This is a genomic window from Nostoc sp. UIC 10890, from assembly GCF_054786515.1.
Genome location: NZ_JBSGKF010000004.1, coordinates 57,672 through 173,014, shown reverse-complemented (window position 1 = coordinate 173,014; position 115,343 = coordinate 57,672). Strand labels below are relative to the sequence as shown.

The 115,343-nt window shown below is 43.1% G+C and carries 112 protein-coding genes, 11 pseudogenes and 2 CRISPR repeat arrays (2 of these 125 cut by a window edge); of the genes and pseudogenes, 42 read left to right on the top strand and 81 right to left on the bottom strand.

Going from position 1 to position 115,343, the window contains the following annotated elements; all coding sequences use genetic code 11:
* A protein-coding gene (locus tag ACWATR_RS33220; RefSeq protein ID WP_460342435.1) for an SWIM zinc finger family protein crosses the window boundary here: on the bottom strand, positions 1–474 show its 5' portion. It extends 1,293 nt beyond the left edge of the window; only the first 474 of its 1,767 coding nucleotides appear in the window; its start codon is at positions 472–474; its stop codon lies off the left edge, out of view.
* A 182-nt stretch (positions 475–656) separates the two neighbouring features.
* Between ACWATR_RS33220 and ACWATR_RS33215 the strand changes: the two genes are divergently transcribed.
* Positions 657–794: a hypothetical protein gene (locus ACWATR_RS33215; RefSeq protein ID WP_460342432.1), complete on the top strand. Its 138-nt coding sequence runs from the start codon at positions 657–659 to the stop codon at positions 792–794.
* Between the two features lie 6 nt (positions 795–800).
* Here ACWATR_RS33215 and ACWATR_RS33210 read toward each other — a convergent pair.
* A pseudogene (locus ACWATR_RS33210) lies at positions 801–1,891 on the bottom strand (IS630 family transposase).
* A 52-nt stretch (positions 1,892–1,943) separates the two neighbouring features.
* Between ACWATR_RS33210 and ACWATR_RS33205 the strand changes: the two are divergent.
* Positions 1,944–2,216: pseudogene (locus tag ACWATR_RS33205) on the top strand (GNAT family N-acetyltransferase); the annotation flags it as partial.
* A 68-nt stretch (positions 2,217–2,284) separates the two neighbouring features.
* Here the strand turns inward: ACWATR_RS33205 and ACWATR_RS33200 are convergent.
* The 15 genes from ACWATR_RS33200 to ACWATR_RS33130 form a co-directional block, all read right to left on the bottom strand.
* The gene (locus ACWATR_RS33200) at positions 2,285–2,521 is read right to left on the bottom strand and encodes a hypothetical protein (RefSeq protein WP_435025879.1); all 237 of its coding nucleotides are present in this window, start codon (positions 2,519–2,521) and stop codon (positions 2,285–2,287) included.
* A gap of 1 nt (position 2,522) precedes the next feature.
* Positions 2,523–2,738 carry a hypothetical protein gene (locus ACWATR_RS33195; protein ID WP_460342428.1) on the bottom strand — a complete coding sequence of 72 codons (216 nt, stop codon included), beginning with the start codon at positions 2,736–2,738 and terminating at the stop codon, positions 2,523–2,525.
* A gap of 32 nt (positions 2,739–2,770) precedes the next feature.
* Entirely contained in the window at positions 2,771–2,959 is a 189-nt protein-coding gene (locus ACWATR_RS33190; protein ID WP_460342425.1) for a hypothetical protein, read from the bottom strand.
* Between the two features lie 217 nt (positions 2,960–3,176).
* On the bottom strand, positions 3,177–3,587 hold the full coding sequence (locus ACWATR_RS33185) for a hypothetical protein (protein WP_460342422.1): 411 nt from the start codon (positions 3,585–3,587) through the stop codon (positions 3,177–3,179).
* A gap of 76 nt (positions 3,588–3,663) precedes the next feature.
* Positions 3,664–3,921, bottom strand: coding sequence for a BRO-N domain-containing protein (locus tag ACWATR_RS33180; protein ID WP_460342419.1), 258 nt, complete (start codon positions 3,919–3,921; stop codon positions 3,664–3,666).
* 4 nt (positions 3,922–3,925) lie between these two features.
* A complete protein-coding gene (locus tag ACWATR_RS33175; protein ID WP_460342416.1) occupies positions 3,926–4,117 on the bottom strand; it encodes a hypothetical protein in 192 nt (63 codons plus the stop codon).
* Between the two features lie 158 nt (positions 4,118–4,275).
* A complete protein-coding gene (locus tag ACWATR_RS33170; protein WP_460342413.1) occupies positions 4,276–4,941 on the bottom strand; it encodes a hypothetical protein in 666 nt (221 codons plus the stop codon).
* 13 nt (positions 4,942–4,954) lie between these two features.
* Positions 4,955–6,781: a hypothetical protein gene (locus ACWATR_RS33165; protein ID WP_460342410.1), complete on the bottom strand. Its 1,827-nt coding sequence runs from the start codon at positions 6,779–6,781 to the stop codon at positions 4,955–4,957.
* 11 nt (positions 6,782–6,792) lie between these two features.
* Positions 6,793–7,125, bottom strand: a complete 333-nt coding sequence (locus tag ACWATR_RS33160; protein ID WP_460342407.1) for a hypothetical protein — start codon at positions 7,123–7,125, stop codon at positions 6,793–6,795.
* 167 nt (positions 7,126–7,292) lie between these two features.
* On the bottom strand, positions 7,293–9,077 hold the full coding sequence (ltrA, locus tag ACWATR_RS33155) for a group II intron reverse transcriptase/maturase (RefSeq protein WP_460342404.1): 1,785 nt from the start codon (positions 9,075–9,077) through the stop codon (positions 7,293–7,295).
* Positions 9,078–9,648: 571 nt separating this feature from the next.
* The gene (locus ACWATR_RS33150) at positions 9,649–10,131 is read right to left on the bottom strand and encodes a hypothetical protein (protein ID WP_460342401.1); all 483 of its coding nucleotides are present in this window, start codon (positions 10,129–10,131) and stop codon (positions 9,649–9,651) included.
* A 41-nt stretch (positions 10,132–10,172) separates the two neighbouring features.
* A complete protein-coding gene (locus ACWATR_RS33145; RefSeq protein WP_460342398.1) occupies positions 10,173–10,583 on the bottom strand; it encodes a hypothetical protein in 411 nt (136 codons plus the stop codon).
* A gap of 163 nt (positions 10,584–10,746) precedes the next feature.
* The gene (locus tag ACWATR_RS33140; protein WP_460342395.1) at positions 10,747–11,457 is read right to left on the bottom strand and encodes a hypothetical protein; all 711 of its coding nucleotides are present in this window, start codon (positions 11,455–11,457) and stop codon (positions 10,747–10,749) included.
* Complete coding sequence (locus tag ACWATR_RS33135; protein WP_412982947.1) at positions 11,447–11,983, bottom strand: hypothetical protein; 537 nt, start codon at positions 11,981–11,983, stop codon at positions 11,447–11,449. The genes ACWATR_RS33140 and ACWATR_RS33135 overlap by 11 nt, the downstream gene beginning before the upstream one ends.
* 91 nt (positions 11,984–12,074) lie before the next feature.
* Entirely contained in the window at positions 12,075–12,293 is a 219-nt protein-coding gene (locus ACWATR_RS33130; RefSeq protein ID WP_460342392.1) for a hypothetical protein, read from the bottom strand.
* A gap of 40 nt (positions 12,294–12,333) precedes the next feature.
* On the opposite strand from ACWATR_RS33130, the gene ACWATR_RS33125 reads away from it, so the two are divergent.
* Entirely contained in the window at positions 12,334–12,540 is a 207-nt protein-coding gene (locus tag ACWATR_RS33125) for a hypothetical protein (RefSeq protein ID WP_460342389.1), read from the top strand.
* 231 nt (positions 12,541–12,771) lie between these two features.
* On the opposite strand, the gene ACWATR_RS33120 is transcribed toward ACWATR_RS33125, so the two are convergent.
* The 14 genes from ACWATR_RS33120 to ACWATR_RS33055 form a co-directional block, all read right to left on the bottom strand.
* Positions 12,772–13,011 carry a hypothetical protein gene (locus ACWATR_RS33120; protein WP_460342386.1) on the bottom strand — a complete coding sequence of 80 codons (240 nt, stop codon included), beginning with the start codon at positions 13,009–13,011 and terminating at the stop codon, positions 12,772–12,774.
* 14 nt (positions 13,012–13,025) lie between these two features.
* Positions 13,026–13,370 carry a hypothetical protein gene (locus tag ACWATR_RS33115; protein ID WP_460342383.1) on the bottom strand — a complete coding sequence of 115 codons (345 nt, stop codon included), beginning with the start codon at positions 13,368–13,370 and terminating at the stop codon, positions 13,026–13,028.
* The gene (locus ACWATR_RS33110; protein ID WP_292753872.1) at positions 13,367–13,564 is read right to left on the bottom strand and encodes a hypothetical protein; all 198 of its coding nucleotides are present in this window, start codon (positions 13,562–13,564) and stop codon (positions 13,367–13,369) included. Before ACWATR_RS33110 ends, ACWATR_RS33115 begins: the two co-directional genes overlap by 4 nt.
* Positions 13,565–13,677: 113 nt before the next feature.
* Positions 13,678–13,947 (bottom strand): hypothetical protein, encoded by a 270-nt coding sequence (locus tag ACWATR_RS33105; RefSeq protein ID WP_460342379.1) that lies wholly within the window; start codon positions 13,945–13,947, stop codon positions 13,678–13,680.
* Positions 13,948–14,018: 71 nt separating this feature from the next.
* Positions 14,019–14,576 carry a WGR domain-containing protein gene (locus ACWATR_RS33100; protein WP_460342377.1) on the bottom strand — a complete coding sequence of 186 codons (558 nt, stop codon included), beginning with the start codon at positions 14,574–14,576 and terminating at the stop codon, positions 14,019–14,021.
* 125 nt (positions 14,577–14,701) lie between these two features.
* Positions 14,702–16,324: an AAA family ATPase gene (locus ACWATR_RS33095; protein WP_460342375.1), complete on the bottom strand. Its 1,623-nt coding sequence runs from the start codon at positions 16,322–16,324 to the stop codon at positions 14,702–14,704.
* Positions 16,325–16,418: 94 nt separating this feature from the next.
* On the bottom strand, positions 16,419–16,622 hold the full coding sequence (locus ACWATR_RS33090) for a DUF2997 domain-containing protein (protein ID WP_460342373.1): 204 nt from the start codon (positions 16,620–16,622) through the stop codon (positions 16,419–16,421).
* 3 nt (positions 16,623–16,625) lie between these two features.
* Positions 16,626–17,075 carry a DUF1257 domain-containing protein gene (locus tag ACWATR_RS33085; RefSeq protein ID WP_460342371.1) on the bottom strand — a complete coding sequence of 150 codons (450 nt, stop codon included), beginning with the start codon at positions 17,073–17,075 and terminating at the stop codon, positions 16,626–16,628.
* Positions 17,076–17,210: 135 nt separating this feature from the next.
* Positions 17,211–18,284 (bottom strand): hypothetical protein, encoded by a 1,074-nt coding sequence (locus tag ACWATR_RS33080; RefSeq protein ID WP_460342368.1) that lies wholly within the window; start codon positions 18,282–18,284, stop codon positions 17,211–17,213.
* Positions 18,285–18,450: 166 nt separating this feature from the next.
* Positions 18,451–18,744 carry a hypothetical protein gene (locus ACWATR_RS33075; RefSeq protein WP_460342365.1) on the bottom strand — a complete coding sequence of 98 codons (294 nt, stop codon included), beginning with the start codon at positions 18,742–18,744 and terminating at the stop codon, positions 18,451–18,453.
* A gap of 139 nt (positions 18,745–18,883) precedes the next feature.
* Positions 18,884–19,438 (bottom strand): hypothetical protein, encoded by a 555-nt coding sequence (locus ACWATR_RS33070; protein ID WP_460342362.1) that lies wholly within the window; start codon positions 19,436–19,438, stop codon positions 18,884–18,886.
* A 140-nt stretch (positions 19,439–19,578) separates the two neighbouring features.
* A complete protein-coding gene (locus tag ACWATR_RS33065; protein WP_138506138.1) occupies positions 19,579–19,845 on the bottom strand; it encodes a hypothetical protein in 267 nt (88 codons plus the stop codon).
* Between the two features lie 141 nt (positions 19,846–19,986).
* Complete coding sequence (locus ACWATR_RS33060) at positions 19,987–20,634, bottom strand: hypothetical protein (RefSeq protein ID WP_460342358.1); 648 nt, start codon at positions 20,632–20,634, stop codon at positions 19,987–19,989.
* A 424-nt stretch (positions 20,635–21,058) separates the two neighbouring features.
* Positions 21,059–21,412 carry a helix-turn-helix transcriptional regulator gene (locus ACWATR_RS33055; RefSeq protein ID WP_194145136.1) on the bottom strand — a complete coding sequence of 118 codons (354 nt, stop codon included), beginning with the start codon at positions 21,410–21,412 and terminating at the stop codon, positions 21,059–21,061.
* Between the two features lie 112 nt (positions 21,413–21,524).
* On the opposite strand from ACWATR_RS33055, the gene ACWATR_RS33050 reads away from it, so the two are divergent.
* Complete coding sequence (locus ACWATR_RS33050; protein WP_460342355.1) at positions 21,525–21,800, top strand: hypothetical protein; 276 nt, start codon at positions 21,525–21,527, stop codon at positions 21,798–21,800.
* Positions 21,801–22,009: 209 nt separating this feature from the next.
* On the opposite strand, the gene ACWATR_RS33045 is transcribed toward ACWATR_RS33050, so the two are convergent.
* The 4 genes from ACWATR_RS33045 to ACWATR_RS33030 all read right to left on the bottom strand — a co-directional run bounded on the left by ACWATR_RS33045 (position 22,010) and on the right by ACWATR_RS33030 (position 24,849).
* Positions 22,010–23,311 carry a hypothetical protein gene (locus ACWATR_RS33045; RefSeq protein ID WP_460342352.1) on the bottom strand — a complete coding sequence of 434 codons (1,302 nt, stop codon included), beginning with the start codon at positions 23,309–23,311 and terminating at the stop codon, positions 22,010–22,012.
* 305 nt (positions 23,312–23,616) lie between these two features.
* Positions 23,617–24,042 (bottom strand): thermonuclease family protein, encoded by a 426-nt coding sequence (locus tag ACWATR_RS33040; protein ID WP_460342669.1) that lies wholly within the window; start codon positions 24,040–24,042, stop codon positions 23,617–23,619.
* A gap of 22 nt (positions 24,043–24,064) precedes the next feature.
* On the bottom strand, positions 24,065–24,397 hold the full coding sequence (locus ACWATR_RS33035) for a hypothetical protein (RefSeq protein ID WP_460342349.1): 333 nt from the start codon (positions 24,395–24,397) through the stop codon (positions 24,065–24,067).
* Positions 24,398–24,573: 176 nt separating this feature from the next.
* Positions 24,574–24,849 carry an HU family DNA-binding protein gene (locus tag ACWATR_RS33030; protein WP_460342346.1) on the bottom strand — a complete coding sequence of 92 codons (276 nt, stop codon included), beginning with the start codon at positions 24,847–24,849 and terminating at the stop codon, positions 24,574–24,576.
* Between the two features lie 587 nt (positions 24,850–25,436).
* Positions 25,437–25,756: direct repeats of the CRISPR family, unit length 36 nt; unit sequence ATGACCGAACCTTTGATGCCAGTAGGCGTTGATCAC.
* A 393-nt stretch (positions 25,757–26,149) separates the two neighbouring features.
* On the opposite strand from ACWATR_RS33030, the gene cas6 reads away from it, so the two are divergent.
* The 7 genes from cas6 (at position 26,150) to cas2 (ending at position 34,432) form a co-directional block, all read left to right on the top strand.
* Positions 26,150–26,815 (top strand): type I-MYXAN CRISPR-associated protein Cas6/Cmx6, encoded by a 666-nt coding sequence (gene cas6 / locus ACWATR_RS33025; protein WP_460342343.1) that lies wholly within the window; start codon positions 26,150–26,152, stop codon positions 26,813–26,815.
* A complete protein-coding gene (cas3, locus tag ACWATR_RS33020; protein WP_460342340.1) occupies positions 26,808–29,228 on the top strand; it encodes a CRISPR-associated helicase Cas3' in 2,421 nt (806 codons plus the stop codon). Before cas6 ends, cas3 begins: the two co-directional genes overlap by 8 nt.
* On the top strand, positions 29,225–30,760 hold the full coding sequence (gene cas8a1, locus ACWATR_RS33015; protein WP_460342337.1) for a type I-MYXAN CRISPR-associated Cas8a1/Cmx1: 1,536 nt from the start codon (positions 29,225–29,227) through the stop codon (positions 30,758–30,760). The genes cas3 and cas8a1 overlap by 4 nt, the downstream gene beginning before the upstream one ends.
* Positions 30,761–30,814: 54 nt before the next feature.
* On the top strand, positions 30,815–31,735 hold the full coding sequence (gene cas7i, locus ACWATR_RS33010; protein WP_460342332.1) for a type I-B CRISPR-associated protein Cas7/Cst2/DevR: 921 nt from the start codon (positions 30,815–30,817) through the stop codon (positions 31,733–31,735).
* Positions 31,732–32,382 (top strand): type I-MYXAN CRISPR-associated protein Cas5/Cmx5/DevS, encoded by a 651-nt coding sequence (gene cas5, locus ACWATR_RS33005; RefSeq protein WP_460342329.1) that lies wholly within the window; start codon positions 31,732–31,734, stop codon positions 32,380–32,382. Before cas7i ends, cas5 begins: the two co-directional genes overlap by 4 nt.
* 82 nt (positions 32,383–32,464) lie before the next feature.
* Positions 32,465–34,129 carry a type I-MYXAN CRISPR-associated endonuclease Cas1 gene (gene cas1 / locus ACWATR_RS33000; protein ID WP_460342326.1) on the top strand — a complete coding sequence of 555 codons (1,665 nt, stop codon included), beginning with the start codon at positions 32,465–32,467 and terminating at the stop codon, positions 34,127–34,129.
* 9 nt (positions 34,130–34,138) lie between these two features.
* Positions 34,139–34,432, top strand: coding sequence for a CRISPR-associated endonuclease Cas2 (gene cas2 / locus ACWATR_RS32995; RefSeq protein WP_460342323.1), 294 nt, complete (start codon positions 34,139–34,141; stop codon positions 34,430–34,432).
* Positions 34,433–34,702: 270 nt separating this feature from the next.
* Positions 34,703–35,461: a CRISPR direct-repeat array (repeat unit 36 nt; unit sequence CTGCCCAAACCTTTGATGCCGTAAGGCGTTGATCAC).
* Positions 35,462–35,646: 185 nt separating this feature from the next.
* Here the strand turns inward: cas2 and ACWATR_RS32990 are convergent.
* Positions 35,647–36,654 carry a hypothetical protein gene (locus tag ACWATR_RS32990; protein ID WP_460342666.1) on the bottom strand — a complete coding sequence of 336 codons (1,008 nt, stop codon included), beginning with the start codon at positions 36,652–36,654 and terminating at the stop codon, positions 35,647–35,649.
* A 116-nt stretch (positions 36,655–36,770) separates the two neighbouring features.
* Positions 36,771–37,040 carry a hypothetical protein gene (locus ACWATR_RS32985; RefSeq protein WP_069070655.1) on the bottom strand — a complete coding sequence of 90 codons (270 nt, stop codon included), beginning with the start codon at positions 37,038–37,040 and terminating at the stop codon, positions 36,771–36,773.
* A 224-nt stretch (positions 37,041–37,264) separates the two neighbouring features.
* On the opposite strand from ACWATR_RS32985, the gene ACWATR_RS32980 reads away from it, so the two are divergent.
* From ACWATR_RS32980 to ACWATR_RS32960, 5 genes are all read left to right on the top strand, one after another.
* On the top strand, positions 37,265–38,182 hold the full coding sequence (locus ACWATR_RS32980; protein ID WP_460342320.1) for a hypothetical protein: 918 nt from the start codon (positions 37,265–37,267) through the stop codon (positions 38,180–38,182).
* A 112-nt stretch (positions 38,183–38,294) separates the two neighbouring features.
* Complete coding sequence (locus ACWATR_RS32975) at positions 38,295–38,753, top strand: DUF1392 domain-containing protein (RefSeq protein ID WP_460342317.1); 459 nt, start codon at positions 38,295–38,297, stop codon at positions 38,751–38,753.
* A gap of 43 nt (positions 38,754–38,796) precedes the next feature.
* On the top strand, positions 38,797–39,687 hold the full coding sequence (locus tag ACWATR_RS32970) for a hypothetical protein (protein WP_460342314.1): 891 nt from the start codon (positions 38,797–38,799) through the stop codon (positions 39,685–39,687).
* 288 nt (positions 39,688–39,975) lie between these two features.
* Positions 39,976–40,431: a hypothetical protein gene (locus ACWATR_RS32965; RefSeq protein ID WP_460342311.1), complete on the top strand. Its 456-nt coding sequence runs from the start codon at positions 39,976–39,978 to the stop codon at positions 40,429–40,431.
* Between the two features lie 18 nt (positions 40,432–40,449).
* Positions 40,450–41,055, top strand: a complete 606-nt coding sequence (locus ACWATR_RS32960) for an MT-A70 family methyltransferase (protein ID WP_460342308.1) — start codon at positions 40,450–40,452, stop codon at positions 41,053–41,055.
* A 65-nt stretch (positions 41,056–41,120) separates the two neighbouring features.
* On the opposite strand, the gene ACWATR_RS32955 is transcribed toward ACWATR_RS32960, so the two are convergent.
* A complete protein-coding gene (locus tag ACWATR_RS32955; protein ID WP_460342305.1) occupies positions 41,121–42,080 on the bottom strand; it encodes an RpnC/YadD family protein in 960 nt (319 codons plus the stop codon).
* Between the two features lie 40 nt (positions 42,081–42,120).
* Here ACWATR_RS32955 and ACWATR_RS32950 point away from each other — a divergent pair, with 40 nt between their 5' ends.
* From ACWATR_RS32950 to dnaB, 3 genes are read left to right on the top strand one after another with little or no spacing between them, the layout of a single operon-like run.
* Positions 42,121–42,927 carry a DUF5131 family protein gene (locus ACWATR_RS32950; RefSeq protein WP_460342302.1) on the top strand — a complete coding sequence of 269 codons (807 nt, stop codon included), beginning with the start codon at positions 42,121–42,123 and terminating at the stop codon, positions 42,925–42,927.
* A gap of 43 nt (positions 42,928–42,970) precedes the next feature.
* Positions 42,971–44,452, top strand: a complete 1,482-nt coding sequence (locus tag ACWATR_RS32945) for a hypothetical protein (protein ID WP_460342299.1) — start codon at positions 42,971–42,973, stop codon at positions 44,450–44,452.
* A 9-nt stretch (positions 44,453–44,461) separates the two neighbouring features.
* On the top strand, positions 44,462–45,826 hold the full coding sequence (dnaB, locus tag ACWATR_RS32940; protein WP_460342296.1) for a replicative DNA helicase: 1,365 nt from the start codon (positions 44,462–44,464) through the stop codon (positions 45,824–45,826).
* 35 nt (positions 45,827–45,861) lie between these two features.
* Here the strand turns inward: dnaB and ACWATR_RS32935 are convergent, their stop codons facing one another.
* On the bottom strand, positions 45,862–46,194 hold the full coding sequence (locus tag ACWATR_RS32935; protein ID WP_460342293.1) for a hypothetical protein: 333 nt from the start codon (positions 46,192–46,194) through the stop codon (positions 45,862–45,864).
* A 124-nt stretch (positions 46,195–46,318) separates the two neighbouring features.
* On the opposite strand from ACWATR_RS32935, the gene ACWATR_RS32930 reads away from it, so the two are divergent.
* The 3 genes from ACWATR_RS32930 (at position 46,319) to ACWATR_RS32920 (ending at position 47,918) form a co-directional block, all read left to right on the top strand.
* A complete protein-coding gene (locus tag ACWATR_RS32930) occupies positions 46,319–46,699 on the top strand; it encodes a hypothetical protein (RefSeq protein WP_460342290.1) in 381 nt (126 codons plus the stop codon).
* A 6-nt stretch (positions 46,700–46,705) separates the two neighbouring features.
* Positions 46,706–47,101, top strand: a complete 396-nt coding sequence (locus tag ACWATR_RS32925) for an ASCH domain-containing protein (protein WP_460342287.1) — start codon at positions 46,706–46,708, stop codon at positions 47,099–47,101.
* Between the two features lie 118 nt (positions 47,102–47,219).
* Positions 47,220–47,918: a hypothetical protein gene (locus ACWATR_RS32920; protein WP_460342284.1), complete on the top strand. Its 699-nt coding sequence runs from the start codon at positions 47,220–47,222 to the stop codon at positions 47,916–47,918.
* A gap of 89 nt (positions 47,919–48,007) precedes the next feature.
* On the opposite strand, the gene ACWATR_RS32915 is transcribed toward ACWATR_RS32920, so the two are convergent.
* The 16 genes and pseudogenes from ACWATR_RS32915 to ACWATR_RS32840 form a co-directional block, all read right to left on the bottom strand.
* Positions 48,008–48,151 carry a hypothetical protein gene (locus ACWATR_RS32915; protein ID WP_460342281.1) on the bottom strand — a complete coding sequence of 48 codons (144 nt, stop codon included), beginning with the start codon at positions 48,149–48,151 and terminating at the stop codon, positions 48,008–48,010.
* Positions 48,152–48,440: 289 nt separating this feature from the next.
* Positions 48,441–49,929, bottom strand: a pseudogene (locus ACWATR_RS32910) (IS1380 family transposase).
* Between the two features lie 21 nt (positions 49,930–49,950).
* Positions 49,951–50,382 (bottom strand): DUF1392 family protein, encoded by a 432-nt coding sequence (locus tag ACWATR_RS32905; RefSeq protein WP_460342278.1) that lies wholly within the window; start codon positions 50,380–50,382, stop codon positions 49,951–49,953.
* A gap of 163 nt (positions 50,383–50,545) precedes the next feature.
* Positions 50,546–50,875: pseudogene (locus tag ACWATR_RS32900) on the bottom strand (SLOG cluster 4 domain-containing protein); the annotation flags it as partial.
* A gap of 63 nt (positions 50,876–50,938) precedes the next feature.
* The gene (locus ACWATR_RS32895) at positions 50,939–51,535 is read right to left on the bottom strand and encodes a nucleotidyltransferase family protein (protein WP_460342275.1); all 597 of its coding nucleotides are present in this window, start codon (positions 51,533–51,535) and stop codon (positions 50,939–50,941) included.
* The gene (locus tag ACWATR_RS32890) at positions 51,514–52,674 is read right to left on the bottom strand and encodes an XdhC family protein (protein ID WP_460342272.1); all 1,161 of its coding nucleotides are present in this window, start codon (positions 52,672–52,674) and stop codon (positions 51,514–51,516) included. The genes ACWATR_RS32895 and ACWATR_RS32890 overlap by 22 nt, the downstream gene beginning before the upstream one ends.
* Positions 52,675–52,731: 57 nt before the next feature.
* Positions 52,732–55,023: a xanthine dehydrogenase family protein molybdopterin-binding subunit gene (locus ACWATR_RS32885; protein ID WP_460342269.1), complete on the bottom strand. Its 2,292-nt coding sequence runs from the start codon at positions 55,021–55,023 to the stop codon at positions 52,732–52,734.
* Between the two features lie 18 nt (positions 55,024–55,041).
* The gene (locus ACWATR_RS32880) at positions 55,042–56,034 is read right to left on the bottom strand and encodes an FAD binding domain-containing protein (RefSeq protein ID WP_460342266.1); all 993 of its coding nucleotides are present in this window, start codon (positions 56,032–56,034) and stop codon (positions 55,042–55,044) included.
* A complete protein-coding gene (locus ACWATR_RS32875) occupies positions 56,021–56,863 on the bottom strand; it encodes a 2Fe-2S iron-sulfur cluster-binding protein (protein WP_460342263.1) in 843 nt (280 codons plus the stop codon). Before ACWATR_RS32875 ends, ACWATR_RS32880 begins: the two co-directional genes overlap by 14 nt.
* A gap of 30 nt (positions 56,864–56,893) precedes the next feature.
* The gene (locus ACWATR_RS32870) at positions 56,894–57,046 is read right to left on the bottom strand and encodes a hypothetical protein (protein WP_179075963.1); all 153 of its coding nucleotides are present in this window, start codon (positions 57,044–57,046) and stop codon (positions 56,894–56,896) included.
* Positions 57,047–57,056: 10 nt separating this feature from the next.
* Entirely contained in the window at positions 57,057–57,611 is a 555-nt protein-coding gene (locus tag ACWATR_RS32865; RefSeq protein ID WP_460342259.1) for a general stress protein, read from the bottom strand.
* A gap of 80 nt (positions 57,612–57,691) precedes the next feature.
* Positions 57,692–58,954: an RNA-guided endonuclease InsQ/TnpB family protein gene (locus tag ACWATR_RS32860; protein WP_460342256.1), complete on the bottom strand. Its 1,263-nt coding sequence runs from the start codon at positions 58,952–58,954 to the stop codon at positions 57,692–57,694.
* Between the two features lie 233 nt (positions 58,955–59,187).
* The gene (locus ACWATR_RS32855; protein WP_460342253.1) at positions 59,188–59,748 is read right to left on the bottom strand and encodes an HdeD family acid-resistance protein; all 561 of its coding nucleotides are present in this window, start codon (positions 59,746–59,748) and stop codon (positions 59,188–59,190) included.
* Between the two features lie 298 nt (positions 59,749–60,046).
* Positions 60,047–62,668 carry an ATP-dependent chaperone ClpB gene (clpB, locus tag ACWATR_RS32850; protein WP_460342250.1) on the bottom strand — a complete coding sequence of 874 codons (2,622 nt, stop codon included), beginning with the start codon at positions 62,666–62,668 and terminating at the stop codon, positions 60,047–60,049.
* 388 nt (positions 62,669–63,056) lie between these two features.
* Complete coding sequence (locus tag ACWATR_RS32845; RefSeq protein WP_011316769.1) at positions 63,057–63,374, bottom strand: chaperone modulator CbpM; 318 nt, start codon at positions 63,372–63,374, stop codon at positions 63,057–63,059.
* Complete coding sequence (locus tag ACWATR_RS32840) at positions 63,371–64,375, bottom strand: DnaJ C-terminal domain-containing protein (protein WP_460342246.1); 1,005 nt, start codon at positions 64,373–64,375, stop codon at positions 63,371–63,373. Before ACWATR_RS32840 ends, ACWATR_RS32845 begins: the two co-directional genes overlap by 4 nt.
* Positions 64,376–64,470: 95 nt before the next feature.
* Here ACWATR_RS32840 and ACWATR_RS32835 point away from each other — a divergent pair, with 95 nt between their 5' ends.
* Positions 64,471–64,701: a hypothetical protein gene (locus ACWATR_RS32835; protein ID WP_460342243.1), complete on the top strand. Its 231-nt coding sequence runs from the start codon at positions 64,471–64,473 to the stop codon at positions 64,699–64,701.
* Here the strand turns inward: ACWATR_RS32835 and ACWATR_RS32830 are convergent.
* The 6 genes from ACWATR_RS32830 to ACWATR_RS32805 form a co-directional block, all read right to left on the bottom strand.
* Positions 64,691–65,686: a YfdX family protein gene (locus ACWATR_RS32830; protein WP_460342240.1), complete on the bottom strand. Its 996-nt coding sequence runs from the start codon at positions 65,684–65,686 to the stop codon at positions 64,691–64,693. The genes ACWATR_RS32835 and ACWATR_RS32830 overlap by 11 nt on opposite strands.
* Positions 65,687–65,895: 209 nt before the next feature.
* Positions 65,896–66,753: a YfdX family protein gene (locus tag ACWATR_RS32825; RefSeq protein WP_460342237.1), complete on the bottom strand. Its 858-nt coding sequence runs from the start codon at positions 66,751–66,753 to the stop codon at positions 65,896–65,898.
* 185 nt (positions 66,754–66,938) lie between these two features.
* Positions 66,939–67,712, bottom strand: a complete 774-nt coding sequence (locus tag ACWATR_RS32820) for a ChaB family protein (RefSeq protein ID WP_460342234.1) — start codon at positions 67,710–67,712, stop codon at positions 66,939–66,941.
* A 185-nt stretch (positions 67,713–67,897) separates the two neighbouring features.
* Complete coding sequence (dnaK, locus tag ACWATR_RS32815) at positions 67,898–69,787, bottom strand: molecular chaperone DnaK (protein WP_460342231.1); 1,890 nt, start codon at positions 69,785–69,787, stop codon at positions 67,898–67,900.
* Between the two features lie 336 nt (positions 69,788–70,123).
* A complete protein-coding gene (locus ACWATR_RS32810; RefSeq protein ID WP_011316760.1) occupies positions 70,124–70,714 on the bottom strand; it encodes a DsbA family protein in 591 nt (196 codons plus the stop codon).
* 45 nt (positions 70,715–70,759) lie between these two features.
* Positions 70,760–71,230, bottom strand: a complete 471-nt coding sequence (locus ACWATR_RS32805) for an Hsp20/alpha crystallin family protein (protein WP_011316759.1) — start codon at positions 71,228–71,230, stop codon at positions 70,760–70,762.
* Between the two features lie 294 nt (positions 71,231–71,524).
* Here ACWATR_RS32805 and ACWATR_RS32800 point away from each other — a divergent pair, with 294 nt between their 5' ends.
* Complete coding sequence (locus ACWATR_RS32800) at positions 71,525–71,725, top strand: hypothetical protein (protein ID WP_460342226.1); 201 nt, start codon at positions 71,525–71,527, stop codon at positions 71,723–71,725.
* Positions 71,726–72,025: 300 nt separating this feature from the next.
* On the opposite strand, the pseudogene groL reads toward ACWATR_RS32800, so the two are convergent.
* Positions 72,026–73,348, bottom strand: a pseudogene (groL, locus tag ACWATR_RS32795) (chaperonin GroEL); the annotation flags it as partial.
* 60 nt (positions 73,349–73,408) lie between these two features.
* Positions 73,409–74,903 (bottom strand): annotated as a pseudogene (locus tag ACWATR_RS32790) (ISNCY family transposase).
* Between the two features lie 1,162 nt (positions 74,904–76,065).
* On the opposite strand from ACWATR_RS32790, the gene ACWATR_RS32785 reads away from it, so the two are divergent.
* Positions 76,066–76,515 carry a DUF1931 family protein gene (locus tag ACWATR_RS32785; RefSeq protein WP_011316756.1) on the top strand — a complete coding sequence of 150 codons (450 nt, stop codon included), beginning with the start codon at positions 76,066–76,068 and terminating at the stop codon, positions 76,513–76,515.
* A 502-nt stretch (positions 76,516–77,017) separates the two neighbouring features.
* Here ACWATR_RS32785 and ACWATR_RS32780 read toward each other — a convergent pair.
* A complete protein-coding gene (locus tag ACWATR_RS32780) occupies positions 77,018–78,205 on the bottom strand; it encodes an NADH:flavin oxidoreductase/NADH oxidase (RefSeq protein ID WP_041457396.1) in 1,188 nt (395 codons plus the stop codon).
* A 590-nt stretch (positions 78,206–78,795) separates the two neighbouring features.
* Between ACWATR_RS32780 and ACWATR_RS32775 the strand changes: the two genes are divergently transcribed.
* Positions 78,796–79,014, top strand: coding sequence for a metallothionein (locus ACWATR_RS32775; RefSeq protein WP_062296333.1), 219 nt, complete (start codon positions 78,796–78,798; stop codon positions 79,012–79,014).
* A gap of 194 nt (positions 79,015–79,208) precedes the next feature.
* On the opposite strand, the gene ACWATR_RS32770 is transcribed toward ACWATR_RS32775, so the two are convergent.
* The 4 genes from ACWATR_RS32770 to ACWATR_RS32755 all read right to left on the bottom strand — a co-directional run bounded on the left by ACWATR_RS32770 (position 79,209) and on the right by ACWATR_RS32755 (position 82,849).
* The gene (locus tag ACWATR_RS32770) at positions 79,209–79,469 is read right to left on the bottom strand and encodes a hypothetical protein (protein WP_460342221.1); all 261 of its coding nucleotides are present in this window, start codon (positions 79,467–79,469) and stop codon (positions 79,209–79,211) included.
* 385 nt (positions 79,470–79,854) lie between these two features.
* Positions 79,855–81,231 carry a glucose-6-phosphate dehydrogenase gene (zwf, locus tag ACWATR_RS32765; RefSeq protein ID WP_460342218.1) on the bottom strand — a complete coding sequence of 459 codons (1,377 nt, stop codon included), beginning with the start codon at positions 81,229–81,231 and terminating at the stop codon, positions 79,855–79,857.
* A gap of 98 nt (positions 81,232–81,329) precedes the next feature.
* Positions 81,330–82,331 carry a phosphogluconate dehydrogenase (NAD(+)-dependent, decarboxylating) gene (gene gnd, locus ACWATR_RS32760; protein WP_460342663.1) on the bottom strand — a complete coding sequence of 334 codons (1,002 nt, stop codon included), beginning with the start codon at positions 82,329–82,331 and terminating at the stop codon, positions 81,330–81,332.
* A gap of 26 nt (positions 82,332–82,357) precedes the next feature.
* Positions 82,358–82,849 (bottom strand): hypothetical protein, encoded by a 492-nt coding sequence (locus ACWATR_RS32755; RefSeq protein ID WP_460342215.1) that lies wholly within the window; start codon positions 82,847–82,849, stop codon positions 82,358–82,360.
* Between the two features lie 296 nt (positions 82,850–83,145).
* Here ACWATR_RS32755 and ACWATR_RS32750 point away from each other — a divergent pair, with 296 nt between their 5' ends.
* Together ACWATR_RS32750 and ACWATR_RS32745 are read left to right on the top strand one after the other, a co-directional pair.
* The gene (locus ACWATR_RS32750; protein WP_460342212.1) at positions 83,146–84,045 is read left to right on the top strand and encodes a hypothetical protein; all 900 of its coding nucleotides are present in this window, start codon (positions 83,146–83,148) and stop codon (positions 84,043–84,045) included.
* 672 nt (positions 84,046–84,717) lie between these two features.
* Complete coding sequence (locus tag ACWATR_RS32745; protein WP_460342209.1) at positions 84,718–86,880, top strand: hybrid sensor histidine kinase/response regulator; 2,163 nt, start codon at positions 84,718–84,720, stop codon at positions 86,878–86,880.
* Between the two features lie 92 nt (positions 86,881–86,972).
* Here ACWATR_RS32745 and ACWATR_RS32740 read toward each other — a convergent pair whose 3' ends face one another.
* A complete protein-coding gene (locus ACWATR_RS32740) occupies positions 86,973–87,125 on the bottom strand; it encodes a hypothetical protein (protein ID WP_153228379.1) in 153 nt (50 codons plus the stop codon).
* Positions 87,126–87,502: 377 nt separating this feature from the next.
* Between ACWATR_RS32740 and ACWATR_RS32735 the strand changes: the two are divergent.
* Positions 87,503–87,697, top strand: a pseudogene (locus ACWATR_RS32735) (IS4 family transposase); the annotation flags it as partial.
* Here the strand turns inward: ACWATR_RS32735 and ACWATR_RS32730 are convergent.
* The 8 genes and pseudogenes from ACWATR_RS32730 to ACWATR_RS32695 form a co-directional block, all read right to left on the bottom strand.
* Positions 87,690–87,818, bottom strand: coding sequence for a hypothetical protein (locus ACWATR_RS32730; protein WP_460342672.1), 129 nt, complete (start codon positions 87,816–87,818; stop codon positions 87,690–87,692). The pseudogene ACWATR_RS32735 and the gene ACWATR_RS32730 overlap by 8 nt on opposite strands.
* Before the next feature lie 29 nt (positions 87,819–87,847).
* Positions 87,848–87,997 (bottom strand): annotated as a pseudogene (locus ACWATR_RS32725) (glycosyltransferase family 4 protein); the annotation flags it as partial.
* Positions 87,998–88,619: 622 nt separating this feature from the next.
* The gene (locus ACWATR_RS32720; protein WP_460342205.1) at positions 88,620–89,003 is read right to left on the bottom strand and encodes a response regulator; all 384 of its coding nucleotides are present in this window, start codon (positions 89,001–89,003) and stop codon (positions 88,620–88,622) included.
* A gap of 552 nt (positions 89,004–89,555) precedes the next feature.
* Positions 89,556–91,733: a response regulator gene (locus tag ACWATR_RS32715; RefSeq protein WP_460342202.1), complete on the bottom strand. Its 2,178-nt coding sequence runs from the start codon at positions 91,731–91,733 to the stop codon at positions 89,556–89,558.
* A gap of 174 nt (positions 91,734–91,907) precedes the next feature.
* Positions 91,908–92,420, bottom strand: a complete 513-nt coding sequence (gene fldA / locus ACWATR_RS32710; protein ID WP_460342199.1) for a flavodoxin FldA — start codon at positions 92,418–92,420, stop codon at positions 91,908–91,910.
* Between the two features lie 529 nt (positions 92,421–92,949).
* Positions 92,950–94,119, bottom strand: a complete 1,170-nt coding sequence (locus ACWATR_RS32705) for a zinc-dependent alcohol dehydrogenase (RefSeq protein WP_460342660.1) — start codon at positions 94,117–94,119, stop codon at positions 92,950–92,952.
* A 214-nt stretch (positions 94,120–94,333) separates the two neighbouring features.
* Positions 94,334–94,550, bottom strand: a pseudogene (locus tag ACWATR_RS32700) (alcohol dehydrogenase catalytic domain-containing protein); the annotation flags it as partial.
* 42 nt (positions 94,551–94,592) lie between these two features.
* The gene (locus tag ACWATR_RS32695; protein ID WP_460342196.1) at positions 94,593–95,102 is read right to left on the bottom strand and encodes an SRPBCC family protein; all 510 of its coding nucleotides are present in this window, start codon (positions 95,100–95,102) and stop codon (positions 94,593–94,595) included.
* Positions 95,103–95,468: 366 nt separating this feature from the next.
* On the opposite strand from ACWATR_RS32695, the pseudogene ACWATR_RS32690 reads away from it, so the two are divergent.
* Positions 95,469–95,783, top strand: a pseudogene (locus tag ACWATR_RS32690) (NF041680 family putative transposase); the annotation flags it as partial.
* 395 nt (positions 95,784–96,178) lie between these two features.
* Here the strand turns inward: ACWATR_RS32690 and ACWATR_RS32685 are convergent.
* From ACWATR_RS32685 to ACWATR_RS32670, 4 genes are all read right to left on the bottom strand, one after another.
* Positions 96,179–97,003, bottom strand: coding sequence for an IS5 family transposase (locus ACWATR_RS32685; RefSeq protein WP_460342193.1), 825 nt, complete (start codon positions 97,001–97,003; stop codon positions 96,179–96,181).
* Positions 97,004–97,072: 69 nt separating this feature from the next.
* Positions 97,073–97,522, bottom strand: a complete 450-nt coding sequence (locus ACWATR_RS32680; RefSeq protein WP_460342190.1) for an SDR family oxidoreductase — start codon at positions 97,520–97,522, stop codon at positions 97,073–97,075.
* Between the two features lie 9 nt (positions 97,523–97,531).
* On the bottom strand, positions 97,532–98,305 hold the full coding sequence (gene rpaB / locus ACWATR_RS32675; RefSeq protein ID WP_460342187.1) for a response regulator transcription factor RpaB: 774 nt from the start codon (positions 98,303–98,305) through the stop codon (positions 97,532–97,534).
* A gap of 99 nt (positions 98,306–98,404) precedes the next feature.
* Positions 98,405–103,858 carry a trifunctional serine/threonine-protein kinase/ATP-binding protein/sensor histidine kinase gene (locus ACWATR_RS32670; protein WP_460342184.1) on the bottom strand — a complete coding sequence of 1,818 codons (5,454 nt, stop codon included), beginning with the start codon at positions 103,856–103,858 and terminating at the stop codon, positions 98,405–98,407.
* A 605-nt stretch (positions 103,859–104,463) separates the two neighbouring features.
* On the opposite strand from ACWATR_RS32670, the gene ACWATR_RS32665 reads away from it, so the two are divergent.
* The 12 genes and pseudogenes from ACWATR_RS32665 to ACWATR_RS32610 form a co-directional block, all read left to right on the top strand.
* Positions 104,464–104,760, top strand: coding sequence for a hypothetical protein (locus tag ACWATR_RS32665; protein WP_460342181.1), 297 nt, complete (start codon positions 104,464–104,466; stop codon positions 104,758–104,760).
* Positions 104,761–105,767: 1,007 nt separating this feature from the next.
* Positions 105,768–106,181, top strand: coding sequence for a XisH family protein (locus ACWATR_RS32660; RefSeq protein ID WP_460342178.1), 414 nt, complete (start codon positions 105,768–105,770; stop codon positions 106,179–106,181).
* Positions 106,169–106,504 (top strand): XisI protein, encoded by a 336-nt coding sequence (locus tag ACWATR_RS32655; RefSeq protein WP_012413009.1) that lies wholly within the window; start codon positions 106,169–106,171, stop codon positions 106,502–106,504. Before ACWATR_RS32660 ends, ACWATR_RS32655 begins: the two co-directional genes overlap by 13 nt.
* Positions 106,505–106,648: 144 nt before the next feature.
* Positions 106,649–106,963 carry a hypothetical protein gene (locus ACWATR_RS32650; protein ID WP_460342174.1) on the top strand — a complete coding sequence of 105 codons (315 nt, stop codon included), beginning with the start codon at positions 106,649–106,651 and terminating at the stop codon, positions 106,961–106,963.
* A gap of 51 nt (positions 106,964–107,014) precedes the next feature.
* Positions 107,015–108,028 (top strand): tyrosine-type recombinase/integrase, encoded by a 1,014-nt coding sequence (locus tag ACWATR_RS32645; protein WP_460342171.1) that lies wholly within the window; start codon positions 107,015–107,017, stop codon positions 108,026–108,028.
* A 2-nt stretch (positions 108,029–108,030) separates the two neighbouring features.
* Positions 108,031–108,498: a hypothetical protein gene (locus ACWATR_RS32640; protein WP_460342168.1), complete on the top strand. Its 468-nt coding sequence runs from the start codon at positions 108,031–108,033 to the stop codon at positions 108,496–108,498.
* Positions 108,499–108,500: 2 nt separating this feature from the next.
* Positions 108,501–109,235 carry a hypothetical protein gene (locus ACWATR_RS32635; protein WP_460342165.1) on the top strand — a complete coding sequence of 245 codons (735 nt, stop codon included), beginning with the start codon at positions 108,501–108,503 and terminating at the stop codon, positions 109,233–109,235.
* 341 nt (positions 109,236–109,576) lie between these two features.
* Positions 109,577–111,268, top strand: a complete 1,692-nt coding sequence (locus tag ACWATR_RS32630; RefSeq protein ID WP_460342162.1) for a M3 family oligoendopeptidase — start codon at positions 109,577–109,579, stop codon at positions 111,266–111,268.
* Between the two features lie 521 nt (positions 111,269–111,789).
* On the top strand, positions 111,790–113,199 hold the full coding sequence (locus ACWATR_RS32625) for an ABC transporter substrate-binding protein (RefSeq protein ID WP_460342159.1): 1,410 nt from the start codon (positions 111,790–111,792) through the stop codon (positions 113,197–113,199).
* Positions 113,177–114,091, top strand: coding sequence for a carbohydrate ABC transporter permease (locus ACWATR_RS32620; protein ID WP_335033771.1), 915 nt, complete (start codon positions 113,177–113,179; stop codon positions 114,089–114,091). Before ACWATR_RS32625 ends, ACWATR_RS32620 begins: the two co-directional genes overlap by 23 nt.
* Positions 114,088–114,972, top strand: a complete 885-nt coding sequence (locus ACWATR_RS32615; RefSeq protein WP_460342155.1) for a carbohydrate ABC transporter permease — start codon at positions 114,088–114,090, stop codon at positions 114,970–114,972. Before ACWATR_RS32620 ends, ACWATR_RS32615 begins: the two co-directional genes overlap by 4 nt.
* An 8-nt stretch (positions 114,973–114,980) precedes the next feature.
* Positions 114,981–115,343 (top strand): annotated as a pseudogene (locus ACWATR_RS32610) (ABC transporter ATP-binding protein); it runs 726 nt beyond the window's last position.

Here is a 115,343-nt window from a genome sequence, read left to right as displayed (position 1 = left end):
GTCAATTTTGCTTTGACGGCTAGAAGACTGTTTGGTTTTCGGTTTTGGCAAGTCTATCAAACTTACAAACTGATCAATATCATCAATTAGTTCTGGTCTATTTTCCACCAGTTCTTGTAATAATCGCTGAGTTTGAAGAAGATCGAGGCGATTTAATAATTGTTCTAGCGTTGGGCGTTCTTCAACGATCTCTGATTGACGCGAACAGCTTAATAAGGTGGCAACGATATGTTTGCACCAACCATCATAATCATAAGGACAAGTACAACTTGCTGAGGTAATTCCACCTGCATCAAAACGAATACTGACTTGATATGGTGTAATTTCGCTACCCTCTATCTCTGCCTGAATCAGATTACCTCGTTTTTTTAGATCGGCGATCGCTCCCCTGCGATAATATTCTTCACCACGACTGTATGATGAAGCGTTGGAGTTATGGCGTATTATTGCTTCAGAAATCCCTGGAATTGACATAACACCCAAGTCTTTTATTTTTAGCTTACGCTTAAACTGTCTTTATTTCCTATTGGGATTATTTAGCTGCTCAACAAGAATGTAGCTCTAGGAAATACCAATGAACTTAAGCATTCAACAGATTGTGCCGGAGGACGTTGCATTAATGGAAGCTCTATTAGCGACCTTTGGTGAGGCGTTCGATGAGGTGGAGACATATAGAAATCCGCAAGGGTGCAGACTACCTGCGGCAACTGCTCGATAGTGACTACTTCATTGCGATCGCCGCATTGAAAAAAGGTGAGGTCGTTGGCGGTCTCATATCATGTCCGGGTAATTAGTTACGATTAAACTCCAATTTGAATCCACCAATGAAAACCAGTTAGCCCGCGAATTAAATCTTGCTGCTGGAGTAAAGATTGACAGCGATGATATAGGACATCCTCTAAATCATTGAGTGTCTCAAAAGATTGATTCGCAATTGGTTCATCAATGACAGTCCACAACCTTTCTGCGGGTTGTAATTCCGGTGAATGAGATGGCAAAAATGTTAAGTGTAGTCCTTCAGGAATCTCTAAATTTTTGCTGGTATGCCACCCAGCGCGGTCAACAGCTAAAAGAATGTGTTTATTCGCGCCCAAGCCAAATTCACAAGCAAAATCAGCCAAAACCTGATTAAACAATTCTGTGTTGACGTAAGGAAGAATCCACCAATAAGTTTCTCCGGTATGAGGATGTACAAAAGCATACAACCATAACCATTTAAACCGCCAATTCACATCTGCTATTGGTGTTTCCCCTTCCGGTACATAAACTCGTCGCAAAACTGGTTTGAGTCCTAAACGTTAGCGAAGCGGTAGCGAGTCTTCGAGCGTCTGCTCATCCTCACACCACAATTGAACTTCTGCATCTGGATAGGTAGTTTGGATTTGTTCTACTTCTGTGGCGAGTTTTTTTTCCAGGCTTCTTGCTCAAAATAATCACTTTTTGTGTGAGATGGGCGAGGAACTCTGAGTCTAAAAGTCATCTGCCGCAATATCTCCCATCCCCTCTGCCTGCTTATCTTTGTTCCGCTAACTTCACTTAACCAATTTGCCACCTTCCTACCATTCCATAATCCTCCGTCCGGTGCTTTTTCTTGTAACGCCTGCCATAACTGTGCTTGTTGGATATCATCTAGTAACGGCTGTGTACCTTGGTTTAACTGTCTGCGATCGCCTAATCCTTGCACTCCTAACTCGTTGTATCTTTTTACCAATGCGTACATCCATGTTCTACTGTAGCCTGTTATTGCCTCCACTTCTTCCGTTTTTTTTCCTTGTGCTAATAACCAAATAATCTGATACTGACGGCTTTCTATCCCATCTTTGGCTTGACGGTAAAGTTTTTCTAACTCTTCAATACTTAGGTGTATGGCTACACTAATTCGTTTCGGCATTACTCATCTTTGCACTCACTACTTTTATCGTAAGCGATTAGCCGGACATGATATTACTGCCTACGAGCTTAAAAAGTTCGAGCAGGAGCGCAGCGAGATTTACATCTACGATTTAGCTGTTGCCGCCGCACACCGACGACAGGGGATCGCAACGGCATTAATTCAGAAGCTGAAAGAAGTAGCAGCAGCATGTGGAGCTGATGTCATTTTCGTCCAGGCGGATATCGGTGACGATCCAGCTATTAAACTTTATACAAAGTTGGGTGATCGCGAAGACGTGTTGCATTTCGACATACCAGTTAATAGCGGCAATGACAATGCCTAATGTTATCTGAGTAGTGGCTTTTGGAGAAGAGCATACTAAAAAACGGGTCAATTTTTTACTAGATTTACTTATAATATTTCCTGCTTTTTAGCAAAAGCTTCACGGCAAGAAAGCCCCTTGCCAATATAAACTTTCTCATCCTCTTTCATATAAAACTGAATTTCTCCTGTTAGTAGATCCTTCTCCCACATAATCTGTAAAGTCCCATTATTTGCAATTAATCCAATAGTGCTTCGTGTTAATTTTAATTGATAGGGTATATCTAAAGTTGATTGAGCCTCTTGCTGAAATTTATCGGTTGACATTTTAGTATTTGTACTGTGTATAAATTCCTGAATCTGCTGACTTTAATGTGGTGATAAAACCAATCAGCGCAAACGGACATTTACACCCCAAGGCTTCTTCGATGGCCACAGCATTCAGATTATACTCTTGGCAGACAGTATAAAAAACCTCATCTAGGGATAATTCTAAATTTTCATTTAATTCCTGAACTCGTTTTTCTATTGAGTTGACTAACATAGTTGACAGGGCAAATGGATATGTTTTGAAGATTAATTCTTTCCCAACGCTTGCCTACGTGCCTCACTATAGGCAACAAATACAATACTTGAACAAGCAGTTAAATTTACTACGAATGCAGGCGGACGACCAGCAGTTAGCAACAGCATTACTAAAAACACAATGCCAACTTGAGCAGTTTGTTTAACTAATGAACTGAGGCTATAAGTTGAAATTTTCATACAAACTAATGCGGTAGGTAACTCGTGTATTTTTTATTCCCTAGCTGTCTAGAATAGAAATTGTACGATCGCTTTTTTTTAGCATAAACGCGATCGCCAATCGTTCTCATCAAATACTTTCAATTCTCCTCTACGCGCAAATCAATTACTTCAAGAACATCTGGCAACCAGCGAACGTGTTCCACAATCTTGTCGTGAGTCCGAGCTTTATCTCGTGTTACCCCCACAGCTTACCTTTTTCGGTTAGATGCCAAATATTTTTGTGACTTTGTTTACCATTGGTGTCAGTCTTGATTTGAACCTCCTTAGTCTGTAAACCAGCAAATTCTAAAATATGGTTAACTATTTGGGGTTTTATGGGCTTGGGTAGCCCGTTGCGTTCGGCATATAATTCACCGATTGCGGTTGGAGACAAATGCCGATTGGGAGTCGCAACGATTTCTTGAATTGCTCCGACCAATTCCTTGGCCATCGGAGCTATTTCAGGGCATATTGCTTGTACACCTCGAAGAATGGTGATGGTTTGGAGTTCTGCACTTAGACGAGTGCCAGACAGAATCTTTTGCCCAAAGTTCACGAGTTCATCAAGACTGGGTTTAGTATTTTGCTGCTGGTTTGGCTTGGGCATCTCATACTTGCCAGTGCGCCGCAGGGATGGGAGGACTTGATGGAATACCCACCGTTGGAATCGTTTTGCAGCAGGTTTACGCGACTTGAAAATCAGACGGGTATTGCCCAGGCTCAGTCACAGTCAGCATTTCTTGTCCTTGAGGGTTGTCATCACCAGGGGTATAGATATTAGCTATACCCCTCTCATCTCCATCAAAATTAGCTAACGCATCACTGACATTTTTGATTTCCAGAATTGTACACACATCCGCAGCAATCCATTCTGGTTTTTCTAGTGTGCCAACGAAGCGAACTTCTTGAGACTCAAACACAAAAATTGATAAATCAGACATAAATTCAATTCTCCTTAATTGTTATCCAGTCAGTTAAAACAGCCATACAGCAAGCGGTTAACGTTGGTCTTCTCAAAGTCTTATTTTGATGTTTGGCGATGTAACCGCCCTCTAACTCGTTCTGCTCAAAAGAAACTTCAATTACGTCAAAAAGCTTGTTAGCAACGTCTAAGGAAATTGATTTAGCCCATGCCATGTCGTTTTGCTCCAATTGAAAATTATTAATTAAAAATTATCTCTTCAATTTTGCATTTTGCATTTTGCATTTTGCATATTGAATTCAAAAAAGTCACATTTAGCTCTTACTCAATTAGGTTGCTTAAGCTCCAGCAGCAATTGCCAAAGCTAGAAGATTCATTGGAGCTTCTGATAGTCTTGAAAAAAACGATTCAAATCATTTAAAAATTGACAAAACAAACTTTTGTTTTCATAAGTACCAGTAGCATTCTCCCAAGAATCGCAAATTCTTGGGTTAGTAAAAGGCAAAATCAAAACAAATAGAGCCGAAATTAAGGGGACAATTAATATAAGGTTTCGGGCATCAGTGATTAAATCACCAACTTCGCTCAGAATAGGTAACTCGTATTGATGACGATGTGTAATTAGGGTATCTTTGGTTTTCTGAGGTTGAGTTTTTTGCTCCTTTTCTAAATTGAGAGTGGGCTGAATATCTATCTCAATAATGTTCTTTCTGACTATTTCGATTGCCGTCAATAAATCATCTATAGGTTGCCCATTTTTGGCACGAGTGACAAGTATTGCTTCGAGAATTATCAATCTTGACTTGGAAGTTAATAGTATAGGCATCTGTTGATTAGCTTCATTGATGAAATCCTGTTGTTCCTTGAGGAATTTACTGGTCTGCATATTATGTAGCCACTGTTGTTGAACTAGTAGTTCGCGTTCTGATAGTTTAAAGTTTTGAGAGAGACTGTTAATAAAGTTAACAACACTCGTCGTTAATTTTTCTAAAGGGCTTGAGACTTTTGAAGAGGAGTCGCTTTGATTGTTGTCTTGCATAGGTTTACTGAGTTTAGTTATGGTTGCTATTTGCGCCGTCGAATTTGTACTTAATTGGAGAATCCTGAAGCAATCTTTCGATTCCTAAACGGATTAAATCTGGTGGAACTCCGTCTAATTTCAATTCATTTTGAATAAACTCATCAATTGAGTTAGCTTTCGTTTTCTCCAAAAGTGCCAACATCTGTTGAGCTTGAGTTTTTGGTGTATCAATTGATGAATTAGTTTCGACATGAGAAGAATGTTGATCGCTGGGTGCAGAATTAACAAACTGTTTGGTATCCCGGTCATAACCAGAGAAATTCTTTAACAGAGGCATTGGTATCCATTCATTGATGCCGCCGTAATAAACTGCTCGACCGACTGGTGATTGTGCAGCAATCTCCATTACTTGGGTTGAGGTAATTTTGCGATCGCTGGGGATGAGTTGAGTGGCAATCATGGCATTGTAAGCTGGGACATTATCAGGATGAACTAACGCCACAGACGTTAACTGGGATCGCAGTCCGCCAGAAATGCCCAAGTCATCAGTATGAGGGTTTTGTACGACAATCCAGAAATGCCAACCGGAACTATCACCGCAAGAACAGTAAGAGATTATTTTGTCTTTGAGCCAGCCAATTTCACCCTTGGTATTTTTAAATTTGGAACAAACAGCCGTGCCTTCATCTAAAATGATGAGCTTTGGGCCGGAGATTTTCTGGAACTCGGTAAAACATTCTTTGACCCACTTGACTGCTTCGACTGGCGACATTTCTAGGATTTTAGCCCGTTTAAAAGTATCAACACGACCTAAGAAATATCCAGTTTCTTTCTCGTCACCTTTGGGGTCAATATAAAAGATGTGTATGCCAGGATGTAGCCGCTTAATAGCATCGATTGCATTGCTAATGGTGATGCCTTTGCCAGAACCAGGGACACCAACCCACAGCATATTGGTAACTTTCTTAGCAATATGCCCAATTAGGTCATAGTGCGCTTGGGGTTTAGTGGTGTAGGTGGAGATATCGGTATTGACTGGAGGGAAAGAAGCACTTTGCACCTTAGCAGAGGGCATGGGGGAAATTTCCTCGTAGCTCCCAGCACTGTGCCCCGTTTCCTCTTCAAACCTTGCTCCCACAGCATGATTTGGTAATTGAGCAAATCGAGCTTGTGGGATACCAAGATTTTGCGGTTGTATCGCCTCTTGAATAACTGTTACTTGTTGGTAGTTAACTCGTGGGTCAATTGTCACTTGCGCTAAATGCCCAGACAATTGCTCACGGGTGGGAAACTGCCCACGTAGCTGAATAAACCAATCAAGTAACCAACGGTAAGCGTAAAATTTTTTTCCTGGCTCAACGGCGCTCAAGTATTCACACACCACATGAGATGATTGCTTGAGCATGGCAAACTCATACTTAGACATTGGCTCCAGATGCAGCATCAAGTCAGCAATTTCATTTTGGTTAGCAAAATATTCAACTCTAGCGACGCTATCACCCATTGCCGAAAGGAAAGTAAAGAAGTCGCCACGGATAAAGGGAATCGGTGCAAATTGATGAGTATCGTTTAAATCCTGAACAATTGACCACAGATAACCAACACCAGCTACGACTGCACCGATTGGAGCAAGTGGGGAAGTGGCATAACAAACAGCACCAGTCGCCGCCGTCGCTAAAGTAATGAACTTAGCAAGATTCATACCGTTACGTTCGTCCCTGGCGCGGACTAATAATTGATCTTGACGCTCTTGTAACCAAGAGGCGGTATTCCCAGCTTCCAAATACTCAATGCTGGGGTAATCGTCACGTAAAAGTGCCGTTTCTTTGGTTCCTAGCATTGGCATTTGTTGCTGCATGTGAATTCCTCTTACTTAGTTATTTTCCAAATGTTGTAACCAATCTCGCCTGCCATCATTGAGGCTACGTTGTAAGCAAAACAAGCCAGGATTAAACCTGGATTAGTGTAGCGGAAGGGATTACGACCAACGAAGGTAGTAGTCAGATCCAAAACCCAGAAAAATAGTGCGATCGCTCCACCTGTATGACGTTCTTTCATGCCAGCAGCTTTATAATCACCCCACAATGCCACGGTCAAATCGATGTTTCCAGTCGGTTTACTGCCGAGTGTGTATTGTTTTGATTCCTCAAACTCGTTCTTGGCCTGTTGTGGTTCTTTACCACGCAACGTCCGAGCTTCCATAACTTGAACAAGTGCAGAGATACCGAAACTAATCCAAAACAACGCATTGAACGGTAATTATTAAACTCAACGAGATTGTCACCAACCCCGTTGGTCTTCAAAACCGTGCTTGAAGGTTTCCCCTCACACGGCTCCTCAGTGATTTGGTGCTTGTCATGCATACCTCATCACCCATTATCCTCAGCTTTCTCAAGCTTTCTGGTGGGTTTCGGCTCGGCACTGTTACAGCCGGATTTTGTACCTGTACTACCATTGCTGGCAGTCTTTATGTCGTGGCAGTGTCTATGTAAAAGTTGATAATTATCGTATGAATCCTTGCCACCTTGCGATTTTGGGATTTTATGGTCAACTTCTAACACATCGTTTTCACGGAAGAACAAATCGCAGTGGGTGCATTTGCCTTTTTGCTTTTTCAAGAGTGTTGCCACTCTTTTAGGCATTTCGGGGTTTTTACCCATTCTCGAACTCCAATAGACCAGGTTTCCGTCGTATGGTGACGATTCGCCTTTCACCTTCACATGGCGCACTATTGGAGTGTCGCTATGGTTTAGTAGCCGAAGTGGGGTTAACCCTTCCTTCTTGGTTGCGAATACCCAGTTATTACCGCCTATGGAATGCCAATATCTTTTTGACACCCATCCCCCATTCTTTTCGGGGTGGCGGCGTTTCGCCCAAGTGCTTAACTTTTGGTACATGAGGTGGTCGATATCTGAGTAAGTTTCCTTACTTACTACAGTCGCATAGTAGTTTGCCCATCCCCTAATAACAGGGTTTAAGTTGTTGATTAGCGCCGCTTGTGGTGCTGACTTATGGGCTTCAATAACACTAGCGATTTGGTCGTAATGTACCTTTTGCTTCTGCTTGCTTGGGGTGATGATTGTTTTAAACCCGTGCTTCGAGTGATATTTCCCTTGTGGAAATTGTTGTATCGTAAAACCAAGGAAGTCAAACCCTGGTTTCTCTTGCTCATACTGGTTGAGGGTGTGAGCAAGTCTCGTTTTGCTGGGCTTTAATTCCAATCCCATGCCTTTTAACCATTCCGAGATAATCTCTTTACATCTTTGAACAACAGTTAGATTTTCGTGGAGAATCACGAAGTCATCGGCATAACGGATTAGATTTAAGGAGCTTCGTTTGCTCTGTTTGCTTTGTTGCTGTCCGTTGATTTTTTTTCTATCTAGGGTTTCAGCAAATTGTTTAATCCGTTCTTCCATCCCGTGGAGGGCAATATTTGCCAATAGCGGAGAAATGACCCCGCCCTGTGGCGTACCCTCAGATGTTGGAAACAACTGCTTTGAGTCCATCACCCCCGCTTTCAACCAAGCCCGGACTTGTCGGCGAGTGGTGGGGGATGTATTTAGTTTTGTTAGCAGTATTTCCTGGTCGATGCGGTCAAAACATTTGGCAATATCGGCATCTAGTACGAATTTTGGCTTCTGACTAATTGCCTTAAATATTGCTTCTACCGCATCGTGGCATGAGCGTCCAGGTCTGAACCCGTATGAGTTAGGTTCAAATCGCGCTTCCCATTCTGGCTCTAATGCCAGTTTGACAAGTGCTTGCAAGGCTCGGTCTTTTATTGTAGGTATACCCAAAGGTCGCATCTCTAGAGTTCCGGGCTTGGGAATCCATACCCGCCTAGTTGGGCTGACCTTTGTACCCAGGTTTAAATTTCCAGTAAGCTCTAGACGTTGCTTTGGAGTCAGCGACTTAACGCCATCTACACCAGCCGTCTTTTTCCCCTGATTATCCTGGGTTACTCTACGAACCGCAATAGCTCTTGCTGACCAAGACTTCATCAACGTCTTTTGGAGTCTGCGATATGCTTTTACATCACCACGTTTTGAGGCTTGATAAATTCTCTTTTGGAGCTTATACACTTTACGCTCTAGCTTGCGCCAGTTAATAGAGTGCCATTCCACCATCAGCTTTTTAGACTGTGTATTAGACATATTTACTCACTACTTGGGACTTTATCATCCAAATCACCGTAAGTCTGTTTGCATATTCTGGGCATTACCCCAGACATTCGCTTCTGACTTAATCTTTCCTACTCGCTGCATACGGTTAGCACCTACTCAGGGATTTGACCACCTGAGAGCAAGCGAGAGGTTATCTCGTTCCGAATGACCATAGTGTGTACCTTTAGAGTGATACTATTCGCCGGGTTTATTGGAAGTGCTTGTTGGTCAAGGATACATTTGCCAACTCCTTATCCTGTGCCTTTTGGCTCCAGCGCATTAAGCCTTATTTCGCTGGTTATCGGTGACGACGATTCAGACGTATCTTTAAGCCGAGGCTTTACTCATGGGTACTTTTGCTCGATGCTTACCGATTTAGGCTATCAGTAATAACACCTTTTCACCCCGCTTCAGGCTTTGATGACTATTCTCAAACCTGGGGGCGATGCTTTCACCGTTGCACCTACGGGGTAGGATTTGAGGGTTCTAGGATAGTGACTCTCACCTACATGGTCATTCAGTTGTCAAGGTTTTGTACCTTGCGGCTAATCCTCCAAAACCCTTACGAGTTTTTAGTTTCTAGCCAACGATTCGCACGTAGCCAACCAATCCAACCAATCCATTCAGTTTCAAACCAGGGAAAAATCGGTTTTCCTTGAAATAAAACCTGCCAAATACTATCAGTAGAAAGCAGTGTGCCAATCCAAAAACCAACCGCACCAACGAGCTTATATCCTGGTGTGCCTGGGGTAACGAATTGGGCAATGATATGTGAAATAAAGATGACTGGCAGTGAGATTAATGCCACAATCCACCGAGCTAATAATTCTAGGTAGTCACTCCCTCCTTTTTTTGGCTCTTTTTGTGGTGATGATTCTGGTTTTGGTTGTGAATTAGATTTGTTTGGAGTGAGATATTTCATAGGTCGAACAATTGTAGATTGCCGATTGTAGATAAGAGAATTGACTGTACTTACAAGAGATGCAGCTTCTCTGATTTGAGATTTATTCCGCCCACTTTCCTGCTGGGCTTGTACCAAAAACATTCAATCTCCAATCTGCGATCTTCAATCTCCAATCTTCTCGGTCAATCACGAGAATCTTTAAGTAGTGGCGAATTCTTACAAGCATTTTTGAATCGATATTTCCATTTCCATTGCCTCTGTTCAATGCGTCCAACACATAAACCAGTTGAGTCATACACAAAAACTGTTTCATCTTCTAAATAACCTGTAGTCTCAGGTCTAGGGTTACGTTTTTTCGAGTCTAAATAGTTCCTAATTCGTAACTTACTGAATGAGGGCGTAACTCCAAGAGAATTAATTTTGTCGGCGGTTTCTGCCCTTTGCTCGGCTTTAATGCGTTCAAGTTCTTCTGACTCTCGAATCGTGATGCCACTGTTGTAAGTCTTAAATTGGGCTGGCAGTTGCGATAACCAAGGACTTGCGATTAACCCCATGCCCAATAATCCCAACATCGCTTGCTTCTGGTATTTCATTGCCACTCAACCGGAATATTTTACTGTTGGAGGCCGTCGATAGTTTGTGTTGTCTGGGGTGGTGGTGCATTAATAACACGAACGTAAACAGACAGCCCAATGCAAACTAGGAAAAAAATCACTGATAATCCAAAAAGATTCTGCTCGAAAAACTTGCGCCATTTTAAGCTGGAGATTGGAATTTCTCGCTCAACAAAGAGCGTGTCAAATTTTTCAGATCCTGAATTGTCGCAGGTCGTGTAGACTTTTTTTCTGATGTTGGCACTCCTAATTCGTCTAAAAATGCTTTCGGGTCAAAACCAACAGTTGCAGCAGTAGTGAGGGTTTGAACTTGTTGCTTAATCTCATCCCCAGTCTTTAACCCGTACTCTTGGGTAATTTGTTGCCTGATTTCGGGATTCTTGGCCAACTGATAAATAAACGCTATTTCATCAAAACCTTGCTCTGTGCGTCGTTGTAATGAACGAGCATCAAGTTCACTCGTGATTTCATCGAACAATTCTTGCTCAAACTCATGAACTGCCAGCGCTTGAGCAACAGTCTTACCTGCCACAATGTCCAAGAATGCTTTAAACGTTTCCCGGCTGACTCCAGCAAGATGTAATTGTTCAGTGGCCATATCTATTGCATGAGTCTGTATATTCGCCAAATTGCCACTACCTGCTAACAGCTTCGATTTGTCGAGGGTTGCTTGCGCTAGATTGAACAACTTTTCTAAGCGATCGCTAATATCTACGGGAAATTCTTGAGCGTTCGGATCAACTGTTGGATCTGACTGAGCCAGTTGTTCTAACCCAGCAATAATTTGCTCTGGGCTGTAGCTAGCACTCAATAATTCAAATAATTCTGCACGGGTGAATATGCTATTCGACATGATGTATTTCTCCTAAACCGTATGATGTGAATCTAAGTTGTTCTTGTTCAAAGTTGCTGCGAGTATATTCACCTTTGTTAGCTTCAATAATGGCCTCAACAAGGGGCTTTTTATCAATGCCTTGAACAATGTCAGAAAACAATTCGCCAATCTTTCCTACTACCCATACTTGATACGTTGTCATTAATGGCGCACGTAGTCTCTTTTCTTGAGCAAAAGCTTTCATTCTTAAGAGTATTAATCTATACTCTGGAACAAGTTGAGCTACTTCTGTCCACCGTTCTAATGTACGGGGGCAGATGCCTAAAATTTTAGTTGCTTTGGCTTTTGACATCGGTAAAAGCAAGAAATTGACTCCCGATTGGCTTGGTTTTTGATGAAAAAGTTGTTCTCTCCATTGTGACTTCATGAACTTAGTCAAATCCGTGTCAATAGTCTCAAAAAGATAGTCAATATCTGTGTCAATCTCTGTGTCAATCTCTGTATCAACGTCACTGTCAATATCTGTATCAATATTGATGTCCATGACAAACAACTATTGACTATCTATTGACCTTGCTCTTTTATAATAAAAAACCCACGTCGAAGCGGGTAGTGTCTGTGTGACCTTTTTTGATTTAAGAAGCACTTAAATATAAATCTAGTAAACCAAAATGATTTAAGACAGATTCTTTTGGTTGTTGGTAACGAGTACTATACTCGTCAGCTAACCAGTGCTTAAGAGTTTCTGGTGGATAATCGCTTAGTTCATGAATCTCGGACACCGATAATCCGTGCTTCAATTTAAATTCTTTAGGATGAATCCGTTTCACCTTTAATAAGTGTTTGTTTGACATAATGCAATTACTTATAAAATTTTTCATTCGATGCGTTTTGATGCAGCGATACCGAAGGCACAAAAATTGTGCCTTCGGTAAAAAGCAAGCAGACCATGAGACTCTGCTCGACCTCAAACACGGTAGCATCAAGGCTTTGGGACACGCGGATGATTTCGATGAGCCTCAAAACCCTAGTAATCCCGTTAAAATAACTGTCTCATGGTCTGCTCAATCCCTTGCCCTGACTGATTCCGCGCCTCTATGAGAAAGAAAATTCATTTTTTTGAATTTTGCAGAAAACCATAACACAGCCACTCAAAATACTGAAAAATGCGAAAACTCCAATGGCAGATTTAAGAATCAATTGCTTTGTATTCATCTTTGCTTTTTGGGTGGTTCGTGCTTTGATAACAAAGCGCCAAAATCGTAAATCGTTACTGTTGGTTTTGGTTTCGACTCTATCACGAGTTCAGGACTGCCCAAGCCAACCGCATTTTTAATTTCCTGTTCCATGTCCAGATTCTCCTTGTTGATTAAATTGCTCCACCTGATCAATTGCATTCACTATTTCTCCCAAAACATTGAACGCATCATTTAGCACCACATCATTTGATGTAGAAAAGTACTCGGATGACTGAAGCTTGCGATAATCCTTACTGCTTCCAACTATTTGCAACGTATATTGACAACCCTGCAATATAGTCCGAATCTCTGATGTGGTTAATCTGATTTCCATTATTGTTTCCCTCCCTAAAATTTATCTCGTTGAATACTGAGGCTTGCTCCGACCAAAGAACTGCCCAAGAAGGTGGAAAAACAGACCAATATAGCTCCAAGACTTCTGTTTTTCTGGTACTCCCAACCAGAGATGATTATGTTGGGATTAGTATTTGTCTCGATAATCTCCAGCCCCCAGCAAGCCATTGCCCCTACTCCTGAAAAGCCAGTTAAGAGCAGAGAGACAATTGCAGTTGTTTCTATCGTGCGGTCTATGAATACTTTGGGGTTAAATCTTTTTCGAGTCCGACGAAGAACTAATTTATTACGAGTGTTTGAAGGCAAAGATGATTGATGAGTTACTTTATGGGTCTTCATTTTGCTTCGTCTAACTCCACAAAAAATCCTGCACCTGTATTTGTCACTTTTACCAGATTGCGATTAACTAACGTTTGAATCACCCCCAGACTAAAATTTATAGTGCATAATCGAGCGCTGCCACCGCAACGGCGGAGATACTGAAGGCATAACTGGGAATGGTCTTTTGGGACTGGGTTAGCTTTTTTAGGCATAATGTCTTTCCTGTTGTGGTTTGTAGGAAGCAAAGCGCTGGGTGAAAAAAATAGCCAAGCAGTATTAATGCTTGACTAAAGTGTTTTTGAATTTAAAATGTGAATTTCAGTTATTAGAAATTATCAAGATCGTAAAATTGATTTGTTGCAGAGTGCTTGTACGCTTTGGCTTTATTCATTTGATGACTAGAAGCTTTAATTACTGGGATTGCAGCTTCCTTAACTGAATCCTTTGCTTGTTGAAATAGAAATTGTGTCGTCCCTTGTGCATCTTCTTCTGCGGGGTCAATTTGTCCCCATAAGGAGCAACTTAACTCTAAAGATTCGTAGTCGCCTAAATTGAACTTACGTGTGTAAGTTACAGCAATAGTCTTGATTTCCATAATTTCCCCAAAGAATATTTCAAAATGAAGTTTAGCTTTTTAGCATCTCTTGCAAAGTGACGCTTCTCAAATTACAAATGTCGCCAGAAGTTCTTACTGATAGTCTTGAGACTGACTACCTTGGGTTCTGGTGCTTCAGGGGCATGACCAACAGCTACCGCAGCAACAATTGGTGCAGATGTCGCTAACAGAGAGTTGAGTAACTCTCGCTGATAGTCAATATCTTCTACTGTGCGGTAAACTCTGTGGTAATCAATTTGCATCCCTAAAGGTGTTGGTACTATTTTCAGATATTCATTTAGGGCGTTAATATAGCCATCGTGAAAAATTCTATTAGCAATACAAGGACGGATAATATTCAATAATTGAATAGCTCGTCTAATGTCTGCAACGCTACGTCTAGCATCAATCTCTGGCTGGCTTTCGCTGTAGCCTTTGGATTTCTTTTCTGCTACTAGATTGTTGAATTTGCTAACTGCTCTTTGATGATTGCCTAATGTGTGAACTTTGGTTTGCGCTTGATAACCGACTCTGCCCCACTGCACTGTTAAGTTACCATCTTCGACAATGGCCGCCCAGAATTTATTGCTGTTTTGAATTGCGTCAACAAAGACTAAATAGATTTCCATCTTTCTTACCCTGTCAATTTCCTAACTTCAGGGCATTGCCCTATCTGAGATAGATATACTGAACGCGATCGCTACGAACTTAAAAGAGCGATCGCCCCATAGATCAGGAGACAATCGCTTTTTCATCAGTTCATATTCCGAAACTTAGCAGCATGCAAAGACTGAGTTTTCGCTGCAACCACAAGACTACTAGCTCGTCGTGCGGTGGATGCCCATGCTTGCATTCTTTCAACCGCCGCCGCATCCTGAATTGCAAGTGGGGTAATGGTTTGGCGACAGGCTTCGAGGTCAGCAAGTGTTACCTGCTGCGGTCTATCCTCATCGAATGCCAGCAGAGCAGCTTCCGAAGCAAGAGTTTCCAGTTCAGCACCGGAAAATTTCGCGGTCGAAGCTGCGATCGCTTCGAGATATTCGGATTCCAGGTGAATGCCAAAGCGTTGCAGATGAATTCCTAAAATCTGTACTCGCTCCGGTTCTGTCGGCAGATCGACGAAGAAATTTTCATCAAATCGGCCTTTCCTTTTTAGTTCACTTGGCAGCGCAGAGGGGTCATTACAAGTTGCCACGACAAACACACCACACTGAGATTCGGACATAAACGTGAGGATATTGCCCAGAATCCTCTGTGAGACTCCACTCGTGTCACCAGTTCCCGAAAGTGCTTTCTCGATTTCGTCCACCCACAATATGCACGGGGCAATAGCTTCGGCAGTTTTCAAAGCACGTCTGACATTGCCCTCAGACTCACCTACCAGACTGCCCAAGAGGGATGCAATGTCTAGTTGGAGTAGTGGTAAATTGAGAATGTTAGCAATGTTTTTAGCCAATAATGTTTTACCTGTACCGGGCGGGCCTGCAAGCAACACACCTTTTGGTTGAGGCAGGTGTAGCTCACGCGCCTCTTGTGTGAACAGCCGCCGCCGCCGAGTCAGCCACTCACGTAGCAAATCGAGTCCGCCAAATCGGATTATCGCAGGTTTACCCAATTCGATACCCATTTGAGACAGTAGCCGAGTTTTGTACTCGACGGCTTTGGGGATGAAATCAGCATCAACAACGACACCATCATTAGTTAAGTTTTCTTTGACTGTTAACCGCAGAAAATCACTGATTTCTTCTAAGGTTAAACCCAGTGCTGCACGAGAAAGAGATTCAAATTCACCATGCTCTAAGGAAATAGTGAAAGTCAATTCCTGTTCGATAGCTGACTGTTGTAAGTCATGCAAATAAGAATTGATATGAAGTAGTATTTGGTCAATATTAGGTAAAGGAACTTCACAATAAGGAATCAATCTGACTAAGGATTCGTGTAATTGTATGTTCTGACCTAACAGCACAATGCGTTTATCTGTGGGTTTTAACCTGTGGTAAAGGTTTTTTACCTTACTTAAAATCTCCCAACTCAATTGAGGTGAGTTTTTGGCAATAAAGGGGTGAATATCTCCGAGGATAAATACACCATTCCCACTAAAATTAGCAATGTAGTCGAATACAAATAGTAGTGGGTCAGCCTGTGGAGGTCTTTTGTACTCTGCAACTTGCTTAAACACCAATCCCCCATCTGCTGCGATTAAACATTGCTCCAGGGTGGACACTCCCAGATTCCAGAAGAACACTGGACTTGATAGCTTGCTAGATGCCTCTGTAGTCAGCCATTGAATAATCGTTGCTTCATCAGGCGAAAGCACATCAACAGCAGCGATAGGGATTTGTGAATCGAGCGTGGAGAGCAGATTTGAGAGTTTCATGTCAGATTTCAGATAACTTCAATTAATTTTGGCGAAGCCATTGTGACAAAATCAGTAGTCAGTTATCGCTAAAAACTGACTACTGACTGACTAATTATTGGCGCTGGTATTGTTGATGATTTGCTGCTATTCGTTGTGTTTGAGCTTCCGGCTTAAATTCACGTTCGCCCTCCACAACTCCAAGTGCTTCTTCAAATGGTTGCGTAGCTAATAAACAACTCACTCCCTCGAACCCTTGAGCTTCCACTCGAACTTCACCTGTAGCTGAATCAAAATGAATTAAAACTGAACGTTCCATAATTTATCTCCGTGCAAATTGTTTAACTTCTTGATGTCCGGCAAAAGTCAGGCGTAGAGTTTGCACGCTCCCGTTGATTTCTTCAGCGATCGCACATTCACCAAACCTTTCTTGTAACTCGGCGGCTTTAGCGCGAACCATCCGTTGTCCATAAGCCAGCATTAGTTTATTGCTGAAAAAGTCTTTGCCCAGCTTCGGAACTGTTTCATAACTGTCGTGTATTACTTCGTACACGCCGCTTGACTGATTCCACTTGAATCCGATGTCTGCACGGGCTTTTATGGTGCGACCAGATACGATGATTTCAGCACTTTGTCCTTGTGAACCGCCATAGTATCCTTTTAGTGGCTGTGCTGTTTCGTGAACTTGCGGATTCAGTTTCAAGTCTTGTAAAGCTTGTACTAGACATTCAAGGGATACAAGCTTGGTTTTAACTGTTGAGAAATGCGACATTTTTGGCTCCAAGGCTTTCAAAGTGGTTTGAGAAATAGTATGGGTGCGATATTCTTTTTGGGTTATTCTGGAAACTACGTATTAAATCCATTGGGATCAGTCTTGAGCGAATTCACCCTCGCCCAAGACTGTTTTTTACCTGAACTTAAACGCGCTAACGGTAGCTTTCGACAAGCCCACGTCGCTAGTCGCAAGTGATTGCAGATTGCGCTGTTCATCTAGTAGCTTGGTGCGAATCTCTTGCATCTTTTGCTGCAACTGATTGCGCCCCTCACTACCAAGATTCTTCGACTCAATCGCCGGATCATTAACAATCGAGTCAATGTGCGCCATCATCTGTTGCAGACTGCTGCCAGCCTCCGGGTCAGCATTCGCTAGTAGTACCTGAACCTTCATCAGATGGCGTTCCATTTTCCTTTTGAACTGTACGGGCTTGCGTCCTGGTTCCCAGTCGCTCAATTCTTCAAGCAACTGCGCGGCGAGTTGTTCACCGCCAGCTAGAGCCGATTCCCGTAGCCTTTGCTCCAAATTTTGGTCATACTGTTGGATGAAGCGAGTGATTTGGTCTAAACATTCGGCTTGTTTATGATCGAGTTGTTCGGATAGGGCAGGGATAATCACCGGACGACCAATAACGACTTGCAAATAATCTTCAAGGTCAGTCAGATTCGGAAATGCTCTTAACAAATTGGCTTTGACATCTTCTTGTTTCTCTAGCGATAATTTCCAAGTCTGGAGCGATAAAAACTGGTCAATTCGCTCTTGATAATCTTCGAGTCCTGATTCGTAATCGACTTTTAATTGATTACGCAAGCCAGGAGCAATATTATCTCTAATATTAAGAAGTTGACTCCAAACGAGCGGAGCCAAATCAATCGGACAAACCCAATCACCAGTATCAGCAGACATCCATTCTTGAACCGAAGCAATCTCTTGCCTCAATTGGGCAGCAGCTTCATCAAGCTTTTTAAATACCTTAATTCCGCGTAAACCAACTTCGGAATTTGTAACTTTCACAAGGTCTGATTCAATTTCAGAGACTTCAGCTTTTAAGACATCAGCCCATTTAGGAGCAGCAGACTTTGTACTTTTCTTCAGTTGAATACGAAAGCGAATGCGGGTTTTATTTAACTGTGAGAAGTTGTGACGCTCTACTACTGCATCAGTTAGAAAATTTGTAGCGATAGGGTTGTCAATTGCTTGTACCATGATTATTCACCTCAATCAATATTTTTCACTCTTGATTAAGCGAAGCTTTCTTTGTGGCTATTTTTCAACTTGTGAATGTCTGTAGTAGCTCTATAGATTACTTTTGTAGAGCTATCTTTTAGCCGAATATGTCTTTTAATGACTGGTGGTTTGTGTGTTGACATGGCTAAAATAGTTGAAGTTGCTGTGAATTATCCTGTACCACAGGCTTGTTATAAGTCATGCCTTCAACTTCATAACAACGGGTCATGAGTTTGTTTCGATTTAGTCGAAAGCTGACTTTTTTTCTTTGATTTGGCAGAGGTAAAAACAAATACTGTGGATGTTGGATAGTACCTGCATCGCCTAAGTATCGACAATGTGTACCATTAATTTGGTAGACCTTTGAGGAGCTTAACAGTGTCGCGTCATACACTTTAATAAAATTTGTTTCCATCTGATTAATGTTGGAATGTGTCATAATTTAGTGTTGAATCGATTTTTCTCTACAGTCAGGCTAATTAAATCTGGCTGTAGAGTTTTTGGTACAGCATTATGTAGCTGTAGATAGGCTTGGGCAACTGATCTAATGTGTTAACTCAAGCCCTATTTACAACTAACTAAAACACCATTTCTGAAGCTGCCTTAACTACATCTATTGCTTGACGTGCTGTAACTTTCCAGTCAGTTTGGTCATTATAATTAGTCATGATTAGCTCAGACTCTACCCATACGCGACAGAACAAAACACTTTCGTCAGTTGTCCCTGGCTGCGGTTGTAGGGTGATGGGAGAATATAATTGTTGTGGGGTCAGAGTTGCGATCGCCGCAAGTATGCACTTTGAGAAATGCGTATCGTAACCTGATTCTAAGATATATGTCCGGTCTGCTTGAATAGTTATTAGTAACTTGCAGGTTTCTTTTTTACGGCGTTCTGTATTCTCAAACCGCAGTTCTTTAAGATATCCTGTCAGCGCAGTTTGAGAGATATCACTCGGTTCACCATTTAGTGTGTACCATAGCCCTCCGTGCTGGCGATTACAATATATCTTGCAATTGCCAGCTTCACTGTGCAATCCTAATTTCGGCTTATTGATTGAAGCGACTAATTGCTTGAGTAGTTCCTCTTGACGCATCAGGGCAGCAAGTAGTTCAGCATTTTCTTGAGTGTTCATTTGTTTGTACCAAAAGCATTTTCACTTTTGCATTGGCGAAGCCGTTAGCTTCAGATGTATTTATCAAGTACAGAGTCAATAAAACAGCGCTCTTGCATTAGCAAAAGCGCCTCAAAACTTAGTAATTTGTATTAACTAAACTATTCTTCTGGGCTGTTTCTCTGACGCAATAACCTGAGAACTTCTTCTAAGCCTGCGTTTAAGTTTCTTAGATCAGATTTCATTTCTCTAATATCTGCTTTCACTTGCCGCATATCCGAAGCTAAACCAGTTGCCAGCGTCATTGTTTGAGCTATGGCAGTTTGAGATGTTCCAATGGTTCCTGCTTGAATTTTTAAGTTTGTAACATCTTGTGTCAGTTCATTGAGGCGTAGGTAAATATCGTCAAATCTAACATCGTCTGTCATTTAAACCTCCTTGCTGACATCCTCTACTACAATTTTAGCCATATCGCTGTGTCATCTCCTCATCTGTTGAGCGAGGCGTAGCTAAAAACAGAAAACAGTAGGCGCGACCGATGAAGATTTCGGTCACGCCTTCTGATTTTCTTACGCCGCCATTCCCTCTATCCGCGCAAAATCGGAGTCTGTGAACCCACCGCAATCAAGAGGCTCGTCTGAGGGTGGCTGATATTGCCGTAGCTGTTCCCATTCATTAGCCGTCGGTTGGTCAAACGGCTTATCCAGCAGTTCCCCACTAGATGGTTGCGTCAGTTCTACCATCGATAATACCCACACCGCATCAAATGCAGAATCACACGGGACTTTCTGCTGATGCACTGAAGTTGCCCGAATAACCCACCAACAACCATCAGCGCAACCGATAGAACCGAGCTTCTGTTCATCCTTATAGATGCCGTCATCTAACAACTCAAATCCGAATTGTTCACACTGGGTGGCTATTTCGCACATAACTTCATTCCCCGTTGTAGCGACTGGGGTTTCTTCCTGTACTGGCAGAGTTCCTCGCTTATACTGCTGGCAGATGAAGCGATGGCAAAGCATTAGAGTAGCAGCACGATGAACTTCTTTATCGTTCACTATTACTAACCAAGGTTGTGTTAAATCATCATCATGAGTAATAGTGGCTATCAGTTGTCTACCAGCATAATATTCGTGGTCGTAGAAGCTGATTTCGATTACTCTCAATTCTTCAACCTTGACGCAAGGGGTTACAGTTGTTGCAACTTGTGGCATAATTTTAAGATTCCTTTTGGATAATTGGCGATCGCAGTAGTTGTCCAGACAGTTGCGATCGCCTTTTGATTTGTGTACTAATTGACGTTGTGGCTTGCCACAACACTCTCAATCTAGAATTGGCGAAGCCTAATATTCTCTTGCTCCTAGCCAGTGACCGGAGCTACCAAGCAGGATATACAGCGCGTCAGGCGACGGGTGAGTTTCAATAACATCATTCGCTAGCCTTCATCCTGTTAGTAATTTTTATTAAGAACTCCCGCAATCCTTATCTACCTTCAGCAGCTTTGACTATCCACTGCATCTGTTACCTGGGGATATTGTTCTGTTCTGTTTTTTTCAAGGTTCAGTAGAAGCGCTTTTTGTATTTTTATGAGGAGCGCCTGTTTCATACTTTTATTATCACTGACGGCGTTAGTGATTGTCAACCAGTTTGAATCACCTTTTTAGGATTTTTCACTAACTGAACTTGTAAAAAATCTTCTACAGATATATCAAGAGCCTTGCATATTGCTTCTAGCTTTTCCCAAGAAACAGTAGGTTTGAGTCCTTTACGTTCATCAACTGTATATTCTCCGCGCTCCAAGTGCTGTATTGACTGGTAAGAACAGCCAGCCCGTTTAGCCAGCGAAGCCATTGACTCTTCACCTCTAAGTATTTTTAATCGCTCTCCCATCTCTTTAGTCCACCAGACGCTAGCGATAAGAGTTTTTGACATAATTAATAGTTCTTCTTCTATGTAATCTTTTCTATTATCGCCACTTGACTTCTCAGCCATAATACAATAACTTAGTTAGTGATAAAGAGTAATACCTTTCACTAACTTAGTTTGAAGCACGACAAAAGTAAAAGCGATCGCTTGCCCAGGTGCAATGTGATGATTTCAGTTTGTGCCAATTGCGATCGCACAGAAGTTACTCGAAAAAATCGATTTAAGCTTGTCTTATGTTGGTCGGCTGGGGCCGAGGGGTAAACGGAAATGGGTTTACCAGTTTATTAAACCTGATGATGAGCGGAATTGTATCTTCGAGAAATGGTTGAGCCGGGATGCTTCTCAATCTGATGCTGTGTCCGGTACAAGTAATATAGGTTTAACACCACCAATCACTAACCTCCTAAAACTCCCCAAAGATCAGATGAGGCTGTTGGGGGCTAGCATGGATTAAAGCTGAGATTGCGCCAGGGGGTAGAAGGTGCTGGTCAGTTCTACCAAAACCTCATTTCTAAAATTGGGGAGGCCGTTGGGGTTGCTGATGGAGAGCCTTTTTGGAACGGGTATTCGGGGTCAGTGGCAGGTGTAGGTTGATTTTGGGGATGGGTGTAACCCTGTTAGGTGCGAGTGGGTTGCGTGCGTGGGGTAATTTATGTTTGATTTTTATATATAAGGAAAATCAAATAATTTCAGTAAGCTATTTAGCAAATATGCATTACTAATTTGAAAAACTTCTTGCATCAATGCTTCGGAGGCAATCTGCGATTTACTTGGCTTAATTGGAGGATGAATAATACCATTTCTCGCTTCGGTAATAGCTGCTACAGTGTCTTTCCAATTAAATTCTTTTGCTTTCTTGTTGATTTCTGGATATTCTTCTATAGGCTCTAAAGGAATTGCAAGAATTTTTAGTAAAAGTTTAATTTGTCCATAAGCTTTTAGTCCATTAAAAGCATCAGAATTAACATACTCATTAATTTTCAAAAATGTCCAAGCTATTTTCTCTAGGGCAGATTGCATTAAAATAATAGAAGTATTGTATCCATTGAAATGCTTTAGGCTTTCTATGTACCACTGAATTGCATTTTGAATAACATTTCTCCATACTGGGTCTTCCCATTTTTCCATAAAACCAGCGAATGCAGCAACAATTTCTGTAGAATCATTATTAGCCCAACTACAACCGTCTTGCCATGAATTAGCTTCAATTATGGGATTACGCCATTCTTCTAATACTTGATTACCTTCACTATCAAAACCTGATACTAAAAGAGGTGTTATCCAAATACCTCTGGCAAATGATAAATAATAAATAAATGCTTGAATTATATTATAAGCCTCATCCAAAGTGAATGGAGTATTATCTATATGTTCTATTTTGCATATATGAGTAATTCCGTAGCCACCTTCTGATTTCAATAATTCCTCTATATCAAAGCAGTTATCCAAGCTTGCTAGAACTATGTGCCAATTACCATAGTCAAATATAAACTGACCATCAAAGTCCAACCAACCTTCCCTCGCAACAAATTCATCTTCCTCATCTTCATGGTTAAATATATTACAAATATTAAACCACCAAAAATTAGGGACATGAAAAACTACCGATGCTAAGTTATCTGTTCTTCCTTGAATACAAGGCTCTCTTAAATGTCCTAAAAGCTTATTCTTATTATTTCCCCATTGTGTACTATTTGAAATATGTATCTTTATACGATATTGCGGAACTAGCTCAGTTAATTTTAATTCAAGCTCATCTTGATTATCCATATCAAACATATCTTCACATAAATATATGAACTTAAAATTTATATTAGGTGAAGGATACCAAGATATGTTAATAAAGACTTTGCCTTCAATAATTTGCTCACCATTAATCAATTCAGCAAAACCTCGGTAAAGAGAAATATGCTGATTTGGGAATTTTTGTTTAATTATTTTGGGTTTTGGTTGCCAGTAAGCCATATTATTCTTAGCCCTTAAATTTGTTTATTAAAGTTTTAGTTGAGTACTACTATATTTAAGTTAGTTAAACAGTACATTTATACAAAATCATAACAAAACCGTAAAAACACTTAAAAAAATGTTTTAATCTAAATAATAGATTCAACTGTGGTATGGCTTTAGTTATTTGCCAGAATTAATTATTGTATAATTGCTGACTTCCGAATCCATGAGTGCATAGTCTCAAGTAGTACGATCGCCCTACAACCCTTCTATACTCAATTAGTTTTTACTAAATTTTGAGAATTGCACTATTGTTTTCGTTTTTACCGTTCGCACCCAATCCCATCACCATCTCTGTCAAAACCATGATGGTCAGGTGGCAAGACTCTAAACCTTCTTTGGGTAATATCTGAGCAATCTAAGTCTGGTGAATTCTTTGGAATGCAAAAATCTGGGTAAGAGGGATCGCAGTTATTCTGTTGCTGCGGTTGGATCGGTTGTGAAGTTGTCTTTTGGGTAGCTCTGTGGCGGAAGTCCCAAGGCATTACAGGATTGGACTGACTCCAAAATGCTAAACGCTGTTGTTTGGCGGTGTTTTCACCCTGCAACAAACTATCTCTAGACTCTGGACAGCCTTTGAGATACTGACGATAGACCACAGCTTGCCCTTCTTGCACCATACTCACGTTGACACTGCGATTACTAACAAACACCTCTGCAACCAGGCGTTTATATTTGTCAGTTTCAATAGCACGTGATGTTCGTACTTTCTTACTTCCTTGCGCTTAATGCCTGTTGACTCAATTGCATCACAACATTTTGGGGCAATGGGTCTATGACAGCATCAGTAGGCAGTGATTGGATAAAAGCTGTTACCTCTTGCTGGGTTTTGTATTTCCCCTCACTCCAAGCATCAGCAATCTGTTTCGCCACTCTATTAGCATCGTCTCGCTGATTATGAGCAGTGACACACCCAATATCATTACCTGTAAATGATATCCATGTCTGCCAAAGTCCCGTAACTGGATGCTGAACAATCCCTGTAGTCAGTTCATTGTCCTCAAGCACTAATTTTTTCTTTGGGCCGCCGAATCCTTTAAACATGACTTTCTTTAGTAAAGGCTATCTTTTCAGAATGCCCAAAATAAATGCAGCGATCGCGCTTGTGTAACATCTGCAATTCAATACTCACGTTCCCTCTAACGTTGGCCCACCTGCCTTGAGAACAGCGAACGCTACAGCTTTACAGTGATTGGATAGCCAGTGGTAAAACAATTCATCTATGGCGCTACTTTTTCTTTAAACTGCTTCCCAGCAGAAAAAGCAGGCACTTGGGTCGCTGGGATAGTCATTGGCTCATTGGTTTTCGGATTACGCCCTTCACGTTCTGAGCGTTCGCGTCGCTCGAATGAGCCAAACCCAATCAGCGTTACCTTTTCACCATTGGCTACAGCCTCAGTAACAACTGACAAAAAAGCACTGATGATTTCATCAGCTTGCTTTTTTGTGACGTTGGCTTTGGCTGCTACAGCATCCACTAATTCGCCTTTGTTCATAAATCAACCTGAAGTCTTGTTTTGAAAAGGAAGTTTACTTTACCATTACTTTCTCTTTTCACGAAAGGGGGAAAACGACTAATAATCAAGCAGCATACGAAAATTAACAATGCATCAGCTACTACTGTGGCGACTTTAAATTAAAGGTAAAGCCAGTTGAGTTTCAGGAGGTCATCTCTTGTAGTCAAACAGTTAATCTACAGTTTGCGCTTTTTCAGGTGATTTCTGCGGCTTTGCACAAGCTTGACTAAAGCTCTTGCTCAAATATCACTTGCAAGCCCATTTCTTACCAAGCATTTACTGAACATATACAATTTGACATGGATCTCTGAGTGTGAACCTCGAAATAGAAACACACAAGGATGAAACCATTATGGAGCTTGCTTTTCAAGCTTTTTACGCCTGTTATAGGTGCTTGCATTTTCCTTTAATGGTTTGGAAGCCTGTTCATACAAGGATTTCAATTTTATTTACATTTAGTAAGAATACGATTTGCGGTAAATATTAGCTATTCTATTGCTTAATCAAGGCAGGTGCTTGTAATATCGAATTTGGAAGCTTTTATACTGTGCGTTTCAGCGTTCGCTATGACCGAACCTTTGATGCCAGTAGGCGTTGATCACCAAAGTAATATGTTTTTTGACTTTTTGTTTTCCTATGACCGAACCTTTGATGCCAGTAGGCGTTGATCACTTTACCCCTGGCGCTTTTGGTTCCTTGGGTACTGGTATGACCGAACCTTTGATGCCAGTAGGCGTTGATCACGAGCTATTACCGGAATTCTTTGTAAGGCTCAAATTAATGACCGAACCTTTGATGCCAGTAGGCGTTGATCACGGAAATGAATTTCAATCCCCTTCTTTTCGGGATTATGACCGAACCTTTGATGCCAGTAGGCGTTGATCACATTTACTAGGTTGACATAATAGGTTAACCTATTTTAGTAATTGAACCTTTGATGCTGTAAAGTGTTGAGCAATTTCACGATTTAAAGGTTTAACGCCTTTATTTGTTGTACAGCAACGGGGACTAATATAACCCTGTTTGCTTCAAACCTTTGATGCCATTAGGCGTTGAACATCTTGGTAAATATATTGACACAGGGTTAGATATCTGTTATTTATTGTTTATTCTGATGTTTCAAGATTTTAAGGTAAGTTGACAAAACTTGACTGTGAAACAGAGTTTAGTGCCAGCTTGAAGCAGTATGTGCTGCTAGTTTTTAATTACTACCTCAGATGCCGTAAGGTTTTGAACATTTTAAGTATTTAAAATTTTGTTTTTTAGGGAGATACCTAAAATGATTGCATCTGTTGGTTTCTCTGCATTTCAAGATGCAGATAATGAACTTGAGCCGTGTATTGAGCTTTGCTTTCCAGTTCGAGGTAAATATCTACCTGCGGATCATAATTATGCTCTGTTTGCAGCCTGCGTTCACATCGTTCCAGAAATACGTCAGCAAACTGCACTTAGCATTCTGACAATTCCTGGTTTTGCAGATAAACAAGGTAAAATCCTTCTGACTGACCAATCTTGCTTAAGAATTCGTGTACCAATTACGCAATTATCTTTGATTTATAAATTAGCAGGAAAGAGTATTCGATTAGGAATACATGAGATTCAAATTGGTATTCCAGAAATCTTTACGCTCAAATCAGCAAAGACGCTGAGGTCTAGAATTGTAGTTATTAAGGGATATAAAGAGCCAGAGTCTTTTTTAGATGCAGCACAACGTCAGCTTGATAATTTAGAAATTTCAGGTAAACTTTCTATTCCACTAAATAAAAAAGGTGAACTTAGTCGGAAAACGCTTAAAGTTAAACGATATACCATTGTTGGTTTTACAACTGAAATTTCGGAATTAAGCGATAAGGATTCTTTGAAGTTGCAACAGTGGGGACTTGGCGGCAAAAGACATCTTGGCTGTGGATATTTCTTACCTTACAAAAGAGGTAAGAATGTTTAAGAGGTTATTAGCAAAATCTTTATCATCTCAGGAGCAGAATGATGCTAGAGCCAAGGGTGCTGCCACATATACAGGACATATTAGCTTTGTAATGCAAGCAGCTAATGTCTTAGTAGATAAATTAGGGTTATCTATTCTCCAACAACTAGGAATAAGCCATGTTGATTTAAATTACTTTGCAACCACAGTGAGATTAGGTGCATATTTGCATGATTGGGGTAAAGCAAATCAGCATTTTCAGGAGATGGTTTATCTAAAAACGCTTGATTCTAAATCATCAGATCCAAAAATTCTTAAATATCGCCAAGATTTGTTGAAAACCTCAAAAAAGCATTTAGATAGACAAATGCTGCGTCATGAAGTTATTAGCGGTATCTTAGCATTGCAAGTAGCTACTTTTAGAGGATGGTTGGAACAATGCCAAAATGCCAATTTGATGATTGCTATTTGGGCAGCAATAGGACACCATCTCAAAATAGGGGTAAATCAAAATAATCAAGCTGCGGAATTTATAGCTGAAATCCCTTCAGGTATTGGAGATGAATTGAGAATCTATACTGATCATTCTGATTTCCAAGCAATCTTGAAAATAGGCTATCAAGAATTACGATTACCCAAAAATTTACCAGAAGCTCCGCCAGAAATTTGGACGAAATCACAACTACAACAAGCTTTAATAAATCTTCGTAACGAATTTATTCAGTTTGAATCACAGCTAGATTGGGAGCAACAAAAATTTGTTGCTGCGGTAAAAGCAACAGTCATTGCAGCAGATTTAGCTGGTTCAGCATTACCTTTGGCTGAAGAAGATTTTAAGATATGGATTGAACAAGTATTATCATTGCAAGTTTCAAAACAAGACATTGAAAAATTACTAAACCAACGGCTAAAAGGTAAAAAACTACGTCCATTTCAAGAGTTAGTTGCTAAGTCACATCGTCGAGTGACAGTTGTTAAAGCAGGTTGTGGAACAGGAAAAACGATTGCTGCATTTGCTTGGGGAGAAAAATGGGCTGTAGGACGTAAACTATTTTTTTCCTATCCGACTACAGGTACAGCTTCTCAAGGATATATTGACTACGCAGATGGTACAGAAATTGAAGCAGCTTTAATGCACTCACGGGCTGACCTGGATCGGGAGTTACTATTTTCTGGAGAATCAGATGATTCTGAGGGAATTAATGCACGATTGATGGCTTTTCAAGCATGGCGCAAGAAACTAATTATCTGTACTGTTGATTCTGTTCTAGGCTTAATTCAAAACAATCGAAAACCGCTTTACTCTTGGGCAGCGCTCGCTCAAGCAGCCTTTGTATTTGATGAAGTCCATGCATACGATCCACGCCTGTTTGGTGCATTGTTAAAATTTATCAAGGCGTTTCGTGGTGCGCCTATTCTTTTAATGAGTGCCAGCTTCACTCCCCAACAGTTACAAGCTATTCATCAAGTACTAAAAGAACAAGGTGAAGAATTAGACGAACCTATCGAAGGGCCAAAGGAACTAGAAGAACTTAAACGTTACGAAATTAAATATATTCCTCAAGTAGCTGACTTTAATGAACTCAATCAAATCTGGCAACCTGTAATAGAATCACTGAAAAAGAAGCAGAAAGTATTATGGGTAACTAACTCTGTAAGAACTTGCATTGAAATTTATCGTACAGCAAAAATTAAGCTTGCTGAAAATTTACCAGGGTTAGACATTCAACCTTTAATTTATCACAGCCGTTATCGATACAAAGATAGACTCAAAAAGCATCAAGTTGTAATTGAAGCTTTTCAGGAAGATCAACCAGTTTTAGCTATTACTACGCAAGTATGCGAAATGTCTTTAGATTTAAGTGCTGATTTACTGATATCTGCAATAGCTCCCGCAGCATCTCTAATTCAACGTTTAGGAAGATTGAACCGCAGGATGATTAGGCAAGAGCAAGGAACTAGACTGGCAATTGTTTACCCTTGGGATAATAAGCAACCATATAATAAAACAGAGCTTTCTACAGGTGAGCAACTAATTCAAGAATTTTCTGGCAAGGTAGGTATTTCTCAGCGTGATTTAGCACAAGTTGCAGCCCGTCTCAATTTTGAGGAAGTTGAGCAAATTAGATCGAGTTGGCTAGAGGATAACTGGTGTAATCGTCCAGATTTCCTACGTGAAGGTGGATACACAATTACTGTGTTATTGGGTGAGGATGAGATAACAATCTGGCATATTGCCGAACAGCGCAGACAAGAATTACTCAAACAAGGCATCAATGAATCTCGGATGAAATTGTTCAAACAGGAAGCACAAGCTTGGTCAGTACCTATCCGAATTGAAGCAGACTACTGGGAATGGGAACGCAGAGGTTTTTATCCTATTACTCCAATTGGCAGAATTAGCTACAACGAAGAAGTAGGGGCAGAACAGTGAAATTAGAGTTTGATTTAGCCAATCCTAGCTTTACTTTGCTGCATTGTGCTGGTTTAGCTGGATTATGGATGACTTTAAAACAATTAGAGACAGAAAACGTTTCTCTCCCGCAGGGTTTAAATTGGAAACGTGATAACAGAAAAATCATTTTAAATTGGGAAGGAAGCGATAAAGCAGTTTTGGAATGGTTATTACAAGAATCATTTCAAATCAATGATGGACTTATTTCTCTTCGGGGCTTAGATTCGCAGACTATGCGTAAAGATGCTCAGGTAATTGTACACCAGGGAATTCTCGGCACTTTTTTACAGCATACCAGCACCCATAAATCAAGCGGAACTAAAAGCGAAACTCTATCATTAGGGGAAGGAGAGAAAGAGATTCAGGTTACATATAAAGCCTTACAAAGCTATGCTTATCAAAATTTTGCTAGTAACCTTTGTGATAAAAACGGACAATTACTAACCCAAGCTATCAGTGTTGCTGGATGGTTAAGTCCCGGTGCGGTGGTACGTCATGTTGCTTTTAGTTCTGACACAAGTTTTGAAGAGCCGCCAGAAAATGCGTTTGTCTTATTATTTGCTCCAGTCGCTTGTTATTACTATATTCTTCGCTCTAAGTTACGAAATAAACGCGCGCAATATGCACTAGTTGTTCCAGAAATCACAGATTTAGAACAATATGGGCAGTACCGTCAAAACCCAAATTTGAGATATGCCACTTACAAAGATTTTCATGCTTCTAGTTTGGGTGACGCAGGACTAAGATTTTTAACTTTAGAAACAACAATAAATGTTACTAAAAGTTTTAGTGTACCGCGCTGCCAAGTTTTAACTTTGGGAACTGTTGCTTGGTCTACCCAACAAAAAACTAGAACTGATATGTATGTGGTCGAAGCCAACCAAGAAGTATGCCAAAATTATCAGATTTGTGATAATTGGTTAAAAGATAAATCTATAGAAGGTAAAAATGGTGGTTTTGTAGTAACTAGCTTCGCTAAAGAATTAATTGCTGAAAACTTAGCCAGAAATCAACCTTGGTATTCTGGTATTTCAGAAAAGGTAAATAGTAACGAACTATTTAAACAATTAGCTTATGAAAGAGGAGGGCTATATCAAGTGATCCAAAAAGTTAAATCAAATGAACGCGAAAAGCTATTTGTGAAAGCTTGCCATGAAGCAATTAAGTTTATTTACGGGCAGATTTCTGAACAAGCAAATAAACGAAAAGAAGTTCCTAATTTTGACAGAGAAACAATACGCATTAGAACTGGATTAGGTAGATGCAAAAATTCCGATACATTTCGAGAATTTATTACTGATTTTTGGTCACGAGCCGGGAAAATTCCTACTCTACAAGAACATTGGGAAGAATTGATGGATTTTGTGATGAATGAGAAAAACTGGAAAAAATCTAGAGATTTAGCTTTGCTGGCATTAGCTAGCTATAAAGGTAAAGGTGTTAATAATGAGGAAGGTGATACTGATAAAAATAACTTAGATGACGAAAATTTAATCGATATTGGTATTTGAAATTTTGAGTAATTTAAATTTTGAAAATGTTTGTAATTGCTTAGGAGATTTATAATGTCATTCCATTTATTCGGAAATGTCTTAACTGGTTATGGTACTGCCGCTAATAACCGTGGGGAAAATGAAGGTAATATTACTACCCTACAAAAAATTCTGTGGAAGGGAGAAGTACATACAACAGTTTCATCAGAAGCCATTCGTTGGGCATTGCGCTATTACTGGCAAACTGCTAGTGACAATTATCAAGTCAATCGCCGATGGGATGATGATATAAACGATAACACTTGGCAAAATGAAAACTTTGACGACACCATTTATATTGATGATGACGTATTAGGTTTCATGCGTGCAGAAGGTGCAAAAGTTGAAGCTTCTGATGAACCTAAACAAAAAGGCAAAAAAGCTCCCAAAGGTACAACAACTGCTAAACGAGGAGTGTTAGAAGTAACTCGTGCTGTTTCTACAACACCTTTTAGTGGTGATTTGACTTTCAACTCTGCAAGTGGGAAGAAAGGACGGACTTCACTTTATGGTACTGAGCTTCATGCTACTCGTTATCAATATGGATTTGCCCTAACTCCAGAACGTTTGAAAGATAAATCTCGTGTAATTGCAGTTTTAGATGGATTGAGTTCTCTTGGAGAAGTAGCAGGTAATCATTCTCGATTTCTCTACGATTTTTCTCCTGAAAATTTAGTTTTACGGTGGACTCATGATTTTTCACCTCGAATTCTCTACTGCTTTGAGGAGGAAGAGGGAGAAATATCAATTAGGGAATTACTCAGGAAAGTCAAAAATCAAGATATTGAACCACAGGAGTTATGGATAGCAGGTGCAATTACGGAAGCTGAAGAAGTAAAAGAGTTAGAAGAATTAGGCGTAAATATTTTCCCAGGAATCAAATTAGCTGTACAAAGCATGAAACAGGTTATCTCTAGAGATTTACAATTACCTCAACTGGAGTTAATTCGATGACGGTAATTTCTGAGAAAATATTAGCTTTAGAAGTAGAAATTCCCATTGCTAGTTTTCGTCAATCTCGTGCAAGAGAATACGCCCAAACTTATCCAGTTCCTCCACCATCTACAGTCTATGGAATGTTGCTTTCAATAGTTGGGGAGATGAACAGGTACAAGCACTGTGGAACTCGTTTAGCGATTGCGATGGTTTCCCAACCTCAAAAATCTACTGTCATTCGTACATTCCGACGTTTTAAGAAGAAAGATATCCACGATCCCAGTAATGCTAGACCAGATTATCAGGAACTACTAACTGATATTAGATTTATTGTTTGGATAGATGTTGGAGAAGACAGTTCAAAACCAACACTACCACAACGCTTACAGATGGCCTTTGACAACCCGGTTACTATTGAGCGTTTTGGAGGACTTTGTTTAGGAGAAAGTCGAGATTTAGTTAATTCCGTTCACCTGTTACCTAAAAATTACCATGCTGAATCACTGCAATGGTTAGTAAAGAATGAGGATGGATTACTAACATTACCTTACTGGGTGGATCATCTTGGCTCAAAAGGTACTCGTTGGCAAAGATACTCAATGCTTAAATCTTCTGAGTTTTCTCTTCCTCCTGAGCCTGCTTGGACAATAATTCAAACAGCTTAAGAATCTGAAAAATTTGAATTGATTTCTACCTCTGATGTCGTAAGGCGCTTAACTCACAAAAACAACCTTACGCTCATCTACTATGCAAACAATTGAACATCTTGAAATTACCAGTAAACCAGAAACCATTCGTGTCTCTGCACTCCACGCCCTCGCCTATTGTCCCCGCCTGTTCTACCTTGAAGAAGTCGAAGAACTTTACACCCAAGATGCAGCCGTATTTGCTGGACGCAGACTGCACGCCGAACTCGAAAAGCAAGAAGACGAGGAGTGGGAAGAACTGTTTCTTGAAAGCGAAGAATTAGGATTACGCGGTCGCCTGGATACCCTTCGCACCCGTGACGGGCAAACGATCCCCTACGAACACAAACGCGGTCGCTGTCACCGAGACGAGAACAAGCAACCTCAAGCCTGGGAGAGCGATCGCCTACAAATCCTTGCTTATGCTTATCTGTTAGAATCCGCCTTCGGAATTACAGTTAAAGAAGGGCGCATTCGCTACCATGCTGATAATGTACTGGTTCACATACCAGTGGATGATGCAGGACGAGCATCTGTTCGTGAAGCAATTCAACAAGCACGCATTCTAAGACAATCTACCTACCGACCACCTGTAATTGATAACGAGCGATTATGCGCCCGTTGTTCTTTGGCTCCAGTCTGTTTACCAGAAGAAGCCAGACTTGCCCATAACCGGGAGTGGCAGCCAATTCGCTTATTTCCTGAAGATGAGGAACGGCAAGTAATTCACATTTTAGAACCTGGAACAGCTGTTGGCAGAACTGGAGAACAAATCAAAATCACCCGTCGCAACCAACCTGTTGAGACGGTTCCGGCTCGTCAAGTAGCACAACTTGTTTTACACAGTTTCTCACAAATTTCTACCCAAGCCTTACACTTTTGTGCTGATCAAGACATTGGGGTACATTTTATTTCTGGTGGTGGACGCTACCTTGGTAGTTTTGATAGTCGCCAAGGCAGTATTCAACGGCGCATTCGTCAGTATGCAGCACTGAGCAATCCTGGTGCTTGTCTAGAATTAGCCCATAAGCTGGTAATTTGTCGTGGTCAAGGACAGCGCAAATTTTTAATGAGAGGTGCAAGGGGGAAAACCAAGACAGATAAATTAGAGAAAGTGATCGCACAAATGAAAGCTGTTCTCAAACAGGTTCCGCAAGCGAAATCTCTAGAGTCGCTTTTAGGATTCGAGGGAAATCTGGCTGCTTTATATTTCAGTGCTTTACCTGATTTGATTTCGCAAGAAGTAGCAAGTGAATTACATTTTGCTGGTAGAAATCGCCGTCCACCACTAGACCGATTCAATGCAATGCTGGGCTTTGGTTATGCCTTGCTACTCAAAGATGTCATGAACGCGATTTTAACTGTTGGGTTAGAACCTGCTTTGGGTTTTTATCATCAGCCGCGATCGCAAGCTGCACCCCTAGCATTAGATTTACTAGAAATATTTAGAGTCCCTTTGGTAGATATGATTGTGACGGCTTCAGTGAATCGAGGTCAATGGGATACCAAAGCAGATTTTGAGATTCGAGGAGCGCAGGTTTGGCTAAGTGAAGCTGGACGACGCAAGTTTGTGGAATTGTATGAAAATCGGAAACAGGAAACCTGGAAACACCCTGCTACGGGTTATTCTCTTACCTACCGCCGTTTATTTGAACTAGAGGTGCGTCTGTTAGAAAAAGAATGGTCTGGTGAGGGTGGTTTGTTCGGTCATTTGGTACTGCGTTGAGGTATTAAAATGGCAGAACAGAAAAATTGTTACCTTATCTGTTACGACATTCGCTCACCTAAACGTTGGCGCAAAGCTTACAACTTACTTCAAGGCTATGGCGAAAGGATGCAATACTCTATTTTCCGCTCTTGGCTGACTATGCGCTCACGCGAAAAATTGCGTTGGCAACTGGAAAAAATATTGGCTCCAGAAGATAGTCTGCTTCTAATTCGTCTTTCAAATCAGTGCGTTGTTAGCATCCCCTCATATAATCGTCCAGATGCTTGGTCATCTCAACATAAAGCCTACCGAATTTTATAATGCATGGATCTGAGGCTGTTAAAGCTAAAACGTAATTAGGCAATCTCGAAACTCTTACTGCATTTGATTTTTAAGCTTTTTGGGCGAGGGGGAGATGCTTGCATTTTTGGGCAAGGGCTTATAAGCTCGGCAGGATAAGGGTTTTAAATTTGCTGACTATCGTTAGAAGTGACATTTATCTCATATTTTTGTTACTCTGTTAATCTCTGAGGTGAGGTGCTTGCAAAATTGAATCTCAGACGTTTTCTGATATACGTTTCAGCACACGCCCTGCCCAAACCTTTGATGCCGTAAGGCGTTGATCACAGAAGGTGCAGATTTTCTGTAAAGTATCAGGCGATCTGCCCAAACCTTTGATGCCGTAAGGCGTTGATCACAATCAGTGGAGGGCGCGTGGCAGTTATGGGCACAACTGCCCAAACCTTTGATGCCGTAAGGCGTTGATCACGTACTCAACGCAAGGGTGTAGAGATTCGCTCAATTCCTGCCCAAACCTTTGATGCCGTAAGGCGTTGATCACTGCTAACAAAGCCAAATGCAGCTTTAGTTAATGGATTCCTGCCCAAACCTTTGATGCCGTAAGGCGTTGATCACAGTTCATCACCAGATATATCTAAAGCACTGGGTAATCTGCCCAAACCTTTGATGCCGTAAGGCGTTGATCACCACCTACACGGACTCAAACAACTTGGTGGCGTACCAATCTGCCCAAACCTTTGATGCCGTAAGGCGTTGATCACGTTTGGAGTAAGCGATAGACCGGAAACACCCAAGACTGCCCAAACCTTTGATGCCGTAAGGCGTTGATCACCACCACCGCCCCCGCCAGAGGTTTGTAGTTGTCCATCTTCTGCCCAAACCTTTGATGCCGTAAGGCGTTGATCACAGGAGTGCTTGCCTTTGTAGTTTTTTGCCAAGTGAGCTGCCCAAACCTTTGATGCCGTAAGGCGTTGATCACACCAGCTCTGAATTATGCAATGGGCAAATCCTTTTCTGCTCAAACCTTTGATGGCCTAAGGCGTTAATCACTAAACTTGTGGGTTGTATTCCTTAACCTTGTTATGTAACTCTCGGAAAATAATAATTGAAACAAGATTCTGAAAGTTTTATTTAGTCAAGCTTTGAGGTTTTATTTTTTAATAGTAACTAAAATTCGTAGCTAAACCTGGAAATTAAAACTCCCAAAGGCTTTCAGCGATTGGACTCTCTCAAAGTTACAGAAGAGGGCTAATCCCGTATTCTCGCTCAATCACACTCAACAACTTCTCCTCCACCTCCGTCAAATACGGTCGCTTCAGTTCCCCTAGATGCTTCAGCACAGCACGGGCTGCCTCTTCCAAGTTTTCATTTTCCCGTAATCTACTGATGCGATCGCTAATCTGCTGCATCTGCTGACATTCCGATTCCAGGTAGTTCAGTGGCTTTAGGTGGTCAATTCTGACAGTGTACTCCCCATCCCACATTGTGACTGTGCAACTAAATTCGCCTACATGGTTGACTATCCCCCAACATCCGCCTTTTCCTCGTAAATCAGGATTATCTTTGGCAATAAGGAGGCAGACTTCCCCAACACGGTAAGGATTTGGCGCTTTAGTACGTTCCATGATCCGTTGTACTACATCGCCTACAACTCTAGCAGATGGTACTTTACCTCCAGCTTCTTCCACTGCCCGTTGCCATACTTCCCATTGCTGTTGAGGTTCCAGTTTTGTTATCGGTCTAACCTGACGTTCACTCGTGGGCAAAATTTGTGTCCCATTGGGACACATTTCCTCATTTTCAGTTTGTGTCCCACTGGAATAAATTTCCGCATCGCTTGATTCAGTTTCAGTTTGTGTCCCATTGGGACACATCTTCATCAGATTATCAAACACAGCCGAAGCTTCGATTAATCTGTAAGGATGACGACGTTGAAATCCAAACCTGTCTTTGCAATACTCCTCAAAAGTGCTGTGGGTGGAACGGTAAAGCCTACGATCGCGCAATTCCATCAGCGCCTTCCCTGCTTCAAAAACCGCTTTCTCCACTTTTCTTTCCAAGTGTAAGCGATCGCGTTGTTCTTCCTCTGTCAATTCCTCTATTTCAACAGCACTAACCGTAATTGTTGCTGTAGCTGGATTTTCCTCAACAGAGATATCTTCATTTGCAGAGTTACTAAGTGATTTTGAATTTATCTCTGCGGCAGAGGTGGCTTTTTTACGCCTAGAAGATGGTTTAGCCATCATTCCACCCCTTTAATTCAATAGTATTTGCTCAAAATCAATGACAAATAGATTAAGTATGTGGTGAGTTATGGCAATAATGCTCTGGGATTGAACTCGGTGGAGCATTATCATCTTCACGAGTCCTCTTGAATTTTCACAATATCATTGACAGTTACTAATTCTCCAGACAGCACAGAGCAAATCCTTGCTAGTTTTACCAAATTATCGATATCCGCTTTTTTAAGCCTGCCATCACGGGCGACAGTCAAGGTATGTCTAGTGACTTCATTCGGGCTACCCTCAAACTGCCTATGAACTGCGTAGACAGACAAGAGGCTACCATCTTCTGTTTTGGGCCACCATTGCGAAATATCAATATATGCTTCCATCCAAACTGCTAACACGTTTTTAATGATTAACCTCCATTAACGCTTATCTGATTACAGAATAACAGCTAATCAACATACAGGCTATCAATTAACAGAATAACTGCTAATCAGTATATTGACAATCAGTTAGCAGAATAGCATAATATAACTATCACAAAAGGCAACCGCCCTTAGCCTCGGAAACTTTGGAAGCGATCGCCTTTTGAAAAACCCATACATTCGTACAGGGAATTTTAATTATGACTTATATCATCTACAGCCAACAACAGCTGCAACTGAAATCCATTGCGCGGCTCAAGCAAATCTACAGCGAAATCGCCTGCACAGTCGAAGTAAGCGACAAACGCTGCAAGGATTCTTGGATTAGTGCGATCGCTAATTACCAAGCCAGCAAGATTCAGAAACTCACCCCTGCTGCCCCCGACAACCAAGCCCTCGCCCAAGCCGAACTCGACAACTACATAGCCGACCAAGCTCAAGTTGTAGCTCCCGAACCCTTCACAATAGTCGAAATCTCGTTTGATCATCACGAATATTACGCTGATGACAAACTGGTAGCCAGCATCAGCCATGACGACGACCACTTAACGCAACCCTGGGTAGTCATAGTCAACGACAAAGAAGTATTTCGTGCCAACACTCTAATGCGTTGCGATCGCTTCATCTGCACTCACTACAAAGACGGCACACTGCTAGTAGAAGCTCTTGTGCAAGAGAGCAGGGGTGCAGAGGGGAAAAACCTACAACAGCTTTCTCCTCTGCCCCTCTGCGCCTCTGCCCCGCAAGTTTCCTCTTCTACCAAAAACCAAATCATGGCGCATATCTTCAACGAGTGCCAGAACTACAACAATTCGCAATTACACGCCATGCCTAAAAACAGGAAGCTTTGCACCTGTAATGATTCAATTACTAATTACGTTCACAATTGCGAATTACTTAGTAACTGGTGGGTGAAGAGGCGTTATTCAGTTCAGCAGCAGTATTCTAACTCCATGTTTGATGCTCTGCACTCATTGTCGATGGTGGATACATCGCTGGCTGAACCAATTCACAAATACTTGCAATCCCGACCCTTAGAGCAACTTACTGCTGAGGAATTACAGCAGCTTTTCAACTATGAAGTGCGATCGCAACTTCAAGAATTAGTCACAGCGTAAAGCCTCGTGTGGGCAGTAATGAAAATTGCTGCTCACTTTTAGGTATTTTTTGGGCGTTATTCTCCAAACATTGCCGAAGATTTTTAGGTTATTAATCCCAGGGAAGAAAATCATGATTGATAATATTAACGCACTTCAAACAAGTTGGTATCTTTCTCCACCTTGGCGCGGAACAATTCCACCCATTGCAGTTAATTTACTGGAGAGAGTTTTCCTACGAACTACGAGGAGATTTGGTTATTGCTGCGGGATGCAATGGAAACACGAATGTTGGATTTATTCAATTGATTGCGGTAAAGAAATACTCCACGCTACACAAAACCAAATCATCGGGACGGGAGAATTAGAAGCCATCAAAGTGCAAAAACCTGCCTTCGTTCTGGGCGAAAGGGTAATGCTCTGTTCTCACGATAAAGGAACAAAGCAACGGCTGATTCTAGGGGTTGGGCTGGTGAATAATTCTTGGTTTTACCTTGTTGAGTTGATGTCACCAACGTTAATTAAGACACCGACTATATCGAATCGTTTCTCACTGGTTGGTGAGAAAAGTTTGGTGCGGGTAGATGTCTAATTCTCTCTAATCAACAACGAAAAACTATCACCCAACTAAAGTTATGTCACAAATCGAAGTAGCCGAAATCATCGACCAGATAAAGCAAGAGATCACTGTTGACTCTAATGGACAAGGTAAAGCCAGTATTCGGGCAACTGCAAGGCTGGCAGATGTACAAGATTCTTCGCTTCGTCGTGCGTTACTAAGTGCGGCACTTCAACCCTCTGCATTAGCCCAAAGCCTTATACAACAAGGATTTAGCCCTGCGGCACTGGAAACCTGGAATGAGGGAATACCTGATATGGGTGTTGCTGCCGTTATTGAATATTACGCTTTTGATGCTGGGCGGCACTGCAAACAGCAAGCCAGACTTGTATGCAAAGCTTTTAACCGGATTGGTGTTCGCGCCTGGATGCAAGACATTATGGGCTGGACAAAACCTGCTACTCAACCAGAAGAACAACCCTCCACACCAACTCTCCCCCCAGTCGAACAGCGATTGCATATTCTTGTCTTGGCAATGAAGACTTTGGCTGAGTTAACTGGTGGCAGACTCAACCCGTACATGGAACAACAATTTAAAGACTATGCCGGGAATCTTCTGGCTGAACATAATAGGAAATTGCTAACCGCCACAGAAGAACGCTGGCTTGGCGTGGTCAATTTTGCAGAGAGCGAACTCGGCAAGACAGTTCCCACTAAAGGCTCCCATTATCGCGGACACCTGGGCACATGGGTGAGAACATTCTACCCACACTTGGGCGATCGCCAAGAAACGCGATTGGTTAATGGGGTTCAACAGCCCATCTATGTCTACGCTTGTCACGATCCGGCTGTTGCGGCTGGTTTGACCAAAGCTGTAGAAGAATTCTTCGCTCATCCCAGTCCTAGTGCAGCGTTAAGACAGGCAGGTGCTTTCACTAGCAAAAAGGAACCAGTGCTGACCAAGTGAAAGCGAACGCCCCCACCACAGAAACGTTCGCTAATTTAAAGACGCAAGTTATTGCTAAAGCATCGAATATTACCAATAACATTAAAAGTTTCTCTTCTATGGAGTCAAGCAACTAACAGTCTTCTGACATCATTTGTTACAAAGATGACTTCTCTAGCAAATAATACACATCTTAGAAAGTGTCGTCACTTCGTTAGGATTTCTAACAATCAAAATAAAAAGCGATTGCCGCTCAATAAGTAACAATCACCACACTAAAACACTCATTGTATCTCTAGGGGAACAACAATGAAAGCCATAGTTACAGTAGTTGAAAAAGTTACATCGGAAGCCCACATTAATATTCCTAACGGTTTAGCAGTAACAGCAATTAGCCAGCACATTGTAGACCGCTATAACAGTGGTGAAATGCTAAATGAGATGAACATTTTCCACGTTGATTTTGAATCTATTAGCGCTCACATTGATTCAAAACCTTATATTACTTGGCATCAAGGCAACCCTTGTGATAACCGTGCGTATTACTTCTGCAAACTTGGGAGATTCAGCTTAACTCTATTAACTGACACAGAACAAAACTTGACTCGTACAGAAGTTTATTTGGGGAATTCCAAGCAACTTATTTACATATCAGAAAAAGAGATATCTAAAGAATTGGCAACAGTCGAACTCCAAAGTTTCTTAAGCGGATTAGCTGTTGAACTTCAGACTTTAAGCCACATTGAATTTCCAGAACAAGTTTGAAAATAACAGGAGTTAAACATGAGACTAACAACATTAGAAGGTCAATACCAGTGCATCGTGATTGACCCTCCCTGGTTCTATCGGCTGAGAAATCAGGATAAAACTCACCGAAACCGCATTAACTACAAGCCAATGCACATAGAAGAAATACTGTCATTGCCTGTTACAGACTTAAGCGATTGCACGGGGTCAGTTCTTTGGCTTTGGTTCACCAACAATCACATGATTGAAGCGGCTCAATGCTTGCAAACATGGGGATTTGAACTCAAGACTATTTTGACTTGGGAAAAAGTTACCAAGGATAACACTAAAACACATCTAGGTGTCGGTCATTGGTTGCGGAATTCAACTGAACATTGCGCTTTGGCTGTTCGTGGGAATGTGAAAGCTTTTGCTGGACGGACACTCACAAACCAGTCAAGCATTTTACACTCACCTCGTCGTGAGCATTCACGTAAGCCGGAACAGTTCTTTGAACTTGTAGAAAAGCTGTGTCCTGATATGACCAAGCTGGAGATGTTCGCACGTTCGTCTAGAATTGGCTGGGATTGTTGGGGTGATGAGGCTCTGAAGTTTGATCAGCCTGTTGAGGAACGTGATGGAGATACTTCGTTAAGTGCTTAATTAGAGCTAATTTAAGCACTTAAAGTGTACTGAACCTAGAAAACTAAATATTAAATTCTTCAATGCTAATTTTCTGGCAGATTGTCAGTTGTAGAGGACTGGTATATTTGACGCAATTCATCGACTGTAGTTGCTGTTTTTATCCCATTTCTCACTGCTCTTAATAGTTCAACGTCTTCCAACGATGAAATTTCTGGCACTAGGTTTAATGCTTCAGGGCCAAACTTGAGTTCCAAGCCTAATTTTATTGCTTCTACCAATTCTTCCATTCGGGCAATTCGCTCAAATGATGTCACGTACTGCATACGTTGTTCTGCCTCTAATTGTTCTACTTCCCGTTGAAATTCTCGCTCTAAATCTAATGGTAGCGTCAACATCCAGTCAATAAAAGCCAAAAGGTTAACAACAGCCTCGCGTTCAAACCCTTGCTCATACAACCGACGCACTAAATTCAGTTTTGATTGTTTCCTTTGCGACCTATTACTGCGGGTTTGCACTGCTGCCAAGTGAGCCATTACAACTGTAGCAAAGGGGTTACGACTGGCTTCTAGCTCCGACAACCTTTGTTGATAGTCTAGCAGCTTGATTACAGGAAACTGAAAATCAACTGTACAACCAAACAAATCGTACCTAAACTGCGATGGTCGCCAGTTGATGTTGTCATCCCCCAGTATCGCACATGATGCAACAGAGCGATCATAACGGTCAAAAATTCGATAGTTGTATACAAACATACGTTTCGGGAAATCGCTTTCTTCCTGGCTTTGAACTTCGACATGGATCAATAGCCAAGATTCTTCACCCCCAATGCGGTAAATTTTCACCAATTTGTCAATTAATCGCTTTCCTAACTCCGCATCTCTGACTACCTGTTGTAGCTCCTGATCAAGAAATACAAAACCACGACTCCAATCAATTTCACTATGCGCTTGGGGAAAAAAGAACAACATGAAATCTTGGAAATACAACTGTAGTATCTGCTTCCAAGGAGAATCGTATTCAGTAAGAGGTGTTTTATTTGCCATTTTCAAATGTATTGTCTAATTTCAAATTTCAGAGGTGTTTATGCCAACAAACATAGAATGGACAGACTTAACAGATAATATCATCCGTGCTAAAGTCGGCGGTTGGTGGTGTCAAAAAATCTCAGAGGGGTGTAAAAATTGCTATAGCGAAAAGCTGAATCAAAATTCTTTCTTCGGTGGAAACAAACTGCCCTACTCTGGGCAACCACCAGAACTAATACTTGATACAGAAGCTATTCGGAAATGGGGCTTTCAAAGGAAAAGTAGAAGGCATTTTGTCGCTTCTATGACCGATGTTTTTGGTGAGTGGGTTCCACGTTTTTGGCAACATGAAATATTAGACGGAATGTTCGTAGCACCAAAGCAGATATTCCAAATCCTCACCAAGCGCCCAGAAATTATGTTGTCATCTGTAGATGAATGGCTTTCTAATCATGGGCTAGAAGAATTACCTTCTAATATTTGGGTTGGAACTTCTATAGAGAATCGTCACACTCTTGAAGAACGTAGTCAATTCATTGCCCAAATTCCAGCCATTGTTAGGTTTTGGTCAGTTGAGCCATTACTAAAAGATTTGGGCGATATTAGCCAATATTTGAATAATGCCCAGTGGCTTATTATCGGTGGTGAATCAGGGCCAGACTCTAGACCATGCCACATCGAATGGATTGAGTCTATCGTCCAACAGTGCAGTGAGTCAAAAACCCCTGTCTTTGTCAAGCAGTTGGGGGCGAATGCTTACTACCAGGGACAGCGATTTAAAACCCGCGATCGTAAGGGTGGCGAAATCGAAGAATTTCCCCAACATCTAAAATTGCAAGAATTTCCTTTACCAGTGCGTAATTAAAGCAAAATCCTAGTACATCCCACCGCTTTATAAAGGGAAAGTTATGAGACTAACAGATTTCTTAAAAGACCTCGGAAACCCAGTTGCTTATTACCCAAAGCTGGTTGCTGTTACTGGGGGTGTGTTACCAAACCTTTTTTTATGCCAAATGTATTATTGGTTGGGCAAACAGAAAGATGATCAGGGTTGGATTTACAAAACTCAAATAGAAATTGAACAAGAAACTGGACTCACTAGGAAGGAACAAGAATCGGCCCGAAAATCTCTCAAAGCTAGGGGTTTACTCAAAGAGCAGTTCAAAGGATGTCCCAGACGCTTAGAGTTTTGGTTGGATAAAGACGCTCTTAATCAACGTTGGTCAGCTTTCATGAACAATATTGAGCTACCAATTCAAGAAATTACTTCATCTTGGACTCGAAAAACAAAAAAATCTCAGGATGATGCCGAGCAAAAACCCAGCATAATGCCCAATTTGTCCAATATAGAATGCCCATCAAGAGCAATATATAATGCCCCTCAAGAGCAATATATATTGCCCTCTTCATCCAATACAGAATGCTCCAATATGACAGGCTATATTGCCCCAGAAGGACATACTGTAATGCCAGATCGGGGCAATATATCTATATATACAGAGATTACTTCAGAGATTACTTCAGAGATTACACACAATGCGCCCCTAGCTCCGCTACCCGCGCCCCCCACCCAAGAGAGTGTGTGTGAAAAAGAAGAACTTGATTTAACAACCGAAAGAATTGAACTTGAAGAACCAACCCCAGAAAAACCAAGCTTAGAAGAAGCAACCCCAAAACTTTCCACTTCGTTGTTAAATAAATCCGAGTATAAGCAACAAACCGATAACCCTTCTTGTAGACCAACTATTGCGGCGGTGTCGTTCGATAAAAACGAACAATCGAACAGGCCGAAACAACCAAAATTCCAGTCGATTGAAGACTTGATTGACATGGTTTTAGTAGATCCAAGCATCATGGCAACTGACTCGTTGCCTGCTGTGTACAGGACAGAAATTAAAATGCGTAGTTGGCGCTTCCCCTGGCGTACTGCTACCAGGGACAAGATTTACCAAACTTGCGATCGCCGACTGGTGGAGTTGATCGCCAAACACAGGGCTAAATGGAGTCAGAGTGAATCTTGGCAAGAGAAAATTCCCACAGTTCTCAAGTCAATTGGTAACCTAGAAAGCTCTAAAGCCGGGTTAGAAGAATTAATGGGCTATTGGTCACAAGTTTCTGAACCAGAAGCTACATCATCACCAACAAAACAAGAAAAACTCAATGAAAAGCAACCCATCGGCTATTTCGCTAACCGTTCTCTTGATTGGCATAAAGCCACATTCTGCGAATTACTTGACCTTGGAGATCGCCAAGGAGCAGAGCAGGCGATCGCCTCTTTCCGTACCCGCTATGACCAAGAAAGTACAGGAGCTACTGATGGTTGGTTAAATTGGCTATCCCTCAATTATCCCCAAATATATGCCCATTTATATCATCAACAAGCCGCCTAACGAGGATATATGACAGAACAATTGAATTTTCAATCCACCACTGTAGACCGCTTACCCCCACAAAACATTGAGGCAGAAGAAGTAATACTTGGTGGGATTATGCTTGACCCAGATGCCATGAGCAGAATTGTAGATCGCTTAATCCCCGAAGCATTTTACATCTCCTCCCACAAAGACATTTACCAAGCTGCGCTGCGCCTCCATACACAAAGCAGACCCACAGATTTGCTCTCTGTAACCAGTTGGCTAACTGATAATGGGCTTTTGTTTCGTGTTGGTGGTCGAGATAAATTGGCTACACTCATTGACCGTACAGTTTCAGCCATCAACATCGACGCTCTGGCAGAATTGGTAATGGAAAAATACCACCGCCGACAATTAATCAAAGCAGCAAATGAGATTCTACATCTCGGTTATGAAACTGAAACTGAATTACCACTGATTCTTGACGCTGCTGAACAAAAAGTTTTCAGTGTCACACAACAGCGCTCTCATGATGACCTGATTCATATTTCTGACTGTTTGGTTGACGCTTACCAAGAAATCGAGTCCCGCCACGCTGGTACATCTAGTCCCGCCATTTCTACCGGATTCTATGATTTGGATGGTTTACTCGGTGGTGGCTTTCGCCCCAAACGCCTGTATATACTCGCTGCTCGTCCATCTGTGGGTAAGTCTGCCCTCGCTGGTAACTTAGCTCTTAATGTCGCTCAATCCCAAAGATTACCTGTAGCTGTTTTCAGTTTGGAAATGAGCCGCGAAGAATATGTGCAGAGATTCTTATCAAGTGAGTCCGGTATTGAGAACAGCTTACTCGAAACCGGGCGGCTCTCTAACAATCAGTGGCAACCCCTGAGTCAGGCCGTAGCACAACTTTCCGAACAAGGGATTTTTATCAATGATAATTCCTGCCCCACAATGAATGAAATTCGTAGCCAAGTCCGAAAAATCTCAGCCACACATGGTGGTGTTGGGCTGGTTATTGTAGATTATTTACAGTTGATGTCCGAGGGTACTGATTCCAGAATGAACATGACCCAGAGAGTCGGTCAAATCAGCCGAGGACTGAAGAAATTAGCTAAGGATCTTGATGTTCCAGTCCTAGCCTTATCTCAGTTAAGCCGGGAAGTCGAACACCGTAATGACAAACGCCCTATACTGAGTGATCTTCGAGACAGTGGGGCAGTGGAACAGGACAGTGATGTTGTGATTATGCTCTACCGTGACGAGGTTCATAATCCCGATTCTCCTGACCGTGGCATTTCAGAGTTAATTGTCCGCAAGCAAAGAAATGGCCCTACTGGTACAGTCAAACTGCTATTTGATAACCAGTTTACCAAATTCAAAAACTTAGTGCGTCATCGGCAGTTTTAGGTATATGAGAATACTCCCCTGTAACTCGATGAATCTCAATTGGGTGTACTACTGCCACCATTTCGGTCACGCAGATACTCCCAAATTCTGCGGATTTCTTCTTGAAAAGCTTGACGATCGCGCTCTGCTTGAAGCAAGGAAGCAAGTAAAACTTCTCGATCGCGGTCAGCTTGAATTTCAGTTTCCCTTATGGTTTGACGGTCACGTTCAGCATCTCTTTGAGCAGCACGTAATCCTTCCTGATGCAGACGCGCAATGTCAGCCAATTCTCTAATAGTACGCTCTAATCTTGCAATGGTTTGGGAGTTGCCCCTTGTTTCCCGCCTGTTAGCATTTTGTACTGTCCTATAGCATTTCCAGTTCGTCACCTATCTCTTCTAGACGAGTATCAATATTATCAAACCTTGCACTGATATCTTCCGGCGGAAAAGCGTTTGTCATAATCCCTCCTTTCTCTTTCTATTCTCGCAGAAACTCACAACTACAGACTTTATGAGTACAACTATCCAACAACTCTTCCATAAATGGGCAACTCTTGCCCCTGATGAATGTTTATCTACTGAGCGCGATTACAAGTTCAAGCTCCGAATTTTACCAGATGTTGAAAAGTGCAATTCTCTCACTGCCAGTCGCCTAATTATTACTGAGAATTTAGAAACACATTTAGCTAATGGACGTGATCTTACAATTCAATTGTTGAATTTTGTGCTACTAACGATTATTTATCACTGTGCGGCTAGACAGTCCAGTATCAGCTTCAGCTTTACAGAGCTTGGGACTATTGCCACAATCTGCAACGGACTGCGTTCACAGCCACATCTACATCCAGCGATCGCAGCATTAGACGCATACATTCAATTACTGGAGTTTTAAAACACCGTGAAAGCACTTTCAGTCAGGCAACCCTGGGCATGGGCAATTATTTATGCTCTCAAAAACATAGAGAATCGTGGCTGGCCTATTCACTATCGCGGCGACATTCTGATTCACGCTGCAAAAACTTGTACTAAAAAAGATTACCAGCTAGCGAGAGAATTTTGCCAAAGCATGGGGGTAGCCATCCCAGAATTAATCTCTCTACGTCGCGGTCAAGTTATTGGTATTGTCACAATAGTTGATTGCCAGTTTTCACAAGTTGCGTCTGGTTGGGGGATGGCTGAGCAATACCACTGGCAGTTAGATAACCCGCGAGAAATCACGCCGATTCCTTACATCGGACAACTGGGGCTTTTTGAAGTGCCTGATGATTTGGTGAGAGAAGTGACTGCTATATGACTTGCATGGGCGTTCGTCCTTGACGTTGCCGGAGGCATCGCTCCAAACCCAAACGGCTATACTCCTCAACATTCCACTAACTCATGCACGTCCTGGCTGAACTGAACCAGTAATGTTTATGTCTTGTGCAATACCCGAAAAATTCTTAGAGGACAACCTTAAAGGTCAACAACTTCGTAGTCAAGGATGCCTCTATCAGTACCTCGAAAAGAAAAAGCTACTTGATGGTTCAATTGCTTTTTACCCACGAGTTATAGGTGAACGCGACCCAGATAACTCTCGGCATTGGCGTTGGGGTTTTAACTGGGAAGAGAAAGTGGGAGGGATATGGAAAGGGCGAAGCATTGGTTCAATTCCTTGCGGTGCTGTTAGTATGATTCGCTCTTTGCACCAACAGGGAGCGACAAGAGAAGACATCATCGCCTTTATCAAAAAAGCGAAAACCGAAAAGACATCACCAAAATTAGATGTCTGCAAAAATTTTGATAACACAAAATTAAAACCAGTTCTTCCAGATGATGCCCCGATCGCTGTAGTACTTTTCGCGGGCGGCGGCGGCATTGAAGCGGGGATGGTCGAAGCCGGAATTCGTCCAGTCATCGCGGTGGAATTCGATCCAACTAAACCAGAATTGAGCCGAGCGATCGCCAAAACTCATCACCGCAACTTCAGCGAGTATGGTTGTAGAGTCGTCCAGCTAACAGTTCAAGAAGTAGCACAGTCAGGATTCATAGGTTTTCCCCGCCGTCCCGACTATCTCCACGCCTCTCCGGTATGCGCTAACGCAAGCCTTGCCCACACAGCCGAATGGCACTAAGATAACGGCAAACCCACTATATATGAGGCTTTTGGGTGTCGGGTGTTGGGTGTAGTGAGGAAAAAATTTATTTCTATCCCCACTCATATTTACTTTTCTTGATCTTTCCCTACACCCAACACCCTACCCCCAACACCCAGCCCAGACGAGCTTTCAGTTTTTCTTAGTGCCATTCCACTAACATTGACTAAATCAACATCAGCAAGCCATATTGTTCTGCTTTGGGCAGACACTTCTTCTAAAATTGGAGAGCGCCACTCCGCAAATTTCTCACAAACAATAAAAAATCAATTCACATCGCTTGATATAAGACATTTTTTGATACATCATCAATTGAAATTTATGATGGTAAACAAAGTAAGTACAAAATAGCAAGTGTCAAGCTAAAACAGCTACTAAGATTTTTGCTTATGCTGAGATTAAAACACTCTGTTCATAAAATTAAGCATCCAAAACAAGGCTTGAATCAAACCAAGCCAGAAATATTATTAGAGAGAAGGTGAAATACTGCTTAACTCGCAATTAAGCAGTATTTGGGAGCATTTTTAAGCATCTGTAAGCAGCAGCAAAGATATGTTTTACAGGACTTGAGCTAGTAATCGCAATTAAAATTCGCCGTGAGCTTATAGTAATTAAGGCTCCTAACTTCAATAATTTTGTCCGAATAGTCCCAACTTGAGAATTTTTTAATTCGGTTTTGGCTAAACATTGTGACCGCAATGCATTCATCAAGACGTAAGCAAGAGAAGAAAACCATAAACGTAACTGATTTCCCGCAAATGTATGAGTACTTGTTCTATCGCTAAAAAGCTCAAGTTGTTGTTCCTTGAAGCGATTTTCCATCTTCCCTCGCTGACAATATTTTTGTCTGTAGAGTTGACCAGGAGGTACTTTATTGATAGTCAAAGAAGTAACAACAAAACGAGTATTATTCCCCTTCATTCCATATTCAACCTGTGCATTCAACACGACGACTACGACTCCAAGATTCACGAGTCTGATAGTCTAACGACTTATGCCAAATTGAGTTATCAATCAGGTCACAAGCAAGTTCAGAAATTTGTTCATCTGGTTTAAATAGAGTTTCTAAGAATGAAATTACTGTTGATAACTTATGCTCAAACTCAAGCGATGCTCTATTTTGAGTCGCCGTAGCCATTTGAATTAAACGGCTGTTTCGCGCCAATCCAAAAACGTAGTCAACTCCAGTCTGCGACTCACACCATGTCATTATATCGTCTCTGGAATAGGCACTATCTCCTCGTACTAAAATTTCAACATTCTGCCAATGTTGACGTATTTGTTTAATAACTCTCTGCAACTCTTCTAACGCCCCAAATGCTGGATCTACATTAGAAGGGCGAAGTTTGGCTGCTAATAAGTGTTTCCCACAAAAAATATAAAGTGGAGCATAGCAATATCCTCCATAATAAGAATTGAAAAAAACTTGCTCCTGATTGCCATGTACTAAATCATCAGTTACATCTAAGTCCAAAATAATTTTTCGTGGTTCTTTTGAGTAGGATTTTAAAAATATATTTACAAATAGACTTTCAATTTCTGCTGAAGAATGCCCTATTTTATGATAACGACTCTCTGCTCCTTGTTCTACATCTTCAGGACAATGCTCAAGACGATTTAATGTACTTTTTCCTGCCAATCTTGCTGGCTCATTCTCTAGTCCAATTCTTTTCCCTAATGCTAAAGCAAACATTGGATCATGGCGTAATTCCTCGTGGTCATTCAAGTCTTCATAACCCATGACCAGCCCATATATTCGTTGCTTAGTTAAGCTTTCTATCGAATGGTCAACTCGATTTGGCTTTCGGTAATCTTGGAAACACTGTGCAAACTGTGATGTGATTTGCAGTTTTCTGTCTATTTCAGCAATTAAGCTTAAACCTGCATCGGATGTTACCAGCCCTCCATTGAAATTAACTACGACTGGAGGTGATTTTGGCTGTTCAAATCTGAACTGTTTTGAGAGCGATCGCGTTGCGGGTCGATTCATCGGTTGAAATTGCTGAAATGCCTACCATATATACATTTTAGCAGTTTTAAACTCCGCTTTTTTCTGAGTTTGTGAGAAATCCGGGCACTCTACCCCATAAAGCCAATTATCTTTGAGGCTAAAAATTCCTTGAATAACACGGCGTGTCGGCTGTTCACCGAAATCAACCTCAACTATGTCCCCCAATTCAAAGGCTGGAGTGGAAACAATGGGCTTTTCTAGTACATTTGTTGGATGAAATTCTTGTTCAGCTAAGTAGAGAGTTTCATTCTGGCAAACAATTGCATAAATCCATTCCTGTTTTTCCCACAAAACACCACAGCAGTAGCCTGACAAGTCTGAGATTGGCAACAAAACTTTTTCTAACATTCTTACTGCTACTGGAGGCACGGTCTGACCCCACTCAGGAGAAATATGCCAACAGGATTCTAAAGCGGTAATTTGGTTAATCATCTGGGAATGTAGTTCTCTTTTTTATACATACACTCCCTTGAAGCAGTCTGATCCGGAATATAATTTAAATTTCGGTAAGCTAAAGCAACAGATGGGAATTCAAACCCAATCAATTCGAGGGGCTCCCAATTTGAGAAGACTTTACTGATACACTAATTCGTAACTAAGATAAAATTATTTTGGCAGTAGCGATTGCCTGCTCCACACTCTCCACAATATAAACATTTTCTGGCGACAGTTTTTTAAAGAAAAGTTTACTTTCTTGATCATTATTCAACAAAATTACTTGCTTATTTGCCTTTAAAGCTAGAGCAATTTCTGAAGCAGTTCCTGCACCCATTCCGCAAGCAATTACCACATCACTGGTAAGAACGTTAATATTGTTTCTAGAATTACCCATGTCTGTGAAAATAGCAATATCCACCCAAGAGGACATACCATCCTGATTTTCACCTGGAAGAATACCAATAGTTAAACCATCAGCAGATTTGGCACCTTTACTTACTGTCTATTGCGTACTTTTGCTTATTGACTAATAGCCCTAAAGCTTAACTTGTTAACGATGATGCTTGTGAAGTTGTTCATAATCCTCAAGAGTATCTACATCAATAACTCCCTCAGCAAAACAAATGCTTGAACAGTTTGAATAATGCTGACGAATGATTTTTCTAGCACCGATATCATCCTGAAGAAGAGCTAGTTCTGAAAATAACGTTTTGTGAAATATAGTAGGAACACCAAGGATACCCGCGTATTCCGAAGCAACTATCATCGAATTTGTAGCTTGATATCTTGTAACAAGTTGATTAATCAGGTCGGAGGAAACAAACGGTTGATCGCATAACATCAGTACGATCGCTTCAATCTCAGATGCGATCGCCCCAATGGCATTTAGTCCACATCGAATGGAACTGGCCATACCAGTTGACCATTTTTGGTTATAAACAATGTGGATATCTAAATTTCTCAGATGCGGCTCAATAGTTTCGACGTAAGCACCCAACACAACAACAACTGGCCGACACTGAGAATTAATCGCCGCCTCCGTGATATGTCGAATTAGTGATTTACCTTGGTAAGCTAGGATCTGTTTAGGCTGACCAAGCCTTGTGGAAGCGCCTGCTGCCAAAATTATAATGCCAATGTTAGACATGGTTGCTCTAAGAGAGAATGGATCGAGCCTGGGCGATCGCGCAAGAAACTACCCCTACGTCCGCCAATTACAGCTTGAATTTCTGCCACGATGGACAGGGCGATTTCTTGGGGTGTTTCCGCAGCAATGTCTAGTCCTACAGGGTTATAAATTCGTTGTTCTTGTGCAGATGTGGTAATGATATTTTCTTCAGACAGATCATCCCACAATTTTTGCATCCGGCGTTTTGGGCCTAACACTCCCAGGTAACGCACCTGGGACGGAATCAGAGTCTTGAGAAATGCTAGGTCGCTTAGATAGCGGTGTGTCATGACAACTGCTACAGTTTGCGGTGTCAGCAAATGTTTGTATGAGTGGGCATCATTGAGTTCGCACCAGAGAATTTGGTCAACTTGAGGAAAGCGATCGCCCCTCAAATACCCTGGTCGATCGTCAATTACGGTAACGTGCCAACCCAGATGTTTCGCCAAATGCACCACGGGAATCGTATCATATCCAGAACCAAATACGAGCAGTGGTACTAATGGATGAATTACTTCAATCAACACATCAACGCGTCCTTGAGGTAAAGTATATGATTGTACGCAAGTTTGTTTTTTTCTCAGTGCTTGGTGAGTGTCTATTTCTATCTTTTGAGCAATGAAAATATTAGCAACGTGATTGATGACAGTGCCATCTGATTTCAGCATCATTCGAGAACCAACTGTAATATCTGACGCTCCCTCTATTTTAAAGACAGTAGCGATCGCTCCCACTTGCCCAGACTGCAAACAATCTTGAATGAAAGACATTTGGCTCGCAGCAGTTTCATCACCTAAAGATTCAATCAAAACATCGACAACGCCATTACACCCCAACCCAAAGCCAAATACAATGTCTTCATCCGATGTAGTGTCATATCTTACTACTATCGGTTCACCACCGCCAAACATCAGCGATTGCGCTCGTTCAAAAACATCACCTTCCAAACAGCCACCGCTAATCGCACTAATCATTTGTCCATCTTCAAGCAATAACATCCTCGCCCCTGGTCGGCGATAAACCGAGCCACTTGTTTGTACTACCATTGCTAAAGCACTACGCTGTGCTGACTTTTGGGTATGTACAAATGCTTGCAGGATATGCTGTAACTCGTTCATATAGTTATTGCTCACTTACGAAACTATGTAATAGCGCTAAATTTGCGGCAGCAAATTCTACAAGAGTTTGTCAGGCGTGATGGGCAAATCTCTGATTCGCTTGCCGGTCGCGTGAAAAACCGCATTGGCGATCGCTGCCGGAATTCCGACCATACCGAGTTCGCCCATGCCTTTAACACCGAGCGGATTGACGATTTTATCGTCCTCCTCAACAAAGATCGTTTCGATCTCCAAGATATCGGCATTAACCGGCACATGGTAGTGCTGCAAATTCGGGTTCATGATCCGCCCGTAACGATGGTCGATTTCAGTCGCCTCTTGCAGTGCCATGCCGATGCCCCAGACAACGCCGCCAACTTCCTGGCTGTGCGAGGCCTTCGGATTCATGATCTTGCCGCTGGCAGTCACTTCAATGGCCCGCGTAACGTGGACAGTCCCCACATCTGGATCGACCTTCACTTCAATGAACTGCGCGCCGTGCGCCAACGTCGCATACTTCTCGCGCTCCTCTGAGGGACGCGACTCGAATGTTTCCGTGATTGCGGTGAGACCATTACGCTTCATCACTCCAGAGATATTGACGAAACGCGACGGGTCGCTTTTTAGTCGCAGTCTCCCGTCGAGCATCTCGACATCGGCGGCGGCTGCCCCCTTGAGCGGAGAATTCGGTTCCTGGTTTGCGAGTGCGAGCAACTTCGTGCCGATGGCCAGAGCCGCGCCGCGCACGGCCGAGCCGACGCTCGCCGTCGTCCAAGATCCCCCCTGCGACGGTGAGCGAGGGAACTTCGTGTCGCCGAGTTCAAATTTCACCTGCTCCAACTTCAGCCCCAGATACTCAGCAGCGATCGCGGTCATCACGGTGTAGGTGCCGGGGCCGATGTCACTGGTCGCACTAGCAACTTGCGCCGTGCCATCCACCCGCAGCGTGATGAGGGCGGCAGCAGGCATCTGGAAAGCGCCCCAGATGCCGGTTGCCATACCCCAACCGACGAGTAGGCGTCCGTCGCGCATTGAGCGCGGCTCAAACTGGCGCTTCTTCCAACCGAATTTTTCCGCGCCGAGCCGATAGCACTCCCGCAACGCCTTACTCGAAAATGGCTTGCCGCTCTCGGGGTCTACTTCGGCGTAGTTGATCAGCCGTAGTTCGAGCGGGTCGATCTTGAGCGCGTAGGCCAGCTCGTCCATCGCGCATTCGAGCGCAAACATACCGCTAACGGCCCCCGGTGCACGCATCCAGGTCGGGGTGGGGAGGTCAGTGTTGGTAATCTTCAGCGGCGCGTAGAGGTTCGGGCAGGCGTAGACCTGGCGCGTGAAAAGTGTGGTTTCGTCTGAGAACTCCTCGATGTTGGAGGTGTTGTGTACGACTTCATGAATCATCGTGGAGAGCTTTCCCGATCGCTCTGCGCCGAGCGCGACCTTCTGAATCGTGTACGGACGATAGCCGTGGCCAGTGAACATTTGTGTGCGCGTATAGACGACCTTGACTGGGCGTTTGAGTTCCCGGGCCGCCATCGCTGTCAGCGCCGGATAATAGTTCGGGCGCAGCGACGATCCGAAAGCCCCGCCGACGAAGGGTGAAAGCACGCTCACGTTTTCCTCAGGCACGCCGAAGCTCGAAGCCAAATGTGCACGCACGCCATAGACCCCCTGCGTCTTGTCGAAGATCGTGAGCTTGTCGCCTTGCCAGACCGCGATGGCCGCGTGCGGCTCTATGGGGTTGTGGTGCTCGATAGGAATGCGGTACTCGGCCTCTACCTTCACAGCCGCTGTACGCATCGTCTCTTCCGGATTACCGCGCGTTAAAGTATGTTCAACAACTAACGGCTGAGTCTCAATCGCCGCTGTACGCATCGTCTCTTCCGGATTACCGCGCGGCTTTAGAGGCGGCGCTTGGGTGGGGACGCGCGCGATCGCTCGCACCGCCTCGGTGTCGGTCGTGTGCGGCTCTGTGTTGTAGGAGACTTTGACCAGACGTGCCGCATAACGCGCCTGCTCGTATGTCTCAGCAACGACGAGTGCCACAGGCTGCATATTGAAGAAGATTTTGTCGCACTGGAGCGCCCGAAACGACTTGTCTTGCTCATCGGTAGCGCGCGACGGAGCCTGCACCATAGAAAACTTCGGATCGAGCTTTGGTGTGTTCAGGTGCGTGAAGACGCGAATTACGCCCGCAGCGCGTTCAGCCTCACCCGTGTCGATTGATTTAATCGTGCCCTTTGCTACGGTTCCCAGCACGATAAAACCGTAAGCGAGATTGGAAACCTGAAATTCTGCGGCGTATTTTGCCTTGCCCGTCACTTTTGCGATGCCGTCTACGCGGCTCATTTCTTTTCCGATGTATCTTGCCATTTCTTTTATTCTCCCTACTTACGCAACACCGCCCGACATCGCTCGCTGCAAAGCGAGAACAATGGCGCGTTTTCCGAGTTCGACTTTATAACCGTTATGTTCAAGCGGTTTCGCATCTTTGAAAGCCACTTCGGCAGCAGCCCGAAAAGTTTCTTCCGTCGCTGGTTTTCCGATCAAAACTCTTTCCGCTTCGCCTGAACGCCAAGGTTTATGCGCGACACTTCCCAAAACAACGCGTGCCTGTTTGATGTTGTTGCCTCTTGTTTCTAAAGCAGCAGCCACGGCAAGCAGTGCGAAAGCATATGAAGTGCGATCGCGAACTTTTAGGTAATAAGACTTGTCAGCGAAGTTATTCCTCGGCATTTCGATGGCAACGATCAATTCGCCATGCTGAAGATTGTTATCTTTTTCCGGCGTGTCGCCCGGCAAGCGATGAAAATCCTGGATCGGGATTGTGCGTTCTTGCCCGTTCGTGCCGCGAATCCTCACTACTGCGTCAAGCGCATAAAGCGCATTCGCCATATCGCCTGGGTAAGTCGCCACGCATTTATCGCTGTAGCCAAAAATGGCATGAATGCGATTGAGTCCCTGAATAGCTCCGCATCCGCTGCCAGGCTCGCGTTTGTTACACGGCATAGCGATGTCGTAAAAATACTGGCAACGGGTGCGCTGCATTAAATTTCCCCCGTTGGTCGCCATATTGCGAAGGTGTACGGAGGCACCAGCTAAAATCGCCATTGACAGAAGCGGGTAATTTTGCCGGACGAGCGCATGGTTAGCCGTATCAGTATTTTTGGCTAACGCGCCGATAGAAATTCCGTTCGAGGTCGATCGAATTTCCGCCAGATTCAAACCTAAGATGTCAACAAGTTCGCTGGGACGCTCGACGTATTCTTTCATCAAATCAATCAAATTTGTCCCGCCTGCGAGAAACTGTGCCGTTTGATTAGCGGAAACGGTGCCAACGGCACTTGCTGCGTCGGTTGCGCTAGAATATTTAAACGATTTCATCGGCTTTGCCCTCATTGAATGCAATGGCAATTTCTTCATCGCTTGCAAAATACCTGGTCTGGGCTGTTTCGCGCCCGGAATGAACTTCTCTGATTGCCGCAACGATTCCTGGATAAGCGCCGCAACGGCAAATGTTGCCGCTCATGCGTTCTCTGATTTCTTCATCAGAGATATCTAAATTCTGGGGACTCGTCCGCAAATTGTTAGTGACGTGACTCACGTCGCCGTTTTTGGCTTCCTGCAAAAGCGCAACTGCCGAACATATCTGCCCCGGCGTGCAGTAGCCGCACTGGAAGCCGTCGTGTTTGATGAACGCCGCCTGCATCGGATGAAGATTGTCGGCGTCAGCCAGCCCTTCGATGGTCGTCACCTCTTTTCCCTCGCAGCTCGCGGCAAGTGTCAGACACGAAAGCACGCGGCGTCCGTCAACGATCACTGTACAAGCACCGCACTGTCCTTGATCGCACCCTTTTTTGGTGCCGGTCAATCCAAGTCTTTCGCGTAGAGCATCGAGCAGCACCGTGCGCGAATCCACTTCCAGGCGTTGAGTAGAGCCGTTGATTTTCAACAGGACCTTAACGGCGTTTTCCACCCCAGCGGTCGAAGCGAACACTGCGTCGGGCGAAGCGGCGAGCGTGGCAAAGACCTCCTCTTTAGCCAGCAGGTGGAAGGCGAAAGTGCCGAGTGCCGCAGCCATGTTTTGCCCCAAGAATTTTCGGCGAGCAGCACCGACAATACCGAGTTCGTCAAGTATTGTTTTTTCGTCCGCGCTGAGTTGCTCATCGCTTTCGGTTAGATCGAAATCTTGTCGTTCTTGATTGTCGTCCATGATTCTCCTTGCAACATTCTCGAACAAGCGCTAGACAAGTGTTTGTTTTTCGCGCCGACTCTTCTCACGGTCTGCACCCACCAAAGGCGCAGAAGCACCTTTCCAAGTAATACACGGTAAATCCACCGTTTTTTTGTTAAGCAATATTTCGCCAACGGTATCCGTATCTCGGCGGCCACCCAAGAAGGCTTATTTAAACCTGTGGTAGCTCATAGATACCCCAATAGTTAATATCATGCTTCTTCAAAATGACTTCAGCATTTTGAATCTCCTCATCTTTGCCTTTTAGTACTAGTAAATATTCACAGCACTGGATGCGATCGCAATAACGTCTAGCTCGGTCTTCAGGAATACCTAAACTAGCTAGCACCTTTACTAAATGATTTGTGGCTATAATACTAACTGCAACACCTGCTACACTGATAATAAATGCTGTTCCAACCGAACCGACTGCAATTATTACTCCAATACCGCCAGGAAGTACCAAACTGCTAAGACCAACTAATACGCTTCCCAAAAAACTTGTAGTTAAAGCGTCACCAACTGCTCCAGTTGTATCTACACTTTGATTGTTGATACGCGAACTGACTGATACTTCGCCAATAGAATTTATGCGATCTGCAAATCTTGCAAAAATTGCAACTTTTTCCATTGGAAAGCTTGAGGCTTTCAATTCATTAACTGATTGCTCCGCTGCTTTACGGTTAGTAAATACTCCAACAGCGTGCTTGTTATCTGTTGTAATCATATTATCCTTATTTCAGTGAGGCAGCACTAGCTCACCATTGACATCCTCCCCGACCTGAAAGGTGCGGGGATTCCCAACAATCACTTGTTGAGTTTTCTGCTTCGTCCCGTGCCAGCTAGACTAACGTTACTGCTAGTCCCCACCGCATCCGGTCTACAGACATTTTGTTTTACTTCCACGACAAGACCTGCCGCAGAACTGGAAACTAATTCCAAGCCGCGATTTCTAACCACCTGTGCTGCCGCTACATCCCGTGAAGTAGTGTAGAAACACACCGGACAACAATGAATACGTTGGCTCAATTCCTTCTTGCCCGTATGCGTCCCACATTCGGGACACTGCTGCGAAGTATAGTTTTTATCTACCTTGGCAAAGAATACACCTCGCTTAAAACACACCCATTGTAGGATGTGAACGAATTGTCCAAAACCAGCGTCGGCACTATGTTTTGAAAACATCCCTCTCGCCCAACAACGAAAGTCAATGTCTTCAACAAATATCATTCCTGCACCATCACAAAGACGGTTAGCCAGTTTAAAATGCCAGTCTTTCCTCGTGTCAGTAATTCGCTGATGAATTCTCGCTATTTTACGATTGAGTTTGTGTCGATTATTAGACCCTTTTTTCTTATGCTTTAACCTACGTTGCAGCAATTGCAGCTCGCGTTGTAATGTTTGCAAAAAGCGAGGTCTATTAATTTGTTCGTTATCACTCGTGGCTACAAACTTATCAAACCCTAAATCTAACCCTCGCGGATGATCGGATATTGGTGTATCTGGTAGTGATACATCTAACTGTAATGCCAACATGACAAAGTAGCCTGATGCCCGTCGCACAATCCTGGCTTGTTTAATCTCAAACCCTTCTGGAATTGGACGGGACAAACGTAAACCAATCCACCCTAGTTGAGGTAGTTTGAGCAAACTGCCTTGAATTGGATTTTTGCCCAATTGAGGAAATACAATTGACCGCATTCGGTATTTATTTTTGAAGCGAGGAAACCCTAATTTCTTCGCTCTCATGTCCTCAAATGCCCTGTCCAATGTCCTTAAGACTTGTTGGAGGACTTGCGAATGTACTTGCTTGAGAAGGGGAAATTGCTCTTTGGCAAGAGTTAACCGCTTGGCTTGAGTGTGGTAACTAGGGTATGGTTCATCAGCACCAGGAATGTATTCCTGAACAATGGAACAAGCGTTAACAGGCGACTTGCGGGAATTTAACCAGTCCTTTCTTTCGCGTAAAGCAAAGTTCCACACTTTGCGACACACATCAAATATTCCTTCGATGATATCGATCTGCTTTGGAGTTGGTTTTAACTTAAATTCCCATGTCATGTTTAGCATAGAAGTATTTTACACTAAGCCTATAGCTGTGTAATGCCGTCCTCCACTTCGTTAAAGGACGGGGTTTTAGACCCAAAATTTTCGATCAAACCGAAAGTTATTTCAACAAATTAGTAAATAGTTAACAGTAAACTGTTTTTCAGTTGGGAGTCAAAGTTCCTCACCACTATTGCGTGCTACGTTTGAGTTGGAGATTTAGACCCCAACTCAAACTTTGATAACTGATAACTGCTTTAAACTCTTGCCCTATGGTCAGGAAGACTACGAGAAGCTAATGAAAGCATGATCATCCAAACACCCGTCAACAAAAAATTAATCCCTACAAATACTCCCAATACCCAAACTGCGCTGACAGGCCATTGATAGAGAATAAAAATCCCTAGAATAATAGCCATGATCCCGCTAAATAGTACCCAACCCCAGTTTGGATCTCGACGCATTTGAAATGCTGCAATCACCTCCAATACACCTTCAATAAAAATGATAAATCCAAAAGCTAAGGTGAGAGAGAGTGCAGCACCAAAGATGTTGCTAATCAACAAAATCCCACCAATTACGTATAGAATACCAACTACTAGTGTTGTCCAGAAGCCTCGTTTGTGACGTGATTGAAATGCATGAACAATTCGGACAATGCCAGCAATAATTAAAGTCCAGGAGAATACGATTGTGATGGCAATAGTGGCAATAAATGGTTCTGCGATCGCTGCAATTCCCAGCAGAATCATCAAAACACCTAAGACAGTTGCCAATACTGAATTTGTTCTGGTTTCTCTAAAATCTTCAGAAGTCATAGCTTTTCCAAAAATGTTTTGATATGTTGTTAAATCTTGAAAGAGAGACGCGATTAACCCAAGTCTTTCCAAGAGTTATCAAGAAAGGCAGAGGGCAGGAGGCAGAAGGCAGAAGGGAATTCTACTTCCTGCTCTTTGCCTACGACTGGAAGGAGTAAGGGTTCAAGACCCCCACCAAATTAAAAATTTGGTGGCTCTTATTTAGGAGGGGTTTGAATCCCCTTTTAAATAAAACCTTCTGCCCTCTGCCCTCGTACTTCTGCCTTCTTCAACTCTCCCTTGTGCTCCTCTGCCCCCTCTAAGCATTGACCAGTTCAGGTGATAAGCGCTTCAACACCAGTCGTTCGTGTTCCACATGGACGTAGATTGTGTCGCCTTCGTGGAACTCGCCGCGTAGAATCGCTTTGGCAATCGGAGTTTCTAGTTCTCGCTGAATCGCCCGCTTCAGGGGACGAGCACCGTAAACTGGGTCATAACCGACCTGAACAATCCAATCGAGAGCCTCGTCGGAGATTTTGAGCGAGAGTTTACGCTCGCGCAGTCGCTCCTCTAAACGCTGCACTTGTAGTTTGACAATTTCGCGCAACTCGTCCTTCCGCAAGCTATGGAAAATAATGATTTCATCAATGCGGTTGAGGAATTCGGGGCGGAAACTTTCTCGCACTGCTTCCATGACGCGATCGCGCATTTGTTCGTACTTGCTATCGTCTCCTGCCACATCCAAAATGTATATTGAACCAATATTGCTGGTCATAATCGCGATCGTATTTTTAAAATCTACTGTGCGTCCCTGAGAATCAGTTAGGCGACCATCATCCAGGATTTGCAGCAGGACGTTGAATACATCAGGATGAGCTTTCTCAATTTCGTCAAACAGAATTACAGAATAAGGTCGGCGGCGAATCGCTTCGGTGAGTTGTCCGCCTTCTTCATAGCCCACGTAACCTGGAGGCGCACCGATGAGACGGGCAACAGTGTGTTTCTCCATGTATTCGGACATATCGATCCGCACCAGTGCATCTTCGGTATCAAACAGATATTCCGCTAAAGCTTTTGCCAGTTCTGTTTTTCCCACCCCGGTCGGGCCTAAGAAAATAAAGCTAGCAATGGGACGATTTGGGTCTGCCAACCCAGCACGGGAACGTTGAATTGCATCAGCAACAGCTCTTACAGCTTCGTCCTGACCAATCACACGTATATGTAACTCTTCTTCCAGATGCAAGAGTTTTTGCATTTCCGATTCAACCAGTCTGCTCACCGGAATACCCGTCCACTTGGAGATAATTTCGGCAATGTCAGCTTCGGTGACTTCTTCGCGCAACAGAGATTTACCGCTAGTCTGGATTTGAGCTAGTCGCGCTTCGGCTTCTTCTAGTTGTCGTTGCAGCTCAGTGAGTTTGCTGTATTTCAGTTCTGCTGCTCGGTTGAGGTCGTAATCGCGTTCGGCTTGCTGAATTTCTACATTGACACGCTCAATCTCTTGTCTAATTTGGCGAATGCGATCGATAATTTGCTTCTCTGCCTGCCATTGAGCATTGAGAGCAACTTGCCGTTCTTTTAACTCTGCAAGTTCTCTCTCTAGGCGTTCTAAACGCTCTCTGGAAGCACTGTCTGTTTCTTTTTGCAGTGACAGCCGCTCCATTTCCAGTTGCAGAATTTTGCGATCGATTTCGTCTAATTCTTCTGGTTTAGAAGTAATTTCCATTTTTAGTTTAGCCGCAGCTTCATCCACCAAATCAATAGCTTTGTCGGGTAGGAAGCGATCGCTAATATATCTCGCAGACAGAGTAGCTGCCGCAACTAACGCACTATCAGAAATCTTCACGCCGTGGTGTAACTCGTAGCGCTCTTTCAAACCGCGCAGAATTGAGATGGTATCTTCCACACTGGGCTGATCGACATACACCTGCTGAAAACGACGTTCCAAAGCCGCATCTTTTTCAATGTACTTGCGGTATTCATCTAGCGTGGTGGCACCAATACAGCGCAATTCGCCGCGAGCAAGCATCGGCTTGAGCAAGTTGCTAGCATCCATCGATCCTTGCGTTGCACCCGCACCAACTACAGTGTGAATTTCGTCAATGAACAAGACGATTTGTCCCTGTGCTTCTTGGATTTCTTTTAAGACAGCTTTCAGGCGTTCTTCAAATTCTCCCCGGTATTTGGCTCCGGCAATTAACGCACCCATGTCTAAAGCTATTAGTTTGCGATCGCGCAATGATTCCGGGACATCACCACTGACAATGCGCTGCGCTAATCCTTCTACAATTGCTGTTTTACCGACACCGGGTTCACCAATCAGTACGGGGTTATTTTTGGTCCGACGAGAAAGGATTTGAATCGTGCGGCGAATTTCTTCATCTCGTCCAATCACTGGGTCGAGTATGCCCTCATGTGCCAATTGGGTTAAATCGCGTCCGTATTTTTCTAGCGCTTCATATTTAACTTCTGGGTTTTGATCTGTCACTTTTTGACTCCCTCGAACCTGTTGAATGATGTTGCGGAGTTTTTTTTCATCCAGTCCAAATTCTTGAAACAACCCTTTACCAAAGCGATCGTCTTTGGCAAAGGTAAGTATTAAATGTTCAATAGAAATATATTCATCACCAAACTCTTTGCGGTATTGTTCGGCGCGATCAAGCAGCCTCTCTAAACTGTGTCCGATGTATACCGAACCACTGCTAGCCCCCGATACTTTGGGCTGACGGTTGATGAAGTCGATAGTGCGCTCGTGTAGTTTTTGAACATTTACCCCGGCTTTGTTGAAAATAGAACTGGCGAGTCCTTCCTGTTCCAGTAGCGCTAGCATCAAATGTTCGCTCTCAATCTGCTGATTCTGAAACTGCTTGGCAATTTCGGGAGTACGAACAAGGGCTTCCCAGGCTTTTTCGGTAAATTGCTCGGGATTGGTTGGTTGCATAATCGTGCTCCTTAGCTGAGAAATAAATTATTTTGTTAACGTATCGCGGAAGTCCCCATCTTCTAGGTATTCCTAAGATGGGGATTGTGAGCGGGGGATGAGGATTGCATCCAGAATTTGTTTTTACACAGTAAAAACAAATTCTGGATGTATGACGAATCCCCAGTATTTTCTGGTAGAATACTTAATGTCTTGACCATCAATGCCATAAGCGAAAACCAAGCTAATAGGTATATGTTGCAAGAAAAAAATTTGGGTCTTGGGAACCAGGACTCCTGCCCTTGGAGGGAATGTAAGACCAAAAAAACTACGAAGTTTTTGAGGCTATTCCCAATGAATTGGGAAGCTCAGACTTCAGCCGTAGGCAAGTCTGAGTAGTTCACCGCTCTTAATTACGAATTTGTAATTCAGCACGGTAGGCACGCAGTTGCGCCTTGAGTTGGTCAATTTCAGTTACCATATCTAGCACCATTGCTGCTCCGACCCAATTCAAGTTCAGATCGCGGTGCAACCTTTGAATCTGCACAACGCGAAAGATATCCTGTCGGCGCAGCATGATTCCTACAGGTTCAATTAGTCCCAGGCGGACAAATCGTTCTAGTAATAAAACCGAGGTTTGGGTGAGGTAGGCGGCTTGCTCGAAACTATAGAGGCGATCGCCTGTTTCTGACCACACCACGCAAGACAAACTCAGGTTAGAACTCATAACCGCATCTCCACCAAGCCTTGACGGGAATTAAAACTACTGACCTGCCGCAATTTTTCATAGCACTCTCTTTCTTGGGGACTCAAATCTTTGGGTGTCACAATTTTTAACCACACGATCAAAGCGGTACGATTACCTTTTGGATCGCGCCAGCCCTTGCCACGTAGCCGCAGTGCTTGGCCGGAATCCACGCCGGACGGAATCGTCATCGTTACCTTGCCATCGGGCGTAGGAACATCTATTTGTGCGCCAAGCACTGCTTCTTCTGGGCTGATAGGTACTTCACAAGCAAGATTGTCGCCCTCAAATTTGAAGAAAGGATGGGGTAATAATTCAATTGTCAGATACAAATCGCCGCGTTGCTGACTAAAAGGACTCATCTGTCCTTTGCCTTTGACTCGAATGCGGCTTCCCGATTTTACTCCCGGCGGAATGCGAACAGTGATAGTTTCTCCATCAATTTGTAGCCGCTTCTGTGTACCGTGAAACGCTTCAGAAAAAGTGAGAGCGATCGCCGCTTCTGTATCCTGTGCGGGAACATTAGTGAAGCGGCTGGAGGGGTCTTCTCCATACCCAAAATCTACGTAGTCCCGGAATCCTTCTGGTCTTGTTGTGCGATAATTAGCTCCGCGCTGCCTTGTACGACCGCCACTGCGACCTAACCCTCCCAGCAATTCATCAATGAAATCATCAAAGTTGCCATACTGGCTAAAGTCATAACCTTGTGTACCCGCCCCTCTGGGTGGAGGTGCACCCGCCGCAGCCTGTTGCCAGTACTGACCATACTGGTCATACTTCTGGCGTTTTTCCGGGTCGGACAGCACTTCATTAGCTTCGTTAATTTCTTTGAACCGCGCTTCCGCTTGCTTATCGTTAGGATTTAAGTCCGGGTGATATTTCCGTGCCAATTTCCGGTAGGCTTTTTTGATATCCTCCGGAGTGGTGTTCTTACTGACACCGAGAATTTGGTAATAATCTTTGAAATCGGTTGCTGCAACCATCAGCACCTCTTGAGATTAACGAGATGGGGGGCAGGGGCATGAGGAAGATGAGGGGTAAGGGGGAAAGGGTAAGGGGGAAAGGGCAAGAAAGTAATATGAATGTAATTTATTATGCCTTTACCCGAATGGCCCGAAGAAAAGGTGAAACCTTGTCAGGGCAGGGTGTTGGGGGTAGGGTGTTGGGTGTAGTGTTTCAGATAATTGAATGCAACTGCGTCAAGGAGTTCAACATCTTCTTAATTCCCCACACCTTACACCCCACACCCAAAAGCCAGGAATACCAAGGATTTACGCTTTTCTTAGTGCCATTTCCCTTTACCCTTTAACCTTTTCCCTTTCATTTCTGGCTTCTGCCCTTTTCGGGGAATCATCTGGTTTAACGACTTCGGATACTCGGTTGAAGAAACTAGAGAATTGTTCTTGAAGCTTGGCAAATGCGCCTGCTGTGTTCTCACGTGCCTTAACTTGCCGCTCTAGATTTTTAATTGCTTTGTCAAATGCTGCATACTCGCGATCGCCTCTGGCATATCCTAGTTCTTGAGCTAACTTGAGTTGGGCACGAGCATCTTCTAGCAACCTCTGTGCTGCGTCGCGATCCTTCTCTGCTAAAGTAACCGCAGTCACTAGATCGGTATGGGCTTTGACTAACGCCAGGGGTCGAGCTTGTTCTGTCACCACTAAAGTTGAGAGCGCAAGTTGCAGCACGCCTTTGGCTTCATCAATTTTGCCTTCGTTCAACAACCGAGCTGCCTGCTTCGTTGCATCTGGATATCTCTCTAATGGCAGATTGACGATTGCTGTGCGAATCTCGCTTATCAGGTTGTTCAACAGTTCGCGAGCCGCCGGAAAATCTTCTGCAATTGCAACAGCCTTCACTTGATTGCGAATTCGCTCAACCAAATTAAAATCCTGAGGGGCAAAATCGATTATCGCTACCTGAGCCGCCACCGGAATCAGAGCTAGTTTAGGGTATTGTGCCACCAGTATGTCAATTTTTCCAGTTGCTCGTTCTAAAGCTTGAAGTGCTTCTTGAGTCTTTCCCCGCTCAATGGCGGCGATCGCTTTTTTAGTTTCTTCGATTGCGGCGATCGCTTCTCGATCCAGTTTACTTTCAGCCTCAGCTGTTGCCTGTTGCCTCTCCTTTTCAATCTCCTGCTGAAGACTAGTATCAAGCTGATTCAATCTTTCAGGAGATACCGCAGCAGAGCTAACTGCATGAACGGGAGCGATGAATAAAAGCGAGGAGAAAAGAATACCCACGAACAGGACTTGCAGCCTTCTAAAGAATCTGTGATATCGGTTCACGATCATTCTCCTGGTTTATAAACTTGTTTTGCACCTGGATTGAAGAAGGTAGGGGGCGGAGGGCAAGAAGAGCAGGGGAAGCAGAGGGAGCAGGGGGGCGGAGGGGCAGAGCAGAAAAGACTAAAACTACTCTTGATTCTCCCTATCTCCCTATCCTCTTCTCGCCTCCTGCCTCACTTCAGCTACGCTCAGTGACCACCTGCCTTCTACCTTCATCAAGCTGGTTGGGCGGGGGCGGTTCCGGATATACGTTTGAAGAAACTAGAGAATTTTTCCAGGAGCCGACTCAATGGGTCTGCGGTTCTCTCGTTTGCCCTAACTTGCCGCTCGATATCTTGGATTGCCTGCTCAAGTTCTGCATACTCAGGATCGCCTTTGGCATAGCCTAGTTGTTGAGTCAACCTGAGATGGTTGCGAGCATCTTCCAGCAACCTCAGCGTTCTTTCACGATCGCTGTCTGCTATGGCAATTGCACTCATTATGTCAATATCGGCTCTAAGCAGCGGTAGGGGTCGAGCAACTTCTGTCACCACTAGGGTTGAGAGGGCAAGTTGCAGCACCGTTTTGGCTTCATCGGTTTTACCTTCCTTCAACAACCGGGCTGCTTCCTTCATGGCATCAGGATATGTCTCTAGTGGCAGATTAAAGATTGTTGTGCGAATCTCACTCACCAGGCTGTTCAACAGTTGACGAGCAGTACGAAAATCATCCCCATTCACAGTACTCTTAATTCGATTACGAATTCGCTCAATCTCATTAGAATTGTCAGGGGCAAGATCGATTATATTTACTTGAGCCGACACAGGAACAAAACCCAGTTCAGGGTATCGTGCTACTAGAATTTCAAGTTTTCCTGTTGCTCGTTCTAAAGCTTGAAGTGCTTCTTGAGTATTTTTCTGGTCAATGGCATTAATTGCATTTCGAGTTTCTTTGAGCGCGGAAACTGCTTCTTGATCTATGCATCTTTGAGCTTCATCTGTTGCCTTTTGTCTCTCGTTGTCAATCTCTTGCTGATTACGAGCATCTTCTTGCCGATCGCGATTATCTTGTGGATTCGATGTTTGGGCGTTCATAATTATTCTCCTGATTTGTTAACTTGTTTTGCGCCTCGATTGAAGTATGGGACAAGGGAGATGAGGGAGACTAGAGACGGGGAAAGAGTAAGAATAAGTAACTCTTCTGCCTTTATTAAGCTGGATTGATCCTTTTTCGTCGCGATGGGCTACGCCCCACCGTAGGCGATCGCAACTCTGGAAATTTACGATCTGACTTTAGACCTGGAATAAGTGCCTTTTTCGTCGCGATCGAACACCTGTTTGACCCGATCCCAAGCCTTCGTCAAGGCATTATCTTTTCCATTGGCTTCTCTGAACGACCGATTGTAGGTATCAACAAAAGTTTTTTGTGCGTCGTCCGACAGATTTGCTCTAATTTCTGGTGAAATCTGCTCATTATCTGCCAGTTCACCTTTTGGTTGACGGGGAATCTTCATGTCAGTGATAGCGACTTCTTCCGCACCCGCACTTTCTAACAGTGAGACAACTTCGTCTGCTTGTTCTTGTGGCACTTCCGCAACCAGTAAAAACTCACCTGCTTTCAGGCGTGTTTCGTAAATAGCAGCTTTGTCCTCCGGCATACCCATTGCGATTAAGGCAGCTCCAATGCCTGCTCCCAAGGAACCATATAAAGCACCGCCTGCCGCTCCTAATAATGCTGCTCCCAAAGGGCCTGCTGCTACTACGGTTCCCAAAAAGGGAATGAACAACACACCCACACCCGTAAGTAAAGCCAACAGAGAACCAAACAGCGATCCAAAAATCGCTCCGGTGGCGAGTCCATCCAAGATCACATCTTGTTTAGTCACAAATCCGGAGATACGAGTTTCGGCGTGGAAGTCGCGACCAATAATCGAAATGTTATCTTTGGGAACGCCGCGATCGATTAGACGCTCAACCACTTCTTGCATCTTCTTCTCATCTTTGAAGATAGCAGAGACACTTTTGAGGGCGGTTTTTTCAGATGTAGAAGTCATAAAAATTACTCCAAATTAAAAAACTAGATAACATCACGAAATGTGACGCAGATTTAAGGACGCGGGGATAGGAACAGAGTATTTGATAATTTCACTGCGTCATCTTTTGGGTGACGCACGCAGGCTCGCTAAAGCAGTTCCTTTAACTCTGAGAACCAGAGCAACGGACTGCTCGCTGCGTCTTGTTACTTTTGTTCCACAAAGTCTGCATCGATGACATCTTCACCGCCGCCTTGACGGTCTGTAGAAGTACCACCGTTTGGAGATGCACCTGCTTGTGAGTAGACCGCAGTGCCGATTTGCATCAGGGCTTGTTGAATTTCGTTGGTGAGGGACTTCATGCGATCGATGTTGTTCTGCTCAATTGCCTGACGCAAGTCTCGAATTAAGCCTTCCACGCGGGACTTGTCTGCTGGTGGCACTTTGTCACCCAAATCTTGAAGTTGTTTCTCGGCTTGATAGGCGACGGAATCCGCCATATTTTTGGTATCAATTTGTTCGCGCCGCCTACGGTCTTCTTCCGCATTGCGCTCGGCTTCTTTCACCATCCGCTCGACTTCAGATTTGTCGAGGGTGGACGCACCTGTGATGCTAATGGACTGTTCTTTACCTGTGGCTTTTTCTCTGGCAGTTGCTGACAGAATCCCGTTAGCATCAATGTCAAAAGTAACTTCGATCTGTGGCATACCTCTGGGAGCTGGAGGAATCCCATCTAGTCGGAAGGTTCCCAGGCTCTTGTTGTCGGATGCCATTTCGCGTTCACCTTGCAGAACATGGATTTCTACGTTTGTTTGTGCGTCAGCCGCCGTTGAGAACACCTCAGACTTCTTCACTGGGACAGTGGTATTGCGCGGAATAATCTTGGTCGTCACACCACCTAGAGTTTCAACACCCAGCGACAACGGCGTGACATCTAGGAGCAGTACGTCTTTTACCTCACCCCCAAGCACACCCGCCTGAATCGCTGCACCCACTGCTACGACTTCATCCGGGTTGACACCCTGGTGTGGGTCTTTGCCTATTATCTGCCGTACCAGTTGCTGGACAGCCGGCATTCGAGTTGCACCACCCACTAGGATTACTTCGTCAATATCTGCGGGACTCAGTTTAGCATCGCGCAGGGCTTGTTCGACGGGAATGCGGCTGCGATCGAACAAGTCGGCGCACATTTGCTCGAACTGTACCCGCGTTAAGGTCATATCTAGATGTTTCGGGCCTTCCGGGGTTGCGGTAATAAAAGGTAAGTTAATGTTCGTCTGTGTTGCGCCTGACAGTTCAATTTTGGCTTTTTCTGCTGCTTCGGTGAGGCGTTGCAGGGCTTGTTTGTCTTTACGCAGATCGATGCCTTCGTTACGCTGGAATTCGGTTGCTAGCCAGTCTACGATTCTCTTATCAAAGTCATCACCGCCCAAGTGGGTGTCGCCACTGGTAGCTTTCACTTCAAACACACCATCACCCACTTCTAGGATAGACACGTCAAACGTTCCACCACCTAAGTCAAATACCAAGATAGTTTCGTTAGTTTTCTTGTCAAGTCCGTAAGCGAGGGCAGCCGCCGTTGGCTCGTTGATAATTCGCAGAACTTCAATCCCGGCAATTCTACCGGCATCTTTGGTAGCCTGCCGTTGAGAGTCATTGAAATAGGCAGGGGTGGTAATTACCGCTTGCCTCACTGGTTCCCCCAGATATGTGCTGGCATCATCTATCAGCTTGCGGACTACCTCAGCCGCGATTTCTTCGGGTGAAAATTCCTTGTTCAGAGCGGGACAGTGTAGCTTGACGTTGCCATTACTGTCACGTACCACTTTGTAAGTAACTTGTTTTGCCTCTTGGGTGACTTCATCATACCTGCGCCCGATGAACCGCTTCACAGAATAAAAAGTGTTTTCTGGGTTCATTACACCCTGGCGCTTGGCAATTTGCCCGACAAGTTTTTCGCCCTTCTTGGTGTAGGCAACCACAGACGGAGTTGTGCGACCGCCTTCTGTGTTCGGAATGACGATGGGTTGTCCACCTTCCATTACGGCTATACAGGAGTTGGTAGTTCCTAAATCAATACCAACGATTTTTGCCATCGTTAGCAACCTCCTTCAAAGATTGAGATAAACAATTGATAGTCTGGATTCAGGACAAGTTGAATAAATGGTATTAAGAAGGCAGAGGGCAGTCCCAATGAAACAAGTTTCACCGCCAAGCATGAAAGTGCCTTTCTCCCCCTGCCTCCCCTGCCTCCCCTGCTCCCCCTGCTCTTTCAAGTCAGAAGGGGAATCCCCATAAATAAATTTAGAGGATTTAACAACGGCTTCTGAAAGTAAGGGTTTCCCAACTTGAGCAAACTGGCGTGGGCTTGTGATCTTTTGGCAGAGGGAAGAATCTATCCTTGAACCTTCTGCCCTCTGGCTCCTTAGCACTCAGGATTCGGCTGCGTTTTGAATCGCGGCTAACAATGAGCGGAGGTCGTAAGAGCCATCGTGGCGCACACCGTTGATGAAAAAAGTCGGCGTGCCGTTGACCCCGCTCTGGATTCCGCTGAGTAAGTCTTCGCGTATCTTGGCTGCGTGGGCGTGCTCGGCGAGTTCGTGACTAAACCGAGGCACATCAAGACCGAGGTTAGCGGCATATTCTATTAGATGTTTGCGATCGAGCGCCTGTTGATGTTCAAAGAGATGGTTGTGCATCTCCCAGAACTTACCTTGCGCCGCAGCTGCCTCTGCTGCTTCTGCTGCCTGCTCGGCGTGGGGATGCACGCTAGTTAACGGGAAGTGGCGGTAGACAAAGCGCATGAGATCCCCGGTCAACTGCTGGAGTTCTTTGACGATGAAATGGGCACGACCGCAATAGGGACACTCATAGTCACCGTATTCCACGAGGGTGACGGGTGCGTTTTTTGGTCCTCGGATATGGTCGCGTTCACCTTCAGGTGTGCCGTTCGCGGTAGCGTCTCTGAAAGAGAAGGCATCGCTAACTGGGAGGCTAAGTTCGCCCGTTGCTGTTGTGATCATGTTGTCACCTCCTGCTCTTAAGGGAGTGCTTTGGAAAACATTGCGTCACTGCCCTTGCCCGTTGCCCCTGTGCCCGTCACCTAAGTTTACTTTCACAACCTTGTTCCTATCTTCTTCAGCCTTGGGCAGCCTCAGCTTGAGAATGCCATCTTTGTATTCTGCTTGCACCTGATCGTGCTGGACACGGGTAGGCAACGGAATCACGCGCTGAAACCTGCCATAGCGGAATTCGGTGCGGGTGATGCCTCTTTCTTCCGTTTTGATTTCTGACTTGCGCTCACCGGAAATAGATACTGCCTCTGGCGATACCTGCACATCTAGGTCTTTGGGGTCTACACCGGGAATTTCTACCTTGAGATGAACCGCATCGGGGGTTTCTTGAATCTCTGCGGAGGGAATAAAGGCAATGCCTTCCTCTTCTCTACGACCTGTCGGTGCTATCTCATCAAACAAGCGGTTTAACTGCCGCTGCAAACTTTCAACTTCTCGGAAAGGTTCCCAACGAACGAGTGCCATAATTTTAAGTCTCCTGATGATCTATACTTGAGTGTTTAGAATTCTGCATTAGACTGGGTTTTGTCAGTCGCTGAAACAGCGTTGCTATCATGCCAGTGCTGAACTCTGTTGCCACTATAGAGAAGAAATCTAAGGACTTTCTGAGGAAATTATGATGATTGGGGATTGGGACAAGGCAAAATTGTAAGGGGAAAAACAAATAACTTCCCTTTAACCTTTCTCAGTTACGCCAGTTGGCTCAACGGGGGAAACACTCCGAAGTTGCTCCACTTGGTGAGGAAGTTCAAGTCTTGGATGCCACATCCTCCACTTGGGGAGCCACCCCTGTGGGCGGTGAGTCCAGTGCTGCCGGAGGGTTTCCCTCCGCAGGCAACTGGCGAACCCGAAGGGGTTTCCCGACTTGAGGGGAGTGGCGTGAGACCCCAAGACCGGAGTGGCTCCGGTTCCCGTCGAGTTGAAACTTCCGATCTTCGTAGCGTAAAGCCTACGGCATAGCTTCTCTACGAGACGCTACGCGAACGCTTAGAGCGACGCAGGAGCGTCACCCGAAGGGGCAAAGACGACACTTGCACTCAACGAGGGAACCTCCCTACGCTTCGGGAACGCTTTCAGCGAACGGGTTCGGGGGATCGCAATCGGCGGAAACCCTTACGGGTTCGGCAGTTCCTCCACTTGGGGAGACCCCAAGACCGGACTGCCTCACCGCCAAGACTGCGACCCCCTCACCGCAACGCAGTGTCTCCCAAAGACCGCACTTCTCTTTGCACGCGACTGGCTCCCCAATACCCAGTTTCCTCAATAATCGAAGCCTTCGCCAGGGCCAGGGCCGACACCAGCTGGCGCTTTCGCCTGCTTGTCAGGTTTTTCTACCACAACACCCTCAGTGGTCAGCACCATACCACCAATAGATGCAGCATTCTGCAAAGCACTACGAGTCACCTTCGCTGGATCGACAATGCCCGCCTCGAACATATTCACAAATTTATTAGCAACGGCATCGTATCCCTCATCAAAGGGCAGTTCACGGACGCGCTCCACAATCACCGCACCATTAGCACCAGCATTATCAGCAATGCGACGTAGTGGAGCATAAAGGGCGCGAGCCACAATCATAGTGCCCGTCAACTCTTCATCCTTCATTTGGCTCTTTGCCCATTCCTCAAGCTGGGGAGCAATGTGTGCTATTGTTGTACCGCCACCGGGCACAATTCCTTCTTCAACTGCGGCTTTGGTGGCATTAATTGCATCTTCTAGACGTAGCTTGCGGTCTTTGAGTTCAGTTTCGGTGGCAGCACCGACCTTAATCACCGCGACACCACCTGCCAGTTTCGCCAGCCGTTGTTGCAGTTTTTCCTTATCGTAGGAGGATTCAACTTCTTGGATTTGGCGACGAATTTGTTCGATGCGAGCTTTGACAGCTTCTTCGTTGCCTTCTGCCACGATGGTTGTGTCGTCTTTGGTAACGATCGCTCGCCTTGCTATACCAAGCATTTCTAACCTGACATTTTCTAGCTTCAAGCCCGTATCTTCGCTAATCACCTGACCACCTGTGAGCGCCGCGATGTCTTCCAGCATGGCTTTACGTTGAGCGCCAAAGCCGGGAGCCTTCACCGCCGCGACTCGCAGCACACCGCGCAAATGGTTGACAACTAAAGTTGCCAAGGCTTCTTTTTCAATGTCATCTGCAATGATTAGTAGGGGTTTGCCCGTGCGAGCAATTTGCTCGAGAATCGGCACTAAATCTTGAACCATTGTAATCTTGCGATCGGTGATTAAAATGTGGGGTTCTTCCAGCACTGCCTCCATTCGCTCTGGATCAGTCACAAAGTAAGGCGAAACGTACCCTCTATCAAAGCGCATTCCTTCAGTGACTTCCAGTTCGGTCGTTGTGGATCTGCCTTCTTCCAGAGAGATTACACCTTCTTTGCCCACTCTTTCCATCGCCTCAGCCACAATCCGACCCACTTCGGGGTCATTACCCGCTGAAATGGTTGCAACCTGCTCAATGTCCCTAGAATCTTTAATTGGACGGGCGTGTTCTTTAATTTTTTCGATGACGAATTCTGTAGCTTTATCAATCCCCCGTTTCACCGTCAGGGGATCGGCACCAGCCGTAACGGGCTAGACTGTGGTCGGGTAGCAGGACTATATTGCTATAATCTAGCGTGGCAAAACTTACTAGAGAAGACGACTCTCTAAATTAGCCAAGTAACCCTTGGGGTCTCTGCGAAATCGATATTGTTCAATTCTGGCAATGCGTGGTGTTTTTGCAATTGAGAGCGTAATTCGAGCCAAGTATGAATATCAACTTGTGCTAAATCAGATGCGGTAAAAGAATGAAGTTTAGTAGCGATTGCACAGGCAAGTTTGACAGAACCACGAATAACAAGGGATGAGGGGGCAACCTTACGACCAGTACAACGACGTTGATGATGACGTAGCATACCAAAAGCGTGTTCTAAGTCATTATTAGTTCTGGGAAAATCTTCAATTTCGTAACAATGAAAAAGTCCAGACCAGTAGCTATGAGTGGTTTTTATAAAGTTATCAATTGCAGTTTTCAGGGTACCAGCTTTCTGCTTTTGTTGGGACATTTCTGTTAATAGTTGCTGATAGCTTTGTTTGACACCAGCAGCATTAAGACCTATTTTATTATTGAGAATATCACTAGCTTTATCAACCCACTGATATGCAACACTCACAGGTGAAAATAAAGATGCAGTCGCAGATAAACCCTTAGCTATCAGGTGTTTTAGGTTGACTAAGGGTGGGGTTAAAGCACTTTTTTTTCCATCCGTTCTAAGCTTTGCTCTATCAATGTCAAATTTGATTGTAACTTTAATCCAGATGCCTCTAACGGTGGATGACCATCATTAGTTATAGAACTACGTACTGCCGAGCAATAATCTTCGATAATAGTTGCCATTTCCTGAGTTTCATTAGTAACACTACGTTCAATGTCTCGTAATCCTCTAACTTTTTTCTTTAATTCCTTTTTTGCATGTCGATCCGCCTCATATATGGGTTTAATCGCTTCCTTCAAATAATGGTAATGACATAAACCGTGAGCAATTCTAGGTAATGCTAACCTAACAGCTTTGCGAATTGATTGTTGCCCATCACTAACAACTCCATCAATTGGTACATCCAGAGTATTAGCTACTTCTAATAATAACGCCACTAAATCTTCATTTCTTGATGATAATAAGGTTTTAGCTAGTAAGATTTCTCCTGATAAGCAATCTCGAATTACCCATAATACCTCATGTCCAATTTCTGGCTGCATCCCATCAATGGCTAATATCACCCGTCCTTGATTAGCCACTATTGCTTTTAATCTTTTATGGTCTTTTAGCCATAAAGAAAGTAATTCGTCATATCTGTCAATTAGGTGTGTGACCGTTCTTTTACTTATACATATACCATTTAATTCAAGGTGAGCGTGTATTTGGGTAACACTTCTATGTTCCTGGTAGCGTAATGCTCCTATATAAGCAATCACATCTAAACCAAATTCGTTTTGTGGTAGAGCGAGTGACCCTTCTTGCTCTGGTCGATATGCTTTTTTATACCGCATACATGACTTATTTCGACATTGCCGAATTTTTAGCTGTAGTTCTACTACCCCATTTAACGTTCTTATATGTCGAGGATTATTGTATTCATTCCACATTGCTTGACCACACGAAGGGCATTTTTTTTGAACACAATCTAGTACTTCAAACGATGTTGCCTCTGGTTTTAAACTTTTTCTTACCAAGTTTTTGCACCATTATTTCGCTACAAGCTCAAGATTACAGGATTTCTGCTCCTCTCTAGTAAGTTTTGCCACGCTAGAATCTTTCCTTTGCCCGGTTACATTTTTAGGCTAAATGCTTCCTTGGGCAAAACTTTCCGCTTCACACACCGCCGTTACCAGTGGTGCATGGGAAGGTTAGGAACAGTCTTGGACACCAGACTGGAGGAATCGGTTCCTCACTCATCTTTTGGAAGCTTTGTATATAGGGGGCTTCCAACCCTTCGTGCGCCATCGTGTCGCACCCAAAACGGGAAAATTGTACGTTAAGGAATTAGTACAAGCTCCAAAAGCTATACAGAATAGGGCTTTAAGCGATTTAATTTTCAACAATTCATTCTTTCAGCTATCCGAACCGTATTGAGAGCGATTCCTTCCTCTTCAGATGGGTTTAGAGCCATGTTGACTACATATAAATTTATAAAAGTATTACAGTTTTTATAGTATTTATTTTTAAATAAATATACATAAAATCTAGATTAATTTTCAATTTATCCTTAATTGTAATGATTACTTTAGCTGTATTAATTGCACAAAATTTATAGCGTTTGAGAGCAATAATGGAATATTAGACAGTTTATAGTTTATAGCAGCCTCTCCATGAGCATAGCTAAAAAGCTTCAAATTCAGGCATATTGGTCAATTAGCAGATAGGTAAACATAAAGTTTAATAGGTAACTCTACAATTCAAATGAATTTACGCTACTCAAAAGTAGCTTCATTACGTGCAGAAAAAGTTGTACAAAAGTGTTTCCTAAAATTCTCACTTACGATGAGTAAATAGCTGTTAGATAAATCAATATAGTATCGTTAAGATGACAAAAATTAGCACTGCTAATAATGTTTATCAAGAGTATTAGTATTTCTCTTGAACTGTTAACTGAGGGATAAAACAAAAAATGATGTTCAGCAATGGCTGAAACCTAAGTCTCACAATGGTTATAGCGTTTGCGTTAATTCCTTAGCGTACAATTTTCCCGTTTTGGCACAGTCCTGCCAACACTGAGGTTGTTTAATGTTCTCAAAGAGGATTTAAATCATGTCAGTAATCAGTATTTCTAAGTTCGAGCGCTTCTTCCGTACTGTGGCAGGTCTAGACGTGGACAAGAACGACCTTAAGCGTTACAGCGACTTCGTCAATCATAAAACCTACGATCTTCTCCTTCGTGGCCAGGCTACGGCGAAGGCGAACGGGCGCGACATCATCGAACCTTTTGATGTACCTATTACAAAGGGACTGGAGGAGAGAATTCACAACTTCAAGGAGATCAACGAGGAGATTGAGCTAAAGCCCATACTGGATTACATGACGACGCGGCCACTGCTCGACCTGGACTACAGTAAAGAGACCGAGGCACGGCTTCCAGACATCGTGGGTGGACTTAGTGTGGCACTTGCCCGCACCTTCAAGATCATCGATCCCGATCTCAAGAACCCCCAGACGATGCACTGGGAGCGCGCCTTCAGCATTTTTGACTTGCTGCTGTAGACTCAGTGAATAGATGGAACGGCATCGAAAAATGGGCGGGGGCTACTTCCGCTTTTTTGTCAAATACCAAGATTAACAATTAGCCCTTTCAAGGTAACTCGAAAAACTCTTATTTCTTCTCAGCATTCTCTGTGTTCTCTGCGGTTTGAAAGTATTTTTTTAACCTTAGAGGTGCAGAGACCACAGCGAAAAGTTCCTCGAAGACGGGTTTCCCGGCGTAGGAAACTTTTCAAGAGAGAGGTAAGCGGCTATTGAGGAATTTATCGTCGAGAACTTTTATCCACCTTGAAAGGGATAGTCCTAATATATTTGACCCGATTAAGTACTTTGCTGCCCCAGAAAATCAAGACTTAGGAGTAGTCAAAGCCCTGCCAAAGCCAGTCTCCAAGCTTGATTTATCGCCTTTTCCTGCACCCTCTTGACAAATGTGCAATTACCTTAACCTCTCACTGATGCCCCTGCCTTCTCTAGTTGATCCCACTGTTGTGCAACGTCAAATTTTTCACCTTCTCTGTCGTTTAACTGCATAACCGTAAGGCACAGGCCAATTAGGTTCTTCATCCAAGCTACAACGGGCATAAATCGACCAGTATGGATTGCGGAGTAATTCTCGACCGATGAGAACCAAATCTGCACACCCACGAGTAATTATTTGGTCGGCATACTCAGCCTCATTTATCAGCCCCACAGCTCCTGTCATGATCCCAGCCTCTTCTCGGATTTTGGCAGCAAAAGGGACTTGATAGCCTTTCTCCACAGGAATTCTGGCATGGGGTACTAAACCTCCTGTTGAAACATCGATCAAATCAACGCCTAGAGTCTTTAGTTCACGGGACAATATGATTGATTGCTGGAGATCCCAACCTCCTTCTACCCAGTCGGTAGCGGAGATGCGTACAAAAAGCGGCATCCCGTTGGGCAAAACATCTCGTACTCGCCTTACTACTTCCAGTAATAAACGCATTCGGTTCTCCAACGAACCGCCGTAACGATCTGTTCGGCGATTACTGAGTGGTGAAAGAAAAGAATGCAATAAGTATCCATGTGCTGCGTGGATTTCAATCATTTGAAAACCTACTTGCAGGGCACGCTGCGCTGCTGCAACGAACGCGAAGATCGTTTCTTGAATACCACGCTCATCGAGGGATATCGGTACAGGAGCGTTCTCTTGAAAAGGAATTGGGCTAGGTGCGACAGGTTGCCAACCTCCTTGTTCAGGTGTCAGTGGCGTACCGCCTAACCAAGGAACATTGCAACTTGCCTTCCTTCCAGCATGGGCTAATTGAATCCCTGTAACAGATCCCTGTTGGCGAAGGAAGCGCACAATGCGAGTTAGTGGCTCGATTTGCTTGTCGTCCCAAAGCCCAAGGTCGCCAGGTGTAATCCGTCCTTGGGGTGTTACGGCTGTCGCTTCAACCATAATCAGACCAGTTCCTCCCACAGCCCGACTCCCTAAGTGGACGAAGTGCCAATCGTTAGCAAATCCATTCTCTGCTGAGTATTGACACATTGGTGACATCGCCACGCGACTTGGCAAGGTGATATCTCGAATTATTAGTGGAGTAAACAAATCCACTTCGGGTATTTCCGAGTCGTGCAGACTCCTTGATTGACAGCCTTGATAACCTGGGGTTTTTAATTCGGTCTGGGCTGGAGATGATGACAAAGTTGTTATGTTCTGTGTAGTCATGATTTGACTGTTCGGTGCTTTATGAACTCACACTTAACGTTTGACTTTCAACTTTTTTTGGCAGACTGATAGGTGGAAACTGGTATTTATGAATCTTGACGATCGTGTTCTCAAAGGAGTCTCTGCTGATTTGCGATCGCCTAGGTTGGGGCATAGCCCATCGCATCTTTGTGAGCATATTCTCCCAAAATTCCCGCTTGTTGTGAATCAAGCTCACTGAACGCAGCAAAGCGACCATATAAGATTAAAACATCACCGGGACGGACATAGGTAGAACCTTGCGGTGCGCCGATGTATGACCCAGCCTAAATTAGAGTGGCATGTTGGCTCCCACCCAGTTCCATAACATAGACATTGTTTGCTGAACTTGAACACTAACGCTAGTTGGTAAATCTAAGGAAAATCTGAGGAGATGCTGGGAGGCAGAAGGTAGGAGGTAGTCCAGGGGGAACGCATCTTATTTCCTAGAGCCGTTAAAAATCAGGTTGTATAAATTATAGCTATTGAAGCAGCTTAATAGTTACTTGAGACAGATGGTTATTTATTAAACAATTCAATAATATGACTTCAAAACAAATTTGATGTTATCCATGACTACAACCGTTACTCAAATGAAATGTGCTTGTCCATCTTGCCTATGCGTTGTTTCTCTGACTGATGCTGTCATCAAAGATGGTAAAGCTTACTGTGGAGAAGAATGTGCCAATAATCATCCCAATGGGCAAGGCTGTGGTCACACAGGCTGTGATTGTCAATCCAATTCGCTTTTTCCCATTCACAATTCGCAGTTACAATCAGTGGTAGCTTGAACTCACGACCTAGAAGCACCACTGAATCAAAAATTCAGTGGATAATTTTAATGCACTCACGCTCTTTCTGGGGTTCAAAAAGCGTGACAAGACATAGTGAACCGGACGCTTACCTAATGATTAAGTACACAATCATGAAGCAGAGCATCTTTTACTACTGATAGGTCAGTAGAAATGAAAACCGATAAATTTTATCAGGTCACTGTCGGGTTAGTTACAGCTTGCAGTGGGGCAAAGTCTGAGTAAACTTCAGTGGGCAGACAACGCAAGATAATCATCAGTAAGTCAGCTTTAACTTGAGGCGTGGAGAAATCCACAATTCGCCGTAACTTGGTCATAGTAAGGACTGTAGCCACCTCAGCTATGTGATTTAAGGCATCTTCAGGCGATGATTCGGCTTCGTCAATCAGCGTCGGGAAGTATTCACGGGCAAACCACCTTTCCTCATCGCTCAAGTCTGTGAGATTTTTATTACTACCGCTATGAAGACTATCTAATACTCACCGTTCGCGTAATAGAGAATGAATTTGATGAAATAGGGGATATGTGAAGAAGCAAGCTTTCCGAAAACAGGCACTCGCCAAGCCTTGTCCCAGCAAAAAACTTGTTGTGAAGTAACTTTAGGTGGTAAGAGTGAAAAATGGCACACATACCCCAACGAATAATTTCAGAACGAATCGATGATGTTGTTCTGCTGCTAGAGGTGATGAAAAAAATGGGACTGCCGGAAATTTAGTTCGGCGAAGGCTTCTATAATTGCGATTTGAGACATGGGAGAGATGCATTAATGAGTAAACTTGAAAACCAATACCAACTCTTCGAGTACAGTATAGGAAGATATCACGTCTCATTAGGATTATGCCAACCGCCATCTGGGGGAATCATGTGATCCGCTAAAGGAGGCCCCCAGGTATGAGGTGCGTATTCGTAAACAGGGGTTGCTCGATCTAGGATAGGAGCAACAATTTGCCACTGTGCTTCTACTTCATCCTGGCGAGCAAATAACATGGAGTCGCCTTTCATGGCATCTTCAAAAAGCCGCTCGTAGGGATTCATCTCATTGCCATGCTCGACTTGAGCGACTAGTCCGACTTCGCTACCCACCATTCTGTCGCCTGGGGTTTTAGAGCGAATGCCGATCGCAGTCAGCACATTTGGACTAAGACGAAAGTAGAAATAATTTGCTAATCCAAAGGCACGCTCGCCAAAAACATCCTGCGGCGGACGCTTGAGCCTGACCACAACTTCAGTAGTTGTACTCGGTAAACATTTGCCTGCACGAATGTAAATCGGAACGCTAGCCCAGCGCCAAGTATCAATGTTGAGCTTAACCGCCGCAAAGGTTTCGACCTTGGAATCAGGAGCTACACCAGGTTCTGAGGCATAGCCCTTGTACTGCCCGCGCACTACATTTGAGGGTTCGATTGGATCTATGGATTTGAGCAATCGCGCTCTTTCATCTCGGATGGCTTCATGCTGCTCGTTGATGGGCGGATCCATCATTAAACACGCCGTCACCTGAAGTAGATGATTTTGCACCACATCCCGAATAGCGCCTGTCTCTTCATAAAACTGTCCCCGTCCATCGATGCCAAATTTTTCAGCCATCGTGATTTGGATGCTGGCAATACTGACACGATGCCAAATCGGTTCGAGTAATGAATTGGCGAAGCGAGTGTAGAGAAGGTTTTGGACTGGTTCTTTTCCCAAGTAATGGTCAATCCGAAAAATATGACTTTCGGGAAAGATAGAGTGCAGAATGCAGTTCAGTATTCTAGCCGATTCTAGATCGCGTCCAAAGGGTTTTTCTACCATAACGCGACCATTCTTTACACAACTTGATTGACCTAACCCTTCGACAACCGTCGCAAATAAACTGGGAGGAATGGCTAAGTAATACAGAGGAGCTTCAGCTATTTGGAGTACCTGGCATAATTTATCATAGGTGGCGCGATCGCTATAATCACCAAAAATATAGTAAAGTAATGAACACAGTTTCTGGAAAGCTGCCTCATCAACGCCTACCTGTTCCTCCAGGCTCTTACGCACATAAGATTGTAATTGTTCGATGCTCCAATCTCGCCTACCCACTCCAATAATTGGAATGTCAAAATGACCGCGCTGAATCATCGCCTGTAAGGCAGGAAAGATTTTTTTGTAGGCTAAATCACTTGTGATCCCAAAAAATACCAGGGCATCAGAGAGTAAAGCTGCCATGATTAACCTCCATATCGACGCGGACAGAGGAAGCAGGAGAGCAGGGGGGTAGAAGGGCACAGAGGAAAAAAGCTGATTAGAATCCCCGTGTCCCCGTGTCATTTTTCCAAATGCCCACCAAACTCGTAGCGCAACGCAGAGATGAGTTTATTTGCAAATTCTGATTGACCGCGAGAGCTAAATCGTGTGTAAAGAGCTGTACTAAGGACGGGAGTTGGAACTGCTTCTTCAATGGCTGCCATTAGTGTCCATCGACCTTCTCCAGAGTCGGATACGCGTCCCCCAAAGTCGGTTAAGTCGGGATCTTTGACGAGCGCCATAGCTATTAAATCAAGTAACCAAGAGCTAATCACGCTGCCCCTGCGCCATACCTCTGCTATATCTGCAAGATTAAAGTCGTATTGGTAAAATTCAGGATTTCGTAAGGGAGCCGTTTCTGCATCGACTTGATGCAATTGTTTCCCAATATTAGCATGGTGAAGAATGTTCAACCCTTCGGCATAAGCTGCCATGATGCCGTATTCAATGCCGTTGTGAACCATTTTGACAAAGTGCCCTGCACCGTGAGAGCCACAATGCAAATAGCCCTGTTCAGCTGTTCCCCCCATTAACTCACGACCAGGGGTGCGCGGTGCAGCTGATACACCAGGAGCCAGCGCTGCAAAGATGGGGTCAAGATATTTCACCACCGCCAATGCACCACCAATCATGAGACAGTAGCCGCGTTCTGCCCCCCAAATGCCACCGCTAGTTCCACAATCAATGTATTCAATTCCTTTGACTTTTAATTGATCTGCACGACGAATATCATCAATGTAGTAAGAATTGCCACCATCAATGATAATGTCGTCAGCGTCTAGAAACGGGATGAGAGTCTGTAGGGTAGCATCTACTGTCGCGGCGGGTAGCATCAGCCAAACGGTGCGGGGTGGCGTGAGTGCTTCGATGAGTTCAACGAATGATGTTACACCACGAGCGATCGCTCCTTCCTGAACCAGCACCTCTGCTTTTTGTGGCTGACGAGTGTAGCCAATGACGGTATGTCCAGCCTGGTTTAGACGGTGTGCCATGTTAGCTCCCATTCGTCCTAGTCCTATCATTCCCAGTTCCATAACATGCCCTGTATTCAAGTGAGAAAAATTGGGAGTATCCATCCCGCAATAGCACCAGTAGCGCAGACGGCTGTTAGAATCACGAAAACCTCAGTTCGACTTAACTCTATTTCCAGCAAATTTTCGACGGACTGGTCTAATGCCATATCCAGGGTAAAAATGCCAATCCAGGATAGAGCGATCGCTATTGCCCAGCCCAATAATCCGCTTGATATCGATGCTCCAGTTAGAATCCATGCAGAACCGAATGTGAGAGATAACAATCCCGCCCAGACGGGAAAGCCAGTGAGTATGCAGGCACGGACTGTGGCAATTGCCAAAATGAACATCGGTATTGCAATCGTCGAGAAATGGCGATCGAGCCAGAGAGTCCATCCCAATCCTCCAAATCCCAGCATTAGCACCGTCAGCCAAACTAGACTATAGAGAAAATGTTTCCAATAAAATTCTTTTGATTCTGGTCGGTTATGGTCTTGTTCAAATGTGGTTACAATTTTGTTAACCATAGGTCTTATACCTCTCTACAAAGACGAATCAGTTAACCAAGCCTGAATCTGGGATTTGTCCAATTTTTCCCATTTCCTTATCTTCTTAACGAATCTGCCCTAACGTTAGTTGGCAAATCTAAGGAAAATCTGAGCAGATACTGATACTAAATTACGTTTAGAAACACTTATCTCTGCTTTCACAAAAGCATTGCTCTTTAAACATCCTCATTTTTTGCTTAGATTATCTCGCTACAATTTCCATGTTGATCTAGTAATTAGCTCATGCTGCAAGAGGAACCCTAGGGAGTGAGATCATGACTAAACCGATTCAAATTCTGTTACAGACAACAATTCCCACCAATGAAGATGATTGGTATATTGGGCGATTTTCTTTGCTAAAGGACTATTTAGCTTCGTTGAAAAGTGACACTGGGGAACCCCTGTACCAGGTAACAGCAAGGGATCGAGAAAATACTGCCGAAAAAAACGATCCAGTTTTAAGTACGCTGGATAATTCAGATTTTGATGAACTGTGGCTGTTTGCTGTGGATGTAGGGGATGGCATAACTCCAAAAGAGTGTCAGAGCATCAGTGCCTTCCGTCAGCGCGGCGGTGGTTTATTGGTCAGCCGTGACCATCAGGATGTAGGTTGTTCGGTTTGTAATCTTGGCGGTATCGGCGCAGCCCATTACTTTCACAGTAAGAATCCCGATCCCGATCCCTCGCACCACCACCCTGATGACATCTACACTAAGTATATTTCCTGGCCCAACTTCCATTCTGGGTTAAATGGTGACTACGAGAAAATTACTCCCATAGAACCTATTCATGACTTACTCAAGAATCCTACATCACCTTCTGAGGAGATTGAATTCTTTCCGGCTCATCCCCATGAAGGAGCCGTAGGTGTGCCTGCAAACGAGAAGAATGCACGAGTAATTGCCTTGGGTACAAGCTCAGTCTCCGGTCGGGACTTCAACTTAGTAGTTGCTTTTGAAAGTACGCAGGATGAACAAGGAAATATTTTAGGACGTGCGATCGCTGAATCAAGCTTCCACCATTTCGCCGACTACAATTGGGATGTTGATATGGGCGCACCTAGCTTTGTAACCGAACCCCCTGGAGATGGGATGAAGCAAAACCCACAAGCCCTTGAACATATTAAAGCCTATGTGCGAAACTTAGCCCTCTGGCTGGCTCCTACCTCAAGTTAAAGGAAAGTCTCCCATCCTTAAAGATTATGAGTAAACAGCCTTTATCAAACCTTTTTCGATATGTCTTAATTACGAATTATATTAGCGTAGCGGTAGCAAGCCCGCGTTCGCTTTTAGCGTCTCGTAGAGAGCGTCATTACGAATTATAAATTAGTATCACTTCCTGCCTGAGGTCATTCTGCAATCCATCCGATGGTATTGTCTCTATGCCTTCAGTTATCGAGAACTGGAAGAGATGATGCAAGAGACAATAATAGGCTTGGCTCTAGTTACGATTGGTGTAGTCATCTCTTGCCGGGGCTTGAAAACTATCTCTGACGATGCGTATTCAGCCTACTCTGATATTTGAAGGGTTTAACTGTCCCACTTTTGACTAAAAATGGGACAGTAGAGTTGTCCTAGCTTGATTTTGCGTTGATACAGCTTGCTCACTGTAGTCGCCCCAATCATCGAAAATGGGACAGTTGCTCTTAGCGACCATTTTTTCTTTGCTGCTATACAAGCGTTCTTTTTGCAAGATATTAAATAATTTTGAAAGATGAAATATTAAATCCTTTACTGATAAGTCTCTTTATATATATACATATGTAAAGGAAGACTCATAAATTTTTTGTTAACTGTTACAAATAGGAAAGATGGCTGTGATTTTGAAATCCTACCTATATTTAGAGTATGCGTTTATCTCAAAACACTACTCCAGCAGCCACAGAAACGGAAGTTTTGATTACAGAGAAACTGGTTAGTCGTCCAACAAGACAGCCAGACTTAGCTGATGAAAACCAAGCCCTCCACACACTATCCCAACACCTGAGTGATGAACCGCAATTACTACTCAAAACTCTAGTGCGGATTGGACTGGAATTATGTCAAGCTGATTCAGCCGGAATTAGCTTACTGGAAACACAATCCAATGGCGAATCTAGATTTCGCTGGGTAGCAATTGCAGGCGCATTGGAGTTTTTAGAACAAACCACGACTCCCGGTAATTTTAGTCCCTGTGGCACGACACTTTCTGCTAAACAAGTACAACTTTATACTTATCCAGAACGCTATTTTACTTACTTACATCATCCACTGTTCCCGATTGTTGAGGGATTGCTAATTCCGCTATACATCAATAATCAACCATTAGGCACTCTTTGGATTGTGTCCCATCAGGAAACACGACGCTTTGATGGTGAGGATCATCGGCTGATGAGCCGTTTAGCAGGTTTTAGTGCTTCTGCTCTGCAAAGTCTTAATTATTGGCATCAAAAGGCAGAGAATGCTGTACGTCAAGAGCAAGCAATTCGTGCAAAGCTCAATTACACTCAAGCTCAGTTTGAGGCACTGGTAGCAAATGTGCCTGGGATAGTATATCGTTACTCACCCTGCCCAGATCATCCTTATCGATTTACTTTTTTCAGTTCCGGCTGTTATGAACTATTGGAATTGGAGGCACAAACAATTGTTCAAGACGGCAATGCCTTTGTGCAATTAATTCATCCAGAAGATGTAGACTCGTTTAAATCTTCAGTCACTCATGCTGTAGAGAATTTTTTCCCCTGGCGGTGGGAAGGACGGATTATTACTCCATCAGGTAAACTCAAATGGATTGTTGGTAGTTCCCGTGCCGTGCCAACGACAGAAGGCAACGCATGGGATGGGATACTGATAGATATTACAAATCATAAACTGGCAGAAGCAGAGTTACGCCAATCACGAGAAGAAGCCCAAGCCGCAAACCGAGTAAAAGATGAGTTTTTAGCGGTGCTTTCACATGAGTTACGCTCACCGCTAAATCCGATCTTAGGTTGGTCTAGTCTTCTTTTAAAACGCAAGCTCTCTGAAGCTAAGATAGAAGAAGGACTGGCAACTATTCACCGCAATGCTCAATTGCAATCAGAACTGATAGAAGATTTGTTGGATGTTTCACGCATTTTGCGAGGCAAACTTAACCTGAATTGCAGTCCGGTAGACCTTACAGCTACGATTATGGGGGCAATGGAAACGGTACAGCTGGCAGCCCAAGCCAAGTCAATCACTCTGCAAGCAGCACTTGAACCAAATATTGGTCAGGTTAGAGGTGATGCAACTCGTTTGCAACAGGTGATTTGGAATCTGCTCTCCAACGCCGTCAAATTTACCCCTCCGGGCGGACAGGTGAACATCCATTTAGAGCAGCTAGGCAATGTGGTTCAAATTACTGTTAGCGATACAGGCAAAGGTATTGCTCCTGACTTTCTAGCTTATATTTTTGACTACTTCCGCCAAGAAGATGGCTCCATCATTAGAAAGTTCGGTGGGCTAGGATTAGGTTTGGCGATCGCACGCCACTTGGTAGAACTGCATAGTGGCACAATCGAGGCGCAAAGTCCAGGTGTTGACCAAGGAGCTACTTTTATCATCCGATTACCATTAATGTCTCCCCAGCCGACAACAACTCAGGATAGTAAATTGTCTGATTTATCCATTGATTTGAGTGGTGTCAAAGTTTTAGTAGTGGATGATGAGCCTGATACTAGGGAATTGGTTGCGTTTGTGCTAGAGCAGCATGGAGCCAGCGTCACTGCCGCTTGTTCAGCACAAGAGGCACTAACCATACTTAACCAGTCTAATTTTGATGTTTTACTGAGTGATATTGGGATGCCTAATATTGATGGTTATATGTTGATACAGCAACTCAGAAATTTATGGCCGCAATATAGACAAATAAAAGCCATCGCTTTTACAGCTTATGCTGGTGAAATAAATCAGCAACAGGCACTAAAAGCTGGTTTTGATCGGCATATATTCAAACCAATCGAACCATTAACGTTAGCACAAGCCATTTCTGACTTGGTTCGCTCTACTTAGCCATTCGTCACATCAATAATATAGTCAGTCGCGCTAAATTTTTGGGCTAATACGTGGCATCAAGAGCGAATATTATTGATTCTACACGAAAATCACTCTAAGCCGTTGACCCCAGAACAGCTATCTCGGCTCAACCTCATTGTCTCGCACCGTTCTTGCTCGGTCGCACCAAGGGCGATCGCTGCATCAACTACGATGTCGTAAAACTTCCAATTGTTATTTGGTTGGAAGTATTTCTTAATCACCCATTTCTTGCCTTTGTTTCGGTGTTTTCGATATGCTCATTTAATGAGCATTCTGAACACTTTATGATCAACGTAAGAGAACGTCCTAGAACTGAGAGCCTGTCAAGAAACAACTTTTACAATTTATTATCTGGAAAGCTTACTGAGAAAGCATTTCTAGCTAAAAAGAGGCAAGGTTGTTACTTGACAAGCTCTGACCGCATTTCGGTAGAAATTTCTCCATCCTCTTAATATTGGGTTAGGGACTTCCAAAAAATAAAATATACAAATCATAAAAATGTATCCTGTCAGAAATGTTGAATGTTAAGAAAAGTTAGATAAAAATAGCCCAGAATATGGTATTTTTGGGCGAATGGTTAAAAGATATTAGTTTAATTGTGATTATAAATTCATTTCCAAAAATTGTCAAAGACATCCTGAAAAATCTACCAAAAAACGATTATTCTATATTGAACAGTCGTCTATTCTTTAAGTGCTGGCTATCGTATGCCCTGGATAACAGTTTAACCAGTATGCGAGATTTATTTAAAAGATTAAATAACACAGGATTTGATTTAGATATTTCTATTTATTTTGAGTCATGCGCTCTGCCAGAATCTGCCAATAAACTTCTTCATAGCTATCTACCATTTTTTGTACGTTAAAACAATTCTCCACATGTTGACGACAAGCATGACGATCTAGTTCTGCCACTTTGTTAACGGCATTAACACATTCAAAAATAAAGTTATTGAATCTCCCGATGCAAATAGCGTTACTTCATGCCCTCGCCGAACTAATTCATCGGTCAATAAGCCCACGACTAATTCTGTTCCACCATAACCAAGAGGTGGAACTCTCTCCCAAAGAGGAGCAATTTGAGCAATCCGCATAGAAACTCCTAAAAACTTAAGACTAGAATTTCAAGAAAGTCTTTCTTTTAAAAAGGGTTTTACAGTGTGCGCTTGCCCTTGACCGCAGCTTCCGTAACACTACCCCTATATGTCTTTTAATTATCAAACTTGGGACAAATTGATTTTCCTAACTTTTCTATTGCTTAGAGTTATAGTTAAAAAAAAATACTTATATTCTTTCAATAGTCTTAGGTTTCCAATAAATTGATACTTCAAAAGTAGTAATTGGCAGTTACCATATTTATATACAAAAATACTTAGTTAATTTACAAAACAGTTGCGTTTTCAGAAGCAGAAATGGTGTTAGCACAACGCCAGCAAGCCTTCTCCCAAAAAGCAGAACAGCGCGAACGCATCTAAATATTGGTGTTGCATAATAGAGGGATGAATTAAATTATTTTTAGCAGTAAGCTAAGACGGCGCTTTTTTGACAATCAAGCTGTTAAGTTATTTCTGCAATGTACTGCACTTAATCGCATGATTCAATTAAGCAAACCAGATAGCTACAAAGTGGAAAAATAATCATTAACTCTGCTAATAGTTGGTGTGTCTTTTTTCTGTTTCATGCAACAAAGCCTAAAAAAGGCATTGCACTCTAACCTCACCACCCCAGTTGCTCAATAATCTGCTCGCCAAGCTGCAAGACATTGAACGGCTTCAGGATCACTCCAGCAAATTCAGAGGGGTCAAATCCCAGCGAATCGTCTGACGGGTCTGTGGCGGTAAACAAGATAACCGGAATCGACTGCGTAGTCGGATTAGTTTTCAAAGATTGCAGCATAGTCAGTCTATATTGACCACACAGGCTCAGATCGAGCAAAATCACGTCTGGTTGCTGCTTTTCTGCCTGCATCAGTCCTGCCTGTGCAGACTCAGCTGTGAGGATTTTCCAGCTTTTGAGGCGTTCTAGCGTGAACTTGACAATGCTGCACAGGTCAGGTTCGTCGTCAATCACCAGGATGCATCGATTTGTATAAGAGGACATAATACCAATTCGTTATTCGTAATGAAGGGGCGTCAGATTTAATCTGGTTTCATGCGATCCAACTTCTCTCTAAATTGATTGATGGAAAATAACAAAGTACGTTCGCGTAGCATTGCCGCTAGCATCATTATTTGAATCAATCCCTTGAGAGCTAATTTGTAAACTAAAGTAAACTACTTGTCTAGTAAGGGTTTTAGGCATTTAAGTTAATAAAGCGCTTATTCGCTGAAACTCAGACCTAGTAATGAGTTAAGTACCCTTAAGATTTTCTTTACGAATCAGCTCTAAAAGATGAAGTATCAATTACTAATTAGGAATTTCCAAGAAATAAATTATCCAATTTATTCATAATTCTATTTTTCTTACTCCCCCTGCTCACGCCAGTTTGCTCAAGTCGGGAAACCCTTTCGGCAGTTCCTCCTGGGGGAAACCCTCAGGAGGAACTGCCGACGCTCCTGCGTCGCTACCGCTACGCTAACACCACAGCACTGGCTCCCCTGCTAACACAGTGATTGGTTATTTTTTTATTTGGAAGTCGCTTATTTTAAATCCCTACCAGGAATTGAAATTTAAAATTCGCTGAATCAAATCGGCTTCTACGATTGGTTTTAAGATATAGTCATCTGCCCCCGCTGCTAGGGCCCGGTACAGGGTATCAGCATCGGCATGAGCCGATAACAACAACACAGGTAGCCGACTCCAACGCGGATCGCTCTTGACTACCTGGCATAGTTCAATGCCGCTAAACCCCGGCATAGCAACATCCAGCAATAGCAGATCGGGAGTGGTGGCTTCCAAGTATTGCCAAAACTGGCTTGAATCTGCCAAGGTTGTGACCTGAAAGCCCCACGGTTGCAGTTGGGCTTCTAATATGGACAACAATGCCGGATCGTCATCCACAATCAGCAGTCTGGCATTGATAGTGTCAATCCGGTGGAGGAGTTGGCTGACGGCTTGAAACACTTCGGTAGGCGTGGCAGGCTTTTGCAAAAAGGCGTTAGCTCCTAAACGGGTGACTTCCACACGCTTGGTTAAATCGCCAAGTCCTGTCAGCACCAGCACAGGAATAGTGGAAAATTGGTGCTTCAACTGTGCCAGTAGGGTCAAGCCGCTTTCGGTGGTATTGGGAAAGGTAAGATCCAATATGATGGCATCGGGTGTGAGGTACTGAAGGCGTTGGCGGGCGAGGGTAAGGTCAGTGACGGTTTCCAGGTGAATGCTCCAGTTTGAAGCATTTGCCTGCATTCGCTCAATCAAGTCAGTATCATCATCAATCAACAAAACCACGCGATCGCTAGACTTCAGTACTGGAGTGGGCGCTGTTGTAGCAAAAGTAGGTAACTGCTGGATAACTTGCCTCAGTTGCCCAAGCAGCGATTTTAGTTGAACCGCTTCCTCTGATTGGACAGCAGCCGTTGGTGTTTTCAAGGTGCGTTCGATCTGGCGGGCAAGTTCTGCTGCTTGCGGCATACCAAATGCCCCCAAAGAGCCAATCAGCCGATGGGCGATGGTCTGGGCGAACTGCCGTCCGTCAGGGGTGAGACTATTAGTAAAGAGGTGGGCGATCGCCTCCTCCAGCTTTGCTAGTTGGCCCTGCAATCGCTCCTGAGAATCCTGCCACATCTGCTGAATTGCCGCCACTGCCTCCGCCTCTGCATCATATCGATTTGCATTCAGCAGGTAGGATGAGGAAAACGCAGAGATGGGGAGATGCGGTGAACCAGCACCTTGGACTGAGCCGCTTTGCGGTGAAGAAGTCGGAGTCTTGGATGTCGCATTCTCCACTTGGGGAGCCACCCCTGTAGGCGGGTTTCCCGACTTGAGGGGAGTGGCTCCATTTCCCGTCGAGTCCGTTAGCGCAGCGTTAGCGACGTTAAGAGCGTCACTTCCGAACCCAGAAGGCAAAGACTTGTGGCGACTGGTCGCCCCAAAGGGTAACGCGGAGAGCCTATCAAATATATTCCCCGTGTCCCCTTGTCCCCGTGTCTCCGTATCCCCACGTCCCCGCGTCTCCGTATCCCCGTGTCCTTGCTCCGACCCCTGCTCCCGCTCTTCTGGCACAGATTTCAGCCGATACCCCAGCCCATACAATGTTTCAATTGGATCGGAATTCAGCCCAGCCATCTGGAGTTTGCGCCGCAACCCGCGAATTTGAGTTGTTATAGCTTCTTCACCGGGACATTCATCAATCGAACAGATGCGATCTAGCAGAGTCCTTCGGTCAAAAATCCGCCGCGGATGTCGCAAAAATAGCTCCAGCAGTTTGTATTCTTTAGGCGTGAGATGTAAGCCTTTGCCTTGACACATGACTTCGCAATTATTCGGATCGAGCTGCAACTGACCCCAGCAGAGTACTTTGGTTAATACTGTGCTGCCTCGTCGCAGTAATGCCCGAATCCGAGCTAGCAGTTCTGATAGCTCATAGGGTTTGGTAATATAGTCATCTGCTCCTGCCTCAAAGCCTGCTATTCTATCTGCCGGATCAACCTTCCTTGTGAGCAGCAAAATAGGCTCTTGCTGATTCTGTGTCCTTAGTTGGCGACACAGACGAATTCCATTCTCATCGGGTAGCATAACATCTAGCACGATCAGGTCATACTCTGTTGCCTCAGCTAACTCTAGTGCCGATCGACTATCACTAGCGGTATCAACTGTAAACTGCTGTGCTACCAAAGAAGTGGTGAGAGCAGCCGCCGTATCTCGATCATTCTCAACGATAAGCAGTTTCATAAAACCTATTTTTCAGGCAATTGAGCCAAGTATTTCAAAGGCAACCCGAAGCAAGCAAGTTATGTTTTAGAGAATGGTTTTCAGTAGTTTCTATCGCGCAGTTTCATCTTTGAGACGGGCAAATAATTCTCAAATTTACCTAATTAGGTAACAAGCATTTTAGTGAATAAAGCTTTACAAACCAAACTCTAGCTTCAATTGTGTAACCCAAGCTTTGATTCTTTCCTCTGTTAAATCGGATTGATTATCTTCATCAAGGGCAAGACCTACAAATTTACCATCACGAACAGCTTTAGACTCGCTGAATTCATAACCTTCTGTAGGCCAATAGCCAACTGTTTCAGCACCATTTTCTGAAATTTTTTCCTCTAGAATACCGAGTGCATCTTGAAATGTATCTGGATAACCAACCTGGTCTCCAGTACCAAAATAAGCAACTTTTTTGCCCGTGAAGTCAATGTTATCTAACTCATCATAAAAATCTTCCCAATCACTTTGCAATTCTCCAACATTCCAAGTAGGACAACCAACAATGATATAGTCGTAGTTATTAAAATCACTTGGTTCAGCTTGTGAAATATCATATAAAGTTACAACACTATCACCACCAAACTCCTTCTGAATTATTTCTGATTCAGTTTGGGTATTGCCTGTTTGAGTACCAAAAAATAAACCAATATTAGACATTTGTACTCCTTTTACAGCAGTGTGCTTGATGGCTGGTTAAATTGAAAGTAGGTGGCTTGAATGCTGACTAAAAGATATGTACTAAAAATTATTTCCTAACCAACGATTTTTGCCATCGTTAGCAACCTCCTTCAAAGATTAAGATAAAAAATTGAGAGTTTGGATTCAGGACAAGTTGAACAAATGCCAATCGCCAAATTAGTGATGAGTGAGGAGCAGGGGCTAGTAAGTCAAAAGGTAAAAGTAAAAAGAAAAGAATTAAGAATTAAGAATTAAATTTCAAGACTCCATCAGTTCTCTTTTGCCTTTTGCGCTTCGGGTGACGCTCCTAACGTCGCTAACGCCACTTGCTTTATGCAGGTGCTCCCGTCCACCGCAGTGGCTCACCCTTTTAGTTTTGACTTCATCTTGGGGAGTAGGAGAAGCAGAGGGAGCAAAGAGAAAGTTTTAGTAATTTTTACTACCTGAATAGCTCTGAATACACTTGTTTCTTTCTCTCTCTCCCACTCTCCGTGTCTTTTCTCCTGCCTTATGGTTTGAGTACAACTTTGATACAGTTTTCCTTCTTGTCTTTGAAAATTTCGTAACCTCGGGGTGCTTCATCTAACGGTAGACGATGGGTGATTACGAAAGATGGATCGATCCTGCCATTTTGAATGTGATCGAGTAACGTGTTTAAGTACTTATGAACGTGCGTTTGTCCCATTTTGAATACTAAGGCTTTGTTCATGGCAGCACCCATAGGTATTTTGTCTACAACGCCGACATAAACACCAGGAATTGACACGTGACCGCCTTTGCGACAGTCAATCATCACTTGCCGCAGCACATGGGGGCGGTCTGTTTCCAGACGCACTGCTTGCTTTACTTCGTCGTATACTCCTTCTAGACCCGTGCCGTGTGCTTCCAACCCCACAGCATCAATGCAAGCATCTGGGCCGCGTCCACCTGTCATTTCTTTGAGGGCTTCACTAACATTTACTTCCTCATAGTTAAGGATTTCTGCCTTGCTTTGATCTTTAGCCATCTGTAGGCGTTCGGGAATTCGATCAATAGCGATGACTCGTTCAGCACCAAGTAAATAAGCACTTCTTATTGTGAATTGTGCGACTGGGCCACACCCCCAGACTGCGACAATATCACCGGGCTGAATATTACAGTTATCTGCCGCCATATATCCGGTGGGGAAGATATCTGTTAGAAACACTACTTGTTCGTCTGTTAGTCCATCAGGAATCTTAAACAAACCAGTATCGGCAAAAGGAACGCGGGCATATTCAGCTTGACCACCAGCATAGCCACCTAGCATATGAGAGTAGCCAAAAATACCAGAGGGTGAATAACCCATGAATTTTTCTGCTAACCAAGCGTTTGGGTTAGAGTTATCGCACAATGACCAGAAGTCATGTTGACAGTACCAGCAGTTACCACAGGCGATAGGGAATGGTACAACCACGCGATCGCCTATATTTAAATTTTTGACGGCACTGCCTATTTCAACGACTTCCCCCATCATTTCATGACCCAGGATATCGCCCTTTTCCATTGTAGGGACGTAGCCGTTATAAAGGTGTAAATCAGAACCGCAAATTGCTGTTGTCGTGATTTTAATAACGGCATCACGCGAATTAATGATTTTTGGATCGGGTACTGTTTCCACCCGTACATCGTTGACACCGTTCCAGCAAACTGCTTTCATAGCCATTAGTCCTTTGTCGATAGTTAGTTATCAGTTGTCAGTGGTTATTTTCCTTGTCTCCTCTACTCCCCTGCTCCTCTCAGTTCCCAACTCAAGCCTGTAACCTAACTTTTATGCAGTGGTCTTTTCTTTGGTTGAACAGCTCGAAACCATGCTTGGCTTCTGTTAGGGGTAAGTGATGCGTGAACACAGCAGATGGATCGACTTCGCCCTTCAATACGCGATCGCCTTTTTTCAATTTCTTGACTTCATTACCAAATATCAACGATTTCTCCCATAAACTCGTGACCAATAATGTCACCCGGTTCCATCGTCGGGATGTAGCCATTGTAGATATGCAAGTCAGAACCGCAGATGATTGCTAATGTAACTTTGAGGATGGCATCGCGGGGGTTAATTATTTTTGGGTCTGGCACTGTTTCTACCCGCACATCGTTAGTGCCGTACCAACAAACATTTCATAGCAATATTTATTAACCTCGCGGTTGACCTTCTGTTGTGGCAATCTCGCCTGCTTCCATCAGCATTCTGAAGCCGCGTAAATCTTCTTTAATTTGCAGTTCTGGGTCTTCGCCAAATAATTTAGCGATGTCTATGACGGGCTTCGCCAACGCAGCCCCAATTTCACCCCCAGGCGGGGTAAATTCTCGGACTGTTTTTACCTCAGTACCACGATTCCCAGGTGCTGGCTTGAAGTGGACGCGACCAGAGGTTTCAATTGCTGCGCCTTCAACCGAAGTCCAGGCAATCAATTCGTTTTCTCGGTCTTCGGTAATGACTACATCCCACTCAACGCTTCCATTTAAGAATCCTTTGCTAATCCAGTGCGATCGCTTTTCGTCGTGTACCCTCACCTCTTTGAGATGCTTGATGAAGCGTGGCAAGTTATCAAAGTTACGCCAAAAGCGATAAAGTTCCTCTACTGGTTTGTTAATGGTTAAAATCTTTTCAACTTTGACCTGTTGGTTCATGACCGTACTCATGACCATTGCCTCTTGTGCTTGCTATATGTGTTTTAATTATCAAAGTTGGGACAAATTGATTTGTTCTAACTCTTCTATTGCTTAGAGTTATAGTTTAAAAAAAATTACTTATACTCTCTCAATAGTCTTAGGTTCCCAATAAATTGATACTACAAAAGTAGTAAATAGCAGTTCTTAAGGGATGACAAAATACCCTAAAATGGATATAGGACAATGAGTGTAGCAACTTATGGTAAAACAAAAATAGCATTCATTCGCAATAAGCTCTATTTACTGGACTTTGGACTAAAAGGCTAGAGAAAAGCAGTCAGCAGTAACACTGGCTGCCGTAAAGTCAATGAAAGTAATCGATAAATCATTGACGTGATGATCCTGACACAACTAGAAAAATTCCGCCAAGCTATCTACGATTGTTTGGGGAAGGCCAAAGATGCAGTATTTGAATTGATGGATGCAGTATTAACCAGTCCGAGCATCCCATCGTTTGTAAGCTTGTCACAAAGCCCAGTATTTCGACGGCAATGGTCGAGCGTTTATGCAGCACTGCATGATAGTCGTCCACCGAAAATGTTGCTGATGAAGCTGCTCGTACAGGAGATAGCGACTGATGAACAGCCATTTCTAGCAGGAGATCATAGCTTTTGGGCACGACCAGAATCGAAGACACTAAAAGAAAGAACCTAGCGTGGCAAAACTAGCTAGAGCAAAAACTTAAACGTAGTAAATTCGTTATTATTGAAAATTTTGGTTTACCTATTTACGCCTATTTCAATCATGAAAAATCTACTCTAGCAAGTTTTACCACTCTAGGAAAGAACTTTTTATGGAGATAGAGGGGGGAGCATAGGCATCGGACAAAGTTACAAGAACTCTTGCATAAATATTTTGTGGTATGATTATGGGTTATTCTAATTTCAGTTTTTGGTAAGAATTTATAAATTGTTTCGAGCAAGTATTATCAGACGATGGCAACGAAAACACCGCAGGCATCGCTAACTAAAAAAATGGCAGCAAACGTTGTTTCAGTTATTGATTAATGACTGAATTTATTTGATAAATTGAATTTCTAAATCGATTTATATGGCTAATTCGTGATTATAAATTCCCGCAATTAAATTCGACCTTAAGCCAAAACGTCGGTGACGATTTCGATATCTATCAGACAAAATTTTAAAGATTTTTAGACGACGATTTACGTGTTCAACGGCAATTCTTAATCGATTGAGTTCTCGATTATATGTTTTCTGTTCCTTCGTCAACTTTTTCCCTTTTGGTTTTTTAATCGGTGTTTCACTCAATTGATGAATTTTGTTAATTCCTTGATAGCCCTTATCCGCTATGACCTTGAGTAATTCTCCAAATTTTATCCCACTATTTTTAAATAGCCTAAAATCGTGGATTCTACCCAAACCATGCGCTAAACAGATGATAGCAGTAGTTTTTTGGTGGATAAATACCTGCGTTTTTAAAGTATGAACTAAGAGCTTACCGCTAAAAAATCTTTTTTGCCCAATATGAGGTCTTTCAATTGGGCTTTCCATCACATCCATCACTACCAAATCTTCTTGGGATGACATTTTCCATAATTCTTTTTTCCCAGGCAGACTAAACTTTCTTGAACTAATTAAAATATTTTCAATTTTATAAACTGTTCGGCAGACTGCTGATTCTGACAACCCCCAGTCTAATCCAATATGATAGTAAGTGCGGTATTCTCTCCAATATTGAATAACCATCAAAACTTGGTCTTCAATAATTAATTTAGGACGGCGACCAGATTTCTTTTTCTTTTTTTCATCAGCTTTTACTAACCCAACCATTTCCTGAAAGGTTCGACGACTTACTCCGGTAAGTCGTTTAAATTTCCTTAAAGTAAGCTGCTTGGCTCTCCAAAATTTCACTGCTTATTATTGTCCCAATCGTAAATTCTCAAACCCTTAATTATATCACAAAAGACTTTTGCAAGAGTTCTAATATGGTGCAACTTGGCCTGAAGTCGAACGTCCCCAGCCAGAACTAAAGTTAACAATAATACCCCGTTTGTTTTTCACCATTGCTGGTACGAAATGGCGAATTATATTTGCTACGCCTTTTATATTGATATCTATCAGATCAGAAAATTCTTCAGATGGTATTTCCCACAAAGGTGCTGGGTAATTGGTAATTGCCGCATTATTAATTAATATATCTGGCGGTGAATATTTTTGAAGTACGTCTTGGGCCCATTTTTTTACAAGGTGTTCATTTGCCACATCTACAGATGTGAAATCATTGGTAGCACTAAATTTCTGGCGTATTTTATCAATAGCATCTGATGAACGGGCGCAACCAATAACAGTATGTCCCTGTTGAATAAAACCCTCGGTCATCGCATAACCTAAACCTTTGCTTATGCCTGTAATTAAGATGAGCTTACTCATATTTTTATATTATTCCTGCTCTGAATCAATTATTCGTGGGAAAAAATAACCGCTACCTCTTGCTGTAATAATGAATTCTGGGTCGTTGGGGTCGGATTCTATCTTTGTTCGCAATCGTGAAATATGCACATCTACTACACGGGTGTCTGTACTCATCTCTGGTACAAAGCCCCACAATTGCTGCAAGATTTCTAACCTTGAAAAAACTCTTCCCGAATGATTTACTAACAACTCTAGCAAGCTAAATTCTATACCTGTTAACCGAATGCGCTGCTCATTTTTGTGGACTTGCCGCTTATTGATATCGATTTTGAGATTGCCCAGATGGATTATCCCAGAGTTAGGAATAGTATTTATACTACTTTTGTTGGAGCGCCGTTTTAGTACGCAGGCAATCCGAGCTTCTAATTCCTTGGGTGAGAAAGGTTTTGTCATGTAGTCATCAGCACCGAGTTCCAGCCCAGTGATTCGGTCTGCTACATCTGCCAAGGCTGTTAGCATGATAATTGGTACGTCTGATTGTTTCCGTAATTCAAGACATACACCATAACCATCTAGTTTTGGCATCATTACATCCAGAACTATCAAATCAGGAGTTAAGAGACTAAAAGCTGACAAAGCTTCTTCGCCATCACTAGCTGTAACTACGCTGTAGCCAATCATTTCTAACCGCGTCTGTAAAATTCGGCGGATGCTGGCTTCGTCATCTACTACTAAGATTGTGCCTTTATCAGCTGATAAGTTTCTCAACGCTGTTCCTAATAAGCGAGAACTCTCAACCATCTATTATCTGCTCATTAGGAGTCAAAACCGCAAAACAATCTTGAAGTACAGTCAATTTTAAAATTTCTAGTATTAATAACCTAATTTATTTTGTCTGCGCTAAACACTTCTTGCTTTTAGCCTTGCCTGAAGGGGGATAGAAACAAGAAATTCAGCCCCTTGTCCGAAAACGGATATACATTCCAACTGTCCTTGATGCTTTTTAGTTACGATTTGGTAACTAATAGATAGCCCTAAACCAGTGCCTTTACCAACAGCTTTGGTAGTAAAAAAGGGTGTAAAAAGTTGCGATCGCACATTTTCACTGATCCCAGAACCGTTGTCAGCAATGCGAATGACGGCGATATCACCTTCAACAGTAGTACGAATAGTAATGATACTTGGGTGACGTGCGATATCGGCATAAGTCCGATGTTCGTTAAATTCGTCTAAAGAGTCGATCGCATTTACAAGCAGATTCATAAATACCTGATTCAGTTGTCCAGGGTAGCACTCTACAGGTGGCAGGTCGCCGTACTCCTGTATTACCTGAATTCCGGGAGAGTTTGGCTGGGGTTTGAGGCGATTTTGCAAAATCATGAGGGTACTATCAATACCCTCATGGATATTAACGGCTTTAACTTCAGCTTCGTCTAGGCGGGAAAAGTTTCGTAAAGATAATACAATCTGGCGAATACGATCAGTTCCCACTTTCATTGAAGCTAAGAGCTTAGGTAAGTCTTCCATCAAAAAATCTAAGTCAACTGCATCTATTTGATTCTGAATTTTAGGTGGTAAATCCTGGTTTTGCTGCTGATAAAGTTGTACTACACTCATCAAGTCTTTAACATAATTATTTACGTAAGTAAGGTTGCCGTAGATAAAGCTGACTGGGTTATTAATTTCGTGAGCAACACCTGCCACCAATTGCCCCAGGCTAGACATTTTTTCGCTTTGCACCATCTGGGACTGGGTAAGCTTCAATTCATCAAGTGTCTGCTCTAGCTGCCTTGCTTTCTCACGCGCTTGTGTTTCCGAAATTTCTAACTCCTGAGAGTATATGTGCAAATTTGTGTAGAGCCGAGCATTTTCTATAGAGATGGAAACTTGCGAAGTCAATAAGTTCAGTACCTCTAATCGCTCTGCGGTAAAGGCTCCGGTGGTGAGGTTATTTTCTAGGTAAAGAACTCCAGTTAGCTTACCCTGATGAGCGAAAGGCAAACACAAAATTGATTTGGGTTGATTGGCAACAATATAGCCGTCACTTACAAAACGCTCTGTGTGGCTAGCATCGTCTAAAACCAAATTTTCTTTTGTTCTTTCAACATAGTTAATCAGTAAAATTGGCATTTTATGCTTTACTTGCACCAGACTAGACGAACGCACTGTGACTCGATCTCGATCAATGGTTCCTTCGGCTTCAATCACCCACTGGTTGTCCCGTTTGACAAGTAGATAACCCATTTGGGCACCAGCATTCTCGATCGCGATCGTCATCATCTTCTCCAGCAAAGGATTTAGCTCCATCTCGCTTGAGAGTGCTTGAGACGCTTTAATTGCTGTGCTTAAATCTAGAGTTTGGGTTTTAGCTTCCGCAATATCCTGAATCTGCTTTGTAGCCGTACCCCACCCAGCTACTTCCCCGACTGTATCTCTAAAAAGTTGGGAATATTGTTCATCCAGTTGCTGGACTTTAGCCGTAGCTTCCCACTTGAGATAGCAATAGCGGGCTTCTTTAAGATAAACTTTGGCAAAGTTTTTTCTATCCTTGACCAAGTAAAATCGAAATGCGAGTTCGTTTGCTAAGGCTTCATTTTGTAAATAACCGTTTTCGGCAGCAGAAGCGATCGCCTGATCATATAGTTCCATTGCCTGATAATCTTGTTTACAAATTCGAGCAATTTCAGCTTGAATCAGCAGAAACTTGTGTTGATAATTAGTTGGGCAGTGCATTGCCCATTGCTGGAATTTTTCTAAGTTGGTATTTAGTTTATGCAGATAAGTAACTTGAGTTGCCGTATCTGCCTCCACATAAGCTCCTGCTAAGGCAATGCTTTGGTGAAAATAGAAAACAGGATTAATAAAAATCCCTCGCGCTCCCCCAACAAATTTTTCGGCATTCTCTGCATACTCAACAGCTTTGGTATACTCTCCATACCAATTACAGAGCGCAAGTTTATAGATGTAAACTACAAATGCACTCAACATATCCGAAGATGCCAGTGCAAACTCTAGCACTTGCCGTTCATCTGCCCAAGTTCCAACAAGTTCGTCAATCCTGCGTGCTGGCTTAGTCAGGTTAGCGATCGCTTCCATCGCTAGCAGATGGTAGTTCAACATATTTTTGTCAATCTTGCGGAGGCTAGGAATAAAATCTTCGGCTATTTCTGCGGTTTTTTCTAAAGATTCATTTCCAAATAATGATTGCCACAAAAAATTAACTGAACAATAACCAGACCATTGATAAGAACCTGTTTCTAAACCACTATTAAATCCCTTCAATAAATAAGGTTTACTTTCGCTAATATGGTCTTTGTAGTGGCAAACTAAACCGCCCCACATATTCAGAATATTTGCTTCTAATTCCTTCGTTCTCAAAACTTCATGTAAATGCAAAGATAATTCGCCAAATTCATAACCTGAATCTACCTCACCATATTGAAACACCAGATTAAAAGCATAAAGCATATAGCCAAATACCGAAATTGGCGAGTTGCCATACTGAGCTGAAAGTTGAGTTATATTCATTGATGTGATATGCAACGCTTTCGATCCTAAAAAGTAGGCAATAGGCCAGATTTCTTTTAAGATGCGTTGAGCCATTAACTTCTCTTCGTCTTGCATTGGTGATAGTTGTGCGAGACTAAAAGTCGTGCGGTCACCAATAACTTTTTTAGTTTGATTAAGTTTTTCTAACAGATATGCATCATCAGGATAAGCTGTAAACTCCAAGCCTAAAAGCTCCAAAGTATTTAGCCCAATTTTATATGCGGAGTTTAAATCATTTTCCATCCGATAACACATAATCCGATATTCATTCACCCGACACATATCAAGAGTAGTTTGAACCTGGCTGAAAGTCTGCTCAAAAATCAGCAAAGCTTTTTCATATTTTCCATTTAAAAATTCTGCTTCTCCAGATTGTAAATATAAAGTTAACGTGAGTAAATAATTATCCTGCCAGCTATTTTCAGGTAGATATGTCACCCCTGTTTCTAGCAACTTGAGTGCAGTTACAAACGCTGAAGAGGATTTTGCACGTTGACCTGCTTTCAGATTTAATTCTGCCAGTTCATATCTTTCTGCTGGTTCTACAATCAATGAACCGCCAGCATTAAGATGGTTGACGATCTCAAACAGATGTTCTTCCAACTGGGATTTTTCAGTATTCTGTAATAGTAATTTACCTACCTTCAGGTGTACTTGTTTTTGCTGATCGACTGGAATTAAAGAATAGGCAGCTTGCTGAACGCGATCGTGCAAAAATTTATAATCAACTTGTACAGCAGTATTGCAGTATGTTGCCAATTCCGACTGATTCAACAACTGAGGAATTTTGTAAGTATCGCTCAAAGGAAGAATTAATCCGGCTCGTAAAGCTGACCATAAATCAATTGCTGTTGCTGATGGAGATTTTTCGTTGACTACAGCTAGAATTTCTAAATTAAATCGGTTGCCAACACAAGCAGCTAATTGTAAAACTTGCTGCGTTGGTTCTGACAATCTCTGAATTTTATTCAGCATTAAATCGACCACATTATCGGTAATGGCTTGTGACTGAATTCTGTTGAGATCCCACTGCCATAAACCCGAGCGATAATCAAATGTCAAGAGATTATCTTGATGCAGTACTTTTAGTAACTGAGTTAAGAAAAAGGGATTACCTTGGGTTTTTTGAAATAGCAAATCAGCTAAAGTTTCTGCCTGAGATGCTTCGCAATTGAACGTGTCAGTAAGAAGTTGAGTAATATGAGGTGCAGCTAATGGCTTCAAAAGTAACTCTTCAACAGTTGCCCCAAATGCTTGAATTGTCTCTAGCATTAACATCAGTGGATGGGTGGCATTAACTTCGTTATCTCGGTAAGCCCCAATCAGCAATAGATACTGGCTTTCTGGATCAGTCATCAGATTCTCGACCAGGTTGACAGAGGCGGCATCTGCCCATTGGAGGTCATCTAAAAACAGTACTAAGGGATGTTCAGCAGCAGTAAAGGCATGGATAAATTGTTTAAACACCCGATTAAAACGGTTTTGAGACTCAGCAACCCCCAACTGCGGTACAGGTGCTTGCTGTCCAATAATCAGTTCTACTTCCGGGATGACATCAATAATAACTTGACCATTAACTCCCAATGCTCGTAGTAATTTATTTTTCCAAATCTCTACTCTGGCTTGGCTTTCAGCTAACAGTTGTCGCATTAATTCTCGAAATGCTTGAATCAAAGAAGCATAAGGAATATCTCGCTTGAGTTGGTCAAATTTGCCACCGATAAAGTAACCTCGCTGCCGGACAATCGGTTTATGAACTTCGTTAACTAGTGAGGATTTGCCGATACCTGAATATCCTCCTACCAAGACAACTTGGCTCGAACCAAGGGTAACTTTTTCAAAGGCAGCCATTAAAGCTGCTACTTCTACTTCCCGACCATAAAGTTTTTGAGCTATTTGGAATTGATGCGAAAAATCCTGCTGGCCTAGGCTAAAAAGGTCAATGCTACCTTTTGTTTGCAGTTGTATCCTTGCTTGCTCTAAATCAGCCTTTAACCCGTAAGCACTCTGATACCGGTCTTCAGCAGTTTTGCTCAGAAGTTTCATAGCGATCGCAGAGATTACCAATGGTACATTAGGATTAATCTCATGCGGAGCTACTGGAATTTTTGCAATGTGACAATGCACTAACTCCATTGAGTCTTGAGCATTGGGAAAGGGAAGTTGACCCGTCAGCATTTCGTAGAAACTGACACCTAATGAGTAAAAATCTGTACGATAATCTAAGGTTCGGTTGATACGTCCGGTTTGCTCTGGCGACATATAAGCCAGTGTTCCTTCTACAAGGTTGAGGCTAGTAATTTCTGGGCTTTCTTTTGATAACAGCGAAGCGATGCTGAAATCAATCAGTTTTATTTTTTCGGTATTGGGGTTATAAAGAATGTTTTCGGGCTTAAGATCCTTATGGATAATATAATGGGTATGTAACTCTCCCAAAGTTTCAGTAATTTGAGCGGCAATATTAAGAAATTTTGTCAGTTCAATTCCTGTAGTAGATATTTGGTGTTTTAAAGTTTCTCCACCAAAGTCTTCTAAAACCAGTGCTAGACCATTATTGTAGCCGTTGTCATAACTGATTAATTCATGGGCTTTAATTACACCTGCAATATTCAGGTTTTGGATAATTTCGTATTCGTGCTTGAGTTGAGCAATCTCTTTGATAGTCGGATACTCTGCTTTGAGTAGTTTGATAATAACTGAATGTCTGTTAGCCTTGGAGTCTGCTCGATAAATTACTGTGGCAGCAGCTTCATAAATTAAACTTGTAATACTATAGTCAGGGATGTGAGCAATTAATTTAAACATTAATACTTGTTTGAATGTTGTTTTCTAAGAGATTTTGGTAGTTCTTATGTATGATAGTTCCCATAATTCAAGTCAAGTTAACTCTTCAAATGCTAATTAAGTAAAGATTAGCGAGGCTAATCTTTACCATCACGCAAGGACTATAAACTTTTCATCCTGTGTGTGCAGATCCTTTTTCTACGTAATAGTCTAAGTCTAGTTGTGCCAAATAACTGGCGAATTCACTTACTTGCGTCAGTCTAACAAGTAAATCGAGCATACAACACTGCATTACCTTGTTTAACGACGCGGGTTTACCCTTGCTCCTGATGGTGGAGTTCTGATTCGCCTATTACCTTGCTCTGCTCAATAATTATCTCTACCAGTTCTTGTTTCTATAACTGGTTCAAGCTTTATCAAGCCAATTGCGATCGCTCTATGCCATTTATGCTAGGACATCTGCACGAAAAGCAAATTTGTACTCAATTAATAAATTCTTACAATTTGGGACTCGTATTTCCCATCGATTTGGTGTACCTTATTAATTCCGTGCAATTATTAATACTTATCTTCTTGCAACTTTACAAGGGACAAATTTTAAACCAATGCTTTCGAGGGAACAGCCAATGAATACTTCTAATGAGATAACAAAGAAAATTATCAAAAAATCTGACAAGCTTACCCTGAGACAGATGAAGTTAATCGAAGAAGCAGAAGACCAACTTCTTCAAGCTAATACTGACAATTCTACTGCCCCCGTGGTTGAGGTTGAGGTTGAGGAGAAACCAGTAATCACAATAGAACCTAGAGTTCCCGACTATATTCCATCGCTTGACAATCCTCCAGTACAGTCTGTTGGCAACTCTGGCTGGCAGGTTTCTGATGTCTGGCGGGATATCCGCGTTGATGATTTTTGTAATTAAAGCAGGCAATTTGTATTCTCAGACGGTTGAACATCAAGGCGGTTGCAATTATTCATGATCCGAATCTTAGAGATTGAGGGACAGGCACCTGATCAGGGAGAAAAGTTTTCCCGAATGCATTCTTGTGCAGCAATACCTCTGTCTCTTCGCTGAACCAATATTATGGCAACCGCCTGAGCAATTTTTGTAAACTATCTTTGCACTCAGTCAAAGCTATAGTTAATTGTGCCTATAACAAGTTACGGCTAACTATAACTAGAAGTTAGCACTTCACCTGTGTATTGCTTGACTTACGCATTACAAGCGATAACAGGGATAACCAAAATTCATCGGCAGCGCAATAGTTGATATTTTCGTTGCCAATATGCTCACTCCGCGATCGCATTGTGGGTTTGCAGACTAAGTGAAATTTTTTTAACGCAAGAATAAGGGTTTGAGCAATCTTTGTTGCAGACTAAATGAAATTTTTTTGCGGACTAAGTGAAAATTTCCCCCTAAATTCGCAGACTAAATGAAATTTTCCACCAAAAGAGCATAAAACGTTCCAATTCATTACAATACAAGGCTTTGAGCAAAAAATCTATCCAACAGCGATCGCCTGTCGCTACGAAAGAATCAGGGTTACACCAACAGATTTTCAATTAGTCTGCAATAGAATTTCACTTAGTCCGCACGAATTTCATTTAGTCTGCAAACCGACACAGTCACATGGTGAAAGTGTTGTGTCTGAGGGGAAGTGGTATTAATCGTAGATTATATCGGATAAAAGATAAGGGTTACTTATTTTGTGTTGTAACCTTGTACTACCACGTAATCTAAAGCATAATGTGAGCAAAGTCTAGATTTAAAAGATTTATGTGCTGGAGTCGATAGTCAGTACCAAGTTGAAATCTATGTTTAAATGTTTTACTGGCGAATTGCCAGTGTAAGCATAAGATGAGCAAGTTGCTCACTTTATGCTTACAGTGACAGCAGTATTAAGGTTAGTGTGGCTTTGGTGTAAAACTATGGCTCGTGATTTATTCCACAATATAGTGAGGTCTGCATTAGAAAAAGAGGGTTGGGTAATTACAGATGATCCGCTCAATATTAGGTGTGGCGGGGTTGATGTTCAAATTGATTTAGGTGCAGAGCGACTTCTAGCTGCCGAAAAAGCAGGAGAAAAAATAGCAGTTGAAATCAAAAATTTTGTGAGTGCCTCAAAAATTTCTGAATTTCATACAGCGCTAGGACAATTTATTAATTATCGAACAGCGTTGCGTGTTGAAGAGCCAAATAGAAACTTATATTTAGCTGTACCATTGGTAACTTATAACGACTTCTTTAACTTGTCTTTTATCCAAACTGTAGTCAATGAAAACAATTTGAAGTTAATTATTTACAATGTGGAAACGGAGACAATAGAACAATGGACAAATTAAATGAATATCGAACAAAAGTTAGGCAACTCTTAACTAAACATCTCCAGTACAAGCCTAGTTACGGAGATGTGGAAGTAGAACAAATTTTTGATGAAGAACATGACCATTATCAAATTATTAGCGTTGGATGGAATAATCAGCATCGGATTTACGGGCCAATAATGCACTTAGATATCAAGAATAATAAAATTTGGATTCAACAAAATACAACGGAAGCGGATATTGCTTTAGAATTAATGGAAATGGGTATAGATAAACAAGATATTGTCATCGGTTTCCATACTCCAAAAATGCGTCAACTATCGGGATTTGCTGTGGAATAAACATGATGCGAAATGCAGAATTATTTGGCACTATTCCGATTGAGCATATATTAGTTAATAGAGAGCTATGAGGTAGCAAAAGGATTAATTTACTTTGTATAAAATCGGGTAAAATTTTGTTGTGATAGCCACAAATTGTCAATCATGCTTTATTACAAACTAGTAGGACATACACCCGTTGCTGTTAATTCATTGCCAGAGTGGCAAGATTATTTACACTCAGTACAAGATTCAGGACAACATCTAGTTGCCGAAACTATAGTTGGGGATGCCAAAGTATCAACTAGTTTTTCGGGATTCGATCTCACATTTGGAGATCCTCCGTTGCTTTTTGAAACGATGGTTTTAGGCGGGACTCATCACGGGAGAATGCAGCGTTATTCTACATGGGAGCAGGCACTAACCGGTCACGATCGTACCGTCGTAGAAGTCATGACTACCTCACCACCAGATGAGTAGATAAAAAGAAAATTATATTTAATACTTACTAAATAATTTACATATAACTGGATGAACTACAGCGCAGATTCTTTACCTGAGATCAAACTCATTCCCCTTGATCGTGAAGCTCTACATTTCACACAGCCAGGAGAAACTAGAAGACCACCAACCGATATTCGGTGGGTAAAAGTTCTGGAATTTTTACGCAGCAACAATCTCGCACCAAACAGCCGGAAGCTTTACGAACGCGAACTGAAGCGGTTTTTGGCTTGGAGTGAGCTGCACTATCATGAACTGCGTCCACGTCACCTTGCGCTATATAAAGAATATCTCCGTGATGAAATACTGACTGATGCAGGTAAACCGCTTTCAAAAAGCAGCATCAATGCAGGAATTGCGGCTCTCAAAAGCTTTTTCAAATGGATGTGCTACACGTATCCTGAAATTATTTCTACCTTACCGACACTGGGGATAAAACTGGAAAAAGTGCCACTGCCACCAGCCCAGAGTTTGACCCCTGAAGAAATGGAGCGGGTATGGTCAGCGTTGGAATTGTTGGGAGAAACAAAGCAACGAGATACAGCACTTGTCCACATCCTTAGTCATGGACTCCGAGCAGGGGAAGTTGTACAGCTAAATGTTGGCTCATTTGATGGCAAGCTGCTATTTTTACCAGACACCAAAACCAATGAACCACGCTTAGTTCCACTGCGAAAAGAGAGCCGGGAAGTTTTAGCAGAGTATTTGCTTACGCGCTCACAGCAAGGAGAGGTTTTGACCAGCCTTAGCCCACTGATGATTTCACACCATGCTTCATACAAAGGTGAACGCTTGAGTTATCACGGCATTTACTTTGCTGTAGAAAAAATCGGTGAAATAGCTCATATTGAGGATTTGCACCCTCACTCCTTTCGTCACACCTATGCCACTGACTTATTGCTATTGGGAGTTGACCCCAGCCATGCCCGTAAGCTAACGGGACATCAAAGCGAGAAAGCGTTTCGGCGGTATACGCTTCGCAGTGAACAAGAGGCGGCGATCGCTGCTTACTATCGCGCCATTGGAGAGGACGAAGTGGAGTAGATATGCCAAAGCCACTCGATCCCAAATGTCAGTTATGTGCCAAGTTACCAACAGCTAAAGCCAAGGTGCTGCATGGGACAAATGGGGATGGATGCTGGAATCCTAAAGTTTGCCATAATCGCCGCTCCTTCTACCGTCGTCGAACTGATGATAATTCCGCGCAACTAGATGCCATCACCGTCGAACCGCCAGCAACATATTTTGCTGTGTTGTATCTATATAAAGAACCTGGGGATAAGCCATTGCACGCTTTAGGTGCAGAACTCTGGCTGGGACAACAGCCTATTTGTCGCTTAGAACCAATTCATTGCTTTGGGTTAACGGCTGGCAAGATCCGCGCCTATACAGATCAGGTGTTGCAGGCTTTTGCAAAACAATACGGTGTTTCACTATATCAATATAAGGATATGTTTGAGATTACCTCAAGTCACTGCCCAGTGCGTCCTTGCCCGTTACATCCAGAATCTTAAAAATGACCACATACCGCCAATTAACAATCTGGGATGTGCTTGATGAGTTGTCCGAATCTCCACCAACTTCTTCCCTTGATGCAGTATGGCAGTGCTTGGATACAGAACTGCATGATTTACCTATTGAAACCCAATTATCAACCGCAGGTATTGCCTTCAGTCAAATTGCGGATATTCTCAAGTCTCGTGCCGAAGTGCTGTTGCAAGATACCCGCGATCGCAATAGTCTTTTGGGGCCAATTGTTAGCACCGATCTCTTTGCTGGTCTAGTGCGGACAACAATGCACCTAGATTTAGATGATTTGATTGAACCGGAAATACCACAAACCTTTAAACCACATGGCCCACACCAATTTTCATCTCCTACTGAGTTGGGTGATTCTGTAGCAGCACCTGTTGAAAAAGCGAATGTTTTGGCAATGCTTGATGAGGTAACAACTTTAGAAGATGTTCGCAATTTGGCATCAGACGAAAATGTGGAAAAATGGCAGAGCGCGATCGCTAACTACCTGATAAATGTCAAAGATGAGATTTCTTTAGTTAAACTGCAACGTGTGTTGCAAATGCCGATGGTAGAAGTCTGGTTGGGATTATTGCTAGGTGGGTTTACACTAGAACAACGTGGTGATTTTTATCACAACCATAATGTCTGGGTGAAAAGCTCTCTAACTTCGTCCAGTTTCAATGGCATTGTACAGCATTCAACTGAGTTCAGTTCCAGCTCTACAACTGGCTAGAAATCAACACAATTAAATAGAACTGTGAAAGATGTGCAGTATCTTCGAGAAGATTAAAATTTAATAATAAGGGACTTCCAGTTAAAAGGGTCGCAAGGACTTGCCCCCCTACAAATAAATAATTTGGGATAATTTACAGGACTTACGCAAAATTATGGAAAAACGAACCGCAAAGGACGCAAAGGACACGAAGGGAAGAGGGTTTCAGAGAGTTCTTGCGTAAGTCCTAATTTATTTTCTGCAAGTCCCTAATAGGATTGGTAGACTTAGAATTTTGGGGAAAAACGAAAGTTGCCAATTTCCCTAAATAAAAACTTTTTCATGAGGGAAAGGAAAGATTGATGCAAGCTCCAGTAGATTTTGCCGAGATCACAGCAGAAACTCCGACGCTCTTGGGCGTAACTGCCGAATACCAAGGTATCCAGGCGCAGTTTAACCAGGCTAAAACCTCACAGCAACGAAAGGCTGCCTTTCAACAGTGGGATGCCTTAAGATGCAGACTCAGTACCTGGAAGGAACTCACGCAACTTCACTTTCACCAAGACACGCAAAATCCAGAGTACAAAACTGCCTTGGACTATTGCAGCGAAATTTCACCATCTCTGACTGCCCTTGAAGTAGACTTCAAACGGCAGCTGATTCATAGCCCCGATCGCGCCGAATTAGAACAAAGCTTGGGACGGCAAGCCTTTTTGCTGTGGGAAGCAGACATCACGACTTTTGAAGAAGCGATCGCAGCAGATTTAGTTGAAGAATCTAAACTCATCAATGAGTACACCAAACTGATCGCCTCGGCAAAGTTAGAGTTCGGGGGTAAGCAAGTAAATTTATCAGGTTTGCAACCATATCTGCAAAGTAAAGAGCGAGACATTCGCCACCAAGCAGAACAGTGTCGCTGGCAGTTTTTTGAGCAGAATCAAGATTGCTTTGATCAATTGTTTGATCAATTGGTAAAACTGCGCGATCGCATGGCAAAAAAATTGGGCGATGAAAACTACATTGCGCTAGGATATCGCCGGATGCGACGGGTAGATTACAATCAAAGCGATGTTGAACGCTATCGAGATCAAGTAGTTCAAGAGGTCGTTCCCTTAGCGATGGAGCTAATTGGGCAACAGGCAAAACGGCTCAATCTAGACACCCTATATTTCTGGGATGAGTCCGTCTTTGATGTCGAAGGTAGTCCGGCTCTCATTGGCAATCATGACTGGATGCTAGAACGGGCACAAGAAATGTTTGATGCCTTGAATCCATCGCTGGCTAGCTTTTTTCAGATGATGGTTGAGCAGCATTTACTAGATTTGCAAAACCGTCCCGGAAAAGCAGGAGGCGGATTTTGCACAAGCTTCCCAACCTATGATGTTCCATACGTGTTCGCAAATTTCAATGGCACAAAAAACGACGTTCAGGTGTTTGTTCACGAAATCGGTCATGCCTTCCAAATGTGGCGAAGTCGCCATTTGCCAGTTTTTGATTACCTGTGGCCCACCCTAGAATCGTGTGAAATTCACTCCATGAGCTTAGAGTTTCTCACCTATTCGCAGATGGAAAAGTTTTTCGGGGATCAAGCTGATCGATTTCGGAGGCAGCATCTAGCCTGGTCGATTCTATTTCAGCCTTATGGTGTGGCAGTGGATCATTTTCAGCATTTGGTATATGCGAACCCAGAGGCAACCCCGCAAGAACGACATCTTATGTGGCAACAAATGGAAGCTCGTTATCTGCCTTGGCGTAAATATGGAGATTTAAATTATCTCAACAAAGGCGGACTCTGGCAAGAAAAACAACACATTTACTGTTCGCCCTTTTATTATATTGATTACACCTTGGCGGGGTGTTGCGCCTTGCAGTTTTGGGTCAAAGCAGAAGAAAATTATTCGCAAGCGTTGGCAGAGTATATTGCATTATGCGATCGCGGTGGTTCTGCATCCTTTCGAGAATTAGTGCGCTCGGCAAATCTCATTTCTCCCTTTGAAGCTAGTGCGCTTACTCAGGTTGTTGAAAAAGTGCGTCAGAGTTTGAAGACTGGCTGATGAGAAAGCGTAGATGCTAAATTCACTGAACATTAGTATGTAATTAGCAACTGCATTTAATAATAGTCTAGCTACCATAATTACTGTTAAGTATTGGGGGTGATTTATGGCAAAAGTAACTTCTTTGAAGATCCAAAAGCTGATGGCAGCAGGAAAACCCAAACAATAGACTGCAAATAAGTTTGAGCTAACAACACGTTGCTTTATTCTTACCCAATCAGCAGCAAAATATATTCAAAGTGCCAAATGAGAAACATCAGACTTAATATATTAAAATTTTATACCCCAGAATTTAGGCAATTTTGACCCCAAACATGACTGTACATTTAGTGTTTACTAGCAAAAATTTACACTTATTTACATCAAATTGCTTATTTATTTGAAGCCAGGTCGATGTTAAGTTTATTGACTTGCTTGTTCATTACTCAAGCATTTTGATAAAAAATAATATAAAGCGGGATTTTTGAGATTTTTATGTTTTTATTTCCTAATAATTACCACTAGCGATCGCTACATGAATAATGTTGTACAGAAAGCCAAAAAACAAGTTACAAAAATTCATCCAAAAACAAAGTTATTTCCATATAGGGGTTTTCCTGGCAACTCTGTTGAGCATTATATTGTTCAGTTGGGTAGCACTCTCGCAGCAACCAGTTACCCTGAATCTGTTAATGACTGCCCCTGATGCCGAACCTTGGAGGCAGGGTTTAATTAGAGACTTCGAGGCTGAGAACCCAGGTATTCGCATTAACCTGGTTGAAGGGCCGAATGCCACAAATTTGCTCGAAGACCTATATACCTCATCTTTTATCTTGGGTGAATCCCCTTACGACCTAATTAATATGGATGTGATCTGGACATCCAAGTTTGCTGCTGCTGGATGGTTGCTACCTTTAGGCGATCGCATTTCTAAAGAGGACTTAGGAGCATTTTCATCCCAAGATGTAGAAGGGGGACGTTACCAAGATAAGCTGTACCGCATTCCAGTGCGTTCCGACGTGGGAATGCTCTACTACCGAGAAGATTTAATCAAACAAGCAGGATTGAAACCGCCAGAAACCTTTGATGATTTGATCCGAATTTCCCAAGTCTTGCAAAAGAAAAAGCAGGTGAATTGGGGCTATGTTTGGCAGGGTCGTCAATATGAAGGGCTTGTGGCGATGTTTGCAGAAGTTCTCGATGGCTTTGGTGGCTTCTGGGTTAATCCCGACACTCTCGAAGTTGGGTTAGATCGCCCAGAAACATTACGAGCTATTGAGTTTCTGCGTAGTACCGTAAGAGTTGGCGTTTCTCCTCCTGGAGTCACGACTTACCAAGAAGAAGACACCCGGCGCTTGTTTCAAAGTGGTCAAGTAGCATTTTTACGCAGTTGGCCTTATGCGTGGCCTTTAGCCCAGGCAGAAAATTCGCCAATCCAGGGCAAAATAGCGATTAAACCAATGGTTCACGCTCCTGGTAAGACGGGAGCAGCTTGTTTAGGGGGCTGGGGTTTAGGGATTGCTAAATCTTCTCAACATCCTGAAGAAGCTTGGAAAGCAATTCAGTATTTTACCAGTCGAGAAGCACAGCGCCGATTCATTTTGACAGCAGGCTATGTGCCAAGTCGCCGGGATTTGTTTACAGACCCAGAGATTGTTGCTAAATACCCCCACTATCCGCAGTTATTGGAGGTCGTGGGCAATGCAGTTTTACGTCCACCGATCGCCCAATATGCTCAGACATCAGATATTTTACAGCGTTATCTCAGCGCCGCGCTATCCGGTCGGATGAATTCTGAACGAGCAATGCAAGCTGCTGCTGCGGAAACGCGCCGACTGCTGGGAGCAGGGGGAGAGAAATTAAAAATTAAACAACTTGTGCTTTCTGCCTCCTCTTTGCCAATGCCCAATGCCCAATGCCTTATAACAAATGACAAATTTACATACACTTAGAAGTCGAGAACAACAGACAGCATGGATTTTACTAACACCAGCATTGCTGCTGTTGTTGTTTGTATTTGCCTACCCGATTTTACGAGCATTTTGGTTAAGCGTATTTACGAGAAATCTGGGAACAGAGTTACAACCTGTATTCTCTGGTTTGGAAAATTATGTGCGGATGGCGGGGGATGGTCGTTTTTGGCAGAGTTTGTGGGCGACAACGGTGTTTACAACAGCATCAGTAATCTCAGAACTATTGCTAGGACTGGGAGTTGCGCTAGTTCTCAACCAAGCCTTTTTTGGGCGGGGCATAGTGCGTACAATCGCCATTATCCCTTGGGCTTTGCCTACTTCTCTGATTGGTCTGGCGTGGGCTTGGATTTTTAACGATCAGTTTGGGGTTGTGAACGATATTCTGCGGCGATTGGGGCTGATTGAGACTGGGATTAACTGGTTAGGAGATCCAACGCTGGCGATGATCGCAGTGGTTTTTGCAGATGTTTGGAAAACTACGCCGTTTATCAGCATCCTGTTGCTAGCTGGGTTGCAGTCGATATCACAAGACCTCTATGAGGCTTACTCAGTCGATGGGGCAACTGCTTGGCAAAGCTTCCGCAATATTACCCTGCCACTGCTGCTGCCACAAATCTTAATTGCAGTGCTATTTCGGTTTGCTCAAGCTTTCGGGATTTTCGACTTGATTGCTGTGATGACTGGGGGTGGCCCTGGTGGCGCTACGGAAGTGGTGTCATTGTATATTTATTCTACGGTGATGCGCTACTTGGATTTTGGTTATGGAGCAGCCCTGGTAGTGGTGACATTTTTAATATTGATTGTGGCTGTGGCGATCGCTAGTTTCTTGCTAAATACCGTGCCAAAACATCAGGAGCCATTTAACCCATGAGTGTAACTCCACAAGCAGTTCCAGCGACTCCAAAACGAAAAGGAGAAACCAAGTTTTCTTTTAAAAAAATCTTGCTGCCCATCATAGTTGTATTAATAGTGCTATTTAGCCTAGCGCCAGCCTTATGGCAATTGCTGACCTCGTTTAAAGTGAATGAGGATATTGCCGCCGTTCCTACTGTCTATTTCCCTACACGATTCACTTTCAATCACTACATTGAGTTATTTACTCGTCGCCCATTTTGGCGCTACATCTTCAACAGCGCCTTTGTATCGATTACTTCTACAGCTGTATCTTTAGCGATCGGCGCACCTGCGGCTTATGCCCTCGCACGGTTACGCCCTTGGGGTGAAAGGGTTATCCTCGCCAGCATTCTAATTGTTACCTTATTTCCTGGAATTCTCTTGTTCTTAGGACTGTTAGAAATTATCCAGGCCCTTAAACTCGGCAACAATTATCTGGCGCTAATTATACCCTATACTGCCATCAATTTGCCGCTAACAATTTTGGTGCTTAGAAGCTTTTTTCAACAATTGCCAAAAGATTTAGAAGATTCCGCTAGGGTCGATGGTTACAACACCTTTCAACTACTATGGCAAATCGTGCTGCCCATGACCCTTCCGGCCTTAGTGACTACTGGAATCCTCACCTTTATTTTTGCTTGGAACGAGTTTATTTTCGCTCTCACCTTTATGACTCGTGAAGAATTGAAGACAATTCCCGTTGCTGCGGCTCAGTTGGGTGGTGCGACAGTATTTGAAATTCCCTATGGTGCGATCACTGCTGCAACTGTTGTGGGCACATTACCCCTGATTTTACTAGTTTTGTTTTTCCAGCGCCGGATTGTCCAAGGTCTTACCGCTGGTGCTGTAAAAGGATAGAAATCAAAATGGCTAAACTCGAACTCACAAACTTGAATAAAACCTATAATCCTAAAGTCATCCCTGTCAAGGACGTTAGTTTAACTGTAGATAACCATGAGTTTCTCACTTTACTTGGCCCTTCTGGCTGTGGCAAATCTACCGTCCTACGCATGATTGCGGGTCTTGAAGAACCGACTCGCGGTCAGATTAAGATTGGGGAGGTGGATGTCACCTATAAACGAGCAGCCGATCGCAACATTGCAATGGTATTTCAAAGCTATGCACTCTATCCTCACATGACGGTGTACGAAAACCTTGCTTCTGGACTCAAGCTTAAAAAAGTACCACTTACAGACATTAAACAGCGAGTGGCAGAAGTGGCAGAAGTT

Coding starts and splice junctions, on each gene's coding strand:
- fldA (WP_460342199.1), bottom strand. CDS start 92,420: ATGTCTAATATTGGTTTATTTTTTGGTACTCAAACAGGCAATACCCAA.
- cas1 (WP_460342326.1), top strand. CDS start 32,465: ATGCAAACAATTGAACATCTTGAAATTACCAGTAAACCAGAAACCATT.
- ACWATR_RS32965 (WP_460342311.1), top strand. CDS start 39,976: ATGAAAGCCATAGTTACAGTAGTTGAAAAAGTTACATCGGAAGCCCAC.
- ACWATR_RS33175 (WP_460342416.1), bottom strand. CDS start 4,117: ATGGCATGGGCTAAATCAATTTCCTTAGACGTTGCTAACAAGCTTTTT.
- ACWATR_RS32975 (WP_460342317.1), top strand. CDS start 38,295: ATGATTGATAATATTAACGCACTTCAAACAAGTTGGTATCTTTCTCCA.
- ACWATR_RS33035 (WP_460342349.1), bottom strand. CDS start 24,397: ATGTTTAAAGGATTCGGCGGCCCAAAGAAAAAATTAGTGCTTGAGGAC.
- ACWATR_RS33170 (WP_460342413.1), bottom strand. CDS start 4,941: ATGCAAGACAACAATCAAAGCGACTCCTCTTCAAAAGTCTCAAGCCCT.
- ACWATR_RS33125 (WP_460342389.1), top strand. CDS start 12,334: ATGCAGCGATACCGAAGGCACAAAAATTGTGCCTTCGGTAAAAAGCAA.
- cas6 (WP_460342343.1), top strand. CDS start 26,150: ATGATTGCATCTGTTGGTTTCTCTGCATTTCAAGATGCAGATAATGAA.
- ACWATR_RS32885 (WP_460342269.1), bottom strand. CDS start 55,023: ATGGCAAGATACATCGGAAAAGAAATGAGCCGCGTAGACGGCATCGCA.
- ACWATR_RS32755 (WP_460342215.1), bottom strand. CDS start 82,849: ATGGTTAACAAAATTGTAACCACATTTGAACAAGACCATAACCGACCA.
- ACWATR_RS33195 (WP_460342428.1), bottom strand. CDS start 2,738: ATGTTAGTCAACTCAATAGAAAAACGAGTTCAGGAATTAAATGAAAAT.
- ACWATR_RS33065 (WP_138506138.1), bottom strand. CDS start 19,845: ATGACAGACGATGTTAGATTTGACGATATTTACCTACGCCTCAATGAA.
- ACWATR_RS32905 (WP_460342278.1), bottom strand. CDS start 50,382: ATGATTAACCAAATTACCGCTTTAGAATCCTGTTGGCATATTTCTCCT.
- ACWATR_RS33080 (WP_460342368.1), bottom strand. CDS start 18,284: ATGGTACAAGCAATTGACAACCCTATCGCTACAAATTTTCTAACTGAT.
- rpaB (WP_460342187.1), bottom strand. CDS start 98,305: ATGGTTGAGAGTTCTCGCTTATTAGGAACAGCGTTGAGAAACTTATCA.
- ACWATR_RS32750 (WP_460342212.1), top strand. CDS start 83,146: ATGACTAAACCGATTCAAATTCTGTTACAGACAACAATTCCCACCAAT.
- ltrA (WP_460342404.1), bottom strand. CDS start 9,077: ATGTCTAATACACAGTCTAAAAAGCTGATGGTGGAATGGCACTCTATT.
- ACWATR_RS32695 (WP_460342196.1), bottom strand. CDS start 95,102: ATGAGTACGGTCATGAACCAACAGGTCAAAGTTGAAAAGATTTTAACC.
- ACWATR_RS33105 (WP_460342379.1), bottom strand. CDS start 13,947: ATGGAAATCAAGACTATTGCTGTAACTTACACACGTAAGTTCAATTTA.
- ACWATR_RS33100 (WP_460342377.1), bottom strand. CDS start 14,576: ATGGAAATCTATTTAGTCTTTGTTGACGCAATTCAAAACAGCAATAAA.
- ACWATR_RS33090 (WP_460342373.1), bottom strand. CDS start 16,622: ATGGAACGTTCAGTTTTAATTCATTTTGATTCAGCTACAGGTGAAGTT.
- ACWATR_RS32805 (WP_011316759.1), bottom strand. CDS start 71,230: ATGGCACTCGTTCGTTGGGAACCTTTCCGAGAAGTTGAAAGTTTGCAG.
- ACWATR_RS32680 (WP_460342190.1), bottom strand. CDS start 97,522: ATGAGTAAGCTCATCTTAATTACAGGCATAAGCAAAGGTTTAGGTTAT.
- ACWATR_RS33140 (WP_460342395.1), bottom strand. CDS start 11,457: ATGTCGAATAGCATATTCACCCGTGCAGAATTATTTGAATTATTGAGT.
- ACWATR_RS33075 (WP_460342365.1), bottom strand. CDS start 18,744: ATGACACATTCCAACATTAATCAGATGGAAACAAATTTTATTAAAGTG.
- ACWATR_RS32630 (WP_460342162.1), top strand. CDS start 109,577: ATGCAAGCTCCAGTAGATTTTGCCGAGATCACAGCAGAAACTCCGACG.
- ACWATR_RS33120 (WP_460342386.1), bottom strand. CDS start 13,011: ATGGAAATCAGATTAACCACATCAGAGATTCGGACTATATTGCAGGGT.
- ACWATR_RS32620 (WP_335033771.1), top strand. CDS start 113,177: ATGACAAATTTACATACACTTAGAAGTCGAGAACAACAGACAGCATGG.
- ACWATR_RS32825 (WP_460342237.1), bottom strand. CDS start 66,753: ATGAACGCCCAAACATCGAATCCACAAGATAATCGCGATCGGCAAGAA.
- ACWATR_RS33060 (WP_460342358.1), bottom strand. CDS start 20,634: ATGCCACAAGTTGCAACAACTGTAACCCCTTGCGTCAAGGTTGAAGAA.
- ACWATR_RS32930 (WP_460342290.1), top strand. CDS start 46,319: ATGAGTACAACTATCCAACAACTCTTCCATAAATGGGCAACTCTTGCC.
- ACWATR_RS32645 (WP_460342171.1), top strand. CDS start 107,015: ATGAACTACAGCGCAGATTCTTTACCTGAGATCAAACTCATTCCCCTT.
- ACWATR_RS32960 (WP_460342308.1), top strand. CDS start 40,450: ATGAGACTAACAACATTAGAAGGTCAATACCAGTGCATCGTGATTGAC.
- ACWATR_RS33055 (WP_194145136.1), bottom strand. CDS start 21,412: ATGGCTGAGAAGTCAAGTGGCGATAATAGAAAAGATTACATAGAAGAA.
- ACWATR_RS32855 (WP_460342253.1), bottom strand. CDS start 59,748: ATGACTTCTGAAGATTTTAGAGAAACCAGAACAAATTCAGTATTGGCA.
- ACWATR_RS32810 (WP_011316760.1), bottom strand. CDS start 70,714: ATGATCACAACAGCAACGGGCGAACTTAGCCTCCCAGTTAGCGATGCC.
- ACWATR_RS32715 (WP_460342202.1), bottom strand. CDS start 91,733: ATGAAACTGCTTATCGTTGAGAATGATCGAGATACGGCGGCTGCTCTC.
- ACWATR_RS32880 (WP_460342266.1), bottom strand. CDS start 56,034: ATGAAATCGTTTAAATATTCTAGCGCAACCGACGCAGCAAGTGCCGTT.
- ACWATR_RS33070 (WP_460342362.1), bottom strand. CDS start 19,438: ATGAACACTCAAGAAAATGCTGAACTACTTGCTGCCCTGATGCGTCAA.
- ACWATR_RS32945 (WP_460342299.1), top strand. CDS start 42,971: ATGAGACTAACAGATTTCTTAAAAGACCTCGGAAACCCAGTTGCTTAT.
- ACWATR_RS33095 (WP_460342375.1), bottom strand. CDS start 16,324: ATGAAACTCTCAAATCTGCTCTCCACGCTCGATTCACAAATCCCTATC.
- ACWATR_RS32615 (WP_460342155.1), top strand. CDS start 114,088: ATGAGTGTAACTCCACAAGCAGTTCCAGCGACTCCAAAACGAAAAGGA.
- ACWATR_RS33145 (WP_460342398.1), bottom strand. CDS start 10,583: ATGAAATACCAGAAGCAAGCGATGTTGGGATTATTGGGCATGGGGTTA.
- ACWATR_RS32745 (WP_460342209.1), top strand. CDS start 84,718: ATGCGTTTATCTCAAAACACTACTCCAGCAGCCACAGAAACGGAAGTT.
- ACWATR_RS32785 (WP_011316756.1), top strand. CDS start 76,066: ATGTCAGTAATCAGTATTTCTAAGTTCGAGCGCTTCTTCCGTACTGTG.
- cas3 (WP_460342340.1), top strand. CDS start 26,808: ATGTTTAAGAGGTTATTAGCAAAATCTTTATCATCTCAGGAGCAGAAT.
- ACWATR_RS33110 (WP_292753872.1), bottom strand. CDS start 13,564: ATGCCTAAAAAAGCTAACCCAGTCCCAAAAGACCATTCCCAGTTATGC.
- ACWATR_RS32655 (WP_012413009.1), top strand. CDS start 106,169: ATGGACAAATTAAATGAATATCGAACAAAAGTTAGGCAACTCTTAACT.
- ACWATR_RS33160 (WP_460342407.1), bottom strand. CDS start 7,125: ATGGAAGCTCGGACGTTGCGTGGTAAAGAACCACAACAGGCCAAGAAC.
- ACWATR_RS32860 (WP_460342256.1), bottom strand. CDS start 58,954: ATGCTAAACATGACATGGGAATTTAAGTTAAAACCAACTCCAAAGCAG.
- ACWATR_RS33165 (WP_460342410.1), bottom strand. CDS start 6,781: ATGCAGCAACAAATGCCAATGCTAGGAACCAAAGAAACGGCACTTTTA.
- ACWATR_RS33185 (WP_460342422.1), bottom strand. CDS start 3,587: ATGCCCAAGCCAAACCAGCAGCAAAATACTAAACCCAGTCTTGATGAA.
- cas2 (WP_460342323.1), top strand. CDS start 34,139: ATGGCAGAACAGAAAAATTGTTACCTTATCTGTTACGACATTCGCTCA.
- ACWATR_RS32660 (WP_460342178.1), top strand. CDS start 105,768: ATGGCTCGTGATTTATTCCACAATATAGTGAGGTCTGCATTAGAAAAA.
- ACWATR_RS32670 (WP_460342184.1), bottom strand. CDS start 103,858: ATGTTTAAATTAATTGCTCACATCCCTGACTATAGTATTACAAGTTTA.
- ACWATR_RS32920 (WP_460342284.1), top strand. CDS start 47,220: ATGTCTTGTGCAATACCCGAAAAATTCTTAGAGGACAACCTTAAAGGT.
- ACWATR_RS32635 (WP_460342165.1), top strand. CDS start 108,501: ATGACCACATACCGCCAATTAACAATCTGGGATGTGCTTGATGAGTTG.
- ACWATR_RS32665 (WP_460342181.1), top strand. CDS start 104,464: ATGAATACTTCTAATGAGATAACAAAGAAAATTATCAAAAAATCTGAC.
- ACWATR_RS32640 (WP_460342168.1), top strand. CDS start 108,031: ATGCCAAAGCCACTCGATCCCAAATGTCAGTTATGTGCCAAGTTACCA.
- ACWATR_RS32845 (WP_011316769.1), bottom strand. CDS start 63,374: ATGAGTTCTAACCTGAGTTTGTCTTGCGTGGTGTGGTCAGAAACAGGC.
- gnd (WP_460342663.1), bottom strand. CDS start 82,331: ATGATAGGACTAGGACGAATGGGAGCTAACATGGCACACCGTCTAAAC.
- ACWATR_RS32895 (WP_460342275.1), bottom strand. CDS start 51,535: ATGTCTAACATTGGCATTATAATTTTGGCAGCAGGCGCTTCCACAAGG.
- ACWATR_RS32840 (WP_460342246.1), bottom strand. CDS start 64,375: ATGGTTGCAGCAACCGATTTCAAAGATTATTACCAAATTCTCGGTGTC.
- ACWATR_RS32990 (WP_460342666.1), bottom strand. CDS start 36,654: ATGGCTAAACCATCTTCTAGGCGTAAAAAAGCCACCTCTGCCGCAGAG.
- ACWATR_RS32820 (WP_460342234.1), bottom strand. CDS start 67,712: ATGACTTCTACATCTGAAAAAACCGCCCTCAAAAGTGTCTCTGCTATC.
- ACWATR_RS32950 (WP_460342302.1), top strand. CDS start 42,121: ATGCCAACAAACATAGAATGGACAGACTTAACAGATAATATCATCCGT.
- ACWATR_RS33150 (WP_460342401.1), bottom strand. CDS start 10,131: ATGTTTTTGGTACAAGCCCAGCAGGAAAGTGGGCGGAATAAATCTCAA.
- ACWATR_RS32650 (WP_460342174.1), top strand. CDS start 106,649: ATGCTTTATTACAAACTAGTAGGACATACACCCGTTGCTGTTAATTCA.
- ACWATR_RS32780 (WP_041457396.1), bottom strand. CDS start 78,205: ATGACTACACAGAACATAACAACTTTGTCATCATCTCCAGCCCAGACC.
- dnaK (WP_460342231.1), bottom strand. CDS start 69,787: ATGGCAAAAATCGTTGGTATTGATTTAGGAACTACCAACTCCTGTATA.
- dnaB (WP_460342296.1), top strand. CDS start 44,462: ATGACAGAACAATTGAATTTTCAATCCACCACTGTAGACCGCTTACCC.
- ACWATR_RS32835 (WP_460342243.1), top strand. CDS start 64,471: ATGAATGTAATTTATTATGCCTTTACCCGAATGGCCCGAAGAAAAGGT.
- cas7i (WP_460342332.1), top strand. CDS start 30,815: ATGTCATTCCATTTATTCGGAAATGTCTTAACTGGTTATGGTACTGCC.
- ACWATR_RS32970 (WP_460342314.1), top strand. CDS start 38,797: ATGTCACAAATCGAAGTAGCCGAAATCATCGACCAGATAAAGCAAGAG.
- ACWATR_RS32890 (WP_460342272.1), bottom strand. CDS start 52,674: ATGAACGAGTTACAGCATATCCTGCAAGCATTTGTACATACCCAAAAG.
- ACWATR_RS33045 (WP_460342352.1), bottom strand. CDS start 23,311: ATGGCTTACTGGCAACCAAAACCCAAAATAATTAAACAAAAATTCCCA.
- ACWATR_RS33115 (WP_460342383.1), bottom strand. CDS start 13,370: ATGAAGACCCATAAAGTAACTCATCAATCATCTTTGCCTTCAAACACT.
- ACWATR_RS33030 (WP_460342346.1), bottom strand. CDS start 24,849: ATGAACAAAGGCGAATTAGTGGATGCTGTAGCAGCCAAAGCCAACGTC.
- clpB (WP_460342250.1), bottom strand. CDS start 62,668: ATGCAACCAACCAATCCCGAGCAATTTACCGAAAAAGCCTGGGAAGCC.
- ACWATR_RS32800 (WP_460342226.1), top strand. CDS start 71,525: ATGCCACATCCTCCACTTGGGGAGCCACCCCTGTGGGCGGTGAGTCCA.
- ACWATR_RS32875 (WP_460342263.1), bottom strand. CDS start 56,863: ATGGACGACAATCAAGAACGACAAGATTTCGATCTAACCGAAAGCGAT.
- cas5 (WP_460342329.1), top strand. CDS start 31,732: ATGACGGTAATTTCTGAGAAAATATTAGCTTTAGAAGTAGAAATTCCC.
- ACWATR_RS33190 (WP_460342425.1), bottom strand. CDS start 2,959: ATGAAAATTTCAACTTATAGCCTCAGTTCATTAGTTAAACAAACTGCT.
- ACWATR_RS33215 (WP_460342432.1), top strand. CDS start 657: ATGAGGTGGAGACATATAGAAATCCGCAAGGGTGCAGACTACCTGCGG.
- ACWATR_RS32830 (WP_460342240.1), bottom strand. CDS start 65,686: ATGATCGTGAACCGATATCACAGATTCTTTAGAAGGCTGCAAGTCCTG.
- ACWATR_RS32775 (WP_062296333.1), top strand. CDS start 78,796: ATGACTACAACCGTTACTCAAATGAAATGTGCTTGTCCATCTTGCCTA.
- ACWATR_RS33180 (WP_460342419.1), bottom strand. CDS start 3,921: ATGTCTGATTTATCAATTTTTGTGTTTGAGTCTCAAGAAGTTCGCTTC.
- ACWATR_RS33135 (WP_412982947.1), bottom strand. CDS start 11,983: ATGGACATCAATATTGATACAGATATTGACAGTGACGTTGATACAGAG.
- ACWATR_RS32980 (WP_460342320.1), top strand. CDS start 37,265: ATGACTTATATCATCTACAGCCAACAACAGCTGCAACTGAAATCCATT.
- ACWATR_RS33085 (WP_460342371.1), bottom strand. CDS start 17,075: ATGTCGCATTTCTCAACAGTTAAAACCAAGCTTGTATCCCTTGAATGT.
- ACWATR_RS32625 (WP_460342159.1), top strand. CDS start 111,790: ATGTTGTACAGAAAGCCAAAAAACAAGTTACAAAAATTCATCCAAAAA.
- ACWATR_RS32720 (WP_460342205.1), bottom strand. CDS start 89,003: ATGTCCTCTTATACAAATCGATGCATCCTGGTGATTGACGACGAACCT.
- ACWATR_RS33200 (WP_435025879.1), bottom strand. CDS start 2,521: ATGTCAACCGATAAATTTCAGCAAGAGGCTCAATCAACTTTAGATATA.
- ACWATR_RS32865 (WP_460342259.1), bottom strand. CDS start 57,611: ATGATTACAACAGATAACAAGCACGCTGTTGGAGTATTTACTAACCGT.
- zwf (WP_460342218.1), bottom strand. CDS start 81,231: ATGGCAGCTTTACTCTCTGATGCCCTGGTATTTTTTGGGATCACAAGT.
- ACWATR_RS32955 (WP_460342305.1), bottom strand. CDS start 42,080: ATGGCAAATAAAACACCTCTTACTGAATACGATTCTCCTTGGAAGCAG.
- ACWATR_RS33130 (WP_460342392.1), bottom strand. CDS start 12,293: ATGTCAAACAAACACTTATTAAAGGTGAAACGGATTCATCCTAAAGAA.
- ACWATR_RS32705 (WP_460342660.1), bottom strand. CDS start 94,119: ATGAAAGCAGTTTGCTGGAACGGTGTCAACGATGTACGGGTGGAAACA.